Origin of the sequence: Actinoplanes sp. GCM10030250 (assembly GCF_042666575.1) — a bacterium.
Classification (GTDB): Bacteria; Actinomycetota; Actinomycetes; order Mycobacteriales; family Micromonosporaceae; genus Actinoplanes.
Genome location: NZ_JBHTDO010000016.1, coordinates 1 through 115343 on the forward strand (window position 1 = coordinate 1; position 115343 = coordinate 115343).

At 70.2% G+C, this 115343-nt stretch carries 101 protein-coding genes, 2 pseudogenes and 1 riboswitch (1 of these 104 running past the window's edge); of the genes and pseudogenes, 26 read left to right on the top strand and 77 right to left on the bottom strand.

Annotation, left to right across the window (positions count from 1 at the left end):
• Window positions 1-278: 278 nt before the first annotated feature.
• The gene (gene tyrS, locus ACFQV6_RS20910) at window positions 279-1535 is read right to left on the bottom strand and encodes a tyrosine--tRNA ligase (RefSeq protein ID WP_378029215.1); all 1257 of its coding nucleotides are present in this window, start codon (window positions 1533-1535) and stop codon (window positions 279-281) included.
• Window positions 1536-1595: 60 nt separating this feature from the next.
• Between tyrS and ACFQV6_RS20915 the strand changes: the two genes are divergently transcribed.
• Together ACFQV6_RS20915 and ACFQV6_RS20920 are read left to right on the top strand one after the other, a co-directional pair.
• Window positions 1596-2390, top strand: a complete 795-nt coding sequence (locus ACFQV6_RS20915) for a polyphosphate kinase 2 family protein (protein WP_378029216.1) — start codon at window positions 1596-1598, stop codon at window positions 2388-2390.
• Between the two features lie 55 nt (window positions 2391-2445).
• Window positions 2446-2874, top strand: a complete 429-nt coding sequence (locus ACFQV6_RS20920) for a hypothetical protein (protein ID WP_378029217.1) — start codon at window positions 2446-2448, stop codon at window positions 2872-2874.
• Window positions 2875-2987: 113 nt separating this feature from the next.
• Here the strand turns inward: ACFQV6_RS20920 and ptsP are convergent, their stop codons facing one another.
• The 13 genes and pseudogenes from ptsP to ACFQV6_RS20985 form a co-directional block, all read right to left on the bottom strand.
• Window positions 2988-4637: a phosphoenolpyruvate--protein phosphotransferase gene (gene ptsP, locus ACFQV6_RS20925; protein ID WP_378029218.1), complete on the bottom strand. Its 1650-nt coding sequence runs from the start codon at window positions 4635-4637 to the stop codon at window positions 2988-2990.
• Window positions 4630-4914: an HPr family phosphocarrier protein gene (locus ACFQV6_RS20930; RefSeq protein WP_378029219.1), complete on the bottom strand. Its 285-nt coding sequence runs from the start codon at window positions 4912-4914 to the stop codon at window positions 4630-4632. The genes ptsP and ACFQV6_RS20930 overlap by 8 nt, the downstream gene beginning before the upstream one ends.
• 49 nt (window positions 4915-4963) lie before the next feature.
• Window positions 4964-6004 carry a zinc-dependent dehydrogenase gene (locus tag ACFQV6_RS20935; protein WP_378029220.1) on the bottom strand — a complete coding sequence of 347 codons (1041 nt, stop codon included), beginning with the start codon at window positions 6002-6004 and terminating at the stop codon, window positions 4964-4966.
• A gap of 107 nt (window positions 6005-6111) precedes the next feature.
• Window positions 6112-6528 (bottom strand): annotated as a pseudogene (locus tag ACFQV6_RS20940) (PTS sugar transporter subunit IIA); the annotation flags it as partial.
• Window positions 6521-6829 carry a PTS lactose transporter subunit IIB gene (locus ACFQV6_RS20945; RefSeq protein ID WP_378029221.1) on the bottom strand — a complete coding sequence of 103 codons (309 nt, stop codon included), beginning with the start codon at window positions 6827-6829 and terminating at the stop codon, window positions 6521-6523. The gene ACFQV6_RS20945 and the pseudogene ACFQV6_RS20940, both read right to left, overlap by 8 nt.
• A 55-nt stretch (window positions 6830-6884) precedes the next feature.
• Window positions 6885-8105 (bottom strand): mannitol-specific PTS transporter subunit IIC, encoded by a 1221-nt coding sequence (gene mtlA / locus ACFQV6_RS20950; protein WP_378029222.1) that lies wholly within the window; start codon window positions 8103-8105, stop codon window positions 6885-6887.
• A gap of 211 nt (window positions 8106-8316) precedes the next feature.
• Window positions 8317-9258 (bottom strand): 1-phosphofructokinase family hexose kinase, encoded by a 942-nt coding sequence (locus ACFQV6_RS20955; protein ID WP_378029366.1) that lies wholly within the window; start codon window positions 9256-9258, stop codon window positions 8317-8319.
• A gap of 11 nt (window positions 9259-9269) precedes the next feature.
• Window positions 9270-10031 carry a DeoR/GlpR family DNA-binding transcription regulator gene (locus ACFQV6_RS20960; RefSeq protein ID WP_378029223.1) on the bottom strand — a complete coding sequence of 254 codons (762 nt, stop codon included), beginning with the start codon at window positions 10029-10031 and terminating at the stop codon, window positions 9270-9272.
• Window positions 10032-10636: 605 nt separating this feature from the next.
• Window positions 10637-11284, bottom strand: a complete 648-nt coding sequence (locus ACFQV6_RS20965) for an adenylate kinase family protein (protein ID WP_378029224.1) — start codon at window positions 11282-11284, stop codon at window positions 10637-10639.
• A gap of 15 nt (window positions 11285-11299) precedes the next feature.
• The gene (locus ACFQV6_RS20970; protein ID WP_378029225.1) at window positions 11300-11872 is read right to left on the bottom strand and encodes a hypothetical protein; all 573 of its coding nucleotides are present in this window, start codon (window positions 11870-11872) and stop codon (window positions 11300-11302) included.
• Window positions 11873-11988: 116 nt separating this feature from the next.
• Window positions 11989-12546, bottom strand: a complete 558-nt coding sequence (locus ACFQV6_RS20975; protein WP_378029367.1) for a type II toxin-antitoxin system PemK/MazF family toxin — start codon at window positions 12544-12546, stop codon at window positions 11989-11991.
• Between the two features lie 68 nt (window positions 12547-12614).
• Window positions 12615-13367: a CAP domain-containing protein gene (locus ACFQV6_RS20980; RefSeq protein ID WP_378029226.1), complete on the bottom strand. Its 753-nt coding sequence runs from the start codon at window positions 13365-13367 to the stop codon at window positions 12615-12617.
• 230 nt (window positions 13368-13597) lie between these two features.
• Entirely contained in the window at window positions 13598-14305 is a 708-nt protein-coding gene (locus ACFQV6_RS20985; protein WP_378029227.1) for a hypothetical protein, read from the bottom strand.
• Between the two features lie 358 nt (window positions 14306-14663).
• Between ACFQV6_RS20985 and ACFQV6_RS20990 the strand changes: the two genes are divergently transcribed.
• The gene (locus ACFQV6_RS20990; RefSeq protein WP_378029228.1) at window positions 14664-15269 is read left to right on the top strand and encodes a DNA-3-methyladenine glycosylase; all 606 of its coding nucleotides are present in this window, start codon (window positions 14664-14666) and stop codon (window positions 15267-15269) included.
• 57 nt (window positions 15270-15326) lie between these two features.
• The gene (locus ACFQV6_RS20995; protein WP_378029229.1) at window positions 15327-16145 is read left to right on the top strand and encodes an MBL fold metallo-hydrolase; all 819 of its coding nucleotides are present in this window, start codon (window positions 15327-15329) and stop codon (window positions 16143-16145) included.
• Here the strand turns inward: ACFQV6_RS20995 and ACFQV6_RS21000 are convergent.
• On the bottom strand, window positions 16120-18399 hold the full coding sequence (locus ACFQV6_RS21000) for a HelD family protein (RefSeq protein WP_378029230.1): 2280 nt from the start codon (window positions 18397-18399) through the stop codon (window positions 16120-16122). The two genes, ACFQV6_RS20995 and ACFQV6_RS21000, sit on opposite strands and share 26 nt — an antisense overlap.
• A 114-nt stretch (window positions 18400-18513) precedes the next feature.
• On the opposite strand from ACFQV6_RS21000, the gene ACFQV6_RS21005 reads away from it, so the two are divergent.
• From ACFQV6_RS21005 to ACFQV6_RS21015, 3 genes are read left to right on the top strand one after another with little or no spacing between them, the layout of a single operon-like run.
• Window positions 18514-19026, top strand: coding sequence for a hypothetical protein (locus tag ACFQV6_RS21005; RefSeq protein WP_378029231.1), 513 nt, complete (start codon window positions 18514-18516; stop codon window positions 19024-19026).
• 51 nt (window positions 19027-19077) lie between these two features.
• The gene (locus ACFQV6_RS21010) at window positions 19078-20172 is read left to right on the top strand and encodes a hypothetical protein (RefSeq protein WP_378029368.1); all 1095 of its coding nucleotides are present in this window, start codon (window positions 19078-19080) and stop codon (window positions 20170-20172) included.
• Window positions 20173-20191: 19 nt separating this feature from the next.
• Entirely contained in the window at window positions 20192-21085 is an 894-nt protein-coding gene (locus tag ACFQV6_RS21015; protein WP_378029232.1) for a hypothetical protein, read from the top strand.
• A 22-nt stretch (window positions 21086-21107) separates the two neighbouring features.
• Here ACFQV6_RS21015 and ACFQV6_RS21020 read toward each other — a convergent pair whose 3' ends face one another.
• The 4 genes from ACFQV6_RS21020 to ACFQV6_RS21035 all read right to left on the bottom strand — a co-directional run bounded on the left by ACFQV6_RS21020 (window position 21108) and on the right by ACFQV6_RS21035 (window position 23394).
• Window positions 21108-21521: a CBS domain-containing protein gene (locus tag ACFQV6_RS21020; RefSeq protein ID WP_378029233.1), complete on the bottom strand. Its 414-nt coding sequence runs from the start codon at window positions 21519-21521 to the stop codon at window positions 21108-21110.
• Between the two features lie 71 nt (window positions 21522-21592).
• Window positions 21593-22438 (bottom strand): NAD(P)H-hydrate dehydratase, encoded by an 846-nt coding sequence (locus ACFQV6_RS21025; RefSeq protein WP_378029234.1) that lies wholly within the window; start codon window positions 22436-22438, stop codon window positions 21593-21595.
• Window positions 22419-23138, bottom strand: coding sequence for a histidine phosphatase family protein (locus ACFQV6_RS21030; protein WP_378029235.1), 720 nt, complete (start codon window positions 23136-23138; stop codon window positions 22419-22421). Before ACFQV6_RS21030 ends, ACFQV6_RS21025 begins: the two co-directional genes overlap by 20 nt.
• Window positions 23139-23169: 31 nt before the next feature.
• Window positions 23170-23394 carry a hypothetical protein gene (locus tag ACFQV6_RS21035; RefSeq protein ID WP_378029236.1) on the bottom strand — a complete coding sequence of 75 codons (225 nt, stop codon included), beginning with the start codon at window positions 23392-23394 and terminating at the stop codon, window positions 23170-23172.
• A gap of 130 nt (window positions 23395-23524) precedes the next feature.
• On the opposite strand from ACFQV6_RS21035, the gene ACFQV6_RS21040 reads away from it, so the two are divergent.
• On the top strand, window positions 23525-25849 hold the full coding sequence (locus ACFQV6_RS21040; RefSeq protein ID WP_378029237.1) for a putative bifunctional diguanylate cyclase/phosphodiesterase: 2325 nt from the start codon (window positions 23525-23527) through the stop codon (window positions 25847-25849).
• A 27-nt stretch (window positions 25850-25876) separates the two neighbouring features.
• Window positions 25877-28291 carry an EAL domain-containing protein gene (locus ACFQV6_RS21045; protein WP_378029238.1) on the top strand — a complete coding sequence of 805 codons (2415 nt, stop codon included), beginning with the start codon at window positions 25877-25879 and terminating at the stop codon, window positions 28289-28291.
• Between the two features lie 804 nt (window positions 28292-29095).
• Here the strand turns inward: ACFQV6_RS21045 and pulA are convergent.
• Window positions 29096-34528 carry a pullulanase-type alpha-1,6-glucosidase gene (gene pulA / locus ACFQV6_RS21050; protein WP_378029239.1) on the bottom strand — a complete coding sequence of 1811 codons (5433 nt, stop codon included), beginning with the start codon at window positions 34526-34528 and terminating at the stop codon, window positions 29096-29098.
• Between the two features lie 242 nt (window positions 34529-34770).
• On the opposite strand from pulA, the gene ACFQV6_RS21055 reads away from it, so the two are divergent.
• The gene (locus ACFQV6_RS21055) at window positions 34771-35820 is read left to right on the top strand and encodes a LacI family DNA-binding transcriptional regulator (protein ID WP_378029240.1); all 1050 of its coding nucleotides are present in this window, start codon (window positions 34771-34773) and stop codon (window positions 35818-35820) included.
• 111 nt (window positions 35821-35931) lie between these two features.
• Here the strand turns inward: ACFQV6_RS21055 and ACFQV6_RS21060 are convergent, their stop codons facing one another.
• The 4 genes from ACFQV6_RS21060 to argH form a co-directional block, all read right to left on the bottom strand.
• The gene (locus ACFQV6_RS21060) at window positions 35932-36741 is read right to left on the bottom strand and encodes a sugar ABC transporter permease (RefSeq protein ID WP_378029369.1); all 810 of its coding nucleotides are present in this window, start codon (window positions 36739-36741) and stop codon (window positions 35932-35934) included.
• Between the two features lie 94 nt (window positions 36742-36835).
• Complete coding sequence (locus ACFQV6_RS21065; RefSeq protein WP_378029241.1) at window positions 36836-37813, bottom strand: carbohydrate ABC transporter permease; 978 nt, start codon at window positions 37811-37813, stop codon at window positions 36836-36838.
• Window positions 37814-37873: 60 nt separating this feature from the next.
• The gene (locus ACFQV6_RS21070; protein WP_378029242.1) at window positions 37874-39178 is read right to left on the bottom strand and encodes an extracellular solute-binding protein; all 1305 of its coding nucleotides are present in this window, start codon (window positions 39176-39178) and stop codon (window positions 37874-37876) included.
• 327 nt (window positions 39179-39505) lie between these two features.
• Window positions 39506-40936 carry an argininosuccinate lyase gene (argH, locus tag ACFQV6_RS21075; RefSeq protein WP_378029243.1) on the bottom strand — a complete coding sequence of 477 codons (1431 nt, stop codon included), beginning with the start codon at window positions 40934-40936 and terminating at the stop codon, window positions 39506-39508.
• Between the two features lie 220 nt (window positions 40937-41156).
• Between argH and dapE the strand changes: the two genes are divergently transcribed.
• Window positions 41157-42227: a succinyl-diaminopimelate desuccinylase gene (gene dapE / locus ACFQV6_RS21080; protein WP_378029244.1), complete on the top strand. Its 1071-nt coding sequence runs from the start codon at window positions 41157-41159 to the stop codon at window positions 42225-42227.
• A gap of 369 nt (window positions 42228-42596) precedes the next feature.
• On the opposite strand, the gene argG is transcribed toward dapE, so the two are convergent.
• The 14 genes and pseudogenes from argG to ACFQV6_RS21150 form a co-directional block, all read right to left on the bottom strand.
• Window positions 42597-43841, bottom strand: coding sequence for an argininosuccinate synthase (gene argG / locus ACFQV6_RS21085; RefSeq protein WP_378029245.1), 1245 nt, complete (start codon window positions 43839-43841; stop codon window positions 42597-42599).
• A gap of 31 nt (window positions 43842-43872) precedes the next feature.
• On the bottom strand, window positions 43873-44760 hold the full coding sequence (locus tag ACFQV6_RS21090; protein WP_378029246.1) for a hypothetical protein: 888 nt from the start codon (window positions 44758-44760) through the stop codon (window positions 43873-43875).
• A pseudogene (locus tag ACFQV6_RS21095) lies at window positions 44757-45269 on the bottom strand (arginine repressor); the annotation flags it as partial. The pseudogene ACFQV6_RS21095 and the gene ACFQV6_RS21090, both read right to left, overlap by 4 nt.
• Window positions 45270-45306: 37 nt before the next feature.
• Window positions 45307-46239 (bottom strand): ornithine carbamoyltransferase, encoded by a 933-nt coding sequence (argF, locus tag ACFQV6_RS21100; protein ID WP_378029247.1) that lies wholly within the window; start codon window positions 46237-46239, stop codon window positions 45307-45309.
• The gene (locus ACFQV6_RS21105; RefSeq protein ID WP_378029248.1) at window positions 46236-47387 is read right to left on the bottom strand and encodes an acetylornithine transaminase; all 1152 of its coding nucleotides are present in this window, start codon (window positions 47385-47387) and stop codon (window positions 46236-46238) included. Before ACFQV6_RS21105 ends, argF begins: the two co-directional genes overlap by 4 nt.
• On the bottom strand, window positions 47384-48274 hold the full coding sequence (argB, locus tag ACFQV6_RS21110; RefSeq protein WP_378029249.1) for an acetylglutamate kinase: 891 nt from the start codon (window positions 48272-48274) through the stop codon (window positions 47384-47386). The genes ACFQV6_RS21105 and argB overlap by 4 nt, the downstream gene beginning before the upstream one ends.
• Entirely contained in the window at window positions 48271-49455 is a 1185-nt protein-coding gene (argJ, locus tag ACFQV6_RS21115; RefSeq protein ID WP_378029250.1) for a bifunctional glutamate N-acetyltransferase/amino-acid acetyltransferase ArgJ, read from the bottom strand. The genes argB and argJ overlap by 4 nt, the downstream gene beginning before the upstream one ends.
• Window positions 49452-49592: a hypothetical protein gene (locus tag ACFQV6_RS21120; RefSeq protein ID WP_378029251.1), complete on the bottom strand. Its 141-nt coding sequence runs from the start codon at window positions 49590-49592 to the stop codon at window positions 49452-49454. The genes argJ and ACFQV6_RS21120 overlap by 4 nt, the downstream gene beginning before the upstream one ends.
• A 17-nt stretch (window positions 49593-49609) precedes the next feature.
• A complete protein-coding gene (gene argC, locus ACFQV6_RS21125) occupies window positions 49610-50611 on the bottom strand; it encodes an N-acetyl-gamma-glutamyl-phosphate reductase (RefSeq protein ID WP_378029252.1) in 1002 nt (333 codons plus the stop codon).
• A gap of 497 nt (window positions 50612-51108) precedes the next feature.
• Window positions 51109-52140 (bottom strand): hypothetical protein, encoded by a 1032-nt coding sequence (locus ACFQV6_RS21130; protein ID WP_378029253.1) that lies wholly within the window; start codon window positions 52138-52140, stop codon window positions 51109-51111.
• Window positions 52141-52214: 74 nt separating this feature from the next.
• On the bottom strand, window positions 52215-53177 hold the full coding sequence (gene egtD, locus ACFQV6_RS21135) for an L-histidine N(alpha)-methyltransferase (protein ID WP_378029254.1): 963 nt from the start codon (window positions 53175-53177) through the stop codon (window positions 52215-52217).
• 22 nt (window positions 53178-53199) lie between these two features.
• On the bottom strand, window positions 53200-53949 hold the full coding sequence (gene egtC / locus ACFQV6_RS21140) for an ergothioneine biosynthesis protein EgtC (protein WP_378029255.1): 750 nt from the start codon (window positions 53947-53949) through the stop codon (window positions 53200-53202).
• Window positions 53949-55241: an ergothioneine biosynthesis protein EgtB gene (gene egtB, locus ACFQV6_RS21145; RefSeq protein WP_378029256.1), complete on the bottom strand. Its 1293-nt coding sequence runs from the start codon at window positions 55239-55241 to the stop codon at window positions 53949-53951. The genes egtC and egtB overlap by 1 nt, the downstream gene beginning before the upstream one ends.
• 56 nt (window positions 55242-55297) lie before the next feature.
• Complete coding sequence (locus tag ACFQV6_RS21150; protein WP_378029257.1) at window positions 55298-56581, bottom strand: glutamate-cysteine ligase family protein; 1284 nt, start codon at window positions 56579-56581, stop codon at window positions 55298-55300.
• 275 nt (window positions 56582-56856) lie between these two features.
• Between ACFQV6_RS21150 and ACFQV6_RS21155 the strand changes: the two genes are divergently transcribed.
• Entirely contained in the window at window positions 56857-59076 is a 2220-nt protein-coding gene (locus ACFQV6_RS21155) for a glycoside hydrolase family 3 N-terminal domain-containing protein (protein WP_378029258.1), read from the top strand.
• Window positions 59077-59121: 45 nt separating this feature from the next.
• Here the strand turns inward: ACFQV6_RS21155 and ACFQV6_RS21160 are convergent, their stop codons facing one another.
• Window positions 59122-59805: a winged helix-turn-helix transcriptional regulator gene (locus tag ACFQV6_RS21160; protein ID WP_378029259.1), complete on the bottom strand. Its 684-nt coding sequence runs from the start codon at window positions 59803-59805 to the stop codon at window positions 59122-59124.
• 145 nt (window positions 59806-59950) lie between these two features.
• Here ACFQV6_RS21160 and ACFQV6_RS21165 point away from each other — a divergent pair, with 145 nt between their 5' ends.
• Window positions 59951-60751, top strand: coding sequence for a class I SAM-dependent methyltransferase (locus ACFQV6_RS21165; RefSeq protein ID WP_378029260.1), 801 nt, complete (start codon window positions 59951-59953; stop codon window positions 60749-60751).
• Window positions 60752-60808: 57 nt separating this feature from the next.
• On the opposite strand, the gene ACFQV6_RS21170 is transcribed toward ACFQV6_RS21165, so the two are convergent.
• Entirely contained in the window at window positions 60809-61558 is a 750-nt protein-coding gene (locus tag ACFQV6_RS21170; protein ID WP_378029261.1) for a GNAT family N-acetyltransferase, read from the bottom strand.
• 44 nt (window positions 61559-61602) lie between these two features.
• Here ACFQV6_RS21170 and ACFQV6_RS21175 point away from each other — a divergent pair, with 44 nt between their 5' ends.
• Window positions 61603-62286, top strand: a complete 684-nt coding sequence (locus tag ACFQV6_RS21175) for a vancomycin high temperature exclusion protein (protein WP_378029262.1) — start codon at window positions 61603-61605, stop codon at window positions 62284-62286.
• A gap of 132 nt (window positions 62287-62418) precedes the next feature.
• On the opposite strand, the gene ACFQV6_RS21180 is transcribed toward ACFQV6_RS21175, so the two are convergent.
• From ACFQV6_RS21180 to ACFQV6_RS21200, 5 genes are read right to left on the bottom strand one after another with little or no spacing between them, the layout of a single operon-like run.
• Window positions 62419-64560 (bottom strand): hypothetical protein, encoded by a 2142-nt coding sequence (locus ACFQV6_RS21180; protein WP_378029263.1) that lies wholly within the window; start codon window positions 64558-64560, stop codon window positions 62419-62421.
• Window positions 64557-65672 (bottom strand): VWA domain-containing protein, encoded by a 1116-nt coding sequence (locus ACFQV6_RS21185; protein WP_378029264.1) that lies wholly within the window; start codon window positions 65670-65672, stop codon window positions 64557-64559. The genes ACFQV6_RS21180 and ACFQV6_RS21185 overlap by 4 nt, the downstream gene beginning before the upstream one ends.
• Window positions 65665-68016 carry a DUF5682 family protein gene (locus ACFQV6_RS21190; RefSeq protein ID WP_378029265.1) on the bottom strand — a complete coding sequence of 784 codons (2352 nt, stop codon included), beginning with the start codon at window positions 68014-68016 and terminating at the stop codon, window positions 65665-65667. The genes ACFQV6_RS21185 and ACFQV6_RS21190 overlap by 8 nt, the downstream gene beginning before the upstream one ends.
• The gene (locus ACFQV6_RS21195; protein ID WP_378029266.1) at window positions 68016-69113 is read right to left on the bottom strand and encodes an AAA family ATPase; all 1098 of its coding nucleotides are present in this window, start codon (window positions 69111-69113) and stop codon (window positions 68016-68018) included. Before ACFQV6_RS21195 ends, ACFQV6_RS21190 begins: the two co-directional genes overlap by 1 nt.
• Window positions 69114-69154: 41 nt before the next feature.
• Window positions 69155-70531 carry an FAD-dependent monooxygenase gene (locus ACFQV6_RS21200; RefSeq protein WP_378029267.1) on the bottom strand — a complete coding sequence of 459 codons (1377 nt, stop codon included), beginning with the start codon at window positions 70529-70531 and terminating at the stop codon, window positions 69155-69157.
• A 92-nt stretch (window positions 70532-70623) separates the two neighbouring features.
• On the opposite strand from ACFQV6_RS21200, the gene ACFQV6_RS21205 reads away from it, so the two are divergent.
• The 6 genes from ACFQV6_RS21205 to ACFQV6_RS21230 all read left to right on the top strand — a co-directional run bounded on the left by ACFQV6_RS21205 (window position 70624) and on the right by ACFQV6_RS21230 (window position 75994).
• Window positions 70624-71181, top strand: a complete 558-nt coding sequence (locus ACFQV6_RS21205) for a TetR family transcriptional regulator (RefSeq protein ID WP_378029268.1) — start codon at window positions 70624-70626, stop codon at window positions 71179-71181.
• A 15-nt stretch (window positions 71182-71196) separates the two neighbouring features.
• Complete coding sequence (locus tag ACFQV6_RS21210; protein ID WP_378029269.1) at window positions 71197-72612, top strand: M28 family metallopeptidase; 1416 nt, start codon at window positions 71197-71199, stop codon at window positions 72610-72612.
• Between the two features lie 513 nt (window positions 72613-73125).
• Window positions 73126-73878 carry a GNAT family N-acetyltransferase gene (locus ACFQV6_RS21215; RefSeq protein WP_378029270.1) on the top strand — a complete coding sequence of 251 codons (753 nt, stop codon included), beginning with the start codon at window positions 73126-73128 and terminating at the stop codon, window positions 73876-73878.
• An 89-nt stretch (window positions 73879-73967) separates the two neighbouring features.
• Window positions 73968-75050, top strand: a complete 1083-nt coding sequence (locus ACFQV6_RS21220; RefSeq protein WP_378029271.1) for a DUF3616 domain-containing protein — start codon at window positions 73968-73970, stop codon at window positions 75048-75050.
• Window positions 75051-75070: 20 nt separating this feature from the next.
• Window positions 75071-75784 (top strand): SDR family oxidoreductase, encoded by a 714-nt coding sequence (locus ACFQV6_RS21225; RefSeq protein WP_378029272.1) that lies wholly within the window; start codon window positions 75071-75073, stop codon window positions 75782-75784.
• Between the two features lie 42 nt (window positions 75785-75826).
• Window positions 75827-75994 carry a hypothetical protein gene (locus ACFQV6_RS21230; protein WP_378029273.1) on the top strand — a complete coding sequence of 56 codons (168 nt, stop codon included), beginning with the start codon at window positions 75827-75829 and terminating at the stop codon, window positions 75992-75994.
• A gap of 130 nt (window positions 75995-76124) precedes the next feature.
• Here the strand turns inward: ACFQV6_RS21230 and pheT are convergent, their stop codons facing one another.
• The 9 genes from pheT to ACFQV6_RS21275 form a co-directional block, all read right to left on the bottom strand.
• Window positions 76125-78590 (bottom strand): phenylalanine--tRNA ligase subunit beta, encoded by a 2466-nt coding sequence (gene pheT, locus ACFQV6_RS21235; RefSeq protein ID WP_378029274.1) that lies wholly within the window; start codon window positions 78588-78590, stop codon window positions 76125-76127.
• 4 nt (window positions 78591-78594) lie between these two features.
• The gene (gene pheS / locus ACFQV6_RS21240; RefSeq protein ID WP_378029275.1) at window positions 78595-79656 is read right to left on the bottom strand and encodes a phenylalanine--tRNA ligase subunit alpha; all 1062 of its coding nucleotides are present in this window, start codon (window positions 79654-79656) and stop codon (window positions 78595-78597) included.
• Window positions 79657-79837: 181 nt separating this feature from the next.
• Window positions 79838-80611 (bottom strand): TrmH family RNA methyltransferase, encoded by a 774-nt coding sequence (locus ACFQV6_RS21245; RefSeq protein WP_378029276.1) that lies wholly within the window; start codon window positions 80609-80611, stop codon window positions 79838-79840.
• Window positions 80612-80685: 74 nt separating this feature from the next.
• Window positions 80686-81078, bottom strand: coding sequence for a 50S ribosomal protein L20 (gene rplT / locus ACFQV6_RS21250; RefSeq protein ID WP_378029277.1), 393 nt, complete (start codon window positions 81076-81078; stop codon window positions 80686-80688).
• Window positions 81079-81115: 37 nt separating this feature from the next.
• A complete protein-coding gene (gene rpmI / locus ACFQV6_RS21255) occupies window positions 81116-81310 on the bottom strand; it encodes a 50S ribosomal protein L35 (protein WP_361022612.1) in 195 nt (64 codons plus the stop codon).
• A 95-nt stretch (window positions 81311-81405) separates the two neighbouring features.
• Window positions 81406-82014: a translation initiation factor IF-3 gene (infC, locus tag ACFQV6_RS21260; RefSeq protein WP_378029278.1), complete on the bottom strand. Its 609-nt coding sequence runs from the start codon at window positions 82012-82014 to the stop codon at window positions 81406-81408.
• Window positions 82015-82344: 330 nt separating this feature from the next.
• Window positions 82345-82791 carry a PH domain-containing protein gene (locus ACFQV6_RS21265; RefSeq protein WP_378029279.1) on the bottom strand — a complete coding sequence of 149 codons (447 nt, stop codon included), beginning with the start codon at window positions 82789-82791 and terminating at the stop codon, window positions 82345-82347.
• Window positions 82791-83633 (bottom strand): ATP phosphoribosyltransferase, encoded by an 843-nt coding sequence (gene hisG / locus ACFQV6_RS21270; RefSeq protein WP_378029280.1) that lies wholly within the window; start codon window positions 83631-83633, stop codon window positions 82791-82793. Before hisG ends, ACFQV6_RS21265 begins: the two co-directional genes overlap by 1 nt.
• Before the next feature lie 42 nt (window positions 83634-83675).
• On the bottom strand, window positions 83676-83945 hold the full coding sequence (locus ACFQV6_RS21275; protein WP_229072420.1) for a phosphoribosyl-ATP diphosphatase: 270 nt from the start codon (window positions 83943-83945) through the stop codon (window positions 83676-83678).
• 72 nt (window positions 83946-84017) lie between these two features.
• Here ACFQV6_RS21275 and ACFQV6_RS21280 point away from each other — a divergent pair, with 72 nt between their 5' ends.
• From ACFQV6_RS21280 to ACFQV6_RS21290, 3 genes are read left to right on the top strand one after another with little or no spacing between them, the layout of a single operon-like run.
• Window positions 84018-84890: an ABC transporter substrate-binding protein gene (locus tag ACFQV6_RS21280; protein ID WP_378029281.1), complete on the top strand. Its 873-nt coding sequence runs from the start codon at window positions 84018-84020 to the stop codon at window positions 84888-84890.
• A complete protein-coding gene (locus tag ACFQV6_RS21285) occupies window positions 84887-85747 on the top strand; it encodes an amino acid ABC transporter permease (protein WP_378029282.1) in 861 nt (286 codons plus the stop codon). Before ACFQV6_RS21280 ends, ACFQV6_RS21285 begins: the two co-directional genes overlap by 4 nt.
• Window positions 85747-86487 (top strand): amino acid ABC transporter ATP-binding protein, encoded by a 741-nt coding sequence (locus tag ACFQV6_RS21290; RefSeq protein WP_378029283.1) that lies wholly within the window; start codon window positions 85747-85749, stop codon window positions 86485-86487. The genes ACFQV6_RS21285 and ACFQV6_RS21290 overlap by 1 nt, the downstream gene beginning before the upstream one ends.
• A gap of 479 nt (window positions 86488-86966) precedes the next feature.
• Here the strand turns inward: ACFQV6_RS21290 and ribH are convergent, their stop codons facing one another.
• From ribH to ACFQV6_RS21315, 5 genes are all read right to left on the bottom strand, one after another.
• Complete coding sequence (gene ribH / locus ACFQV6_RS21295) at window positions 86967-87443, bottom strand: 6,7-dimethyl-8-ribityllumazine synthase (RefSeq protein ID WP_378029284.1); 477 nt, start codon at window positions 87441-87443, stop codon at window positions 86967-86969.
• Between the two features lie 45 nt (window positions 87444-87488).
• The gene (locus ACFQV6_RS21300; protein ID WP_378029285.1) at window positions 87489-88700 is read right to left on the bottom strand and encodes a bifunctional 3,4-dihydroxy-2-butanone-4-phosphate synthase/GTP cyclohydrolase II; all 1212 of its coding nucleotides are present in this window, start codon (window positions 88698-88700) and stop codon (window positions 87489-87491) included.
• Window positions 88693-89292 (bottom strand): riboflavin synthase, encoded by a 600-nt coding sequence (locus ACFQV6_RS21305; RefSeq protein ID WP_378029286.1) that lies wholly within the window; start codon window positions 89290-89292, stop codon window positions 88693-88695. Before ACFQV6_RS21305 ends, ACFQV6_RS21300 begins: the two co-directional genes overlap by 8 nt.
• Before the next feature lie 20 nt (window positions 89293-89312).
• Entirely contained in the window at window positions 89313-90389 is a 1077-nt protein-coding gene (ribD, locus tag ACFQV6_RS21310; RefSeq protein WP_378029370.1) for a bifunctional diaminohydroxyphosphoribosylaminopyrimidine deaminase/5-amino-6-(5-phosphoribosylamino)uracil reductase RibD, read from the bottom strand.
• 127 nt (window positions 90390-90516) lie between these two features.
• A riboswitch (FMN riboswitch) is annotated at window positions 90517-90698 on the bottom strand.
• A 56-nt stretch (window positions 90699-90754) separates the two neighbouring features.
• The gene (locus ACFQV6_RS21315) at window positions 90755-91942 is read right to left on the bottom strand and encodes an aminotransferase class V-fold PLP-dependent enzyme (protein WP_378029287.1); all 1188 of its coding nucleotides are present in this window, start codon (window positions 91940-91942) and stop codon (window positions 90755-90757) included.
• A gap of 76 nt (window positions 91943-92018) precedes the next feature.
• Here ACFQV6_RS21315 and ACFQV6_RS21320 point away from each other — a divergent pair, with 76 nt between their 5' ends.
• Complete coding sequence (locus ACFQV6_RS21320; protein ID WP_378029288.1) at window positions 92019-92597, top strand: TetR/AcrR family transcriptional regulator; 579 nt, start codon at window positions 92019-92021, stop codon at window positions 92595-92597.
• Window positions 92594-93280, top strand: a complete 687-nt coding sequence (locus tag ACFQV6_RS21325; RefSeq protein WP_378029289.1) for a lysophospholipid acyltransferase family protein — start codon at window positions 92594-92596, stop codon at window positions 93278-93280. The genes ACFQV6_RS21320 and ACFQV6_RS21325 overlap by 4 nt, the downstream gene beginning before the upstream one ends.
• On the opposite strand, the gene ACFQV6_RS21330 is transcribed toward ACFQV6_RS21325, so the two are convergent.
• A complete protein-coding gene (locus tag ACFQV6_RS21330) occupies window positions 93249-94256 on the bottom strand; it encodes a response regulator (RefSeq protein WP_378029290.1) in 1008 nt (335 codons plus the stop codon). The two genes, ACFQV6_RS21325 and ACFQV6_RS21330, sit on opposite strands and share 32 nt — an antisense overlap.
• Window positions 94257-94314: 58 nt before the next feature.
• Window positions 94315-94992 (bottom strand): ribulose-phosphate 3-epimerase, encoded by a 678-nt coding sequence (rpe, locus tag ACFQV6_RS21335; RefSeq protein ID WP_378029291.1) that lies wholly within the window; start codon window positions 94990-94992, stop codon window positions 94315-94317.
• Window positions 94993-95052: 60 nt separating this feature from the next.
• Between rpe and ACFQV6_RS21340 the strand changes: the two genes are divergently transcribed.
• Window positions 95053-96240, top strand: coding sequence for an acyltransferase family protein (locus ACFQV6_RS21340; RefSeq protein WP_378029292.1), 1188 nt, complete (start codon window positions 95053-95055; stop codon window positions 96238-96240).
• Between the two features lie 56 nt (window positions 96241-96296).
• On the opposite strand, the gene ACFQV6_RS21345 is transcribed toward ACFQV6_RS21340, so the two are convergent.
• The 16 genes from ACFQV6_RS21345 to ACFQV6_RS21420 all read right to left on the bottom strand — a co-directional run.
• Window positions 96297-97769, bottom strand: coding sequence for an RsmB/NOP family class I SAM-dependent RNA methyltransferase (locus ACFQV6_RS21345; protein WP_378029293.1), 1473 nt, complete (start codon window positions 97767-97769; stop codon window positions 96297-96299).
• A complete protein-coding gene (gene fmt / locus ACFQV6_RS21350) occupies window positions 97766-98692 on the bottom strand; it encodes a methionyl-tRNA formyltransferase (protein ID WP_378029294.1) in 927 nt (308 codons plus the stop codon). The genes ACFQV6_RS21345 and fmt overlap by 4 nt, the downstream gene beginning before the upstream one ends.
• Before the next feature lie 4 nt (window positions 98693-98696).
• On the bottom strand, window positions 98697-99254 hold the full coding sequence (def, locus tag ACFQV6_RS21355) for a peptide deformylase (RefSeq protein ID WP_378029295.1): 558 nt from the start codon (window positions 99252-99254) through the stop codon (window positions 98697-98699).
• Between the two features lie 109 nt (window positions 99255-99363).
• Complete coding sequence (locus ACFQV6_RS21360; protein ID WP_378029371.1) at window positions 99364-101403, bottom strand: primosomal protein N'; 2040 nt, start codon at window positions 101401-101403, stop codon at window positions 99364-99366.
• 247 nt (window positions 101404-101650) lie between these two features.
• Entirely contained in the window at window positions 101651-102217 is a 567-nt protein-coding gene (locus ACFQV6_RS21365; protein ID WP_378029296.1) for a histidine phosphatase family protein, read from the bottom strand.
• Window positions 102218-102414: 197 nt separating this feature from the next.
• Window positions 102415-103605: a methionine adenosyltransferase gene (gene metK / locus ACFQV6_RS21370; RefSeq protein WP_378029297.1), complete on the bottom strand. Its 1191-nt coding sequence runs from the start codon at window positions 103603-103605 to the stop codon at window positions 102415-102417.
• Window positions 103606-103650: 45 nt separating this feature from the next.
• On the bottom strand, window positions 103651-104874 hold the full coding sequence (gene coaBC / locus ACFQV6_RS21375; protein WP_378029298.1) for a bifunctional phosphopantothenoylcysteine decarboxylase/phosphopantothenate--cysteine ligase CoaBC: 1224 nt from the start codon (window positions 104872-104874) through the stop codon (window positions 103651-103653).
• A 199-nt stretch (window positions 104875-105073) separates the two neighbouring features.
• Window positions 105074-105337, bottom strand: a complete 264-nt coding sequence (gene rpoZ / locus ACFQV6_RS21380) for a DNA-directed RNA polymerase subunit omega (protein WP_015623990.1) — start codon at window positions 105335-105337, stop codon at window positions 105074-105076.
• A 139-nt stretch (window positions 105338-105476) separates the two neighbouring features.
• Window positions 105477-106076 carry a guanylate kinase gene (gene gmk / locus ACFQV6_RS21385; protein WP_378029299.1) on the bottom strand — a complete coding sequence of 200 codons (600 nt, stop codon included), beginning with the start codon at window positions 106074-106076 and terminating at the stop codon, window positions 105477-105479.
• A gap of 32 nt (window positions 106077-106108) precedes the next feature.
• Window positions 106109-106426, bottom strand: a complete 318-nt coding sequence (gene mihF, locus ACFQV6_RS21390) for an integration host factor, actinobacterial type (protein WP_111654488.1) — start codon at window positions 106424-106426, stop codon at window positions 106109-106111.
• Between the two features lie 172 nt (window positions 106427-106598).
• The gene (gene pyrF, locus ACFQV6_RS21395; RefSeq protein WP_378029300.1) at window positions 106599-107429 is read right to left on the bottom strand and encodes an orotidine-5'-phosphate decarboxylase; all 831 of its coding nucleotides are present in this window, start codon (window positions 107427-107429) and stop codon (window positions 106599-106601) included.
• A 20-nt stretch (window positions 107430-107449) separates the two neighbouring features.
• The gene (locus ACFQV6_RS21400) at window positions 107450-108724 is read right to left on the bottom strand and encodes an adenosylmethionine--8-amino-7-oxononanoate transaminase (RefSeq protein ID WP_378029301.1); all 1275 of its coding nucleotides are present in this window, start codon (window positions 108722-108724) and stop codon (window positions 107450-107452) included.
• Between the two features lie 67 nt (window positions 108725-108791).
• On the bottom strand, window positions 108792-109817 hold the full coding sequence (locus tag ACFQV6_RS21405; RefSeq protein ID WP_378029302.1) for a quinone-dependent dihydroorotate dehydrogenase: 1026 nt from the start codon (window positions 109815-109817) through the stop codon (window positions 108792-108794).
• Window positions 109814-113125 carry a carbamoyl-phosphate synthase large subunit gene (carB, locus tag ACFQV6_RS21410; RefSeq protein WP_378029303.1) on the bottom strand — a complete coding sequence of 1104 codons (3312 nt, stop codon included), beginning with the start codon at window positions 113123-113125 and terminating at the stop codon, window positions 109814-109816. Before carB ends, ACFQV6_RS21405 begins: the two co-directional genes overlap by 4 nt.
• A 5-nt stretch (window positions 113126-113130) precedes the next feature.
• Window positions 113131-114237 (bottom strand): glutamine-hydrolyzing carbamoyl-phosphate synthase small subunit, encoded by a 1107-nt coding sequence (gene carA, locus ACFQV6_RS21415; protein ID WP_378029304.1) that lies wholly within the window; start codon window positions 114235-114237, stop codon window positions 113131-113133.
• Window positions 114237-115343, bottom strand: partial view of a dihydroorotase gene (locus ACFQV6_RS21420; RefSeq protein WP_378029305.1) — the 3' portion only. 159 nt of this gene lie beyond the right edge of the window; the window shows 1107 of its 1266 coding nt (coding positions 160-1266); its start codon lies beyond the right edge, outside the window; the stop codon is at window positions 114237-114239. The genes carA and ACFQV6_RS21420 overlap by 1 nt, the downstream gene beginning before the upstream one ends.

Consider the following 115343-nt stretch of genomic DNA (forward strand, 5'->3'; position numbering starts at 1 on the left):
CCCGCCGTTTCCGTCTCGTCAAATTCAGGTTTCGCAACCCGAATTCCCCGACCCGAAAACTGTCCAGGCACCCCACAGGACTGCACAATCGGAGATCGTGCGATCGAGATGAGGGTTTCCGTCAGGACGGCCGGCCCGAGCCCCTTGCGGGTCTCGCACGCTCGTTCGTCTCCCTGGCGGCTCGGAAAACATTACAGGGTCTCGCCCCGGACGCCAAATCGGCCCGCAGCGACGTGGGTCACAGCGGGCCGATCATGGAAAAGCTGCAGGTCAGGGCCTTATTTGACGATCTCGACGCCGGCGAACGTGCGCTTGCCGCGCCGCAGGACCAGGAACCGGCCGTGCAGCAGTGCGGACTCGGGCACCGCTGCCTCACCGTCGGTGATCCGCTCGTTGTTGAGGTAGGCGCCACCCTCGGTGATCGTGCGGCGGGCCTCGTTGGCGCTCGCCACCAGACCCGACTCCTTCAGGAGTGTCCCGACGGCGGGCAGCTCCCCCCGTACCGAAAGAAGTCCCGCCTCAGCCAGCGCGGCGCGCAACGTGTCCGCGGAGAGCTCCTCCAGCGATCCTCGCCCGAAGAGTGCCTGGCTCGCGGCGATGGCCTGCCGCGCCTCCTCCGGACCGTGCACCAGCGCGGTGATCTCCTCGGCGAGGGCTCGCTGCGCGAGCCTCGCCTGCGGCCGCTCCGCTGTCGCCTTCTCCAGCTCCTCGAGCTCCTCGCGGGACTTGAAGCTGAAGTAGCGCAGGTACTGGTTGACGTCGCGGTCGTCGCTGTTGATCCAGAACTGGTAGAAGGAGTACGGCGTGGTCATGGTGGGGTCGAGCCACACCGCCCCGCCCTCGGTCTTGCCGAACTTGGTGCCGTCGGCCTTGAGGACCAGCGGCGTGACGAAGGCGTGCACCGGGCCGGCTCCGCGGCGGCGCACGAAGTCGACGCCCGCGGTGATGTTGCCCCACTGGTCCGAGCCACCGAACTGCAGCGCACAGCCGTGCTGGACGTGCAGCTGGTAGAAGTCGTTCGACTGGAGCAGCTGGTAGCTGAACTCGGTGAAGCTGATCCCGGACTCGAGCCGGTTGCGCACCACGTCACGGGCCAGCATCTTGTTGACCGGGAAATGCTTGCCGACGTCGCGCAGGAAGTCGACGACCGACATCGGACCGGTCCAGTCCAGGTTGTTGACCAGGGTCGCCGCGTTCTCCCCGTCGTAGGTGACGAACGGGGAGAGCTGTGTGCGGATGCGCTGCACCCAGCCCTCGACCACCTCGGGCGGGTTCAGGCTGCGCTCGCTGGACTCGCGCGGGTCGCCGATTTGGCCCGTCGCGCCGCCGACGAGCAGCAGCGGCTTGTGCCCGCCCTGCTGGAGCCGGCGGGCGGTGCACACCTGCATGAGGTGACCGACGTGCAGGGAGGCGGCGGTCGGGTCGAAACCCACATAGAACGTGATCGAGCCGTCGTCGAGTGCTTTGCGCAGCTCTTCGGGGTCGGTCGAGTCCTGGATCAGTCCGCGCCACAACAGGTCGTCTACGAGAGTCACGCACGGAATTGTCCCGCACCCGCTGCTGCGGATCACAGCGGGTTTCGAGATGCTGGACCGATGGGTCACCTGGGTAGCGCACAACCACCGTTCGAGATCTCCAAGAAGAAGGCCGAGGCACGCCTGGAGGCGGCGCAGGACCGCCTGCTCCGGCTGCGCCTGCTGCTGGGCGGGCAGCTCGGCGGGGAGAAGCTCGGCCCGCCGCTGTGTGTGCTCTTCGAGGGGTGGGACGCGTCCGGCAAAGGGGGTGCCATCAAGCGGCTCGTCGCGCCGCTCGACCCCCGGCACGTCCGGGTGTCGCAGTTCGCCGCGCCGACGTACGACGAGAAGCGGCACCACTTCCTCCAGCGGTTCTGGAGCGTGCTGCCCGGCTGGGGCGGGATGGCGGTGCTGGACCGCTCCTGGTACGGCCGGGTCCTCGTCGAGCGCGTCGAGGGGTTCGCCACCACCGAGCAGTGGAAGCGGGCGTACGACGAGATCGTCGAGTTCGAGCGGACACTGACCGCCGAGGGCATGATCCTGATCAAGTTCTGGATGCACGTCTCGGACGGGGAGCAGCTGGAGCGTTTCGAGAGCCGGCAGAACGATCCGCTGCGGTCCTGGAAGCTGACCGAGGAGGACTGGCGCAACCGGGAGCGGCGGCCGGAGTACGAGGCCGCGATCGAGGAGATGCTGGACCGCACCGATCAGCCCAAGGCCCGGTGGCACGTGGTCCCGGGCGACAACAAGCAGTACGCGAGGTTCGCCGTCGTCGAGCGCGTCTGCCACGTGCTGGAGACGAAGTTGACCAAGCGGGGGTACGACGTGTCGGCCGCTGACACGCCGCGACCGGCCGAGGAGCCCGTCTCGAAGTAGCTCGAATCGGGTGTTTGGCGTGCTTTAGGGCGATTTCGTCGCTATTTTGTGCCGCATGACGAGAACGAAGGTATTCCTCTCCGCGCTGGTCGCCCTGGCCGGCGTCACCGCACCGGTCACCCCGGCCTCGGCTGCTTCGTTTGCGCCGGCCGCGGAATCTGTTTCGGTCGTCCGCACCGGTGGCTTCGCCGGCAGCCAGGCGTCCTTCCAGGTCTCCGGCAGCGGCACCAAGCAGTCCGCCGAGGTGCTCCGCCTCGCCTCCGGCCCGGCCTTCCGGGCGCTGCGCCCCCGCTACGTCCCGAAGAACACCTGCTGCGACCGGTACCTCTACCGGGTCGAGGTGCGCTATCGCAACGGCCGCGTCAAGGACGTGACCGCTCTGCAGGGCGCACCCGCACCGCGGGTGCTGTGGGACGTCATCAAGAGGGTCGAGAACATGCCCGCACCGTCGGTCAAGTTTCCGGCCATCTTCCCCTTCGGCTGAGCGCGGACACGAGCCGGCATGAGCCGGCATGAGCAGGGCACGGCCTCCGCCCGATCGGCAGGCGGAGGCCGTGCGGCTGGCGGAGGCCGTGCAGCTGACGGAGGCCGTGCGGCTCAACCGACCAGCTTGCGCGCCTGAACAGCGTCCGGCGCCCCGACAGCCAGCTCCGCCAGCCGCCGGCACTCCTGCTCGGTATGACGCGCGAGCGCCGCCCGCACCGCCGGCAGTGCCCGCGGCGACATCGACAGACTGGACACACCCAGCCCCACCAGAACCGGAGCCAGAGCAGCGTCCGCAGCCGCCTCCCCGCACACACCAACCGGCTTGCCAGCCTCCCGACCGGCCGCCCCGCACACCCCGATCAGCTGCAACAACGCCGGCTGCCACGGATCCAGCAGATCCGCCAGATCACCACACATCCGATCCGCGGCGAACGTGTACTGGCTCAGATCGTTCGTACCGATGCTCAGGAAGTCGACAACCTTCAGCAGGTCAGCCGCCCGCAACGCGGCCGCCGGCACCTCGATCATCACGCCCGCCTTCGGCAGACCGGCCTCGCGCACCGCGGCGGCGAACTCGGTGGCCTCCGCGAGGGTGGAAACCATCGGCGCCATCACCCAGACGTCCGCGCCGGTCTCGGCACGGGCCTGGGCGATCGCCTCCAGCTGGGTGGTCAGCACCTGCGGGCGCTGCCTTGCCACCCGCAGTCCGCGTACGCCCAGCGCGGGGTTCGGTTCGCCCTCCTGGTTCAGGAACGGCAACGGCTTGTCGGCGCCCGCGTCCAGCGTCCTGATCACCACACGCCGCCCGGCCATCGCGGCGAACACGTCCCGGTATGCCGCCACCTGCTCGGCAAGACCCGGCTCCTGCGCCCGGTCCAGGAACAGCAGCTCGGTGCGGAACAGGCCCACCCCCTCCGCGTGCACCTCGTCGGCGGCGGGCACGTTCTTGGCCGATCCGACATTGGCGAGCAGCTTTATCCCGTACCCATCAGAAGTTTGGCCCGGACCGGTCAAAGCCGACACCGCCGCGGCCTCCCCTGCCGACCTCTCGGTCGCGGCCTTCGCCGTGGCATCGTCGATGCCGATCTCCACCCGCCCGGTCGTGCCGTCCACCAGCACCACCGTGCCGTCCGCGACCGCCAGCACACCGGGGCACGCGACCACCGCGGGCAGACCCAGCGCCCGCGCCAGGATCGCTGTGTGACTCGTCGGGCCGCCCACCTCGGTGACCAGCGCGATCACCTGCTCCGGATCAAGATCAGCGGTGTCCGCAGGCGCCAGATCCCGCGCCGCCAGGACATAGGGATGGCCCGGCTGAGGCACCCCCGGCATCGGCATCCCGAGCAGCACAGCAACAGCACGGTTCCGCAGGTCGTCGAGGTCGGCGATACGCTCGGCCAGATAGCCGCCGGCCGCCTCGAATGCCTCCCGGAAACCGGCGAACGCGCCGTCGATCGCATGCGCCGCGTCGTGGCCGTCCTCGACATGCTCGCGTACGCCTTCGCGCAACATCTCGTCGTCGGCCATCATCGCCTCGGCCCGCAAAACCTCGGCAACCGTGGCGTCGGTGGCTCGATCAGCCCGGCGGCCCAGGTCCGCGACCACCTCGGCGAGCGCGGCATTGGCCCGCTCCACCTCCGCCTCGACGTCGGCGACCGGACCGGCCGGGGGCAGCGCGGGCACCGCGGCGATCCGCAGCAGCGGACCGGCCACGACACCCGCGCACACCCCGATACCGGACAGGGTCACCTGCTCAGGCATCACTGTGCTCTTCGGCGTCCAGGTCCTTCGCCAGCAGCGCGGCGAGACCGTCCAGGGCCTCCTCGGCACCCTCGCCGTCAGCCTCCAGGGTCACCTCGGTGCCTTTCTTCGCACCGAGCGCGAGCACCGACAACATGCTCTTGGCGGGCACCGGCTTGCGCTCACCGACCCGGATGGTGACCTTGACCGGAGCCGCCGCGGCGGCCTCGACGAACAGCTTCGCCGGCCGGGCGTGCAGCCCGCTGGCAGAACCGACAGCTACCGTACGCGTGGGCATGTGTTCTCCAATCCGATCAGTGTCGATTCCGATCAGTGTCCAGATGCGATCAGGGTTCGATGGTCACCTTGATGGCCTCACCGCGCGCCACGATGCCGAAAGCGTCGATGGCGCTCTCCAGCGGCAGGCGGTGAGTGATCAGGTCGGCGACCGGCACCGCGCCGGTGGCGACCAGATCGAGGGCCTCGGCGTTGTGCGCCGGGCTGGAACCGTTGGCACCGATGATCATCAACTCGCGGTAGTGCACCAGGTTCGAGTCACACGTGATCGTCGGCTTGTCCTTGGGCAGGCCGCCGAAGAAGCTGATCCGCCCCTGCCGCGCCGCCATCTCGATGGCCTGCTCCTGCGCCTTGCCCGAAGCCGCCGCCGTGATGATCACATCGGCGCCACGGCCGTCGGTCAGCTTCAGCACCTCCTGCACCGGGTCGGTCTCCTCAGCGCAGATCGCCGCGTCCGGCTTGACCAGGTTCGCGGCCATCTCCAGACGCTGTCGGCTCAACTCAACCAGGAACACCCGGGCGGCACCGCGAGCACGAGCCAGCCGCACATGCAGGCACCCGATCGGACCGGAACCGATCACCACAACGTCGTCACCCGCACCGACCCGCGCCAGGTTCTGCGCATTGAGCGCACACGCCAGCGGCTCCGCCACCGAGGCCTCCGCGAACGACACACCATCCGGGATCCGGTTCAGGCCATCAACATTCAAAACCTCTTTGGGTACGACCATGAACTGCGCGAAGCCGCCCTCGAAGTGGTATCCCATGGACACCTGGTTCGGGCAGATCGTCATCCGGCCCCGCAGGCACTCGGCGCACTTCCCGCACGGGATGGCCGCGATGACCTGCACCCGGTCACCGGCCGCCCAGCCCTCGACACCGTCGCCCACCTCGACGATCTCGCCGGCGATCTCATGACCCATCACCCGGGGCGGGTGAATGTGGTGGTGACCGAACTTGGAGATCTTCACGTCGGTACCGCAGGTGGAACAGTTACGAACGCGAATCTTCACCTCCCCCGGGCCCGCGGACGGCTCCGGAGCGTCCTCGAAACGGACGTCGCCGGGGGCGTGGAAGCGTACGACCTTCATGAATTGCTGTCCTTTTCGTCTTGTTCGCCGTCCTGGACTGATCCTTCGCCGTCCTTGACTGATCCTTCGCCGTCCTGGACTGATCCTTCGCCGTCCTGGATTGATCCCAGGAGGGTCAGCACGGTGTCGACCTCGGTGGCTTCGCGCAGCTCGCGGGCCTGATCCTCGTCGAGGAGGATCTCGGCGAGGGCGGCGAGCAACTCGACGTGCCCGTCACCGGCAGCGGCGATCGCAACGCAGATGGTCACCTGCTCGCCGTCCCAGTCGACACCCTCGGGAAAGCGCAGCACCGCCAGGGCGTCACGCTTCACGAGTTCCTTGCCGCCCAGGGTGCCGTGCGGAATGGCGACACCCTCACCTACGTAGGTGGAGATCGACTTCTCCCGGGCCAGCATCGTGTCCACATAGCCCGGGTCGGCGGCGCCGATCTCCACCAGTGCCGATCCGCAGAGACGGATCGCCTCGTCGCGGTCGGCCGCCTTCTCCGCCAGCCGGACGGCCCGGCGGTCAAGCAGGTCAGACATTGATGTCACTGCCCTGCTGAATCGCCTTGACCACCTTGGCCACCGCCGGGTCGCCCAGGAAGATCTGGAACGGCACGATCGGCTTGTCAGGTGCCACGGAACGAGCCCGGGCGGCCAGTCCACTGTGACATACCACCAGGTCGGCGTCGGCCGGGATCGAGTTCACCGGGGTGTGCTCGACGGTGACGCCGCTCTTGCCGAGCTGCTTACGCAGGGTGCTGGCCAGCATCACGCTGCTGCCCATACCCGCGTCGCAGGCGACGACGAGTTTGTGGATGTCCTTGCCGTTGATGGTGGCCATGGCCGGGCTCCGTTCCGGTTCGGGTTTCGGTTACGCGTGCTTTCCTTGCGGCTGGTTACGCGTTTTCCTTGCGGCTGTCGTCGGTGGTTTCCGCGGGGGTGTCGGCGGCTGCGGTGCGCTGGGCCGGGATCTCGGCGGCCGGCTCGGCTGCGGTGCGCTGGGCCGGGATCTCGGCGGCCGGCTCGGCTGCGGTCTCCTCGGCGACGCTCTCGTCGATCTCCTGATCGGACTTGAGCTTGCCGAACCCGAGAAGCAGCGAGGCGACACCGAACGTGACCGCGGCGGCGATGACGACGCCGAGGATCATGCCGACGAAACCGCCCTTCGCGGTGACCGCGGCGAAGGCGAAGATGCTGCCCGGCGCCGGTGAGGCGACGGTTCCGGTGCCGGTGATCATGAAGGTGGCGACGCCCGCCATGCCACCGGCCATCATCGCGAGGATCAGGCGCGGCTTCATCAGCACGTACGGGAAGTAGATCTCGTGGATGCCACCGAAGAAGTGGATGATCATCGCGGCCGGGGTGGTCGGGCGCAGCGACTTCGGGCCGAAGAAGAGGAACGCGGCGAGCAGGCCGAGACCCGGGCCGGGGTTCGACTCGATCATGAACAGGATCGACTTGCCGTTCTCCGCCACCTGCTGCACACCGAGCGGGCTGAACACACCGTGGTTGATGGCGTTGTTCAGGAAGAGCACCTTGGCCGGCTCGACCAGGATCGACACCAGCGGCATCAAACTGTGGTCGAGCAGCCAGTCCACACCGTTGCCGGCGGCCTTGGTGAGCCCGTTGACGACCGGGCCGATCGCAAGCTTGCCAAGGATGGCGAAGCCGGCGCCGATGATGCCCGCCGAGAAGTTGTCCACCAGCATCTCGAAGCCAGGCTTGATCTTGCCGTCGACAGCGTTGTCGAACAGCTTCAGCACGTAAGCGGTGAGCGGCGCGATGATCATGGCGCCGAGGAACATCGGCACGTCGGCACCGACGATGACACCCATCGTCGCCGTGGCACCGACGACGGCACCGCGCTGACCGTGCACCATCCGGCCACCGGTGTAACCGATCAGCACCGGCAGCAGGTACTTGATCATCGGATCGACGAGCTGGGCCAGGTTCTCGTTCGGCACCCAGCCGACCGGGATGAACATGGCCGTGATCAGACCCCAGGCGATGATCGCGCCGATGTTCGGCATGACCATGCCCGCGAGGTGTCCGCCGAGCTTCTGGACGCGGGCTCTGAACCCGACGCCACTCACCTCAGGCGTGTAAGAAGATGCCATGAGCGGATCTCCGTTCGTATGTATTCGCTCGTTGCGGCGGTTCGTGCGTTGCAGCAGTTCATTTGTTGCGGCGGTTCGTTCGTTCTCGCGTTGCGGCTGTTGATTTGTCGCAACACGGAAGTGCGTCTCTCGCGTCGGGGAGGTCTGTGTCCCGGCGTCGGGGCGGTCTGTGTCCCGGCATCGGGGCGGTTCGTCGGGGGCGTCGGGTGGTTCAGTCCCGGTTCAGGGGGCGGTTCGGATCCGGATGGTTGTCGATGCGGATCCGCGTACGGTCTAGGTCGCCTGGACCTGGCATCCGGCTGCCCGGAAGGCTGACCGCGGCCGAGCCCCACGCCAGTCCCTCGACAAGCGCGGCCTCGCCGCGCGCGCCGGCCGCGAGGAACCCGGCAAGCAGGGCGTCCCCCGCACCGACGGTGCTGCGCGGAACGCTCACCGGGGAGATCCCGGCCAGCACACCCGCGTCGTCGACCAGCACCGCACCGTCCGCGCCGAGGCTGGCCAGCACCGCGCCCGCACCGGCCTTCCGCAGCCGCTCACAGGCCTCGGTCACGTCGCCGAGCGTGCAGAGCTCGCCGCCGACCGCCTCAGCCAGTTCCTCCCGGTTGGGCTTGACCAGGGCCGCACCGGCGGCGACCCCGGCCAGCAGCGCCGGACCGCTGCTGTCCACCGCGAGCCGGTTGCCGGCCGCGACCAGCCGCTCGCAGAGATCGGTGAAGGCGGCGATACCCGGGCCGGGCGGGAGGCTGCCGCAGATGACCACCCAGGTGGCTGTCCGCGCCGCTGTCAGCACCGCGTCGCTGACCTCGGCGAACTCGGCCTCGGACAACTCCGGGCCGACTTCATTGATCTTGGTGACCGTGCCGTCCGGCTCGGCCAGGGTGATGTTGGAACGGGTCCGGCCGGCGATCGGGACCGCCAGCAGGTCGACACCCTCGGCCTTGAGGAGGTCGACGAGCTGCTCACCCTCGGCACCACCGGTGGGCAGCACGGCGGTGGAGCGCAGGCCGTTGGCGAGCAGGGCCCGGGAGACGTTGACACCCTTGCCACCCGGGTCGATGTGCGAGTCACCGGCGCGCAGAACCTCGCCGCGGATCAGGGCGTCGACCTCGAGGGCGCGGTCGACGCTCGGGTTGAGGGTGACGGTGAGAATGATCGGGCGGGTGGTCATGCGCGCACCAGCCGGACGCCCGCGGCCTCGACGTCGCCGGCGAGCTCACCGTCGAGCCCGTTGTCGGTGATCAGCAGGTCGAGCTCGGCCAGCCCGCCGAACCGAGCCAGGTAGTCGTTGCCGATCTTGGTGTGATCGGCGAGCAACACGACCCGGCGCGCCGCGGCGATCATCGCCCGCTTGACCGCCGCCTCACCCGGGTCGGGAGTGGTCATGCCGCGCTCCACGCTGCACCCGTTGGTGCCCATGAACGCGACGTCGACATACATCTCCGCCAGCGGCCGCAACGCCCAGTCGTCCACAGTGGCCAGCGTCTTCCCCCGAACCCGGCCGCCGAGCAGCAGAACGGTGAGGTTGGGCTTCAGGCCGAGCGTCGCAGCCAGCACCGGCGAGTTCACCACCACGGTGAGCTCCCGGTCCGCCGGCAGCAGCTGCGCGAGGCGGGCCGTGGTGGTCCCGGCGTCCAGGATGATCGCCCCGTCCTCCGGTACCTCGGCGAGCGCGGCTTTGGCGATCCGCTCCTTCTCACTGATCAACACGGCATCCCGGGTGGCGAGCGCCGGCTCGAAGCCGAGCCGCTCCACCGGAATGGCGCCACCGTGCACCCGGCGCAGCACACCGGCCCTCTCCAGCACGGTCAGGTCCCGGCGGATCGTCTCAGCCGTCACCCCGAAGGTCTCGGCCAGCGCCACGACGTCGACCCGCCCCTCGGCACGGGCTCGCCGCACTATCTCCTGCTGGCGTTCCTCCGCGTACATCCGTGCTCACCGCCCGATCTCGTTTTTGCTTTGTCTTTGTTTACGCCCGCTTCTGCCCGAACGCAATATGTCAAAGAGATTTCGATCTCCTTACAAGACTTTTCTTGGGTACGGGCTACCCAGCGAAGACGCACGATAGCGGCACGGTGCGCCATATCGGACTCACCGCTCGTGAGCTAGATAGATGATCTCAAATACGGGAAACTCGGACACGGATGCCCGGTTGTGTGGTTTTCCCGCCTCGGCCTCCCCGGGCGCACCTCATGGGGTCCCCGTTATGCGGAAAGCTGGCGCTGAGCGGGGCCGCCGGGCGCGCAAAGCACCGCTGACAGCCAGCCGGGTGGGCCGGCTGGGGCTGAGCGGTGCCTCCGGCTGCAAAAAGCACCGCTGACAGCCAGCCGAGTGGGCCGGCTGGGGCTGAGCGGTGCCTTCCGCCCCGCAAAGCACCGCTAACAGCCAGCCGGGTGGGCCGGCTGGGGCTGAGCGGGGGCGCGGGGCGCGCAAGGCACCGCTGACAGCCAGCCGAGTGGGCCGGCTGGGGCTGAGCGGGGGCGCGGGGCGCGCAAGGCACCGCTGAGGGCCAGCTGAGAGCGGGCGAGGGAGGGCTAGGGGTGGCGGGTGGGGAGGTTGAGGGTTTTGCGGATGGCGGCCTGGACCTCTTCGAGGGGCGGGCGGCCGTCCACATCGTGCACGACCTCCTTGCGGCGGAAGAGTTCGAGCACCGGGCGCGTCTTCTCGTGATAGTCGCGCAGGCGTGCCTCGAGGGCCTCAGGGGTGTCGTCGGCGCGGGTGACCAGTTCGTGGCCGCAGATGTCGCAGCGGCCCTCCTGCTCGGGGCGGTCGGCGATCAGGTTGTAGTCCATGCCGCAGTTGGGGCAGAGGCGCCGGCTGAGCACGCGGCGGCGTACCTCGTCGTCGGGCAGTTCGAGGTGGATGACGGCGTCGATGTCGTAGCTCTCCATGAAGAACTCGGCCTGCCGCCCGTTGCGGGGGAAGCCGTCGATGATGAAGCCGAAGTTCCAGTCGTGCTCGTCGAGCCGGCGGCGCACCACGGACTCGACGAGGTCGTCGCCGACCAGGTCGCCGGCGGCCATGATCCGGCGGACCTGTGCGCCCAGCTTGGTGTGGTTGCGAACGTTCCAGCGGAAGATGTCGCCGACGCTGATGTGCGTCAGGTCCAGGTCGTCGCGCAGCATCTGGCTCTGGGTTCCCTTGCCGCTGCCCTGGACTCCCATGATCACGTACTTGCGCATGTGGCCTCCGTCTGGCTAGTCCGCCGCGCCCATCCGCAGAGGGCCGGGCGGCAGTCCGGTCAACGTGGTGGGGTCGATGCTCCAGGCGCCCGCCACGCGGAACACGTCCCGCTCGGCGACCAGCACGGTCGCCTCCTCGTCCAGTTCGCCGGGCAGACCGGCGTCACGCTCGGCCGGATCGGGCTCGCCGAACCACGACGTCACCTCGCCGGTCTGGCCCACGTACCCGAACGCGCGGACCAGCTCACCGTGGGCGGCACGCTGCCATCGATGAAGCTCGGTGACCCGGTGGGTGGCGAAGTACTGCACCTCGGTGCCGAGTGCCGCGGAGAGCGCGACGACGTCCGGGGCGGCCTGCATCAGGCGCCGGCCGGCGGCGAGCACCCAGGCGGTGTCGCGGGCGCCGGGCAGCGGCGGGGTGATCGCGATCCGGTCGTCGGTGAGGTGCGCCAGGTCCAGCCCGTCGCGCCAGGACACCGGGCCGAGATCGCGCAGGCCGAGCGCCTCCAGGAGGCTCCCTGGCTCACCGCCGGCGACGGCGAGCCAGGCCTGCTTGCCGCCGAAGCCGACCATCACGTCCATATCCATGTCCGCAACGCTAACCGGAGTACGCCCGATCCTGTCCGGTTACGTCCATTCCGTGGGCGCGTCGCCGGCCACAGTAAGCGGCCGAGCCTCGTACAGAAGACGCCTTTGAGAGAATCTCACGGCCACCCGTAGTCGCGCCGCAGCAGCGCGGCCACCCGGTCGAAGCGCGCCCGATCCAGGACCGCGCCCTCACGGCGGATGCCGTCCTCCTCCACCTCCAGGACCCGGTCGAGCCGGACCCAACTGGGCCGCGACGTCGAGTCCCACTCACCGGGGCCGAGCGCGAGCCAATGCCGCTGCCCGTCACGTTCGCCCTGGCTGGAGAGCATCAGGCCGAGCAGCGTACGGCCGTCGCGCCCCACCACCAGCACGGGCCGGTCCTTGCCCTGGTTCGGATCCTCCTCGTACGGCACCCAGGTCCACACGATCTCGCCCGGATCCGCGTCGCCGTCCAGTTTGGGCGCATACGCCAGATGCCGCCCACTACGGGGCTTCGGGATCTGCCGGGGTGGCCGCCGCGCGGAGGTTCCCGGGCGCGACGGTGCGGGACGTGCCGCGGGCGGCGTCGGCCGGGAACCCTGGCGTTTCGGCGCCGCCGGCTCCCGGGGCTCCTGGGCGGGGATCGGCTGCCGCGGCGGGGCACCGGCGAGCCGCCGGAGGAACGCCTTCAACATTTCGAGCACCGCTGCACCCTACGATGATCATCCAGAAACCGCACAGGGCCGAGACGGGCCAATAATCCTCAGCCCACGAAGTCCTGCGTCATCCAGGTGAGGCCCTTGCTGTCCCGGACGATGCTCAGCCCGATCCGGGTGAAGCTCTTGTTCAGCAGGTTCTTGCGGTGCCCGTCTTCCGGCGGCACCTCGGCGAGCATCGAGTCGGTCAGCCCGTTCGCCGCTTTGATCTTGGCGGAGTCGCTGCTGCCGCTCGAGCCGTACCCGATGTTCTCGCCGGCCGAGCCCCACTTCACGTCCTGCGCGGTGAACCGCTCGCCCAGGCCCGACTCGCCGGAGCACTGGTGCGACAGCCCGCAGCCTCCGATCATCACCTGGTTGTGCAGGGCGGCAGCCTTGGAGAGGTTGGTGTCCAGCGTCAGCGCCTTGAGGCCCTCGTCCTCCCGCGCCGCGTTGATGTGCGCGAGGACCTGCTCGACCACGCTGCCGGAGGTCACCGGTGCACCGGCGGTGCGGCGGGCCGACGTCGCCTTCTGCTTCTTCTTCGTCACGCTCGGGCTGGCGGAGACCGACTTCTTGACCTTCGCGCTGGGGGATGCCGCGGGGGACGTGGCGGCTGCCGACGACGGTGTGACCGTTTCGTCGAGCAGGGGATCGCCGCCGGGGGACGGTGCGGCGGCGAGCGGTGCGTCCACCGAGGTGGGTGCGGGCGTCTCGGTGGCACCCGCGAGACCCGCCACCAGGGAGGCGGCGCCCACCACGACTGCCGTCGAACCCGCCACCAGGGTGTATCGGATACGGGCAGCGGCGGAGACAGGCACGGAGAGTTCACCTCGGTGAGTGGGACAGGGGACGACGCCCCATCACTATGCGCGAGGGCTCCACCGAGATCGGCCCGCCAAAGCATTCCTTAAGGATCGGCACACGCAGTCATAAGGCGCGCCGGGTGGCTCAGACGTCGAACTGTCTGGTCTGCGGGCTGCCGTGGCCGTGCGCCAGCGCGAAGGTGGAGCTGGGATCTCTACGAGCGGTTCCTCGGCTGGATCGCGGCTCAGCTCTCGACCTTCTTGCGCAGCGCCCGGTAGAGCTGGTCGTCGTCGACGGCGCTGTAGAGCGTCCGGTCCGGCCCAGTCACCGCGACCCACGGGCACGTGCGGTCCTTACCGGTCAGGTTCGACTCGGCGACCTTCTCGCGGGTGGCCACCTCGTACACTGTGAGCCGGTACCGCCCCTCCTTGAGCTGCAGCGTCGGCGTCTTCGGGTCGTCCACCTCGCAGCTGCGGATCTTCAAGCCCGCCCCGATCAGATCCAGGCAGGCGACCAGCTGCGTCTGCGCGGGCTTGGGCGCCCAGGCCTTACGCTGCGCGGCCGATCCGGCGAACGCGGTCCGGTTGAGCGTCCGCGCCGACCGCCAGGGGACGTCCAGCCGGTCACGAACGCTGATCAGAATCGGATGCGGGGCCTTACCGCGATACTTCGGCGCTCCCGGGTAGTACCAGCTCTGGCACACGCGCTCCAGATCGTCCGGCGAGCGCACCGGGGTCGCCGCGGCCCGCGGGCCGGTGGCCGCGCCCTCGATCACCGGGAACGAGGGCGGCGGCCCGAGCGGAGGACGCCCGCGCGGCACGGCCGGTGGGATGTCGGTCAGCCGGACGAACAGGAAGGCGGCCGCGCCGAGGAAGCCCACCAGCAGCGTCGCGAGCACCCCCGACCAGATCAGCGTGCGCCGGCGCGACACCCGCTCGTCCACCTGGTCCATCCACACACTCCCCCGGCAGGCCTCCGTCGTGGCAGCGAACTATATATCGACGAACGCCGTTGTCCCTACCGGTTGTGACCAGAAGGCGTACGGACCGAAGCGCCCCCAGGCAACGAAGGCCGACTCGGTCCTCTCCCGCTTCCTTCAGATGTACGACCCACGGCGCCCTCCCCATGGATACTCGCGAACCGAGCCCAGGCCGGTCACCAGATCGCCGCCAACCGCCCAAAGCGGCGCCCCGCTGATCGGACGGCGACGAGCAGCGGCCGGCGACGGCGCCGGGCGCAGAGGCCAGCCGGTGGTCAGCCGGCGGCAGCCCCGCGAATCGTGAGGAACGGTGGCGTGGTTAGTTGGGAGGGTGACGGAGAGCTGGCTGGACCTTCCCGCGGCGAGAGTGGACGAGGCGGCCCGGCTGCTGCTCGGCTGGCGGCTCACCGCGAACGGCGTGACCGTGCGGCTGACCGAGATGGAGGCCTACAGCGGACTCGGCGCCGATCCCGCCAGCCACGCCCACCGGGGCCCCACCACTCGCAACGCGGTGATGTTCGGACCGGCCGGCCGCCTGTACGTCTACCAGATCTACGGCATGCACTTCTGCGCCAACATCGTCTGCGGTGAGGACGAACGGGCGGCCGCGGTACTGATCCGCGCCGGCGAGGTCGTCGACGGGCTGGAACTGGCGAGACAGCGGCGCCCGGCCGCCCGGCGGGACAGCGACCTGGCAGCCGGCCCGGCGAAGCTGATGCAGGTGCTCGCCCTGGACAAGGGCGCCAACGACACGTCGGTGATCGACGGCACCGGCCCGGCAACGCTCACGGAGCCTGATGGTCCGATCGGAACGATCGTGGCCGGACCGAGGGTCGGAGTGACCTCGGCGCACGACGTGCCGTGGCGGTTCTGGATCGCCGACGATCCCACAGTCAGCGCCTACCGACGGCACACCCCACGCCGCCGAACAGGGTGAGAAGCGCGCCCTGATGATCGGGCGTTTCGGGAGGCGGGCGGCGGGTAGGCGCTGCGCATGACACCGGATGCCAGCGTGACCTTCGTCGGTAACGCCACCACCGTGCTGCGGCTGGGCGCGTTCACCCTGCTCACCGACCCGGCCTTCGGTGCGGCCGGCAGCCGCGTGCACCTGGGTTACGGCGCGTGGACGCGGAGGCTGCGGGATCCGGCAATGACGTACGCCGAGTTGCCGCCGCTGGACGGGATCATCCTGTCGCACCTGCACGGCGATCATTTCGACAAGGCCGCCCGTGAGGTGATTCCCCGGGACCTGCCGATCGTGACCACCTCGGAGGCGCAGCGCCGGTTGCGCCGTCGCAGCTTCTCGGCGGTGCGGGGGCTGCCGACCTGGGAGGCCGAGGAGTGGCGGCGGGACGGGCAGGTTCTGCGGGTCACCGCCCTGCCGGGGCGGCACGGTCCCGGCTTTGCCGACCGGCTGCTGCCGGATGTGATGGGTTCGCTGGTGGAGTGGGAGGTGGACGGTCAGCGGATGCTCCGGCTCTACATCACCGGCGACACCCTCTACCGGCCGTTCCTGAGCGAGATCCGCGACCGGTACGGCGAACCGGACGTGATGCTCATCCACCTAGGCGGCACCAAGCTGCTGGGCCTCACGCTGACCATGGACGGGCGGCAGGGCGCCGAGCTGACCGATCTGATCAGGCCCCGGCTGACCCTGCCCATCCACTTCGACGACTACAAGGTGATGAAGTCACCGCTCAGCGACTACCTCACCGCCTGCGGCACCCGCTCCCTGACCGGCATCCACACCTTCGAGCGCGGCGAAACGTTCAGCCTGAACTCGATGATCACGCAGGGGAACCGGCCGGCGTAAACGCCGGTGTGAAGACGCCGAGACGACGGGTGGGCCGGGTCAGCGCCACGTAGAGATCGTTCACACCGCGCGGCGACTCCGCCACGATCCCGGCCGCGTCGACCACCACCACGGAGTCGAACTCCAGCCCCTTCGCTTGGGCGACAGTGAGCAGGACCGCGCTGTCCTCAGGGTCGGCCGACACCGGCAGCGCCGCGGCGAGCACGTCCCGGCGGGCAGCGGGCACGATCACGGCGAGCCTGCCGTCGCCGGCCTGCGCGATCTCATCGATCACGAGCTGGGCGAGGCCGGCCAGGTCACCGGTCTCCTCCCACGGCTCGATCCCGGACTCGCGCACCGGGCGGGGCGGTGTGATGACCGCGCCTGCGGCGGCGAGAGCACGGCCGGTGTACGCGAGAATCTCCGCCGGTGTCCGATAGCTCACCGTCAACTCGGTCAGCCGCCACCGATCCGCCACGTACGGGCTGAGCACCTCCCCCCACGACGCCGCCGTGCCCAGGGCCCCGGTCTGGTCGAGGTCACCGACGACCGTCATCGACCGGCTCGGGCAGCGCCGCATCAGCAGCCGCCACGCCATCGGCGACAGCTCCTGCGCCTCGTCGACGATCACGTGCCCGAACGCCCAGCGGCGGTCGGCGGCGGCCCGGGCGGCGGCGGACTGCCACTCCCGGTCCTCGTACCGCTCGGCGAGCATGTCGGCCTGCATCACGTCGGCCACGTTCGGGATCGCCGCCTCGAAGTCGTCCTCCAGTTCGTACGACTTCGAGCCGGCCGTGATGTCCAGGACGCCCTGCGCATATCCGAGCCGGATCCGCTGCTCACGTTCGGCCCGCTCGCGGGCGGCCCGATCGTCCTCGCCGAGCAGCTCGGCGGCCTCGTCCAGCAGCGGCACGTCGGCCGGCGTCCACCCGCCACCCGGTTCGCGGCGCAGCGCCTCCTGTTCCTCGGCGGTCAGTTGCGGCACCACCGACGGATCCGCGTAGAACCCGGTGAGCAACTGCTCGGGGGTGAGCAACGGCCACAGCCCGTCGATGAGCGCCCGCACGCCCCGGTCGGCGGCCAGGTCGGCGCGGATGTCGGCGAGATCCGCCTCGTCCAGGACGTTGGAGGAGGTCAGGGCGTCGTCCTCGCCGAGCGGGTCGGCCCAGAACGGGTCGTAGCCGATCCGTTCGGCGACCTGGGCGGCGAGGGCGTCCAGCACCGCGGTCTCGAAGATCGGGCGGGCGAGGTTGTGCTGGCGACCCGAGGTGCGGGCCCGTTCGCGAGCCGCCTCGGCAGCCGCCGGCTCGAGACGCAGCACGTGGCGGTCGACCACGATCTCGACTGTCTCGTGCGGTACGCGCTGCACAGCCCGTACCACTGACTGCAAGGTCTCCACCATCGTCGCGCGACCCTTGATCTCCGCGGCGCCCGGCGGCTCCGGCCGCCGCGCCGTCACGCCCGGGTGGAGATCACCCGGCGTGGCGAGCAGCACGCCCGTCTCGGCGAGCGACGGGAGCACCTGCGAGATGTAGCGCAGGAAGGTGGCGTTGGGCCCGACGATCAGCACGCCGCGTGCGGCCAGCTGATCACGGTGCGTGTAGAGGAGGTAGGCGGCGCGGTGCAGCGCGACAGCGGTCTTGCCGGTGCCCGGACCGCCCTGTACGACGAGGACTCCACCGAGGTCGGCACGGATCACCCGGTCCTGTTCGGCCTGGATGGTGGCCACGATGTCGCGCATCCGGCCGGTCCGGTTCGCGGTCAGCGCGGCCAGCAGGGCGGCTTCTCCGGTCACCGGCGCGGAGTCGCCGGCCCGGTCCGGATCGAGGATCTCGTCGTCGATGCCGATCACTGTCCGCAACCGGGTGCGGATGTGGCGACGGCGTGTCATGCCGTAGGGGGTGACGGCGGTGGCGACGTAGAAGGGGCGGGCGGCCGGTGCGCGCCAGTCGACGAGCAGCTGCCGGTCGGTGTCGTGCAGGCCGATCCGGCCGATGTGCAGCGGTGTCCCGTCGTGCGGGTCCAGGCGGCCGAAGCAGAGTCCCTGCTCCACGGCGGCGAGCTGCGCCAGGCGTTCGGCGTAGTTGCCGGTGAACGCGTCGCGCTGGGACCGGGCCTGCGGGGTGCCGCCGTTCTCCCGCCGGGATGCGGCGAGCCGGCGGTCGGTCTGGTCCCGTAGTTCGTCGAGGTGGTCGTAGAGGAGGGTGAGGTGGCGCTGCTCTTCCGCGAGTTCTTCGGACGAAACACTTGACAGACTTGACACTGCTGCTCCCATGGCTTAATCTAATGGTGGGTTTGTAGGCACTTTTCACGGATAGCTAGAGGCAACTGCCTACGATAGCTCCAATCCGGCCTGCCGTCGACACCCCTCCCGGTAGCGTTCCGTTTGATGATCACGCACCGAGGACTGCTGGGGCTCAGCCTGATCTGCGGTGTCGCCGTGGTGTGGTCCGCCGCCCTCATCGTGGCGCTTGCCGCCGGGGCACGGCCCTTCCACTCGGCCGTCGCGGTCGGCGTCGCCGCCCTGCTCACCGTGCCGGGCTTCGCCATCGGGATCCTGAGCAACCGGCGCGGCTACCGGACCCGCGCACCCCGCAAACTCTGGGACCTCGCCTCCTGGGTCCCGCCCCACGTGCCCGTCTGGGCCGCCCTGCTCGCCGGGGTGATCTTCTTCGGCTTCTGGCTCTCGATCGTGCTCGCCTTCACCGCCCTCGACGGCAAACCCGAGGTCCGCGACGGCCGGTACGTGCTGCAGGACAGCAATCGGGTGATCGAGGTCAGCCGGGTGACGTACGAGCGGCAGATGGACCACGAGCAGCAGATCTCCCTCGGCGTGCTCGGTGCCTTCGCGGTGGGCGGCTCGTTCCTCTGCGCCGCCCGGGCCACCGACCACGACGGCTGACCGGCGCCCGCCCCTTCCCGGGGCACCGGCGATTATCGTGTTCCGGTGGAGATGCGCCTCTGGTCCGTGACCGCCGAGTCCGCGGCGCTCGCCATGGCCGGTCCGGGCGCGGAGACCCACGTCAGCCCGGACACCGTCCTGGCCGCCGGACCGGACACCATCGTGGTGGTGGTCGAGGGTGGCGTGCGTACGGCCGAAGACCTCGCCGTCACCGGACCGTTCCCGTCCCGCATCGCCGCGCGCCTCACCGCCGAACCGGCGCCGACCCTCCTGGCCTTCGCCCGCCTCCCCGAAACCCCCTCCCCCGAAGCGGAAGCAACGCTTACCGAAGCGGAAGCACCGCAAGCAACGTCTTCTGAACCAGCAGAAGGCTGCCTCGCCCTCGGCTCGGCCCGGGTGATCCGTCTCGGCCGCCGCCGGGGCGCGCTCCAGGACCTGAGCCTCTACCTGGAAGCGCCACTCCCCTACGACCTGCTGGATCGGGTACGCCCGACCGGCCCACCCCCCGAACAGCCCGGCCTCGACTGGCTGGACCTGCTCCCCGGCGACCCGATCACCGCGCTGGAACAGTTCGTCACCGGCTGGTACGCCGACGTCCCGCCCGCCCACGACGCCCCGGAACCCGCCACCGCACAACCCGAGCCGCTGCGAGCCTTCCACCGGGCCGCCGCCGGGCGCACCGGCCTCTACGACGGCGGCTCCCTCCTGATCTTCCCCGAGCTCGGGGACGGCTTCGCCTTCGCCCAGGAGGGTGACGGGGTCTTCACCCTGCACACCGAGGCCGGCGAGAACCCGCCGGTCTGGTACCACGGGCTCAGCGACCACCCGCTGCGCGAACGGGAACGGCTCAGCGGCTTCCTGATGCTCACCGCACTGACCCGCGCCGCGATGGACAGCTCCCCCGGCGGCATGGCGTTCGTCGACCGCGCCCAGCTCAAACGGATCGTCGCACCGATGCGGCGGGTGCCGCTGCGGCCGATGCGCTGGCCCTGCGCGCGGTCGAGGTTCTACGCGGAACCCGGCCTGGTCGTGCTGGCCGGCGACGACCACGCGGACTGGTACGAGGTGTACGTGGGCGCCCGGCACCGCTCCCTGCTGCGCCGCTTCCGCAAACTCGGCCTGGACTGGGAACGCTTCGACGGCTGAAATCGAGTAGCTTCTCCGCGTGAACGAGTTGCTGGAGCAGTTGCGGACAGCCGCACACAACGAGCGCTGCACCGTGCTGTGGAAGTTCCAGGACCGGCCGGACGCTGCCGAGGTGCTCCGAGGCGTACGCCGGAATGGTCCTGGTCGTCTGCGGGCCGCCGCCCTGGAAGCTTTGATGTTCGTCGGCGGCGAAGCCGCCCTCGCCCCGGCCGACGTGGCCGCCGCCGAGCGACTGATCCGAATCCGCCGCCGCACCGAGCCGGTCGGCCCGCTCTCCTCCTGCTGGACGACCTGGTGGTGCGTGCGGAGCACCGACCAGGAAGCGGTGATGGCCGCGATCGGCCTGACGGCTCCCCGCCCGGTGACCTACCACCTGGCCGCCGACCTGGTCGACATCCTGGAGCACGACAAGGAGACCGACGCCGACCTCGTGATCGTGGGTGCCGCCGTGAACGGGTGGGTTCCGGTCGTGGGGCCGTGGTGCGACGCGTTCAACGAGCGGTCCGCCGAGGTCCAGCGGATCATCGAGCGGCTCAGCACCACGTTCGGCGAGGCGCACGCCTTCTACTTCGGCGCGCAGGGCGACGGATCGGCCTGGCTGGTGGCGCGCGAGGGCGTGACCGTGCGGCGGTTCGACAGCGAGGAGCCGGAGACCTCCACCGGCGAACCGCTGGAGATCGAGCGCGCGTGGCTGGCCGAGCACGGCATCACCGGCCCGCCGGAGGCCAACATGGAGCACGACGACATGTTCGACTTCTTCGACGCCAACGTGCTGGCAGCGGCGATCAGTGTGGACATCGGCTGGCACCTTCCGGAGGAGCCGGACGTGGCCGGCCTCCCGGTGATGGCCACCGTGCCCGGCGCCGCCCCGATGCTGCTCCCCCGCGGGAGCTACCGGATCAGCGGCAGCTGAACTGCCGCTGACCCGGGGAAACTCACTCGCTGATCGCGTCGATCAGGTCGCCGACCGGGCGGTCCGGCAGCGCGCGGGCCACGTCGGCGACCGCGACGATGCCGACCAGCCGGTGGCCGTCGATGACCGGCAGGCGGCGCACCTTGTGCTGGCTCATCGTGCGCAGGATCTCGGTGACGTCGTCGTCAGCGCCGACGGTGACCGGCTTACCGGCCGCCAGCTCGGAGGCGGTCACGTCGCTCGCGTTGCGCCCCTGTGCCAGCGCCTTCACGACGATGTCGCGGTCGGTGAGCATGCCGTGCAGCCGGTTGTCCTCGCCGCAGATGGGCAGGGAACCGACGTTGAGCTCGGCCATCTTCCGGGCGGCCTCCGCGAGCGACTCCTTCTCGCCGACGCAGGTGACGTCCCGGGTCATGATGTCGCGGGCGGTTGTCATGAGTGGACACTCCTTTCCCTACGGTCACACCGTTTCCTACGGTCACACTGTCACCACAGGGCGTACCCGCCTCAGACCATCGCAATCGTCGCTGCCACCTCGTCGACGAGTTCGCGGGCCAGGAAGCCGACCCGGCCGTACCGCGGGGCCAGCCGGCGGCCGCTCATCGAGTGGGCGTACGCCGCCCAGCAGGCCGCCTGCTCCGGGTCGCTGCCCCGGCCGAGCAGTCCGGCGACGATGCCCGCGCGCACGTCGCCGCTGCCGGACGTGCCGAGGCCGGCGTCGCCGCTCTCCTCGCGCCAGGCGCCGCCGCCGGGCGCCGCGATGTGGCCGTAGATCGAGACCACGGCGCCGTACCGTTCGGCCAGCTCCCGGGCCGCGCCGGGCAGGTCGTCGCCGGGATCGCGGCCGAGCATGTGCTCCGCCTCGACCAGGTTCGGGGTGAGCACCGCACGTTCCTGGCGCAGCAGGTCCCGGTCCTTGCTGAGCGCGCCGAGGGCGTACGCGTCGAGCACCACCGCCGACTGCTGTCCGGCCGCACCGAGCACCTCCCGCATCAGCCGGGTGGTGTGGTCGATGTCGTCGAGGCCGGGGCCGAGCGCGATCACGTCCGCGGCCTCGGCCATGCTCAGCACCTCGTCGGAGGTGTCACCGTCGCGCGGCAGACCGACCACTTTGGCCTCCGGCACCGCGATGCTCAACGCGACAGCGGACTCGCTCGCCACCACCAGCTGGAGCCGGCCGGCACCGGCGCGCAGCGCGGCGACACCGGCCAGCAGGACCGCGCCGGGCGTGGAGCGGGCGCCACCGACGACCAGCACCGTGCCCCGCGACAGCTTGTCGCCCTCCGGGTCCGGCAGCGGCCAGTCCTGGAGCAGGGCCGGGGTGATCACTCGTTCATCGGACCGGCTGGTCATCAACGACCTCCTGCTTGGTGGGCGGGGTGTCCTCGCGGTGCAGGTGCTCGACCGCGTTGAACAGGTCGGGCTCGAGACGGTCACCGGAGCGGCGCCAGCTGCTGATCGAGCAGTTGGCGATCGCCGTACGGTGAGCCAGCTCCATCAGCTCCTTCTCGCTCAGCCCTTCGGCGAGATAGCGCACCATCAGCACGGTGGCGTCGTGGGCGAAGAGCACCACGCGGCCGCCCGGATGGTCCTCGCGGATCTCGCGCAGCAGCGCCCGCAGCCGCAGCAGCACGTCCGCCCAGGACTCACCGCCCGGCGGCCGGTAGTAGAACTTGCCCAGCCGCGCCCGCCGGGCGGCCTCCCCCGGCAACCGCGCCTGCACGCCCCGCGCGGTGAGCAGGTCGAGCACACCGAGCTCCCGGTCACGCAGGCGCTCGTCGACGATCACCTCGACGTCGGTGCCGCGCAGGGCGATCTCCGCGGTCTGGCGCGCCCGCAGGTAGGGCGAGACCACCGCGAGCCGCGGCTGCTGCTCGACCAGCAGACGGCCGAGCGCGTCGGCCTGCTCCCGCCCCAGGTCGGAGAGCGGGACGTCGGCGTCCCGCTCCGGGATGTCGATCGCTTCGGCGCCGGTGGTCTCGGCCTGCTCGGCGATCACGTTGCCGGTGCTGAGCCCGTGCCGGACCACGGCGAGCCACTCCAGTTGCTCCATGCCCGGGGCTTTACCCCATCCGGGAGCGGTCCTATCGCGCCGGCGCGCAGGCGTTCACCGCTCCGGCCTGAGCGAGCAGGCGGTCCCTGGTCCGGGTCAGTTCCTCGATCGCCACCCGCATCGACTCGGTGCCGCGGACGTCGCCGGCCACCTCCCGCACCGCCGTGAGCATCTCGGCGGTCGCGGTCATCGAACCGGCCGCGGCCGTGAGCCGGCCGACCAGTTCCTCGCGGACGAGCTGAAGCATCGGTTCCAACGGGTCACCTCCGGAAATCTCCGGCGACCGGTACCGGCCGCGTTCGAAGGGAACCCATCGGCCGCGCGGCAGCGTCCCTGAGAAACGCCGGCTTCCTATGAATCGTCGGACAACTGCCGATGAGACAACCATGTCCTTCCTGAGCCCGGGCCGATCCCGGGGCCGCCTCCTCGTGGCCCTCGGTCTGGTCGCCTTCCTGATCGGGTGGTTCACCATCGGCCTGGTGCACGTCTGGCCGTACCCGATCATCGGCTGGCTGCCGCTGCCGCTGCTCTCCGTGCTCGCCACGTACGAGTGCTGGCGTACCTACCGCAGCGCGCAGCTCGACCAGGCCACCCGCCGTTTCTGGCGAAGCGTCGGCGTCGCGTGCGCGATCCTGCTCCCCGGCAACCTGAGCGCCATGTACGACGCGTTCGGCGGCCCGGAGCTGTCCCAGGAGCTCGGCGTACGCACTCAGGGCATCTACGTCACGGCGCTTGCCGTGGTGCTCTGGGCGCTGCTGCGGCTGCCGACCTGGCAGCGCACCCGCGGCGACTGGCTGCGGTTCGCCCTGGACACCGGCATCATCCTGCTGACCGGCGCCGTGGTCGCCTGGCACTTCTGGATCAGCCGGATCGACTTCAGCGACTCGCCGGACACCGCACCGCAGGCGTTCACCGCGATCGTCACCCTCTCGATGATCTCGCTGATCACCTTCGTCAAGGTGGGTTTCGCCGGAGCCGGCCGGCTCGACCGGGGTGCCCTGTACATCCTCGCGGCCGGCGTCGCCCTGGCCGCCTCCACAGCGGTCGTCGCGCCGATGATCGCCGACAAGCCGCACCTGTCGACGAGCCTGCTGGCGTTACCGATGTCGCAGATGTCGGTGGTGCTGGCCGGCCGCCGGCAGCGCCGCAACACCTCCGCCCCGCCGCCGCAGCGCCCGGCCCGGCGCCGGTTCAGCGTCGCGCCCTATCTGGCGATCGCCCTGCTCTACGCGGTTCTGCTCAAGGTCGAGATGCCACAGGGTGGCGCCGACGCCATGATGGCGATCGCCGTGACCTCGGCAACCGTGCTGGTCGTCCTGCGCCAGCTCACGACCCTCACCGACAACGCCCGGCTGCTCGACACCGTCGACACCAACCTGGCGCAGCTGCGGTCGTACCAGAAACAACTGGACCACCAGGTGACGCACGACGCGCTCACCGGCATCGGCAACCGCTCGGCGTACACCGAGGAGATCTCCGCCCGGCTGTCCGACGGCGAGCCGTTCGTGGTGGCCCTGCTCGACCTGGACGACTTCAAGGTCATCAACGACCGGTACGGGCACAACACCGGCGACGCCCTGCTCCAGACGATCAGCGAGCGCCTGCGGGAGCGGCTGCGTGCCGAGGACACCGTGGCCCGCCTCGGTGGTGACGAGTTCACCCTGCTGCTGCCCGGCCTCGACGTCGCCGAGACCGACGTGGTGCTGCGCGAACTGCTGGCGTCGGTGCAGCGGCCGGTACTCGTCGACGGGCACGAGATGGTGCCCCGGATCAGCGTCGGCGTCACCGCCAGCGACCCCGACGACGCCGCCGGTGAGCTGCTGCGCCGGGCCGACGTCGCGATGTACGCCGCCAAGAAGAACGGCGGCGGCCGGTGGACCTGGTTCGACCCGATCATGGACCAGCTCGCCGACAGCGACGCCCGCCTCAGCTCCGACCTGCGCCAGGCCCTGGCCCGCGACGAGCTGTTCCTCGTCTACCAGCCGATCGTCGAGCTGCCGGACGGCCGGCTCACCGGCGTGGAGGCCCTGATCCGCTGGCGCCACCCCGAGCACGGCTTCGTGTCACCGGCGGTCTTCATCCCGCTCGCCGAACGCAACGGCCAGATCGTCGAGCTGGGCCGCTGGGTGCTCGAGGAGGCCATCCACCAGGCGGCGACCTGGCAGCGCGAGTACGGCGACAACGCCCCCGGCAAAGTCAGCGTCAACGTCTCCGCCCGCCAGCTCAACGAACCCGGCTTCCCCGCCGAGATGCGGGCCCTGCTCTCCGCGGCCGGGCTCGACCCGGCCCGGCTCGTGGTCGAGGTGACCGAGACCGCGGTGCTCGGCACCGGCGTGGGCCTGGACGTGGTGCGCCGGCTGCACGAGATGGGCCTGAGCATCGCGCTCGACGACTTCGGCACCGGCCAGTCGTCGCTGAGCCTGCTGGTCGACTGCCCGGTGACCTGGCTGAAGGTGGACAAATCGTTCGTCGACGGGGTGACCTCGCAGAGCCCGCAGGCGGTGATCGTCGACAGCCTGATCGGGATCACCCGCGGCCTGCGGATGGAGGCGGTCGCCGAGGGTGTGGAGACCGCCGAGCAGGCCGAACGCCTGCACGCGGCGGGCTACCGGTTCGCGCAGGGCTACCACTTCGCCCGCCCGATGCCCGGCTCGGACATCGAACTGCTGATCGGTACGACTCCCTTAACACCGGCCCGGTCCCGCCGATGAGATATCGGGCAGGACGGGAAGGACCGGATGAACGTACGGCAGAAGTTGCTGGGTGGATATCTGCTGGTGGCGCTGATGATCGCGGCCACCGCGCTGATCGCCTGGCGGGCCGACAACGCCTCCGCCGAGAGGGCCGCGGCGCAGGAGGCGGCCCAGTTGGCCCGGGGTGTCGCCAAGGACATCGCCTACGGGCTGCCGGCCAGCGCCGAGGACAAGATCGTCACCCCGCTCTACTACAGCCAGCGGGGGCTCGGCGAGTACCTGCAGCGGATGCACACCACGCAGCAGCGTGACGTCGTCGTGGTCGACCAGGGCAAGTTCATCCTCGGTGACGTCGTCGAGGAGAACGTCGGGACGGTTTTCGAGCATGATTCCGGCAACGAGGTGGGCCTGACCATCGCTGATGGCGAGCCCCGGGTGTTCGTGGAGGTCAGTGCGGACTATCCGGGTGGCATCAAGCAGGTGGTCGTACCGATGGCCAGCACCGGTGGCGTGACGATCGGCGCGATCATCCTCGAGTACACGCCGCTCTACGACCAGATGATGACCGGCGCCCGTCAGGCCCAGCGGATCATCCTGACCAGTGCGAGCGTCGCGACCGTACTCGTGCTCCTGATCGGTTTTCTTCTCTCCGGCTCGCTGATCCGGCGGATCACGGCGCTCACCACCGCGGTCCGGGTGATCCGCTCCGGCGACTACTCGCACCGGGTGCCGGAGGCCGGCCGCGACGAGATCGGCAAGCTCGCCCGCGCCTTCAACGCGATGGCCGAACAGCTCGAACGCTCGGCCCGAGAAATCCTCGCCAAGGAGTACACCGACAGCATCCTGGCCAACGCCGGCGAGGGGATCTGCGGCGTCGACACGGCCGGGCGGATCGCCTTCGCCAACGAGGCCGCCGGCCGGATCACCGGCGTCGGCGTGAGCGGGCTGCTCCAGCGGGAGGCGGCCCTGCTGCTGCCCGAAGCCGGCGACCACCTCACCGCCGGCACCCGGGAGAGCGTGCTGCAGCGCTCGGACGGCACCGCCGTACGCGTCGAGTACACCAACAGCGTGATCGAGAAGGACGGCCGGCCGATCGGGGCGGTCATCGTGCTGCGCGACGTCAGCCGTCAGCGCGCCCTCGAGTACGACCTGCGCCACCAGGCCCTGCACGACGCACTCACCGGGCTGCCGAACCGCAAGCTGCTGCTCGACCGCCTGGAGCACGCGCTCAGCCGGTCCCGCGCGTCCGGTGAGCAGATCGCGCTGCTCTACCTCGATCTGGACGGCTTCAAGCGGGTCAACGACAGCCTCGGGCACAACGCCGGTGACCTGCTTCTGCGTACCGCCGCGGACCGGCTGACCGCCGTGCTGCGGCCGCACGACACGGTCGCCCGGCTCGGCGGGGACGAGTTCGCCGTACTGCTGGAGGGCGCCTCCCCGCCGGTGGTCGAGGAACTCACCCAGGCCTGCCTCGAAGCCCTGGCCAAGCCGTTCGTCATGCACGGCCGCGAAGCCCTGGTCACCGTCAGCATCGGGGTGGTGCCCGACGCGGCCCGCTACACCGACGCCGACGAGGTGGTCCGCAACGCCGACGTGGCCATGTACGCGGCCAAGGACGAGGGCAAGAACCGCGCCATGCTGTTCGAGACCCGCATGCACGAACAGCTGCTCAACCGCCTCGACCAGGAGTCCCGGCTGCGTGCCGCGGTGCACCGCGGCGAGCTGCGCCTGCACCTGCAACCGGTGGCCGGCGTACCGGACGGCCGCATGCACGGCGTCGAGGCCCTGGTCCGCTGGCAGGACCCGGAACGCGGCCTGCAACAGCCCGGCTCGTTCATCCCCCTCGCCGAGGAAACCGGCATGATCATCGAGATCGACAGGTGGATCCTGCGGGAGGCGTGCCACACCGTGCGCCAGTGGCAGGACCACAGCCCGCACACCGCTCCCGCGTGGGTCAGCGTCAACCTCTCCGCCGCCCACCTGGAGACCGCCGACCTCACCGACCAGGTCGCGGGCGCCCTCGCCGCCACCGGCCTGTCACCGCACTGCCTGGTCCTCGAACTCACCGAGACCATGCTGATGCGCGACGTCGCCGTGACCTCCATCCGCCTCCAGGAACTCCGCGAACTCGGCGTCAAGATCGCCATCGACGACTTCGGCACCGGCTACTCGTCCCTCGGCTACCTGCGCGACATCCCCGTCGACGTCCTCAAGATCGACCGCTCGTTCATCACCGGCATGGTCGGCAACGCCCGCCAGCAGGAACTCGTCAGCGCCGTCATGCAACTCGGCCACACCCTCGGCCTGCGCGTCGTCGCCGAAGGCGTCGAGGACGCCGAGCAGCTGGCCCTGCTGACGGTCATGGGCTGCAAATTCGCCCAGGGCTACCACTTGGGCCGCCCCGAGCCCGTAGGCACCCTCTACGAACGCCTCAACAGACCGGCCGTGACAACTTCCTAAACCCTTCTTTCGTACGGTCGTCCCGAAGTCCCCACCCACACCTCCGGCAGCCCCACTGCAACACCAGGCCGTCCCGACCCGCCGGCTAATGACCCCCGGCTGGCCCCCAGCGGCCCCTCCCGCCCGTTTTGTGCCCGCTCAAAGCCAGCCCGTCAACCCAGCTGGCGCTCAGCAGCCCCTCCCGCCCGTTTTGCGCCCGCTCACGGCCAGCCCGTCAACCCAGCTGGCGCTCAGCGGCCCCTCCCGCCCGATTTGCGCCCGCTCACCGCCAGCCCGTCAACCCAGCTGGCGCTCAGCGGCCCCTCCCGCCCGATTTGCGCCCGCTCACCGCCAGCCCGTCAAGCCGGCTGGCGCTCAGGGGTGCCTCGCGCCCGATTTGTGCCCGCTCACGGCCAGCCGGGCCGCCCCGCGCGAACCAGGCAACGAGCCGGGCGAGCCGGCTGGCGCTCAGCGGCCCCTCCCGCCCGATTTGCGCCCCCTCACCGCCAGCCGGACCGCCCCCGCGCGAACCAGGCAACGAGCCGGGCAAGCCGGCTGGCGCTCAGCGGCCCCTCCCGCCCGATTTGCGCCCGCTCACAGCCAGCCCGTCAAGCCGGCTGGCGCTCAGGGGTGCCTCGCGCCCGATTTGTGCCCGCTCACGGCCAGCCGGGCCGCCCCGCGCGAACCAGGCAACGAGCCGGGCGAGCCGGCTGGCGCTCAGGGGTGCCTCGTGTCCGGTTTGTGCCCGCTCAGGGCCAGCTTGGAAGGGAACGGCCACCGCCCACTCGGGTTGAGCGGGTGAGCGGTGGCCGCGTTCGGGAGGGGTCAGCTCTGGACGAAGACCGAGACGGTGCGGGCGGGGACGGTGAGGGTGCCTGACCCTGGGGTGAAGGAGGCGGTGCGGGTCAGGGGGTCGGCGGAGGACTGCTGGATGGGGTGGAGGGTGACTCGCTTGCCGGCCAGGGCGGGGACCTTCTGGGTGACCGTCGACGGGGTGGCGTTGAAGACGACCGTCACCGACTTCCACTTCGGGTCGAGGCCGCGGCCGTCGAGGGTCATGGTGATCACGCCGGCGGTCTCGCCGGCGCCGGAGAGCGGGAAGGACAGGCGCTGCTGGACCTGCGCCGCGGTGGGCAGGCCGAATACCGGGGAGGACTTCCGGATCCGGAGGAACTCCTGGTAGCGCTTGTCCGACGCGTTGATCGAGGCGCAGTCCGGGATCAGGGCCGGGTCCGCGAGGAGCGGTTTCGCGTACGGGTACTTCGGCTCGTTGTCCGCCTTCGGTGGCAGGCCCTTGCCGAAGCCGTTGCCTTGGGCGCAGTCCCAGACGATCTCGTTGAACCAGTCACCCGAGTTGAACGAGTTGCGGTCCAGCGACTTCGAGCGCAACCGCTCGCTGCCGGTGGTCACGAAGCCGATGCCCTGGCCGAGTGCCGTGGTGGCCAAAGCCACCGACTGCGCCCGGGACCGCTGCTCAGCCGTGGTGGCCTGGGGCAGCTTGAAGGCCATGGAGTCGTACAGGATCTCGTTGTCGTGCGCGTCGACGTAGGTGATCGCCTCGCCGGGCGCCGCGTTGTAACCGGCCGGGGAGCCGTTGTAGTCGATGCCGGCTCCGGTCACCGTCGCACCGGACGAGCCGGTGAACGTGTAATCGGCCAGGTTGCCGGTGAGCCCCACCTTGATCAGGTCCTGGTAGTGCAGCAGGCGGGCCTTCTGCTCCGCCTCGGTCCCGTTGACCGGGTCGCCGTTGGGCGCACCGGCCAGGCCGGACGCGAAGCCCTGGATCCGCGGGTTCTCGTCGAACGGGCCGCCTCCACGGACGGCGTCGCGGAGCCGGTCGTTGAACGTGCCGATTCCGGTACCGGCGAGCTCGGTCTGGGACGCCTGGACGAACCTGGCGTTGCCGGCGACCTCACCGAAGTTCCAGCCCTCCCCGTACACATAGATGTTCTTGCCGTCGACGCCGTCCTTGCGGAGCGTCAGTTTGTCGAGAGCCTTGCGCACCGCCAGGATGTTCGCCTTCGGGTGGTGGCCCATCAAATCGAAACGGAAACCATCGATCTTGTACGCCTTGGCCCACGTCACGATCGAGTCGACGACGAGCTTGCCCATCATCGTGTTCTCCGGCGCGGTGTTGGAGCAGCAGGTGGAGTTGGCGATCGAGCCGTCCTCGAGCAGCCGCTGGTAGTAGCCGGGCACGATCTGGTCGAGCACCGACTTGGCGTCCGTGCCGGCGGCCGAGGTGTGGTTGTAGACGACGTCCATCACCACGCGCAGGCCGGCCTGGTTGACCCCGGTCACCATCGACCGGAACTCCCGGGTGCGGTTGGCGGGATCGACCGCGTAGCCACCTTCGGGAACCGTGTAGTGCAGCGGGTCGTAGCCCCAGTTGTAGCCGTCGGTCGCGGCGACCTTCTCGATGCAGGCCTGCTGCTCCTGCGAGTCGGCCGGGAACGAGGCCAGGTCGCACGGCGGCTGCTGCTGGTCGGCGCGCTTCTCCGGGATGGTGGCGAAGTCGAACGCCGGGAGCAGGTGCAGGTGGGTGACACCGGCGCCGGACAGCTCCCGGAGGTGCTTCATCCCCGCGGTGCCGGGCGAGGCGAACGCGGAGAACGTACCCCGGGCACTCGCCGGCACCGTGTCGTCGGCGATCGAGAAGTCACGGACCGACAGCTCCGAGATCTGGATCTTCCCGGGCGTGGTGGCGGCGGGTTTGCGCAGCGAGCCCCAGCCGGCCGGTGCCAGCGACGGATCGTCGAGGTCGGCGGCCTGGCTGCGGGTGGAGTCGGCGGCGAGCGCCACCGAGTACGGGTCCGTGACCGACGCCGTGACCACCTTCTGCGCGGCCGGCTGCCACGCGGTCACCCGGAACTTGTAGAACTTGCCCTTGCCGAGGCCCCGGTACGACCACACGCCGGTTCGGTCGTCGCGGGTCATCGCCTTGACCGCGGGTGTCCCACCGGCGGCGGTGTCGAACACCTCCAGCTCGACCTGGTGCGCGGTCGGCGCCCAGACCGACACGCTGGCGTCGTCCGGACCGAGCGTCGCGCCGGCTGCCGAGGCGTAGACGTCGTCGAGCGCACCGGCGAGCTGCACACCGGTGGCGGAGAGCAGCTTGCCCGCGGCGTCCCGCTCGGTCACCACGACCTGTCCGCGCAGGATCTCCTTGATGTCGGTCGCGGGAATCCGGAAGGCGTTGTACTGCCACAGGTGCGGGAACTTCTCGCGCTGGGCCTCGGTGAGCCCGTTGCGCCGGGCGTCGAGCCGCACGGACCGGTAGCTTCCGGTCAGCTCGCCGTCCGCGACACCGATCCCGCCGTTCCGGGAGTGGACCAGGTCGTAGACCTTGCCGTCGGTACCCGCGCCGACCGGCTCCAGCGTGCTGCCGATGCTGGTCTTCCAGGCCACCGTGCCGCGGTCGATCCAGACCGCCCGCGACTTCGCCACGTCGATCTCGCCGACACCGGCGGCGATCTTCACCAGCGGCAGCAGCCGGGTCTCCTGACCGGACAGCAGCCACACCTCACGACCGGCCTTGGCGAAGTCGAGCGACTGGTCGGTGGGCAGGTCCTTGGTGTCACCGTTGTGGAGGATGTAGCTGAGCGAGGTCGCGCCCGGCGCCAGCGGCACCTCGAAGGCGGCGCCGTAGGAGTCGATGCGCACCGGCTGCAGCGGGCTGGCCCAGTCGGTCGGGTTGGCCGCGCCCTCCCAGACGTGCAGGCCCCAGCCGTCGTAGTTCCCGTCGGCCTGGCGCCAGTGGAGGATCGCCTTGTTCGGGTCCTGCGCCGGGTCGGGTTCGCCGGTGGCGGCCTGCCGTGTCGGGTGGACCGTGGCGTCGCCCTGCTTGATCCAGACCTCCGGGTTGTCGGTGACGTTGATCGTACGGTCGGCGTCGACGTCCTTGACCCCGTCCTTGTTCACCACGACGAACCCGACGCTCTTGGCACCCGGCTTCAGCTTCACGTAGGCGAACCGCCCGTACGAGTCCTCACCGGCGAACGGCTGCCCGGCGGGCCACGTGGTGGTCATCGACGGATCGACGTCACCCCAGACGTAGAGGCCCCAGTCGTCGTAGCCGCCCGCGGGCCGCTGGTAGTGCACGACCGCGTAGCCGGCCGTGGAGGTGGCCTCCGGCGTACCGACGGTGATCGCCGAGGTGGACGACGCGAGCCGTCCCCGGCTGTCGCGCACCACTGCCTTGTACCGCACCTCGGTGCCGCCCGCCAGGCCGGTCAGGTCGTGGAAGACCCGGTACGGTGCCGTGTCGGCGGTGCCGAGCAGCTTCCACTCGCCGCCCGCGACCTGCGCCGCGAAGGTGACCGTGGACAGCGGGTCGCCGGTGGTCTGCGCGACGACCTCGGTACGGGTGGGCACGCTCGCGCCGGCCTGAGGAGCCGTGATCGTGACGGTCGGTGCGGCGGCGGGCGCCGGGACCGTCCCGCCCTTGTAGACCAGTGTGGACAGCGCCGGAACGGTGACCGTGATCTTGCCGTCGGCCGCCGTCACCGCGCCGGTCGCCCCGTAGACGCCGGTGAACGCGCCGGCGGAGACCGGGAAGGTCACGGTCTGCGTGGTGGTGGCGTTGTTGACGGCGACCACGTATTCGGTGCGGGACTTCTTGTCGATCCGCGACGCCGCGAAGACACCCTGACCCTGCGCTCCGTACCGGGTGACCTGCACGCCGTCGACCAGCGCGGGGTGCGCTTTCCGGAGTTTCGCGAGCTCGGCGATCGTACGATAAAGGGGGTGTCCGGTGTTGTAGTTGTCCACCGCGTGGGTGCGCTCGGTGCCGATCAGGTCGTCGTCCAGATAGTCCGCGCTCTTGTTCGCGAACAGGTCCTGGCGTGCGTCCTTGTCACCGCCCGGCCCGGTGAAGCCCTGCTCGTCGCCGGAGTAGACGACCGGCTGGCCGCGCGTCAGGAACATCAGCTCGTGCGCCAGCTGGTCACGCTTGAGCTGGGTGTCGGCGGTCGACGCGGCGGCGATGAACGAGCCGATCCGGCCCATGTCGTGGTTGCCGAGGAAGGTCGGCAGCCGGTCCGCGCCGGTGTCCCGGGCGGTGTAGACGTCGTCCTTGGCGTAGAGATCGGACAGTGCGCTCGCCGGGCTGTTGCCGGTGACGAAACCTCGTGCCGTCTCCTGGAAGGAGAAGTCGAGCGTGGCGGGCAGCCCACCGCGGCGCACGTAGGTCGACTGGATCTCCTGGTCGGCGCTGTAGACCTCGCCGAACATGAAGAAGTCGTCCTTGCCGGCCCGGTCGGCGGCCTTCTTGATGCCGGGCGCCCACTGCTGCCAGAACTCCAGGTTGGAGTGCTTGACGGTGTCGAGGCGGTACCCGTCGATCCCGGTGTCCTTGATCCAGTCGCCGTAGATCTCGGTCATGCCCTCGACCACCTCGGGACGCTCGGTGAAGAGGTCGTCGAGGCCGTAGAAGTCGCCGTACTCGCTGTTCTCACCGGCAAAGGTGGAGTCACCGCGGTTGTGGTACATGCTCACGTCGTTGAGCCAGGCCGGCTTCTTGACGGAGCGGTCCGCCTTGTTGCCGAAGGTCGGCGTGTACGGCGCCGTGGTCTCGGGGAAGTCGCTCGCGGTCGCGTAGTTGCGGTCCTCGAAGGGCTGCCCTTCGGCGTCGCGGTACGGCGAGTCGGACTTGTCGACGTAGGTGTACTCGTTCTCCGCGTACTTGATGACGTCCGCGGTGTGGTTGACGATGATGTCCAGGTAGATCTTCATGCCGCGCTGGTGCGCCAGCTTGACCAGCTTCTTCAGGTCCGCGTTGGTGCCGAAGTGCGGGTCCACCTGGGTGAAGTCGGTGATCCAGTACCCGTGGTACCCGGCCGAGACGTCGCTGCCGGTGCCCTGCACGGGACGGTTCTTGAAGACCGGAGCGAGCCAGATGGCGGTGGTGCCGAGGCCCTGGATGTACTCCAGGCGCTCCATCACGCCCTTCAGGTCGCCCCCGTGGTAGAAGCCCTTGTCAGTGGGGTCGTAGCCGGTGGAGAGGCGGTCGCCGGAGAGGCCGCCCTTGTCGTTGCGGTTGTCGCCGTTGGCGAACCGGTCCGGCAGTACGAAGTAGAACTGCTCGTTCCTGGCCGGTTTGTCGGAGCCCCAGTTGGCGATGACGGCCGCGCTGGGTTCCGCGGTCTTCGCGGGTGTCGCGGCTGCCGGGGCGGCCGGCACGGCGATCAGCGGGAGGAAGAGGCTGAGCAGAGCGGCGCCCAGCTTCCGGTGACGGTGTAACGGTCTGCTCGGTGCCACAGCGGTGCACCCTTCCGATTCGGTGGTATCGGCATTTGTCGGCTACTGAGGGCGGTCGGCGACCCCACCGGGGCCACTGAAGTAATCTCAATATGGGGAGCCAGATCGACCGCCGGGGACTCGGCGACATCGAAGATCGGCTGTATCGTCCCTGTTGCGGGGACGCTAGCAAGGACTTCCATGGAATGGAAGACCTTTCAGGACCATGCTGACCGAACAACCGACCAACTAGAGTGAGAACTATGCGTGCGCGAATGGCCGACATCGCCAAACAGGCTCAAGTCAGTGAGGCGACGGTGTCGCGTGTCATCAACGACCGCCCCGGTGTCTCCGCGGAAACAAGACAAGCGGTCCTCACGGCGCTCGACGTCCTCGGTTATGAACGGCCCGAGCGGCTGCGCAAGCGCAGCGCCGGGCTCGTCGGCCTTGTCGTCCCCGAGCTCGACAACCCGATCTTCCCCGCGTTCGCCCAGGTCATCGAGTCGACCCTGGCCCAACATGGCTACACGCCGGTCCTCTGCACCCAGTCACCGGGCGGCGTCACCGAGGATGAATATGTGGAGATGCTCCTGGACCGTCAGGTCTCCGGCATCGTCTTCATCTCCTCACTCTCCGCCGACACCACCTCGGACCGCTCCCGATACCAGCGCCTGCTCGACCGGCCGCTGCCGATCGTGCTGGTGAACGGATACGCGGCGGGCCTGGAGGCACCGTTCGTCTCCTGCGACGACCGGCTCGCGGGCGACCTGGCCGTCACCCACCTGGTCGCGCTGGGTCACCGCCGGATCGGCCTGATCTCCGGCCCGAACCGCTTCATCAACACCCAGCGCAAGCTCGAGGGCTACCGCGCCGCCCTGCGCCGCGAGACCGGCGCCTCCGACGCCGAGCTGGACGACTGGACCTCGCTCACGCTGTTCGGCGTCGAGGGTGGCGAGGTCGCCGCGGAACGGCTGCTCGCCAGGGGTGTCACCGGCATGATCTGCGCCTCCGACATGATGGCGCTGGGCGCCATCCGGGCCGCCCGGCGCCGCGGGCTGCGGGTGCCGGAGGACGTCTCGGTGATCGGCTTCGACGACTCCGCGCTGATCCCGTTCACCGACCCGCCGCTGACCACGCTGCGCCAGCCGGTGATCTCGATGGCGGTCGCCGCCGTGCGCTCGCTGGTCGACGAGATCAACGGGCACGGCGCGCCGCACTCGGAATACCTTTTCCACCCCGAGCTGGTGGTCCGCAACTCGACGGCGATCGCGCCGGTCCGCACCGGCGTTCCGGTGGCCACACCCGCCGCTTGAAACGCCCGCGATGGGCGGCCCGCGGTCGGCCGCCCGTCGTGAGAGCGTTCTCTCGCTTTCGACGAAAAGCTCCGGAATCCGTTTCCGAACGGATTCCGGAGCATTTACGGATTAGCCCTTGGTGCCGCCGGCGGTAAGCCCGGAGACAAGATGCCGCTGGGCGAAAAGGAATACGATTCCGGCCGGCACCGTGACGAGTACGGCGGCCGCCGTGAGGTATTCCCACTGCGGATTGAACTGCGGCACGAACTGTTGCAGACCGTAAGCCAGGGTGAACCTGTTGTCGGTCTGGATCAGCGCCGAGGCGTAGGCCACCTCGCCCCACGCGGTGAGGAACGTGTAGAAACCGGTCACCGCGACGGCCGGCCGGGCGAGCGGCAGGATCACCCGGTAGAACGTGCGGAACGGGCCGCAGCCGTCGAGCGACGCCGCCTCGTCCAGCGAGGTCGGGATCGAGTCGAAGTAACCCTTGAGCATCCAGGCGCAGAACGGCACCGCGATGGTCAGGTACGCGATCACCAGCGCCGGCAGCGTGTTGACCAGGCCCAGGTTCGCCATGATCGTGTAGATCGGCACGATCAGGATGGCCACCGGGAACATCTGCGTGACCAGGAAGACCATCATCAGCGGACGGCGGCCCGGGAAGTTGAAACGGGACAGCGCGTACCCGGTGGTGGCCGAGCAGAAGATGCCGATCAGCATGGTCAGCGCCGCGACGATCACCGAGTTCAGGAACCACGTCGGGAAGCTGGTCTCGAACAGCACGTACTCGTAGTTGGCCAGGGTGGGGTCCTTGACCAGGGTGATCTCGGTGCTCTGTACGGCGTACCCCGGCTTGAAGGACGACAGCAGCACCCAGACGATCGGCCCGACAGCGATCAGCGACGCCACGATCAGCGTGCCGTGCAGCAGCACCGACATCCCGAGCGAACGCCGCCCACGCCGGGGCTTGTTCAGCGGCGCCGGCGCGCTCGGCGCCACGGACGGGGTCTTGTCCAACGTCAGCTGGGTCACGTCACCACACCTCGCCTTGCTTGCGCAGCGCCCGCCGGTAGAACACCGAGAAGACGAGCAGAATCGACAAGATCAGGACACCGTACGTCGAGGCGAGCGAATAGTTCCGGATACCTTCGAAGGCAGCCCGGAAGGCACCCGTCACCAGGATCTCCGTCTGTCCGGCCGGCTGCCCCTCGGTCACCAGGAAGATGATCGGGAACATGTTGAAGGTCCAGATCGTGCCGAGCAGGATCACCGTCATGCTGACCGGCCGCAGGCCCGGCAGGGTGATCGAGCGGAACCGCTGCCACGGCGACGCACCGTCGATCTCCGCCGACTCGTAAAGCTCGTCCGGGATGCTCTGCAAGCCGCCGAGGATCGCCACCATCATGAACGGCACACCCAGCCAGATGTTGGTGATGATCGCGACGAACAGCGCCGACCACCGGTCCGAGAACCAGGCGACCGACTCGATGCCGACCGCGTTGAGCAGCGAGTTGACCAGGCCGAGGCGCTCGTTGAAGAGGAACTTCCAGGCGAAGGCGCTGATGAACGCGGGCACCGCCCAGGGCAGCACCAGCAGCACCCGGTAGAGGCCGCGGAACCGGAACTGCCGGTGCAGCATCACGGCCAGGCCGAGGCCGAGCCCGTAGTGGAAGGTGACACCGGCGATGGTCCAGATCAGGGTGTTGCTCGCCCACATCCAGAACTCGCCGATCCGGCCGGTGAGGATGTTGACGTAGTTGTCGAGCCCGACGAACGCCCAGGCGTTCGGGTTCTCCTTGCAGACCTCGCCACCGGTGATCGACTTGGTGCAGATCTCGGCGAGCTGGTTGGCCTCGGTCTGGTCGGTGAACGACAGCCAGACCCCGTTGATCAGGGGATAGAAGATCAGAACCGCCATCACGACGACGACGGGAACGACCATCGCCCAGGCGGACCAGTGCTTGTCCCAGCTGCGGCGCAGCCGGGGCAGCGAACCGGTGACAGTGGTCATCTCAAGTGCTCCAGGGGAAGGGTGCGGGCGCCGGCCTCACGACCGGCGCCCGCGGACACGTCAGGACGCGGAGTACGCCGGAACGACCTCTGCCTTGTACTTCTCGGCGACGGCGTCGAGCGACGCCTTCGGGTCCTTGTTCTGGATCAGGACCTCGGTGGCCATCTGGTCGAGCGGGCCGAAGAACTGGCCGCCCTCGGGGATCCACGGGCGGCTCGCGGCGGCCTCGGCGACCGGCTTGAAGGCGGAGACGACAGCGTTGTTCTTGACCGCGTCGAGCTCGTACGCCGACTTGCGGGTGGGCAGCAGGCCCAGCTTCTCGGCGAGGAAGGCCTGCGACTCGGCGGAGTTCAGGTGCTTCACGAACGCCACGGCGGCCGGGGCCTTCTCCTGCGGTACGCCGGACCAGATGACGTAGTTGTGACCGCCGATCGGTGCGGCCGCCTTGACGGAACCGGCGGGCACCGGCGCGACACCGAGGTTCTCGACACCGCCGAAGGACGGCGCCGACTTGATGTTGTTGACCTCCCACGGGCCGTTGATGATGAACGCGACCTTCTTCTCCTTGAAGAGGGTCATCATCGTGCCGTACGAGTCGGTGGCCGACGGCTTGACCGAGGCACCGCTGTCGATCAGGTCCTTGGCGATCTTCAGGCCGGCGACGTTCTGCTCGGAGTTGACCGTGATCGTCTTGGACGCCGTGTCGACGACGTCGCCGCCCTCGCCGTACATGAACGGCAGCGTGAAGTAGCCGGCGGCGTTGACGTAGAGGCCGTCGGCGCCGGTCTTCGACTTGACGGCCTGCGCGGCGGTCTTCAGGTCGGCCCAGGTCTTCGGCACCTCGACGCCGGCCTTCTCGACCAGCTCCTTGTTGTAGAGCAGGGCGAGGCTGTCGGTGACCTGCGGTACGCCGTAGGTCTTGCCGTCGAACTTGTTGGAGGCGAGCGGGGCCGGCAGGTAGTCGGCCTCGTCCGCGAGCAGCTCGGAACCGTCGAGCGCGTACAGGTGGCCCAGGGACGCGAACTCGGGCACCCAGGCGACCTCGGCGCGCAGGATGTCGGGCGCACCGGTCTTGGCCTGCGCGGCGGTCTTGAACTTGTTCTGCGCGTCAGCGAACGGCACCGACTGGTAGTTGATTTTGACGTTCGGATACGTCTGGTTGAACTTGGTGATCAGCTCCTTGAACGCCGGCCCCTCGTTCTTGGCGTCCGAGGTGTCCCACCACGTGAGTTCGGCGGTGAGGGAAGCCGGGTCGACCTTGGCGGCCTCGGTGCTCTCCTCCTTCTTGTCGCCACCACACGCGGCGATGGAGAAGGCGAGGGTCACGGAGGCCAGGGTGGCCAGTCCCTTGGTTATGCGACGCATGTTGCGCTCCTTGATTACCTGCTGGGGTATCGGCGAGACGGTAGCAAGAAGTTTCGGTGTTAGAAACCCCTTGCGAATCCTCTTGCAACAGTGCGAGCGCGCGAAGCTGGGTGATCCGGACTTTGCGGACGGAATCCGAGGGTTTTGGCTGCCTGAAGCGCCTTCTGAGCGTGCGGTTCTCACGTCAGCGTCATGGAAGTGGTTGCAAGACCTGAGCCCAGCGCGACTCGGGATGCTCGCGCGGCTCTGCAACTGCTTTCACCATCAACCGAAAAACGGCCGCCCCCGTCGAGATCGACGGGGGCGGCCGGGTGGAACAAGCGGGAGCTAGCGGGGGACGACCTTCTCCACCGCCCACTGACGCCAGTTGTCCAACTTGTGCTGCACGGTGGCCAGCTGATCCCGCACCGGCCCCGGCCCCGTCGAACCCGGCGTCGTCCGGGCGGCCAGCGCCGACCCCACCGACAGCACCTCGCGCACCGACGGATCAAGGTGTTCGCTGACCGTCTTCAGGTCGTCGTCGGTGACGTCCTCGAGCTCGCACTCCCGCGCCGAGCACAGCGCCACCAGCCGGCCGGTGATCTCGTGCGCGTCCCGGAACGGCACACCCTTGCGAACGAGCCAGTCGGCGACCTCGGTGGCGAGCGAGAACCCCACCGGTGCGGCGGCGGCGAGCCGGTCCACCCGTACCGTCATGGTGGAGACCATCCCGGCAAGTGCCGGCAGCAGCAGCTGAAGAGTGTCCACCGCGTCGAATGCGGGCTCTTTGTCCTCCTGCATGTCCCGGTCGTAGGTGAGCGGCAGTCCCTTGAGCATGGTCAGCACCGCGACCAGACCGCCCACCAGGCGCCCGCTCTTACCCCGCGCGAGTTCCGCGATGTCCGCGTTCTTCTTCTGCGGCATGATCGACGAGCCGGTGGCGAACGCGTCGTCCAGCTCCACCCAGCCGAACTCGGTGGAGGTCCAGAGCACGACCTCCTCACCGAGCCGGGACAGGTGCACACCGATCAGCGCCGTGATGAACAGGAACTCGGCGACGAAGTCACGGTCCGCAACCGCGTCCATCGAGTTCTGCGCCGGCGCAGTGAACCCGAGCTCCTTCGCCACCGCCGCCGGGTCCAGCGGCAGCGACGACCCGGCGAGGGCTCCGCTACCGAGCGGGCTGATCGCCGTCCGCGAGTCCCAGTCGCGCAGCCGCTCCAGGTCGCGCAGCAGCGGCTGCACGTGAGCGAGCAGCCAGTGACCGAAACTGACCGGTTGCGCGTGCTGCACGTGGGTCAGGCCCGGCGCCGGGGTGTCCACGTTCCGCGCGGCCTGCTCGGTCAGCGCGTCCGCCAGCTCGATCAGCGCCACCGCCACCCCGCGGGCGTGATCCCGCAGGTAGAGGCGCAAGTCGGTGGCCACCTGGTCGTTGCGGGAACGCCCCGCGCGCAGCTTGCCGCCGAGCGCGCCGAGCCGCTCCAGCAGCCCGCGCTCCAGCGCGGTGTGCACGTCCTCGTCCTCGATCGTCGGCCGGAACTCACCAGCCGCACACGCCGACGCCAGATCGTCCAGAGCCGCGAGGATCCGGCCCAGCTCGTCAGCGTCGAGCAGTCCCGCGTTCGCCAGCACCCGGGCGTGCGCACGCGACGCAAGCAGGTCATAAGGCGCCAAACGCCAATCGAACTGCACGCTCACGCTCAGCCGGGCCAGTGCCTCCGCCGGGCCACCGGCGAAACGCCCGCCCCACAGCCTGGTCGGCTCGTCACTCTCCGACACGGTGTCTCCTAGCTCGTTCACGGTGGTTTCCTGACCCTATCGTTGCGGTTTCCGACGACCACGCCCGGCTCGATCCGGGGGATCCGGCGTGGCTTCAAGCTTTTTTCGTACGATCGACGCAAAGTCCCCGGGCTACACCGCGACCCGGGTGCGGCGCGGGGCCGTTGCGCGCCCGCCGGGCTGAACCGGGGGGCCGGGTTCGACCCGATAGGGTCGGCTCATGAGCAGCCTCGATCTCACCGGCGACGTCGTCGAACTCACCAGAACCATCTGCGACATCCCCTCGGTGAGCGGTGACGAGAAGCAGCTGGCGGACGCCGTCGAGGCCGCCCTGGCAGCATTCCCCCACCTCGAAGTGCTCCGCGACGGCGACGCGGTCGTGGCCCGCACGAACCTGGGCCGCGACACCCGGGTGGTGCTCGCCGGGCACCTCGACACCGTGCCGATCGCCGGCAACCTGCCCGTCACCACGACCGGCTCCGGCGACGACGAGATCATGCACGGCCGCGGCACCGTCGACATGAAGGCCGGCGTCGCCGTCATGCTGCACCTCGCTGCCACGCTGACCTCCCCCCGCTACGACCTCACCTACGTCTTCTACGACCACGAGGAAGTGGCCGCCCGCCTCAACGGCCTCGGCCGCCTCGTGCGCAACCACCCCGAGTGGCTGACCGGCGACTTCGCCATCCTCGGCGAGCCCTCCGACGGCACCGTCGAGGGCGGCTGCCAGGGCACCATGCGCGTGAAGATCACCGTCCCCGGTGTCGCCGCGCACGCCGCCCGGTCGTGGCGCGGCAGCAACGCCATCCACAGCGCGGGAGCGGTCCTCGACGTGCTGCGCGCCTACGAACCGCGCCAGCCGATCGTCGAGGGCCTCCAGTACCACGAAGGCCTCAACGCCGTGAAGATCGAGGGCGGCATCGCCGGCAACGTGATCCCCGACCTCTGCGTCGTCCACGTCAACCACCGCTTCGCCCCCGACCGCGACGTCGCCACCGCCGAGGCCCACCTGCGCGAGGTCTTCGCCGGCTTCGACCTCGAGGTCACCGACGCCGCCCCCGGCGCCCGCCCCGGCCTGGACCGCCCCGCCGCCAAGGAGTTCGTCGACCTGGTCGGCCGGACCCCGCAGGCCAAGTTGGGCTGGACCGACGTCTCCCGCTTCGCCGGCCTCGGCATCCCGGCGGTGAACTACGGCCCCGGAGATCCGCTGCAGGCCCACACGGACGGGGAGCATGTGCCTGTTCCGGAGATCCGCCAGGCCCTGCACGTACTGACCTCCTGGCTCAGCTGATCCCGCCACCCACTTCTCACCCTCGGGGCCTCCCCACCCGCGCGCGCCCCCATTCGCGATCTTGTGGAGTTGTGCCGCACCGGGGTGCTTGAACTCCACAAGATCGCAGGAGCCGCGCCCGTCCGCGCGCCCCCATCCGCGAAGTTGTGGAGTTGTGCCGCACCGGGGCGCTTGAACTCCACAAGATCGCAGGAGCCGCGCCCGCCCGCGCCCGTCCGCCCGTCCGCCCGTCCGCCCGTCCGCGATCTTGTGGACTTGCGTCACAACGGGTTGCCGCGACTCCACAAGGTCGCCGCGAAGCGGGGCGGGGCTGAGCGGGGCGGGGCGTGCGGGGCGGGGCTGAGCGGGGCGGGGGGGGCGGGGCGGGCGTTACTCGGTGGGGGTGGCGGCGGCTCGGGCGATGGTGCCGGGGGTGGCGTACATGTGGGCGAAGGCTCGCGCCTGCTCGCCGGTCCACAGTGAGGAGCCGTGGCCGTAGACGACGCCCGAGCGGGTGGCGGCGTCCAGCATGCTGTAGGGGCTCTTACTGCCGAGCGGCACGATGTTGCCCTTGTTCAGCAGGACCCGCACGGTGCCGGTGACCCGGCTCTGGCTGGAGTCCAGGAAGGCCCGGAAGTCGTCCATGATCGGGTCGAAGTAGACGGCCTCGTGGAGCAGATCGCCGTACGTGTTCCCCAGCGTTGCCTTTGTCGCCTGCTGCCGGTTGGAGAGGACCAGCTTCTCCAGCTCGCGGTGCGCGGCGATCAGGATCAGCATGCCGGGCGCCTCGAAGCCGACGCGGGCCAGGTTGCCGACCATCGTCGAGCCCATGTGGATGCCGCGGCCGACGCCGTGCTCGCCGCCGAGAACGTTGAGGGCGCGCAGGATCGCGTAGTTCGGCGCGCCCGGCCCGGTGCCCTCGATCGGGTCGCCGGCCACCGTCGTGGCGGAGACGACCTCGCCCTTGTCGAAGGTCAGCAGCAGCTCGACACCCTTCTCCGGCGCCGCGTCGATCGACTTCGTGTAGGTCCAGGCGTCCTCCGGCAGGTACTCCCAGGAGCCGTAGGTCTCCTCGCCGCCGATCGAGGTGCCGATCAGGCCCTCGTTGATCGAGTACTTCTTGATCTTGTCGCTGACCTCGTAGCCCCGGCCGCGCAGGAAGTCGGTCTCCTCCTCGCGGGTACGCCGCTCGTCACGGACCGGCGTCACGATCTCGAGCTGCGGAGCCAGCGCGCGGATCACCGCGTCGTAACGGACGTGATCGGCACCGGCACCGGTCGAGCCGTGCGCCACCGCGTCCGCGCCGACCCGCAGCGCCACCTCGACGACCTTCTCCGCCTGGATCAGCCGCTCCGCGCCGACACACGACGGGTAGGCGCCGTTGCGCAGGTAGTTCGCCTTGATCGCGTACGTGATGACGCGCTCGTAGAGCTCCGCACGCGCGTCGACCACGTGGTGCTCGACGGCTCCCAGCTCCTCGGCGCGCGCCTTGACGGCCTCACCCTCGCCGCTGTGCAGGCCGCCGGTGTCGATGTTGGCGGTCACCACGTCCCAGCCCTGCTCGCGGAAGGAGACGAGCAGGTACGAGGTGTCCAGACCACCCGAGAAGGCGAGGACGATCTTGCGCTTGGTCATTACGGAGTTCCCATCAGGAGCGTCAGAAGCGTCAGGAGCGTGGAGTCTCGAGGATCGGCACATACGTCTTGCCGTCCTTGAGGTGCCCGGGAGGCAGGACGTGGAAATCGCAGCGGCCCGTCTCGATGTCCTTCTGCATCGCCCGCTGGCGATCGTAATCGAAGGGATCGAGCAGGAAGGTCGGCTCGGGCAGCTCTCCCCCGGCCGGCAGAGTGAGGTCGCTCTGATAGACGAACGAGCCCGGCGAGGTGTGGAACGGCACGGTGGCGACCAGGATCTTCAGCGCGCCGAACTCGGTGTGCACCTTGAGCGCGCTGTTGTCGTACTGGGTGACGCCGTCCAGCTTCTGCGCGCGGTAGGAGGACAGGGCCAGCGCCTTCGCGGCCTTGCCCAGCCCGACCGCGGGCATCAGCGACCAGAGCGACCAGCCCACCCAGCGGCCCGGCTCGGCCGACGGCGCGGCACAGTAGCCACCGACCGGCACCGGACCGCGGTAACCGCTGGCCCGCATGTCGGCCTGCACCTTGCGCAGCAGCTGCTTGACGTCAGTGTCGAAGCGGAAGGTGGACCGCTCCACCATCGCCTCGAACTCGTCCTGCGGCAGGCCGGCGATCAGCGCCGCGGCCGGCATCAGGATCAGGTCGACCATCACCCACTGCGGCATCGGGATGCCCCGGTCACCGAACGCGATGCCGTTGATCACGTTGAACAGGTTGAGGAACTCACGGATCGACCAGTCCTTCTCCGCGGTGTCGGTGAAGTCCAGCCAGGTGAGCTTGTGCCCGTACGGATGCTCGTTGAGGTGTGGCCGCAGTGTCTCGTTGGAGGCGAGGAAGAACTCGACCCCGTGCCCGGCCAGCTTGTCGGTGTGGTCGGCGAAGTCCGGGAAGCGGGACTCCACCGCGGGTGTGAAGGTCATGAACGGCTCTCCTCACGGTGGTCGGTCTCCGACCGGCTCCAATTGCCCAGTTTCTCGGCCAGGGCGGCACCCGAATCGGACCCGTTGTCCCTGGCCACCACGAGGATCGTGTCGTCGCCGGCGATGGTGCCGACGACATCCGCCAGGCCGGACCGGTCCAGCGCGCTGGCCAGGAACTGCGCGGCACCGGGCGGGGTACGCAGCACGGCGATGTTGCCGCTGGAATCCACACCGGTGAGCAGCTCCCGCAACAGCCGGATCAGCCGCGCCGGGCCCTGGCCGGTGGTCTCCCGCAGCGGCCGGTGCCCGTCCTCGGGAATGTAGTAGATCCCGCTCACCTTGACGGCGTTCAGCTCCTCCAGGTCACGGGAGAGCGTGGCCTGGGTGACCTGCACACCCTCGTGGGCGAGGATGTCGGCCAGCTCGGTCTGCGACCTGACCCGCCGGCCGCGGATCAGGTCGACCAGGCGGGCGTGCCGTCCCGCGCGGGTGACCGGGCTGCTCATGCCGGCGCCCCGCTGCGCCGCGCACCGATCGCAAGACCGCTCATTGCCCGTTCGCCGCCAGGAGCCAGTGGAGCAGGGCCTTCTGGGCGTGCAGGCGGTTCTCGGCCTGGTCGAAGACGGCGCTCTGCGACCCGTCGATCACGTCGTCGGTGATCTCCTCGTTGCGGTGCGCCGGCAGGCAGTGCAGCACGATCGCCTCCGGCGCGGCCGCCGCGAGCAGTTCCTTGTTCACCTGGTACGGCCGGAACGGGGTGAGCCGGTCCTTGCCGTCCTCCTCCTGGCCCATCGACGTCCAGGTGTCGGTGGCCACCACGTGCGCCCCGTCGACCGCCTCGCGCGGATCACGAACCACTTCGACCGAACCGCCGGTCCAGGCGGCGATCTCGGCGGCCCGGCTCACCACGGCGGGCGCCGGATCGAACCCGGAAGGCCCGGCGACCCGGACGTGCATGCCGGCCGTCGCACCGGCGATCAGGTACGAGTGAGCCATGTTGTTGGCGGCGTCACCCACGTAGGCCAGAGCGCGGCCGCTCGTACTGCCGAACCGCTCGCGGATCGTGAGCAGGTCGGCGAGCAGCTGGCAGGGGTGGTAACCGTCGCTCAGCGCGTTGATGACCGGTACGCCGACCCCGGTGGCCAGCTCGGAGAGCCGCTCGTCGCCGTGGGTGCGGTAGACCATCGCGGCCACGTACCGGGAGACCACCCGGCCGGCGTCGGCGAGGCTCTCACCGCGGCCGAAGTGGGTGTTCTGGGAGTCCACGATGATTGGCTGACCGCCGAGCTCCGCGATGCCCGCCTCGAACGAGAGCCGGGTGCGCAGGCTGGCCTTGTCGAAGAAGACCGCGACCGAGCGTGGGCCCGCCAGCGGCTTGTATCCGAAACGGTCAGCCTTCATCTCGGCGGCCAGATCGAGAACCTCCGACTGCTCCTGCGGTGAGAGGTCGTCGTCGCGGAGGAAATGGCGCAGGGTCACCGGATACCGTCCAGGGCAGCGATCAGGGCGTCCGCCTGATCGGAGGAGATGATCAGGGGCGGGGCGAGCCGGATCACGTCCGGCTTGGCCGGGTTGACCAGGAAACCGGCGTCGAGCAGCTTCGCCGCGACGTCACCGGAGACCGGCTGGTTGAACACGATGCCGAGCAGCAGGCCGGCACCGCGGACGTGGTCCACCAGCGGGTGACCGAGCGCCTCGATGCCGCGGCGCAACTGCTCGCCGACACGCTTGACGTGGTCGAGCAGGCCCTCATTGGCGATCGTGCGGATCACCGCGAGGCCGGCGGCGCAGGAGACCGGGTTGCCGCCGAACGTGGTGCCGTGCGAACCCGGCTGGAAGAGGTCGGCCGCCGCGCCGAACCCGATACAGGCGCCCAGCGGCAGGCCACCGCCGAGCCCCTTGGCCAGCGTGACGATGTCCGGCTCGACACCCTCGCTCTGGTGGTGGAACCAGTGGCCGGTACGCCCGATGCCGGTCTGCACCTCGTCGAGCGCGAGCAGGGCACCGTGCCGGGTGCAGATCTCGCGGGCGGCGGCCAGATAGCCGGCGGGCGGTACGACGACGCCGTTCTCACCCTGGATCGGCTCGAGGATCACCATGGCCGTCTCGCTGGTGACGGCGGACTCGAGGGCGGCTGCATCTCCGTACGGAATATGGCTGACCTCGGCCGGCAACGGCCGGAACGGCTCCACCTTGGCCGGCTGCCCGGTCAGCGCGAGCGCACCCATGGTCCGGCCGTGGAACGCTCCCTCGGTGGCCACGATGTGGGTCCGGCCGGTGAGCCGGGACAGCTTGAACGCCGCCTCGTTCGCCTCGGCGCCGGAGTTGGTGAACAGCACCCGCCCGGCGCGGCCGGCCAGCGCGAGCAGCAGATCGGCGAGAGCGACCGGCGGCTCGGAGATGTAGAGGTTGGAGACGTGCCCCAGCTGCTGGATCTGGTGTGTCACCGCGGCGACGACGGCGGGGTGGGCGTGACCGAGGGCGTTGACGGCGATGCCACCGAGGAAGTCCACGAACTCCCTGCCGTCCTCGGCGGTGAGCACCGCACCCTCACCCTTGACCAGGCCGATCGCGGGGGTGCCGTAGTTGTTCATCATCGATGACTGCCAGCGTTCAACGAGGCTCATGATGGCACCACCATCGTTCCGAATCCTTCTTCCGTGAAGACTTCGAGCAGGGTCGAATGGGCGACGCGGCCGTCGACGACGTGGGCGGCGGGCACTCCGCCGCGGACCGCGCGCAGGCACGCCTCCATCTTGGGCGCCATGCCGGACTCCAGCGAGGGGAGCAGCTTCTCCAGCGCGTCGGCGTCGATCTCGGAGGTCAGCGACGAGGTGTCCGGCCAGTTGGTGTAGAGGCCGGGCACATCGGTGAGTACGACCAGTTTGCGGGCGCCGAGCGCGACGGCGAGGGCCGAGGCGGCGGTGTCGGCGTTGACGTTGTGCAGTACGCCGTCGGCGTCCGGTGCGACGGTGGCGATCACCGGGATCCGGCCGGCGGCGATCAGGTCGTCCACCGCCGAGGTGTGCACCTGGTCGACGTCGCCGACCTGGCCGATGTCGACCGGCTCGCCGTTGACCACCGCCTGCCGGCGGACCGCGGTGAACAGGCCCGCGTCCTCGCCGGAGAGGCCGACCGCCAGCGGGCCGTGCTGGTTGATCAGGCCGACCAGCTCCCGGCCGACCTGACCGGTGAGCACCATCCGGACCACGTCCATGGCCTCCGGGGTGGTGACCCGCAGGCCGCCGCGGAACTCCGACTCGATACCGAGCCGCTTGAGCATCCGGCTGATCTGCGGACCGCCGCCGTGCACCACGACCGGCTTGATGCCGACGTGCCGCAGGAAGACCATGTCGGCGGCGAACGCTTTTTGTAGCTCCGGGTCGATCATGGCGTTGCCGCCGTACTTGATCACGACGGTGGTGCCGTGGAAGCGCTCCAGCCATGGGAGCGCCTCGATCAGGATCGCTGCCTTCTCCCCCGGCGACGTTGCTTTTCCCTCCGGTGCCTTCATGAGGAGTACGCCGAGTTCTCGTGTACGTAGGCGTGGGACAGATCCGTGGTCCAGATCGTCGCGCTCAGCTCACCCTCGTGCAGGTGCACAGTGATCGTCACGTCCCGTCCGGAGAGGTCCACCTTCGACCGGTCCTCGGCGGCCGCACCGCCACGGCACACCCAGACGCCGTTGACCGCCACGTCCACCCGGTCCGGCTCGAAAGCCGCGCTGGTGGTGCCCACCGCCGCGAGGATCCGGCCCCAGTTCGGGTCGTTGCCGAACAGTGCCGTCTTCACCAGGTTGTTGCGCGCGACGGTACGCCCGACCTGCACCGCGTCCGCCTCGCTGGCCGCGCCCGCCACCTCGATGGCGACGTGCTTGGTGGCACCCTCGGCGTCGCCGATCAGCTGCTGGGCCAGGTCGTGGCAGACCTCGGTGACAGCGGCGGTCAGCTCGGCGAGCGACGGCTGCCGGTCGGAGGCGCCGCTGGCCAGCAGCAGCACGGTGTCGTTCGTCGACATGCAGCCGTCCGCGTCGATCCGGTCGAAGGTGAGCCGGGTGGCCTCCCGCAGCGCGGCGTCGAGCGTCTCGTTGTCGGCCGACGCGTCCGTGGTGATCACCACGAGCATGGTGGCCAGGGCCGGTGCGAGCATGCCCGCACCCTTCGCGATCCCGCCGACCGTCCAGCCGTCCCGCTGGACGACCGCGTTCTTCGCCACCGTGTCGGTGGTCATGATCGCCTCGGCGGCTCGCGGGCCGCCGTCGCCGGCGAGCGCCTTGGCGGCGGCGTTCACGCCGGGCAGCAGCTTGTCCATCGGGAGGAGCTCGCCGATCAGGCCGGTCGAGCAGACCGCCACGTCGCCGGCACCGATCATCATCGGCTTGGCGCCCGCCTTCGTACCGTTGCGCAGCACCGCCGCGGTGTGCTCGGCGGTGGCGTGCGTGTCGCGGAAGCCCTGCGAACCGGTACAGGCGTTGGCACCACCGGAGTTCAGGATGACGGCGCGGACGACGCCGCCCTTGAGCACCTGCTGGCTCCAGAGAACCGGCGCGGCCTTGACCCGGTTGCCGGTGAAGACAGCGGCAGCCGTGTAGTCCGGCCCGTCGTTGACGACCAGGGCGACATCCGGGTTGCCGGCGGGCTTCAGGCCGGCGGCGACACCGGAGGCCCGGAAGCCCCGCGGAGAGGTGACGGTCACTGCATTCCTCCTGCGATAGGGCTGGCTGTCACGTTCTGCCCGGCCACCTTCACGGCGCGACCGTCGGCTTTCACCGCGCGACCGTCGGCTTTCACCGCGCGACCGTCGGCCTTCACGGTGCGACCGTCGACCTTCACGGTGCGACCGTCAGCCTTCACGGTGCGGTTCCGAACACCGACAGGCCCGTGGTCTCGGGCAGACCGGACATGATGTTGGCGACCTGAACGGCCTGACCCGCGGCGCCCTTGCCGAGGTTGTCGAGCGCGCTCACCACGATGATGCGGCCCGAGTCGATGTCGACAGTGGCCTGCAGGTGGCACGAGTTGGAACCCGCGGTGGCGGCAGTGTGCGGCCAGCTGCCCTCGGGCAGCACGTGCACGAAAGCCTCGTCCGCATACGCCGCGAGCAGCGCCTCACGCGGATCCCCGCCGTTGAGCCGGCGGGCGGTCACCGTGGCTAGGATGCCGCGCGGCATCGGTGCCAGGATCGGTGTCATCGACAGCGTGCTCGCGCCGGTGGCCTGCTTGATCTCGGCGACATGCTGGTGAGCGCCGACCTTGTAGGGCGAGAGGTCACCCATGACCTCACTGGCCAGCAGGTTGACCTTGGCACTGCGCCCGGCGCCCGAGGTGCCGGAGCTCGCCACCACGACGACGTCCTCCGGGTCGGCCACTCCGGCGGCGATCAGCGGCGCCAGCGCGAGGGTGATCGTGGCCGCATAACAACCCGTGTTCGCCACCCGGTCGGAAGCGGCGATCGCGGCACGGGCGCCGGGCAGCTCGGGCAGACCGTAGGTCCACGTGCCGGCGTGCCCGCCACCGTAGTAACGCGTCCACTGCTCGGCGCTCTCCAGCCGGAAGTCGGCACCCAGATCGACCACCTTCACCCCGGCCGGCAACTGAGCCGCCACGGCCGCCGACTGCCCGTGCGGAAGCGCGAGAAAGACCAGGTCAGCACCACCCAACGTCTCAGCGTCGGTCGCGCCGAGTGTCAGGTCCAGGCCGGTCAACTGCGGATGTACGGCACTGACAGCCGAACCCGCCTGACTGTGCGCCGTCGCCGCGACCAGATCGAACTCAGGGTGCCCGGCGAGCAGGCGGAGCAACTCGCCCCCCGCATAACCACTTGCTCCCGCGACCGCGACCCGGATTCCCATACTTACCTCCGCATGACTATGCAAAGAACCGTATCAACCCGCACGGCGCCCGGGCAACCGAGAAGCGACGCCGATCACCCGCCAGGCGGTTCACCCCCTTATCCTCACAAATCCCCCATACTCCACCACGGCCGAGTGCCCTACCCGAACCAGCTGGCCGTGAGAGGTGCCCATAAGGGCCCAAGGCCCCTCTCACCGCCAGCCAGCGAACCCAGCTGGCCGCCAGGGGCCCCTTCAAGAGCGCAAGGCACCCCTGAGCGCCAGCCGACGAACCCAGCTGGCCGTCAGAGGGGCTTTTCAGAGCGCAAGGCCCCTCTCACCGCCAGCCGGGAAAGCCAACTGGCCGTCAGAGGGGCTTTCGAGAGCGCCGGGCACCACTCAGCGCCAGCTGAGCGCGGCGCGGCGCGGCGCGGGGCGGGGCGGCGCGGCGCGGCGCGGGGCGGCGCGGCGCGGCGCGGGGCGGGGCGGCGCGGCGGGTGGAGGAGGCGGGGGGGCACTCAGATGTTGTGGAGGCGGACCCAGGTCTGCCAGGCGTCGAGCCAGTGGGTGCGCGCCGCCGCCAGCGACTCGATGCGGGCGTGCGCGTGAGCTCCAGGCTGGGAGCCCTGGCGCCGTAACCAGGCCATCTGGGCGACCCGGCTGGGCACGTTCGGGCTCAGGCCCGTGGTGAACAGCAGCGTCTCGGAGATTGCCAGCTCACGCAGCCCCTCCTGGTCGCGGAACCAGGCCGCCTGATGCTGCAGGTTCGTCAGCTGGTCGATCATGACCTGGATCGTCCGCTGGGCCTCGGACTCGGGCTGGTCGGCCAGGTCCGCCTGGCGCAGGATGGCCGCGCGCCAGAGTGCCGGCCAGTTCTCCGGCGACCGGGGTGCCGGGCCGCCGTCGGTCATCCATGCCGCCCGCTCGCGGTCGGAGCGCAGCACCTCGTCGACCAGCAGGCGGTGCGGCTCGCCCTGGATCTCGCGGGGCTCGGCCGGCGGTGCGGGCTGCCATGCCGGGGGTGCCGGGACGATCGAGGTGAGTTCGTGGAGTTCGGGGTCGGCGATGGTGCGCAGCGCGACCGAGGAGTGCCAGTCGTGCGCGACCACGGTGATCTCCAGGTCGCGCAGGGAGCAGCGGAGCGCCCACCAGCGGTCGCCGGCACGCAGGAGGTGGCCCGCGACGGTACGCCCGTCGACGGTCACCGCACCGTCCTCGCCGAACCATTCGACGGCGGAGGACCGGTCCTGGCGGATCCGCATGTGGTGTTCCAGCGCCTCCCGCAGCGGACCGGCGGAGATCGTGGTGCCTCCCCAGCGCGCGGTTTCGACGGTGACCCAGGAGCCGGGGACGTCGGCGGCGCCGTAGGTGACGGAGACGTTGCTGACCGCACCGTTCCAGGACTCCCAGCCGCCGAGCCGTCCGGGTGGCAGGGTGTGCATCCCGGCCAGGACGGCCACCGGCAGCGGTCGCCGTCGCAGCGCCCGGAGCAGCTCGTCGCGACTGCTTCGGATCAGCTCATCGGGACGACGCTGGGGTTCGAACTCCACGAACAGCACCTCCTTCGTCACTGCCAGTGTCGCACTGTCCCCATAGGACCATGCCAGAGGGCGAACCACCCTTTTCAGCGATGGGCGACCTGAGCCAGAGCCAGCCCGAACCACGATCGGGGGTCGGTCCACCAATGGCGCAGCTCGAACCCCGCCTCGGCCAGTTCCCCGGCCAAGGAGTCCCGGCGAAACTTCGCCGAAATCTCGGTAAGCAGATCCTCACCATCCGCGAACTCGACCGTCAAGTCCAAGTCGTTGATTCGTACAAATTGATCTCTTCGGGACCGGAGCCGCATCTCCATCCACTCCGGCCCGGGCGACCAGACCGCGACGTGCTCGAACGCCGACGGGTCGAAATCGGCACCCAGCTCACGGTTGATCACCCGCAGCACGTTGCGGTTGAAGTCGGCGGTCACCCCGGCCGCGTCGTCGTACGCCGGAACCAGCACCGCCGGGTCCTTGACCAGGTCAGCACCGAGCAGCAGCCATTCACCCTCGTGCAGCACCGCCCGCAGCCCGGCCAGGAACGACGCCCGTTCCACCGGTTCCAGGTTGCCGATCGTACCGCCGAGGAACGCGACCATCCGGCTGTCACCGTCCGGCAGGTGCTGCAGGTGCCGGACGAAGTCGCCGACCACCCCGCTCACGCTCAGCCCCGGGTAGGTGTCGCTGAGCGCCGCCACGGCCGCGGAAAGCGCCGCGTCGGACACGTCGAGCGGGACGAACGAGCCGAGCGTGCCGTGGCCGAGCATCGCGTCGAGCAGCAGCCGGGTCTTCTCCGACGACCCGGAACCCAGCTCGACGAGGGTTTTCGCCTCGGTGATCCGGGCGATCTCGGGCGCGCGCAGGGTGAGGATCGCCCGTTCCGTACGGGTCGGGTAGTACTCCGGCAGCCGGGTGATCTCCTCGAACAGCTCGCTGCCCCGCGAGTCGTAGAACCACTTGGGCGGCAGCTTCTTAGGCGCGGCGGTCAGTCCGGCACGCACATCGGCACGCAGCGACCGGGCCAGGTCTTGATCGTCGAGCAAACGGATCACGACACTCCTTGAGAGAAGCGGATCAGGAAATCCCCAGCGAGGTGACCTCGATGCTGGAGACGGTGGCGACAACAAGGGAACTGTCCGGAATCGAGCGCCAAGCTGGATGCGCGTCGAGCGGTTCGGAGGCGATCAGAACGGCACCGGAGCGGGCGCGGGCCGACAGCGAGTGCCCGACCGTCGTCGCGATCAGCTGGGAGCCGTCGGTGAGCAGAAGGTTGAGCCGGGATCCGGGCGCGGCGGCGGCGACGTCGCGGACCACTTCCGCCACGGCCTTCGCCGGGGGTTCACCGCAGCGCAGCTTTGCCCGTACCAAAGCCCACAAGATCGCGGAGTCGGTGGGCGCGTCCAGGGTGAGCAGGTCTTGGACCGCCAGCTCGCCCGCGAGGCCCGTGACCGCTTCCGGCCAGCCACGCACCACGCCGTTGTGGCTGAAAAGCCACCGCCCGTCGGTGAAGGGCGCCGCAGCGGTCTCCACCACCGGCAGGCCCACTGTCGCGGAGCGCACTGCCGCGAGGACCGCGCCCGCCGAGGTGGCCGCGGCGAGCTGCGGCAGCGACGCGTCCGTCCAGATGGGCATCGAGCTGCGGTAACGCACCGGCGCATCAGCACCGGGCGGCCACCATCCGACACCGAAACCATCCGCGTTGATCGTGCCTCCCCCGCGCATGTCGCGCGGCGCCCACGCCTGCGTGGCCAGCGCGTGCGGCGGATCGAACAAAAGATCATGCAGCGGTACGGGCGGACCGAGATAGCCCAGGTGACGGCACATCACGCGTCCCGGGCGCAGCGGAAGCCACTGAAGATCTGGCGGCGGATCGGGTGGTCCCAGTTGCGGAAGGTGCCCCGGCAGGCGGCCGCGTCGGTGCCGAACGAGCCACCACGCAGCACCCGGTAGTCACCGCCGAAGAACACCTCGGAGTACTCCCGGTACGGGAACGCGGCGAACCCCGGATAGGCGTGGAACCCGGACGACACCCACTCCCAGACGTCGCCGATCAACTGGTGCACACCGAGCGGCGAGGCACCCGCCGGATAGCCGCCCGCCGGTGCCGGCGCGAGGTGCCGCTGACCGAGATTGGCATGTTCGGCGCCGGGCGGATCGTCGCCCCACGGGAAGCGCCGGGACCGGCCGGTCGCCGGGTCGTGGCGGGCCGCCTTCTCCCATTCGGCCTCGGTGGGCAGGCGTTTCCCGGCCCATGCCGCATATGCCTCCGCCTCGAACCAGCACACGTGCACCACCGGCTCGTCCATCCGCACCCGCTCCACCCGGCCGAACCGCCGGTACGCCCACGAGTCGCCGTCCCGCACCCAGTGCAGCGGCGCCACCAGGCCGGCCTCCCGCCGGTGCGCCCAGCCACCCGGGCTCCACCAGCGCGGATCGTCGTAGCCACCGGCGTCGATGAACGCCGCATACTGCCCGTTGGTGACCGCTGCCACGTCGATGAAGAACGACGGGACGTCGACGGGATGAGCGGGTCGCTCGTTGTCCAGCGCCCACGGGTCGGTGTCGGTGCCCATCACGAACCGGCCGCCCGGCACCAGCACCTCCCCGGTCGCCGCCACGTCCGGCTGCGGCGGCGGTGGCGCGGTCAGCACCGGCGAACCGGCCCTCAGCTGGTGCGTGGCGAGCATGGTCTCGTCGTGCTGCTGCTCGTGCTGGACGATCATGCCGAACGCGAAGCCGCCGTCGAGCAGCCGCCGCTCCGGCTCGAAACGCACCCGGTCCAGCACGTCGAGGGCCTTGTCGCGGACCTGCGCCACGTAGGCGCGCGCCTCGGCCGGGTCGAGCAGCGGCAGGGCCGGCCGGTCCCGGCGGGCGTGTTTGAACGCGTCGTACAGCTCGTCGATGTCGCGGCGCACCGGTTCCCGGCCGCCGACGTCGCGGACCAGCCACAGTTCCTCCTGGTTGCCGACGTGCGCCAGGTCCCAGACCAGCGGCGACATCAGTGGGGAGTGCTGCTGGGTCAGGTCGTCGTCGTCGACGGCGTCGGTGAGCAGTGCCGTGCGGGCCCGGGTGCGCTCCAGTTCGGCGGCGATGGTGAGCCGCAGGTCCTGGGACATGCGAGGGGCTCCTCTCAAAGACGGAAACGGAGACGGAGGCGGAGAAAGAGACGGAGTCAGGCGGTCTTCATCAGCCGTCCGGACACGGCTGGGTAGAGGCGTCGGGAGACGATGTCGGTGACCGTGTCGCGGACCGCGGGCGGCAGGCCCGTCCGCTCCAGATGCCGGCAGGCCAGGTCGGCGAGGCCGGTCGCGGAGATCCGCACGGTGTGGTCGGCCAGGCCACGGCGGGCAGCCGCGTGCCATCGCCCGGCGGAGGGCGCCGCGACGTCGCGGGCGCAGTCGGTGAGGCTGTCGTCGGAGAGCAGCGTGGCGATCACCGCCAGCGGGGCGATCCACTCTGCGCCCGGCTGGGTGTCGAGGTAGCGGACTTCGAGGTAGCCGCGGGGGCGTACCGGTGGGAAGAGGGTGCCGAGGTGGTAGTCGAGGTCGGCAACGGTCGGCGGGCGGCCGACCGGATCACCGCTGCGGGGTGTCCCGCGGCGACCTCCGATCCGGCGGGCGACGAGCCGGCCCGGGCCGAGGCGGCGGCGTTCCATCCCGCCGGCCGCCATCCAGTCGGCGAACGTGGTGCCCGGCGGAGCGTCCCACCGGCCGTCGTCGCGCCGCACGCAGAGCAGCGGGGCGTCCAGCGCGTATCGGGCCCACGCCTCGCCCGTGTCGCCGGTCAGCGGCACCGGGCCGGACCTGCGCTGGTCGATGCCGAACCAGGTGGCCATCCGGGCGGACGCCCAGCCGGTGTCACGCCCGGCGTGGAACCGGGAGTTCGCGAAGAGGGCGAGCAGGGCCGGGCCCCACTCGTTCAGGGCCGCGAAGCGCTGGGTGGCACTACCGTCGAGGCAGACCTGCAGGCCGGCGGTGCTGCCCATCATCGTGCGCCCGGGTGCGTCGAAGGCACGCTCCATCGCCGCGTAGCGCGGGGTTTCGAGGATTCGCCGCGGCGACCGGTACGGGTCGATCCCCCGCTCACCCAGGACGATCCCGGAGCGGGCCAGCAGCTCGGTGAGGGTGGCGTGATCGGCGGAGACGGCGGCGTGCAGGTCGCTCAGGGAACGGGCCGGAGCCGAGGAGATCTCGACCTGGCCGCCGGGTTCGACGGTGACCGTGCCGCCGGACGGCAACGGTACGGGGTGCGGGTTGCCGAGCGAGAGCGGTGCGTGCTCACCCAGCGCGGTGGCCAGCTGATCGGGTCGCAGATAGGCGGACCCGTCGGTGGCGTGGTGTGTTGTCCATTCCAGTTCGGCCCCGATGAGCCTCGGCGGGCCGGTCTTGAAGCAGATGCCGGAGATGTGTTCGATCGCTTCGCTGGTTCGTCGAAGAACCCTGTCAGCCGAACCCAATGGCCCCCCTCGCCGGTCACTCAAGGTGATTGCTCAACCTCGATGAGTACGGTCTCCTGAGGACCATACCGGCATCCGGGTAAATCCGCCTCCCCGGACAGATGGCCGTAGATCTAAAAGTTCCGGAACCGGGGCGGGGTGCCGGAACCGGTTCCGTACTGGAAGACTCCCAACCGTTCGTGTTCGTCAGACCGGAGGCACGCATGCCCGCAGACTTCCCATATCAGGATTCTTCGCTCCCCGTGGAGGCGCGGGTCGAAGATCTGCTGGGGCGTATGACGCTGCCCGAAAAGGTCGGCCAGATGCTCCAGCTCGACTCACGGCAGGACCTCCCGGAAATCGTCCTGGAGAAGCTCGCCGGCTCGATCCTGCACACCTCACCCGCCAAGCTGGTCGAGGCCGCTGAGCTGGTCGCACAGACCCGGCTCCAGATTCCGCTGCTCACCGCGGAGGACTGCATCCACGGCCACGGCTTCTGGCCCGGCGCGACGGTCTTCCCGACACAGCTCGCCATGGCCGCGAGCTGGAACCCCGCACTCGTCGAGCAGGTCGCCCGGGTGACCGCCGTCGAGGCGTCCGCCACCGGCATCCACTGGACCTTCTCCCCGGTCCTCTGCATCGCCCGTGACCTGCGCTGGGGCCGGGTGGACGAGACTTTCGGCGAGGACCCGTTCCTGATCAGCGAACTGGGCGCGGCGATGATCCGCGGCTATCAGGGTGGCGGTCTCGACGACCCGACCGCCGTTCTCGCCACCGCCAAGCACTTCGCCGGCTACTCCGAGACTCAGGGCGGCCGGGACGCCAGCGAGGCCGACATCAGCCGCCGCAAGCTGCGCTCCTGGTTCCTGCCGCCGTTCGAGCGGGCCGTCCAGGAGGGCTGCCGGGTCTTCATGCTGGGCTACCAGTCGATGGACGGCGTACCGATCACCGCCAACAAATGGCTGCTCAACGACGTCCTCAAGGACGAGTGGGGCTTCACCGGCACGCTCGTCACCGACTGGGACAACGTCGGGCGCATGGTCTGGGAACAGAAGGTCTGCGCCGACTACGCCGAGGCGGCCGCGGTGGCGGTCAAGTCCGGCAACGACCTGGTCATGGTCACCCCCGGCTTCTTCGAGGGGGCACAGGAGGCGGTCCGGCAGGGCCTTCTGCGTGAGGAGGAGATCAATTCAGGCGTACGCAGGATCCTGCGCCTGAAGTTCGAACTGGGCCTCTTCGAGAACCCGCGCACCCCCGACGTCGAGCGGCAGCGGGCGGTGATCGGCCGCGCCGAGCACACCGCGCTGAACCTGGAGGTGGCCCGCCGCTCGCTGGTCCTGCTCCGCAACGACGGGACGCTGCCGCTTCCCGTCGGCGACGCGTCCGCTGCTGGCGCGTCCGCTGCTGGCGCGTCCGCTGGTGGGGTGTCGAAGCGCATCGCTGTGCTCGGGCCGAACGCGCACGACGTCTCCGCGCAGCTGGGCGACTGGGCCGGCAACTCGGGCCAGGTCGACTGGATGCCGGACGGTCACCCCCGCGAGCTCACCTCCACCGTGCTCGACGGCCTGCGCGCTCTGGCGCCGGCCGGCTGGGAGGTCACGTTCGAGCAGGGTGCCCAGGTCGTCCGCCTGGTGCCCGACCCGGAGGGCGAGACGTTCCCGGACGGGCAGCCCCGGCCGCCCGTCGCCCAGCCCATCCCCGCCGACCCCGAGCAGCTCGAAGCCGCTCGGCGGGCCGCCGCCGACGCCGACTACGCGATCGTGGTCGTCGGCGACACCGTCGACCTGACCGGCGAGGGCAAGTCCACCGCCACCCTGGACCTGCTCGGCGGCCAGATCGCACTGCTCGACGCGGTCGCCGCCACCGGCACCCCGATGATCGTCGTCCTGATCAACTCGAAGCCGCACGTGCTCCCGCCGTCGGCCCTCGAAGCCTCCGCGATCATCCAGGCGTTCAACCCGGGCATGCGCGGCGGCCAGGCGATCGCCGAACTGCTCCTCGGCGCCATCGAGCCGTCCGGCCGCCTGCCCATCTCCGCCGCACGGCACGCCGGCCAGCAGCCGATCTACTACAACCAGCTGCGCGGCCAGCACGGCACCCGGTACGCGGACCTGAGCCAGGACCCGCTCTTCGCCTTCGGTGAGGGGCTCAGCTACACGACCGTCCTGTACGACGGCCTGACCATCGGTGAGCCCGACGTGCCCGCCGACGGAGTGGTGCGCGCCAGCATCCGGCTGACGAACACCGGGACCCGGCCGGCTCTGGAGACCGTCCAGGCATATGTGAGCGACCTGGTCACCAGCGTGACCTGGGCCTCCCGCGAACTGAAGGCCTACCGCCAGGTCAATGTCGAACCGGGCGAAAGCGTCACGGTCGACATCGAACTGCCGGCGGCGGTGTGCACGCTCGTCGACGCCGAGGGCCGCCGGGTCGTCGAGGCCGGCGACTTCGAGCTGCTCGTCGGCCCGAACTCGCGCCCGGAATCACTGCAGTCGGCGAAGTTCCGGATCAGCTGAGAGAACCGGCACTCCCGGTCGCGGCGATCACGCGGCGGCCGGGAGTCACTGTTCTCCAGGGCGCGGGACCGCCGCGAAGGCCCACGGTTTGAACCAGCCCGGCACGGCGCGGCGCAGGTTTTCCGGGCCGGTGAAGGTCAGGTCGCCCGAGCGGAGGGCGGAGGCCCAGCTGCGTTCACCGCGCCAGACGTCGGTGAGGCAGCGGAGATCGGCCGTGACCAGTACGTCGACCTCGTGACCGGGATCGGCGTCGCAGATGTCCGCCTCGGCCGGCGTGATCACCATCCACCAGTCGCGGAGCCGGCGCGGCGCGGCCGGGAAGCTGAACCGCAACACGGTGCGCCGCTGCGGCACCGCCTCGTGATCAACGGTGCGGTGCATGTCCCAGAGCAGCAGCTTCGGGTCGAGATCCTGATCGCCGAGCTCGGGGACCCAGCGGGTGCCCCACACGCCGAGCGCGCGCACGATCGGCTCCAGTTCCTTGCCGGCCGGGGTCAGCGAATACTCCACCTCCGAGCCGAACTGCTGCCGCTCGACAAGTCCCGCACCGGCGAGCTGCTGCAACCGGCGCGAGAGGAGCGTCGGCGACATCCGCGGCAGCCCGCGGCGCAGATCGTTGAAACGCCGGCTGCCGGCGATCAGCTCCCGGATCACGAGCATGGTCCAGCGCTCGTCCAGCAGCTCCATCGCCTTGGCGACCGGGCAGAATTGACCGTAGGACGCGCCCATGCAGCGACTTTATGCCCGGCGGACCTTGCCGGCCCGGTCCGATTGCGGACACCGGCGAACCTTGGCGGCCCCGTCCGATTGCGGACACGGGCGGTACACATCGTGTACTAGGCCGGGTGGCCCGGAACTTCCTACCGTCGGTGACATGACTATCAAAGAGAAGCATCGTGCGATGTGGGCCTCGGGCGACTACTCCGCTGTGGCCTCCGAGATCGTGGCACCACTCGGGCCGGTCCTGGTCGCGGCGGCCGGGATCGGCCCGGGGACGACGGTTCTGGACGTCGGCGCGGGAACCGGGAACGCCTCGATCCCGGCGGCGCTGGCCGGGGCCACGGTGACGGCCAGTGACCTGACGCCGTCGCTTCTGGCCGTCGGGGAACGGGAAGCGGCAGCGCGTGACGCGAAGGTCCTGTGGCGGGAGGCGGACGCTGAGGCTCTGCCCTTCGCGGACGGTGAATTCGACGCCGTCATCTCGTGCATCGGAGTGATGTTCGCTCCGCATCACTCGGAGGCCGCCGGTGAACTGCTGCGGGTCTGCCGGGTGGGCGGCACGATCGGGCTGATCAACTGGACGCCGGAGGGGTTCATCGGGCAGATGTTCGCCACGATGAAGCCGTACGCGGCACCGCCCCCGCCCGGCGTGCAGCCGCCTCCTCGGTGGGGGGATCCGGCGCATCTCGCTGAACTGTTCGGCGACGCGGTTTCCGGGGTGAAGGTGGAACGGCGGGTGCTGCGGGTCGAGCGGTTCGGCGGGGGTGCGGAGTTCCGGGACTATTTCAAGGCTCGGTACGGGCCGACGATCGCCGTGTACAAGAACATCGAGGGGGACCCGGGGCGGGTTGCGGCGCTGGACGAGGAGCTGGCGGAGTTGGGGCGGCGGCACGATGTGGGTGGCGGGGCGATGGAGTGGGAGTACCTGATCTACACAGCCCAGCGAGCCGCCTGACCTCTACCGCTCTGGGGGTGCCCGCAGCCGATGGTGCCGGGGGCGTTCGGCGGCGTTTCAGCGTTGGCGGGCGGCGGCTACGGGGCGGGTGGTGAAGCCGAGTTTGCGGTATGTGGCGATTGCGGCCTCGTTCCAGTAGTCGACGATCAAGGCCACCCGTTCGCGCCCGGTCAACTGCTCGTCAGCGGCGAAGGCACAGAGCGCCGCGGCGACCCCGCGCCCCCGCGCGTCCGGATGGGTGGTCACGCCGGCGAGGAAGCCGATCTCGTCGGTGGACCAGGCCTCGGCGGCTACTGCCAACAGCCGTCCATCGGCGCCCCGAACCCCGGCCCATCGGCGGACACCCGGGGCGCCCGGCTTCGCGTAGGAGTCCGGAAATGATTCCTCGAGCAACGCGTTGATCTCGGGCCAGGCATCCCCGGTCAGCCACTCCGGCCCACCCGCCGGCATCGGCGTCAACCCGCTGGGAGCCATGGCCGAGCTTCCCCGCTCCAAGCCAACGGGGAGGTGTGGGGTCACCGGGGTGGTGGTTTCCATCCAGGCGAAGCGGGCGCTGACCTCCAGCTCGGGCATCCGGGCCACGACGTCGGTGACCAGCTGCTCCGCGCCGAAGGGGCGGAAGTTGCCGCCCACCACCGGCAGCACTTCGCGCAGGAGGGAGGCCAGGGCGTCGGGCTCGCCGTTCATGACCAGGCGATCCCAGTGGGACAGATCCGGACAGGCCACCACGACGGCCCCGGGGCGGCGCCAGGCTCGAGCGTCGTGCGCGGCGAGTGCCCAGCGAACCAGCGGGTCTTTTTCGATCACCGGGTCATGCTGCCGTATTGACCGAACCTGGCATCCTCGGGCCGGTGCCGAAGCTTCCCTCTCCCCGCGTCATGATCAAACGGCTGGCGACGACGGGCGCGCTGGCCGTGATTCTCACGGCCGTGGTCATGGCCGGTTCCGATCATTGGGTACGGGCTACCGCGCACGGCTACGTCCATGACGTCGCATCGGTGCCGCCCGCCCCGGTGGCGCTGGTGCTCGGCGCCCAGGTCGACGCCGACGGGAGTCCTTCGCCGTTCCTGGCAGCGCGTCTCGAGGTCGCCCGCCAGCTGCTGGCGGCCGGCAAGATCAAGGCGATCCTGGTGTCGGGTGATCATGCGGAGTGGCACTACAACGAGCCGGGAGCGATGCTGCACTGGCTGGTTGATCACGGTGTCCCGTCGGAACGGGTGGTGCTCGACCACGCCGGGTTCGACACGTACGACTCGTGTGCCAGGGCTCACGAGATCTTCGGCGTGGACAAGGCAATCGTGGTGACCCAGAACTTCCACCTCCCCCGAGCCGTCGCACTCTGCCGCACCCTCGGCATCGACGCCACCGGCGTGGGCGACGACACCGTGCGCGTCTACCGCCCGACCTGGCTCCGCGGCGAAATCCGTGAACAGGGCGCCGCCGTCAAGGCCGCCGCCGACGTCATCTCCCAGCGCGATCCCGTCTTCCTGGGCCGCCACGAAACCGGCGTGGAAACCGCCATCGCCGGCAGCTGACCACCAGCCAACACGAACCGGCGTGGAGACGCCCGGCAACACGAACCGGCCCGGAGACGCCCGGCAACACGAACCGGCGTGGAGACGCCCGGCAACACGAACCGGCCCGGAGACGCCCGCTGACGAGCGCCATCACAGCAGTTCCGCGGCCAGGCCGACGCGCAGGTAGGCGTCCACCCACGCGGAAGTCGCCGCCGGTCCAGGGTCCGAGCCGAAGTGACCGGCCAGCCTGTCCAACGCGGCCGCCACTCGATGCAGTCCGGCCCGGGCGCCTGCCTGGCTGGCCTCGCGCAACCGGCGGTGGGCAGCGGGCGGCACGTGGGCCAGGCCGTAATGAGCGATCTCCGCCAACGCCTCCCGGGCCTCCACAACGGCTGCGGCCAGGGGTTCGTCACTCGGCCCGGGGGAGAGGGGCTCGGCGCCGAGGCCCGGATCCGCCAGGGACGGCGCGCCCGGAGCCGCGGGAGGGGACAGGTCGGGGACTATCGGGAGGCCGTCGGCGGCGATCGCGTACGGGGTGAGGATCAACCCGCCGCCGCCTCGGTGCACGGGACCGGCAACGAACCTCGGGGGCCCGTGGCGCCCGGAGAAGGCAGCGGCGACCGCATCGATCCGGCCGGGCACGACGCCGGCGTGGGTGGCCGTGACCGTTGCCGGGGAGCCCGAGGTGTCAAGGATCTCCACGGTGAGCCGCTGCGCACCGGGCGAGTAGTGGATGTCGCCGACCTCGGCGATGGCGAGTACCCGGACCAGTTCGGCGCGGACCCGGGCTCGCACCGGTCGCGGCGGCAACCGGTCGAGGGCCGCGGCCAGCTCGGTGAAGTCGCGTACGAGCAGGCCGGGCGGCAGCCTGTCCCAGGCTCCGTTGCCGGCCGTGACGGTCGACCGGGAGACCCGGCTCGTGGTCAGGCGCACCACGCGGCTGGCGCTGCGGACGGCGGATTCGGTCACGAGTACGCCGCCCGCGAGGGAGCCCACCGTCGCTCCGCCGAGGCGGCGGCGGGCCAGGGCGGCTCCGTCGTCATCGGTGGTCCAGGTGCGGTGCGAGACCAGTACGACTCCGCTCGCCGCCTGGGCGTGGAAGACCTCGACGCGCCGCTGGTCGTCGATCGCTGTGACGCGGGCACCGAGCCCGTCGAGGCGTACCCGGCGCAGTGGGGTCTCGGCGGCCTCCGCGGAACCGAGCACCCGGGCCCGGACGCCGGATCCGTCGCTGGTGGCCGCGGCGCGATGCCGGGCGAACAACTCCGCGATCAGGTCGGCGACGGTCTCGGGTGTGTAGCGGGCGCTGCGTTCACGGTAGGCGGCCAACTGGTCGGCAAGCTCCGCGGTGGCGTCCAGCGGCCAGCGCAGACCGGCCCGGTCGAGCCGGCTGAGATGGGCGGCGGCCGCCGCTACCAGCCCTTCGCCCGCGTGCACGACGCCGGCCCGCAGCACGTCGGCGGCGAAGTCGACAACGGCTTCGAGTCCGGTACCGCCCTCGGCCGGGGCGGTCCGGGTCCCGCCGACGTCGACGACACACTCGGGGGCGGCGGGATCGTTGTCGTCCGCGGCCCGGAATGCCCAGACGGCCAGGGCGATGACGTCGTCGCGTACCCCTGCTCTGGCGTCCGTGTGCACGAAGCCCAGATCCCGCGGCACCAGAAAGCGCACGGTGGCGGTCGCGAGCTCGACCACCGGGACCGCACCGCGCCGGACCCGCGCGGTGTAACCGGCCTGCGCGGCCCGCCGCGCCGCCGCGACCAGCCGCGCACCGATACGCGCGGCCAGCTCCGCATCGGTGAACTCCCCCGGCGACCAGCCGACCAGCACGGCCGCGTTCCCAGGCACGGCCGCGTCCCCAGGCACGGTCTCGGAAGCTGGGAAGGCCTCGGAAGCAGGCACGGCCTCGGAAGCCGGGACGGCCTCGGAAGCCGGGACGGCCTCGGAAGCCGGGACGGCCTCGGAAGCTGGGATGGCCTCGGAAGCTGGGATGGACGGCGAAGAGGAAGGGATCTGCTGATAGGCGAGCACCAACCCGATCAAATGCCGGCAGACGGTCATCGCCCCGCACGAGCAACTCCCCCGGTCCAGCCCGCCGACCGGCAACTCCGCCCGCACACCCTCGGCGAACTCGGCGACCACCACCGCATCCGCACCCACCGAGATCCCCGGCGGCTCACGATCCACCTCACGGCCGGCCCGTTTGACCAGGCCACGGTTGGTGAGGGCGGACAGAGCCTCAGCGTCCAGCGCCAGCAGGTCAGCCCGCACCGGCAGAGCACCAGCGGTCATCGGCCCACCCGCTCCGCGACGAAGGCGGCCAGCTCGCCCGGAGTCATGGCGCCCACGCTCGCCCCCACGTCCGCGAGCTTCTGGGCGCACTCCCGGTCGTACGCCGGATCGGCCTGCTCGTCCAGCGCGGCCAGCCCGAGCACGATGGTCCCCTGCTCGACGAGGTTGCGGACCGTTCGTACCAGATCGGTTGTGGAACCACCCTCGAAGAAGTCGCTGACAACGGCGATGATCGTCCGCCTCGGCTGTTCCACCAGCTGGGCCGCGAAGCGGACCGCGCGGGCGATGTCGGTGCCGCCGCCGAGCTGGGTCTTCATCAGCAGCTCGACCGGATCGCTGACGTCCTCGGTCAGGTCGACGACCTCGGTGTCGAAGGCGACCAGGTGGGTCTTGACGCCGGGCAGCCCCCACAGGCAGGCGGCGGTGACGGCCGAGTGGATGACCGACGGCAGCATCGAGCCGGACTGGTCGACGAGCAGGATCACCTGCCACGGTGCGAGGTGGCGGCGGGTGCGCGAGAGGAAGTACGGCGTCTCGACGTAGATCCGCTGCTCCTCGGGGTTGTATCGCCCCAGATTCGCCCGGATCGTCCGCCGGGCGTCGAAGTTGCGCGCCTGTTTGAACCGGCTGCTCCGACGGGCCCGCGCGCCGGCGAAGCTGTGCCGCACGTCCTCGGCGAGCCGGGCGATCAGGTCCCGGACGACGGCCTCGACGAGCCGCCGGGCCAGCCGCAGGACCTCGGGGTTCATCAGGTGTTTCGTACGCAGGACCGCACGCAGCAGAGCCGGATTGGGCTCGACCCGCTCCAGCACCGCGGGGTCGGTGACGATGTCGTTGATCTCGTAGCGCTCGACGGCGTCCCGCTGCAACCGCTCCACGGTCTCCTTCGGGAACAGCCGGGTGATCCCGTCCAGCCAGTCGACAGTGCTCAGCTGGGAGCGGCCGGGGCCGCCCTCCCGCCGGATGTCGCGGCGGGCCAGCTCCTCGTCCCGGCCGTAGAGCCAGTCCAGGGCGGCGTCCCGCTCGGCCGCCGCACCGCTGAGACCGCCCAGCCCTTCGGCGGACGGTTCGCCCAGGATCAGCCGCCATCGTTCCAGCCCCGCGTCAGTCATCCGATCTCCCCGCCACCATCAGCCCGGCGAGGGTCAGGCGCTGCTCAACGGCCTCGTCGAGGGCGAGCCCCGCCGCGACGGTCTCCGGAGCGACGGTCGAGCGGAGCAGGTCACGCCCGGATCCGGCCAGCCCGCGCCGGGCCAGAAGCTGGTCCGCGATGGCCTCGCGCTCGCGCGGCGGGAAGAACTCGAACGCCTGCCGCAACGCGGGCAACGCCAACAGGAACTCCTCGGCGCCGAGCCCGATCACCAGGTCGTCCAGCAGGCCGAGGATGCCGCCGGGCGCGAGCACGGCCTCCCGCGCGACGGCGAACAACCCGGACAGCCAGTCTCCAGCAGTACCCGCGGCGAAAGCGCCCCGTACCGCCACCTGCGCCTCCGGCAACCGCAAATGATCACCAGCGAAAGCGGAAGCAGCCAGGATTCGCGCCAACCCGTAGAACGCCCCGCGCAAATCAGGCGGCGCGGCCCGATCCCCCGCGATCCGACCGGCGACCGCCGCCGCCTCACCCGCATCAACACCGGCTTTCACACCATGCAAAACCGCATCACGTACGGCCACAACCGCACGAATCCGCGGCAGATCAGCCGGCGCCCCCGCGCTGTGCCAGCCATCAGCCAGCCACAGGATCCGCCGTGTCGCCGCGACCACCACGCTCCCGAACACCGGGCTGCCCATCGTCCCCAGCAACTGGTCGTGCCGCCACAGAGCCAGCGTCACCGCCAGCACCCGCCCCAAACCGGCCAGATCGGTCGCGGCCGCCACCCCGCGCGCGAGCCGGTCCGGCACGTCCGCGACGAGTTCCGTGACACCGCAGAGCGCCGAGTCGAACAGCGCGTCGGCGAGCCCCGCCAGCTCACCGGCAGCCGCCTCGATGCGCTGCGTGATTCTGGCCGCGGCGGCCGACTCCAGGGTCACCCCGTACCCGCCGGCCTCGATCAGCGCGACCAGACGGTGCCCGGCATCACGGACGTTCCACGTCTCGGCGATGACCGGGTCGAGTCCGGTGGCCGGGCCGGCCGTCCGGTCGTACCCCGGAACGCCGAGGATCCGCAGCCGGTGCAGCACCCGGCTGCGCTCCCGGCCCTCGGGTTTCAGCAGCTCGATGTCGTGCCGGCCGGGCTGGTCCAGACCGTGCCGCTCCAGGTCGGCGGTGACCGCGTGCACGAGTGGCGGCAGCGGGGTGTCCGGGTGCAGGCGGCCGACCCGCTCGCCACTGAGCGCCGCGGTCATCTCCACGACGGCCGGATGCTGCCCGGCTGACATCGGCCCGCGCACCGACCAGGGCAACGGCACGTCGAGGGCCTCGTTCACCAGGGCGGCGGCCAGCCCGTCGAGCACGTCGAGCCGGGAGAGATGCCGGTGCCCGCGCAGCCGGGCGAGCGCCTCGGCACTCGTACGCGCGGCGATCAGGTCGGCCGTGGAGACCGGCTGGCCACGCCCGCGCAGCCGCGCCGCGACCGCGGTGATCAGATAACGGGCCGCCGAGTCCGGGCCGTCCTCCCATAGCCGCTGGTAGTACTCCGGCGACGGCATCCCGGACTGATACCCGCCGAAGGCGTCGAGGCGGCGGAACGAGTACGGCACGAGATAACTCCCAGCCGTCGCCCCCTCCGGCGGCTCAGGCACCTCCGGCCAGGCAGTTCGCTCGCCCGACTCAGCCCCCTCCGGTGGTTCACCCGCCTGCGACCAAGAACCGGGCGCGCCCGGCGCAGCCCCGGCCAGGCGGAGCAGAGCGGGCCGGTGGAACCCGCCCACCACGGCGACCACCGGCCGCTCCCCCGCCTCCGCACACGCCGCCCGGATCCACCGGGCCATGTACTCCTCCCGCACCGTGTCCGAAGCCCCGGCCCGCGCCTCACCCCGGATCAGGTCGAAGTACGCCACGAGCCGCTCCTCCGACGGCTCCATCTCGATCACGTGGTCCCAGAGCGCATCCGTGTTGTCCACACCGAACGCCACACACAGCCGCTCCACCGCTTCGGCATAGCGGACTTCCGCGTCGGCGTACCTGTTGCTCCGGTCCGCGAACGCCTCGTGCCACGCCGGCAGGTCGATGAAGCGCAGCTCCGCACCGGCCGCCCGCCCCTCGTGCAGCGCCACCCACTCCGGCGAGTACGCGCAGAACGGCGCCCACGACCCGTGCCGCCGCTGCTCGTCCGCGTAGCTGGTGAACACCGCCACCGGCAGCTCGTGCCCGAGCAGCAGCTCGCCGATCCGGTCGTTCATCTCGGCCGGACCCTCGACCAGCACGAACGCCGGCCGCACCGCCGTTATGGTGGAGGCGACCAGGCGCGCGCAGGCGGGGCTGTGATGCCGGACCCCGATGACCGTGAGGTTCATCAGCCCGGTAGTTCCCGCCGCGCGTCGTGCAGTTCGCGCCACTGCTCACCGCTACGCCACGACGTCTGCTGTTCCAGGTAGCGCCGCAGTTTGGCCAGGTCGTCCGCGTTGTCCTTGGCCGCCGTCCCGGCCAGGCACGACACCAGGTCGGCGGCATCCCCGGCGGTCCCGCGCAGGAACCAGCCCCGCAGCCCGACCGCGTGGGCCACCGCCACCGCCTCGGCCGTGCTCATCACCGCGGACAGCCGTTCCATCTCGTCACCGCGTGAGGTACGCCCGTTCCGCAGCTCCCGGAACGTCGTGACCAGCACCTCCAGCACGTCCCGGCGGGGCGGCGCGGTCACTCCGGAACGGCGCAGCAGCGCGGCGGCCTCGGACTCGACAAGCGCCAGCTCGGTGTCGAAGTCGGCGATCGGGAAGACCGTCTCGAAGTTGAACCGCCGCTTCAGCGCCGAGCTCATGTCGTTGACGCCGCGGTCACGGGTGTTGGCCGTGGCGATGATGTTGAAGCCGTCCCGGGCGAACACCATGCCCGCGTCACCGGGAAGCTCCGGCACCGCCATGACCCGGTCGGAGAGCGGGGAGAGCAGGCAGTCCTGCACCTCCAGAGGACACCTGGTGATCTCCTCGAACCGCACGGTCCGCCCCTGGGACATGCCGCGCAGCAGCGGCGCCGGGACCAGCGACCGCTCGCTGGGCCCCTCGGCCACGAGCAGCGCGTAGTTCCACGAGTACTTGATCTGGTCCTCGGTGGTGGCCGCACCACCCTGAATGGTCAGCGTGGAGTCGCCGCTGACCGCCGCCGCGAGCAGCTCGGAGAGCAGCGACTTGGCCGTGCCCGGCTCGCCGACCAACAGCAGGCCCCGGCTGGTGGCGAGGCTGACCAGGGCCCGGTCGATCAGGGAGGGGTCGCCGACGAACTTGCGGGTCACGCCCAGCTGCTCGTCGCCGACGATGAACGCGCGGGCCGCCCGCAGGCTCAGCGCCCAGCCCGGCGGTCTCGGTGCGTCGTCGGCGGCCCGGAGCCGGACCAGCTCCCCGGCGTAGCGCACCTCCGCGGGTGGCCGCTGAACAGGAAGATCAGACAGAACAGTCACGGCAGCGACCCTAACCAGGGCCCCCGACAAAACCGCGAGGACTACGACAGGAAGCGCGGAAGAACTTTCGCCGCGTCACCGGCGGGACCCTGCCACGCCACATATCCGTCCGGCCGGACCAGCACTGCCACACCCGAATCCACGTCCGGAGCGGCGATGCGCAGGCGGTCACCGTACCCCTGCATGGAAGTGGCCGTGACCAGCACATGCTTGCCCTCACGCAGTGCCTCGTAGAGGCGTTCCCCGCCGCGCAGCGGCAGATCGGCGGCCCGCGGCGCGCCCGGATAGGTGATGCCCACGCCGGAGATCACGCCCGCTGCCCGGCGGACCACCGGGGGCACCGCCAGGAGCCCGGATCCCACCGTGTTGCGCAGCCAACGCGCCGGCCGGGAGCGAACCATGGCCAGCCGGATCAGCGTGCCACTGCTGCGCAGGACCAGTTTGCCGACCGGGTGCCGCTCCGCCTCGTACGTGTCCAGCAGCCCCTCCGGCGCCCAGCCCTGGACGGTGGCGGCGAGTTTCCAGGAGAGGTTCGCCGCGTCCTGAAGGCCGGTGTTCATTCCCTGCCCGCCGGCCGGCGAGTGCACGTGGGCCGCGTCGCCGGCGAGGAAGACGCGACCCACCCGGTACCGCGGGGCCTGCCGCTCGTCGCTGTGGAACCGGGAGAGCCAGCGCGCCTCGGTGATGCCGAAGTCGGTGCCGTGCACCCGGCTGGTGACCGCACGCATCTCGTCGAGCGTCACCGGGGTCTGGTCGTTCACCTGGTTGCGCCGGTCCCAGGCGAAGATCCGGAACCACCCGTCGCCGAACGGGGCGACCATGGCGAACGCGTCGCCGACCGCGTTGACGGCCAGCGCCGACGCCGGCGGGTTCGCCAGGCGCACGTCGGCCAGCATGATCGACGTGAGCACGGCCTTGCCGGGGAAGGGCAGGCCGAGGGCGGAGCGGACCGCGCTGTGCACGCCGTCGGTGCCCACGACGTAGTCGGCCGTGGCGGTGCTGCCGTCGTCGAAGTCGAGCGTCACCCGCTCGTCGTCCTGCCGCAGGCCGGTGAAGCGCGCGCCGCGTACGACGGTGGCGCCGGCCTTCACGGCGCGCTCCTCCAGCGCCTGCTCCACGTGGTACTGCGGCGTGATCAACAGGTAGGGGAAGCGGGACGGCAACCGGGAGAGGTCGACGCGGATCCGGTCGAAGAGGCGGAGCGCCTCGATGTGGGCGCCGGTGGTGGCGATCTCGTCGGCGAGACCACGGGCGTCGAGCAGCTCCAGCGTGCGGGCATGCACACCGAAGGCGCGTGTGAGGTTCGAGGTGGAGTCGCGACGCTCGTAAAGCGTGACGGAGACGCCGGCCTGGGCCAGGTCGCCGGCGAGAAGCAGACCGGTCGGGCCGGCACCGATGATTGCGATCGAGCTGTGCATGGAGTCCTCCAGAGCTGAATGCCAACACTTGTTGGCAACGGTAGAACTCGATGCGCTAGGAAGTCAACACCTGTTGGCCTACACTTGTTGGCATGACTGCACCGCGCCGCTCCGACACGACCCGGGCCGCGATTCTGACCGCCGCCCGCGAGCGTTTCGCCGCCGACGGATTCGAACGCGCCACCATCCGGGCGATTGCCGCCGACGCGCGCATCGACCCGTCGATGGTCATGCGCTACTACGGCAACAAGGAGAAGCTCTTCGCCGCCGCGGCCGAGTTCGACCTGCGCCTGCCCGACCTGACCGGCGTGCCCACCGATGCCATCGGCGCCACCCTGGTCAACCACTTCCTGAGCCGCTGGGAGCACGACGAGACGCTGGTCGCCCTGCTGCGCGCCGCGGTCACCCAGGAGTCGGCGGCCGAGCGGATGCGCGGCATCCTCGCCGGTCAACTCGCCCCGGTCGTCGGCCGCCTGGCACCCGATCCCGCCGAGACCGGCACCCGGGCCGGCCTGCTCGCGACCCAGATGCTCGGGTTCGCGCTGTGCCGCTTCGTGCTGCGCATACCGCCGGTCGTCGCCCTGGACACCGACGCGGCGATCGCCTGGCTCGGCCCGACCGTTCAGCGGTATCTCACCGGCACCATCTGACATAGACTGCCGTCCATGGCTCGACGGCGTCTGTTCCTCACGGCTTCCGCTGCTGCCGCTGTTGCGGCACCCCTGACCACGGCGGCTGCGGCTGCTGCCGCGGCACCCTTGAGCGCGTCGGCGCGGGCCGCGCAGGCGGCCGGCCCGCGCCGGCGCCCGCCCGGCGCCGACCTGCGCGCGATCCTCCGGGAGATCGACCCGGGCCGGATCGAGGCCACCGTGCGCAAGCTGGCCTCGTTCGGCACCCGGCACACGCTGTCGTCGCAGGACGACCCGGTCCGCGGCATCGGCGCCGCCCGCGACTGGATCCACCGGGAGCTGCAGGGATACGCCGCGCGCTCCGAGGGCCGGATGACCGTCGAGCTCCAGTCGTTCGTGCAGCCGGTCTCACCCCGGGTCCCGGTGCCCACCACCATCACCAACGTGATCGCCACCCTGCGCGGCAGCACCGCGCCGGACCGGATCTACGTGGTCACCGGCCACTACGACTCCCGCGCCTCCGACGTCCTCGACGCGACAAGCGACGCACCGGGCGCCGACGACGACGCGTCAGGCGTCGCCGTGATCATGGAACTGGCCCGTGTGCTGTCCACCCGCAAACCGGGCGCCACCATCGTCTTCGCCGCCGTCGCCGCCGAGGAGCAGGGCCTCTACGGCTCCGACCACATGGCCCAGGCCTACAAAGACGCCGGCGCCGACATCCAGGCCATGTTCAGCAACGACATCGTCGGCACCGGCAACCCCGGCGACGGCACCCGCCCCGACCCGCGCACCGTGCGGCTCTTCGTCGAGGGCGTGCCCACCTCGGAGACCGCCGCACAGGCCAACACCCGCCGCAGCGTCGGCGGCGAGAACGACGGCGCCTCCCGCCAGCTCGGCCGCTTCGCCCAGGACGTCGCCGAGAACCCGCAGACCGGCATGAACGTGCGTGTCATCTGGCGCCGCGACCGCTACCTGCGCGGCAGCGACCACATCTCGTTCCTGCTGCGCGGATACCCCGCCGCCCGCTTCACCGAGCCCCGCGAGAACTTCGCCCACGAACACCAGGACGTCCGCGTCGTCGACGGCGTCCAATACGGCGACCTCGTCGAATTCTGCGACTTCGGCTACATCGCCCGGGTCGCCCGCGTCAACGCCGCCACCCTCTGGTCGCTGGCGCAGGCCCCCGGCACACCGCGCGGCGTCGTCATCGACACCACCCAGCTCACCAACGAGACCACCCTGCGCTGGCAGCCCGGCACCGAACCCGGCATCGCCGGATACGAGGTGGTCTGGCGCGAGACCACCGCACCCGACTGGGAGCACACCCTGGCCGTCGGCAACGTCACCACGGTCACCATCGACCTCTCCAAGGACAACGTCCTCTTCGGCGTCCGCGCGGTCGGCACCACAGGCCTCCGCAGCCCCGCCGCCGCTCCCCAACCCAGCTGAAGCCCCACAATCAAGATCCCAATGCAGGGGTACGACCGACGAGTCCCCGATCCCGCCCAGCTGGCCCTGAGCGGCGCCCCCAGCCGCCCAAAGCACCCCTCACCGCCAGCCCACGAACCCAGCTGGCCCTGAGCGGTGTCCCGAGCCGCCAAAAGCACCCCTCACCGCCAGCCCACGAACCCAGCTGGCGCTGAGCGGTGTCCCGAGCCGCCAAAAGCACCGCTGACGGCCACAGGACACCGTGTGGCGTGGCACCGGCGGGCTGGGTCCGAGCTGCGACTGAGGGGAAATTGCTTGCACGGGCCGGCGGGTCCGTGGCAATCTGCCCGGGCGATCGTGCGACGAGTGCACGATGCCAACTTTTCGAAAGAGTGAAGCCTGTGATCGCCGCCCGGCCCTCCGGCCGCCGCTGAGCGTTCCCGCCCTGCGGCGGCTCTGCACCACCGCGTCCCCGTGGCGCGGTGCCGTCATGCCCGCGGAACTTTCCTCTTTGCTGAAAAGGCTTAACTCACCATGGATCTGCGCATTCAGCGCTATGTCGTGTCCAACCTCCGCAACCGCCCCAAGGCAATCGAGATCGGCCCCTTCGTGGCGGGCCTCGATCCGGAGACCGACAGCCCGTTCATCAACTACGCGTCGCCGCTGCCCGGTGCCGCCATCACCGCCGCAGACGTCGCCGGGCTGATCAGCGCGTTCGCCGAGGCCGGCCGTAAGCCACGCCTCGAATACGTCACCAGCAGCGACCCCGAGCTGGAAAACCTGCTGCTCACGGCCGGTTTCACCGTCGAGGCACGGCATCAATACCTGATCTGCACGTCGGAAACTTGGAACGCTTCCGCCGTACCCGATGGCTTTGTCCTTGAGGAACCGGCAACGGACCTGGACCGGGCCGCCCTGATCGCGGCGTTGAACGAGGCGTTCGGTGAGGCGCCGCAGGCGACCGAGGCGGATGTCGCCCGCATGCGCCGCAATGAGGAGCGTGGTGGTGTCGCGCTCACCGCACTGGCGAACACGGTGTGCGCCGGCGGTGCTCAGGCGATGCCGCCGTCCGGTGGGGTGAGCGAGGTGGGTGGTATCGGGGTGCGCGAAACGTTCCGGCGGCGCGGGCTGGCCGGCGCGATCACCTCGGAGATCACCCGGCGGCTCTTCGGCAGCGGTGTGGAGGTCGCCTGGCTGGAAGCGGGCGGTGACGACTCGTGGAGGGTGTACGAGCGGGTCGGCTACGCCCCTGCCGGGCACCGCCTCTACATCTCCCTGGAGCAGTAGAGCATCAGCGGAACGGATCGGGCTGCCGGATGATCGGGTGACCGGATCGTCCGGCAATCCGGAACCGTGGGTGGCCCGCCGGTGAAACCATGACCACTATGACGGTCGACTACACGGTGCGGCTGCGGTTCTCCGACGACTCGCAGGCGGCGGCCACCCACACCAACCTCTCCGCGATCCGGATCGACGGACGCGCCCTCTGGATCGCCGGCGACGAGACTGCCACCATCGAGCGCCTCATGGCCACCGATACCGGCGATCCGGCCCGGCCCACCGAGTTCGGTGCCGAGGCGCGTTTCCGGCTGGGCGATTTCGTCGACCTACCCGGGCTCGACGCCGACGAGGAGGCGGACGTGGAGGGGCTGGCCCGCAGCGAGCAGTTCCTCTGGGCGGTCGGCTCGCACAGCCTGCGCCGCAAGCAGATCAAGGACCGGCACGAGGGGCCCAAGGCACTGCGGCGGCTCGCCCGGGTCGAGGGACAGGCCAACCGGCAGATCCTGGTACGCCTGCCGATCACCGACGTGGACGGCGTACCCACACCAGTCCGGGAAGTGGTCGCCGACGGGGTCCGCCACCGCGCCGCCGTCCTGACCGGCCGTGACGACCTGCGCCGGCTGCTGCGCGACGACGAGCACCTGGGCCCGTTCCTGCCGATCCCCGGCAAGGACAACGGCCTCGACATCGAGGGCATCGCCGTCTACCAGGACCGGGTCTACCTCGGGTTGCGCGGGCCGGTGCTGCGCGGGTGGGCGTTCGTGCTGGAGCTGCGGCCGTACGTGACCGACGACGAACCGGGGCGCCTGCGGCTGCGGCCGTTCCCCGACGGGCGGACCTATCGCAAGCACGTGCTGGATCTGAACGGCCTGGGCATCCGCGATCTCTGCCCGCACGGTGACGATCTGCTCGTCCTGGCCGGTCCGACGATGGACCTGGACGGGCCGGTGCGCATCTACCGCTGGCACGACGCCTGCCGCACCGAGCAGCCGTCGATCGTGCGGGACAAAATGATCAGCCGCGAGATGGAGCTGACCTACGGCGAGGGCGACGACCACGCCGAGGGCTTGACGCTGCTCGGTGAGGACCGGGTGCTCGTCGTCTACGACAGCCCGGCCCCGGTCCGCCTGACCACCGACGGCGCCGTGATCGCGGACGTGCTACTTCTACCCAGGTGACAATCTTGGGAAGTGCCCTCGTGACAGGAGCCTCGCGTGGCCTCGGCGCGCACATCGCCCGCCGCCTCGCCGCCGACGGATGGCCGATTGCGATCAACTACCGCAGTGACGCCGACGGCGCCGAGAAGATCGCCGAGGAGATCATCGCGGCGGGCGGCCGGGCTGCGGCGCTGCGGGGAGACGTCACTGACGAGTCTTCCGTACGGGAACTCGTCGCGGCCGCCACCGGACAGCTCGGCCCGGTGCGGGTCGTCGTCGCCAACGCCACCGGGCCGCAGCCGACCGGCCCGGCCGAGCAGGTGACCTGGCAGGACCACCTCGACCAGTTGGAGTTCTTCGTGAAGAGCCCGACGCTGCTGCTCGCGGCGACGCTGCCGGGCATGAAGGAGCTGGGCGGCGGGCGGTTCATCCACATCGGGTCCGACTCGTTCGAGCGGGCCCTCCCCGGCGCGTCGGCCTACAACGCCGCCAAGGGGGCGCAGATCGGGCTGGCCCGGACGTGGGCTCGGGAGCTGGGCGCGTACGGCGTAACGGTGAACGTGGTGGCGCCCGGCTGGATCCCGGTCGAACGGCACGGCGAGGCGGACACGGCCGGATATGTGGCGGAGGTGCCGCTGGGCCGGATCGGGACTCCCGCGGACATCGCCGACGTGGTGGCGTTCGTGGCGTCGGACGCTTCCCGCTTCATCACCGGTGAGCGGATCACGGTGAACGGCGGCCACACGATCGACTAGCTCGCTCCGCACCACACCGCCGCGCATCCCGACGGTGATCAGTTGCGGCTGCGGATCCTCTTCGCCACGGAGCCGCACCGTGTCGACGAGGTGCGGGAGCGGATCGACGCGGCACTTGCCGCCGGTGATTGGCAGCTCCTCGAATCCGGCTGCGCCCGCGTCGAGCAGGACGAACGCCCGCACGCCCGGCGCCTGCTCCAACAGCGCTGAGACCAGAGCGCCGGAACGGAGCGCCGGGGAACACGGTGTGCCGGCGCTGTCGTCGAGGGCGGGAAAGCGCTGATCACGCGCGACCGAGACTCGATCACGAGCATTGAGACTCGGTCGCGCGCAATCCCGGTCAGGCGCCTCGGAGGGTGGCGTTGTGGCGGGAGGCGGTGAGTGCCACCGCGGCGTCGCGGGCGGCGATCGTCTCCTCGGAGGTGAGGGTCCGGTCCGGGGCGCGGAACGTCAGCTTGTAGGCCAGCGACCGCTTCCCCTCGCCCAGCTGCGGCGACTCGTAGACGTCGAACAGCGACACCGACTCCAGCAGCGAGCCCGCGCCCTCGGTGAGGGCGGCCTGGACCTCGGCCGCGGGGACCGCGGCGTCCAGGACCAGCGCCACGTCGATCAGCGCCGGCGGGAAGGTGGAGATCCGCGGTGCGTCGACGACCGGGACGTCGGGCAGGGCGTCCAGGTTCAGTTCGGCCGCCGCGGTGCGCTTGGGCAGGTCGAAGGCGGCGATCACGGCCGGGTGGAGTTCGCCCGCGTGGCCGGTGACCTGATCGTCGACGAGGATCTCTGCGCAGCGGCCGGGGTGCCACGGTGCGCGCTCGGTTGACCGTACGGTGACCCGGTTTTCCGCAATGCCCGCGGCACTCAGGGTGACGCGCGCGGCCTCGATGGCGTCCGCCCAGGTCGCGGCCCGGCCCGGACCCCACCAGCCGGCGGGTTCGACGTCGCCGGCCAGCACGACGGCGAGGTGCCACGGCTGCGACGGCACGATCGTGTTGGCAGCCGCCCACTCCTCGTCGGTGGGGCGGCGGTCCACGCCGAGCGACGGCGGCGCCGTCTCGGTCAGGTGCGGCAGGAACACCGTTCCGGTCTCGAAGAGCGCCACGTCGCGCCGGCCGCGGCCGAGGTTGCGCTTGAGGGTGCCGAGCAGCGGGGCGAGGAGGCTGGTCCGCAGCAGCGGTTCCTCCTCCGACAGCGGGTTGGTGAGCCGGACCGCGCTGCGCCGGGGATCCGACGGCGGCAGGCCGAGGGCGTCGGCCGTGCCGGGGGCGACGAACGGGTAGGACAGCACTTCGACGTACCCGTTCTCGGCGAGCGCCCGGCCTACCGAGCGGCGCCGTTTCTGGGCCGTGGTCAGCCCGTTGCTGCTGCCGGCCGGCGGCAGCACGCTCGGGATGTCGTTGTAGCCGCCGAGCCGCGCCACCTCCTCGACCAGGTCGATCGGGGCGAGCAGGTCGGGCCGCCAGCTCGGCGGGACGACCGTGTCGCCGTTCACCTCGCAGCCGATCGTGGTCAGCAGCTCCGCCACCCGGGACGCCGAGTAGGGCAGCCCGATGATCCGCGACGGCAGCTCAGCCGGCAGCGTGATCGGCGCGGGCGCGACGATGTGGTCGATGTCGAGCACCCGCTCGTCCACCGTCCCACCCGCGTGCGATGTCAGGATCTCGACGGCTCGCCGCAGTGCCGGCAGGGCGGCCTGCGGGTCGACGCCCCGCTCCCAGCGCTTGGCGGCCTCGCTGAACAGTTTGTGCCGCCGCGCGGTACGCCCGACCATGATCGGGTCCCAGTGTGCGGCTTCGAGCAGCACGTTGACAGTGCCCGGCTGCCACTCGCTGGTCTCGCCGCCCATCACCGCGGCGAGCGAGATCGGCCCGGTCTCGTCGCAGATCACCATGTCCTCGGCGTCGAGGACGCGGACGACACCGTCCAGCGTGGTGAGCTTCTCGCCGGGGCGGGCACGGCGCACGAGCAGGGCGCCGCGGAGCAGGTCCAGGTCGAAGACGTGCATCGGCTGGCCGTACTCGAGCATCAGGTAGTTGGTGATGTCGACCGGCAGCGAGATGGCCCGGATCCCGGCCTGGATCAGCCGCCGCTGCATCCACTCCGGCGACTGGGCCGCCGGGTCGATGCCGCGGACCACGCGCGCCGCGAACCGGTCACAGCCGACGGTGTCTTCCACCACGAGGGGATACGGCTTCTCAGCGGTCCCGGCGGGAGAGGCGCCGACCGGGTCGGTGAAAGCCACCGAGTAGTACGTGGCCAGCTCCCGCGCGATACCGCGGACGCTCATCTCGTAACCCCGGTCCGGGGTGATCTCGACCTCGACCAGCACGTCGTCGAGCCCGACCACCGGCCGGGCGTCCACACCGACCTCAGCCGAGCCCGCGGGCAGCACGATGATCCCGGAGTGATCCCCGGACAGGCCCAGCTCGGCGGCCGAGCAGATCATGCCGTTCGAGTTCCGCCCGTACGTCTTGCGCGCACCGATCTTGAACCCGCCCGGCAGCTCGCCCCCGGGCAGGATGACCACCACGAGGTCGCCCTCGGCGAAGTTGCGCGCACCGCAGACGATCTCCTGCGGAGCCGAGCGGCCGACGTCCACCGTGCAGAACCGGATCGGCTTCTTGAAGCCGGTCAGCTCCTCGATGGTCAGCACCCGGCCGACCACCAGGTCACCGAGGATCGTGCCGGCCTGGTCGACGATGCCCTCGACCTCCATGCCGAGGTTGGTCAGCGCCGTGTCCAGCTCCGAAGCGGTGATCCCCGCGGGCAGCTCGACATACTCGCGCAGCCACGACAGTGACGTCTTCATCGCTTCAGGACTCCATTCCGAAGTTCGTGGTGAACCGTACGTCGCCCTCGACCATGTCGCGCATGTCGCTGACGCCGTTGCGGAACATCAGGGTCCGCTCGACACCCATGCCGAAGGCGAAGCCCGAGTAGCGCGTCGGGTCGATGCCGCAGGCGGTCAGCACCCGCGGGTTGACCATGCCGCAGCCGCCCCACTCGACCCAGCGCGGGCCGTCACGGTGCTGGGCGAACCAGACGTCGAACTCGGCGGACGGCTCGGTGAACGGGAAGTAGTGCGGCCGCCAGCGGGTACGCGCGTCCGGCCCGAACATCGCCTTCGCGAAGTGGTCCAGGGTGCCCCGCAGGTGCGCCATCGTGATGCCCTCGTCGATGACCAGGCCCTCGATCTGGTGGAAGACCGGGCTGTGCGTGGCGTCGAGCTCGTCGGTCCGGTACGCCCGGCCGGGGCTCACCACGTAGATCGGCGGCTGCCGGTCGAGCATCGTGCGCACCTGACCCGGCGACGTGTGCGTACGCATGACCAGCCCCGGAACGTCCACGAAGAACGTGTCGGAGGACCCGCGCACCGGGTTGTCCGGCCCGATGTTGAGCGCGTCGAAGTTGGCCCACTCCAGCTCCAGCTGGGGACCGTCGACGATGTCGTAGCCCATACCGATGAAGACGTCACCCATGTGCTCCATGAGCGTGGTCAGCGGGTGCCGTGCGCCGCGCGGGCGCCGGGTCCACGGCAGGGTGACGTCGACACGCTCCTCGACCAGCACCCGGGCGGCGCGGTCGGCCTCCAGCTCGGTGAGGCGGGCGTCGTAGGCGGCCTGCACGGCCTGCCGGGCGACGTTCACCCGCTTGCCGGCGTCGGATTTCGCGGCCGGCGGCAGCGAGCCGATCTCCCGGCGGGCGAGCGACACCGGCGAGCGGTCGCCGAGGTGCGCGGGCTTCAGCGCGGCGAGCGCGTCGAGGTCGGTGGCCGTGGCGAACGCCTTCTCGGCGTCGGTCACCGCGGCCTCGAGCGCCTCGGGCGCAAGCAGGGCGGCCTGCTTGGGATCGTACGGATCGTTGCGGTAGGACATGTTAGAGCGAACTCCCTCACACCGGCAGTGTCATCCAGGACAGGGCCATCGGCAGTGTACGGAGGCGCGGCGTGGCCGCAGCCCGCCGGTCAGCGAAGTTCGCGCAGGAGAGTGTCAGACCCGGCGCCCGCGACCAGCGGGCCGGCTAAACAGAAGACCTGACATGCGGGCCAGCATACCGTCAGCGCTGCGCACGAGCCGACGCATATAGGCAGACGGCGGCCGCGGCGGCCAGGTTCAGGCTCTCCGCACCCCCGTAGATCGGTACCCGTACGCGCCGGTCGGCGGCCGCGAGAAGAGGTTCCGGCAGCCCGTGCGCCTCGGAGCCGAAGAGCCAGGCGGTCGGTGACCCCAGCAGGCCGCCGTCCAGCAGCGAATCCACGTCGTCGTCGCCGGTGCCGCTGGTGGCGAGCACCTGCAACCCGGTGTCCTGCAAAAGATCGATCACGGACAGCGGGGCGCGGACGACGTCCACATGGAACAGCGAGCCGGCCGAGGCCCGTACACATTTGCCGTTGTAGGGGTCCACGGCGTCGCCGGCGAAGATCACCGCGCTCGCACCCGCCGCGTCCGCCGTACGCAGCACCGTTCCGGCGTTGCCGGGGTCGCGGATCTCGGCGACCACCGCGACCAGGCGCGGGCGCTTCGCGAGGGCCTCACCGATCGGCACGTCGACCCGCTCGCAGACCGCGACCAGGCCCTGCGGGTGCACGGTCTCGGCGATCGCGGCGAGTGCCTCGTCGGTGGCCGCGGAAACCTCCGGCGCCTGCGCGGCCAGGTCGGCGTACCGCTCCAGCGCGCCGGGGGTGCCGAACAGCTCCAGCACGGCACCGGCGGCCAGCGCCTCGCGCACAGCCTGCGGCCCTTCGGCGAGGAAGCGGCCACTCTGGTCGCGATCCTTACGGCGCTGCAAGCGCCGGGCCGCGACGATTCTGGGGGTACGGGGTGTGAACATCTGCACCGATCCATAACGGCCGAGCGCCTCCCGACTTCTCGGGAGGCGCTCGGCACAAAAAGTGCTACGCGAAATCAGGCAGCCTGCGCGGCGGCGCCGCCGGTGCCCTCGGCCGCGACGGCCGCACGAGCGATCTCGACGATGCCGGCGAACGCGACGGCGTCGTGGACCGCGAGGTCGGCCAGGATCTTGCGGTCGACCTCCACCTCAGCCAGCTTCAGGCCCTGGATGAGGCGGTTGTAGGTCATGCCGTTGGCGCGAGCGGCCGCGTTGATGCGCGTGATCCACAGCTGGCGGAAGTCGCCCTTGCGGTCACGGCGGTCGCGGTACGCGTACTGCATCGAGTGCAGCACCTGCTCCTTGGCCTTGCGGTACAGGCGGGAGCGCTGACCGCGGTAGCCGCTCGCGGTCTCGAGCAGAGTGCGGCGCTTCTTCTGGGCGTTTACCGCCCGCTTGACGCGTGCCATTTCTAGTTACTCCTTTGGGGAACTGGTCAGGCTCGCGTCAGCGGCCCAGAAGCTTCTTCACTCGCGGGGTGTCGGCCTTGGCCACGGTGACCGTGCCGGTCATCCGGCGGGTGACGTGGGAGCTCTTGTGCTCCAGCAGGTGACGCTTGCCGGCCTGCTCGCGCACGATCTTTCCCTTGCCGGTGACCTTCACCCGCTTACCCATGCCGGTGTGGCTCTTCATCTTCGGCACTTGACGCCTCTTTCTGATCTTTCCCCGCGACCGGGGGGACACGGGGAAAAGCTGACTGTCGAGCTCCGCTCACGACGGCAGGTCGGGAACGAACCTCACTCTGCGATGGTGTCGGCAGGAGCGGCCGACTCGATGTCGGCGGGGTCGCCCTCGCGCGGCTCACGGGCAGGCTTGGCGCCCGCTGCGACGGCTGCCGCTGCGGCGGCCTTGGTGGCCCGGTGAGGTGCCAGCACCATGATCATGTTCCGGCCGTCCTGCTTCGGACTGGCCTCCACGAAACCGAGCTCGGAGATCTCCTCGCTGAGCCGGCGGAGAAGCCGGAAGCCCAGCTCGGGGCGGCTCTGCTCACGCCCGCGGAACATGATCGTCACCTTGACCTTGTCGCCCGCCTTGAGGAACCGCACCACGTGACCCTTTTTGGTCTCGTAGTCGTGCGGGTCGATCTTCGGCCGCAGCTTCATTTCCTTGATGACGGTCTGCTGCTGGTTGCGCCGTGCTTCGCGGGCCTTGAGTGCGCTCTCGTACTTGAACTTTCCGAAGTCCATGAGCTTGCACACCGGCGGCCGCGCCATCGGAGCAACCTCGACCAGGTCCAGGTCGACATCCGCAGCCAGCTGAAGAGCGCGCTCGAGCGGCACGATGCCGACCTGCTCACCCTCCGGACCGACCAGACGGACCTCACGAGCCCGGATCTGTTCGTTCACGCGTGGTTCGACGCTGATGGGGCCTCCTCAGAACGTTGTTCTCTCACCCGCCACGATGCGTGGCCGGTGATGCCAATGTCGGTCGGCCCCGAGTGCCCCGCCGGAGCGGGACGCCGGGAAAGCAGAAGGCCCCGCCAATGGCGGGGCCCGCTGGACCGGTCATCGGCGTCCGAGAAGGACGCGCGCCCGGCACAGGATGCGCTCCGTAGAGCGCAGCCCCTGCCGGGGAGACCGGACCCGGCCACTGAAGTGACTCGGGTGGGAACCTAGCGGGCTCCTCTTTCGCGCCCCGCTAAAACCGCAGGGCGTGGTCGACTAGCGGCCAGTCTATCAGGCGTCCGAAGCGGCAGAATGCAAGGCCCGGAGCGTACGGACTCCGTCCACCGCGTAGTCCTTGTCGACCGCCTGCAACGCGTGGATCGCCACCTGCTCGTCGTCGTGCAGCTCCAGATGCGCCCACGCCGAATTCCGGTCGAACCGGACCGCGCGGACCACCGACCAGGGCAGGTCGTAGCCGCCCACCACGTTGCGGATGTGCACACCCTCGTCGTCGGCGACGACCCGCGGCCGGCAGAACGTCAGGATGCCCAGGCCGAGCAGCAGGCCCAGCCCAATCATGGCGGCCTGGTCACCGCGCTGGAAGCTCATCCGCGCGTCCTCGAACCCGGCGTTGCCCTTCAGCCCGAAGCTGAGAACGATGAACAGGATCGCGACGGCCGCCGCCGCCGGGATCGCCACGACGCGGATCCTCTTGGGCCGGAAAGTCACAGCGGTCATCACAGCCTGCAGTTGGCGATGTCGGTGACGAGGATGGCCCGGGCGCCGAGCTCGTAGAGCTCGTCCATCACCCGGTGCACGCTGCTGCGCTGGACCATCGCCTGCACGGCGACCCAGCCCTCCCGGTGCAGCGGTGAGACAGTCGGCGACTCGATGCCGGGGGTCAGGCTGGTGGCCTGGTCGAGCAGGTCGGCGCGGACGTCGTACGCCAGCATCACGAAGTTTCGCGCGACGAGCACGCCCTGGAGGCGCCGCAGCAGCTGCGAGGCGCCGTTCGGCGTCTGCTCGCCGCGCCCGATCAGGATCGCCGAGGACCGCATGATCGGCTCGCCGATCGTGACGAGCCCCGCCTGGCGCAGCGTCGCGCCGGTCTCCACCACGTCGGCGATCAGGTCGGCCACACCGAGCCGGACCGCGTTCTCCACCGCTCCGTCCAGGCGCACGACGTCGGCCTTGAGATCGTTGTCGGTCAGGTACCGATTGACCACACCGGGGTACGCGGTCGCGATCCGCCGGCCGCCGATCTCGCCGGCGCTCGTCAGGCCACCCGCCGGGGCGGCCCAGCGGAACGTCGCGCCGCCGAAGTTCAGGTCGAGCAGCTCGGTCGCCGGAACACCGGAGTCGACGAGCAGGTCCCGGCCGGTGATGCCGAGATCCAGGTCACCGGAGCCGACGTAGGTGGCGATGTCACGCGGCCGCAGGTAGAAGAACTCGACGTTGTTGGCTTCGTCACGGCAGATCAGGTCTTTGGGGTCGGTGCGCTGGCGGTAGCCGGCGTCCCGCAACATCTGCGAGGCCGGGCCGGACAGGGTGCCTTTGTTGGGAATGGCGATGCGCAGCATCGGACGTGCTCCTTCGATCGAGGTAACGGTCAGGGGCGCCCGTCACAGATGTCGGTACACGTCCTTCAGCTCGAGTCCGGTGGCGATCATCAGGACCTGAGCCTGGTAGAGCAGCTGGGAGATCTCCTCGGCGGCGCGCTCGGGGCCCTCGTGCTCGGCCGCCATCCACGACTCGGCCGCCTCCTCGACGACCTTCTTGCCGATGAAGTGGACTCCGCGTTCGAGCGCCTCGACGGTGCCCGAACCGGGGGTCTGCTCCGCCGCCTTGCGTTGCAGCTCGGCGAACAGTTCTTCGAACGTCTTCACGAGCAACGATTGTGGCAGCTCATCACGTCTTGACGACGAACGCCCCCAGCGGTTGGGACGTCTTCTAAGCTGCCCGGCATGGTCAGCCGATTCACCCCCGTGACACTGGGCGGCGTCGCGGTCCTGTTCGCCGCCGTCACCGCCTGCTCTCCCGTTGAGGAAGACACCACCGCCGGAGCCCCCGCCTCGGCCTCCGCCGACGCCTGCGCGCCCGGCCAGCTCCACACCAAGGCACCGGGCAAGCTCACCATCGGCACCGACAACCCCGCGTACGAGCCATGGTTCAGTGACAACAAGCCGGACAACGGCAAGGGGTACGAGTCTGCCGTCGCCTACGAGGTCGCCGAGCGCCTCGGCTACCAGACCGCCAACGTGGTCTGGACCACGGTGACCTTCAACAACGCGATCGCCCCCGGCCCCAAGGCGTTCGACATCGACGTCAACCAGTTCTCGATCACCGACGAGCGCAAGGCGGCGGTGGACTTCTCCTCGCCGTACTACCTGGTGCGCCAGACGGTGATCACCACCAAGGGCTCGAAGATCGCCGGCGCGAAGTCGATCGCCGACCTGCGCGGCGCCAAGCTCGGCGCCCAGGTCGGCACCACCAGCTACCAGGCGATCACCGACCTGATCAAGCCGACCGGCAAGCCGTCGGTGTTCAACAACAACGACGACGCCAAGAAGGCCCTGGAGAACGGGACCGTCGACGGCATCGTCGTGGACCTGCCGACCGCCTTCTACATGACCGGGGCCGAGCTGGAGAACGGCGTCATCATCGGCCAGCTGCCGCAGGTCGGCGTGCCCGAGCAGTTCGGCATCGTGCTCGACAAGGGCTCGCCGCTGACCGGCTGCGTCAGCAAGGCGGTCGACCAGCTCCGTCAGGACGGCACCCTGGCCGTGCTGGAGAAGACCTGGCTCGCCGACACCGCCGGAGCACCCGAACTCCAGTGAGCCGCGTTCCATCCGCAAAGCACCACGTTGCCTCCGCCAGGCAACAGGAGCGGGTCGCCTACCGCCGCCGGCAGGCGATCCGCTCCGTCCTCCTCGCGGCGCTCTCGACCGCCGTCGTGGGGACGCTGCTCACCGTCGCGATCACCGGCGCGCCCGGGTGGGAACGGGTCAAGACCTCGTTCTTCGACCCGGATGTCGCCCGCAAATACCTGCCGGACATTCTGGACGGCCTCTGGCTCAACGTGCGGCTGCTGGTGGTGTGCGCATCGCTGGCGCTCGCGCTGGGGCTTCTGGTCGCGGTGCTGCGCACGTTGCGCGGTCCGGTCTTTTTTCCGGTACGGGCTATCGCCACCGGCTACACGTACTCGTTCCGCGGACTCCCGCTGATCATCGTGATCTACCTGTTCGCCTTCGGCATTCCCGGCCTCCGCCTGCAGGGCACCCCTGACGTGCTGGTCCTCGGTGCGGCGGCGATCATCATCACGTACGGCGCCTACCTCGCCGAGGTGTTCCGGGCCGGCATCGAGTCGGTGCACCCCAGCCAGATCGCCGCCGCCCGCTCGCTCGGACTCAGCTATCGGCAGGCGATGCGCCACGTGGTGCTGCCCCAGGCGGTACGCCGGGTCGCTCCCCCGCTGCTCAACGACACCGTGGCGCTGCAGAAGGACGTCGGCCTGATCTCCCTGGCCGGCCCGATCGACGCCATCCGGGCCGCCCAGATCGGTGTCGCCGAGACCGGCAACTTCACCCCGTACGTGGTGGCCGGTGTGCTCTTCGTCCTGCTCGCCCTGCCGCTCATCGCGGTCACCGACTGGGTGACCCTGCGCGCGGCCCGCCGCCAGAACGCGGGGTCCTGATGCTGCTGTCCTGCGACGGCGTCCACAAGTCGTTCGGCGACCACGCGATCCTCGACGGCCTGGACCTGGACGTCGACGAGCACGAGGTGGTCGCCCTGATCGGCGCCTCCGGCTCGGGCAAATCCACCCTGCTGCGCTGCGTCAACCTGCTCGAACAGATCGACGACGGCACCATCACGCTCGACGGTGACGAGATCACCGACCCCAGGGCAGACCCGGATCGGGTACGCCAGAAGATCGGGCTGGTCTTCCAGGCGTACAACCTGTTCCCGCACATGACCGTGCTGGACAACATCACGCTCGCCCCGACCCGCGTCCACAAGCGGCCCGCCGCACAGGCGAAGGAGCAGGCGCTGACCTGGCTGGACCGGGTCGGGCTGGCCGGCAAGGCCGACGCCTACCCGGACCGGCTCTCCGGTGGCCAGCAGCAGCGGGTCGCCATCGTCCGCGCCCTGGTGAACAACCCGCGGCTGCTACTGCTCGACGAGGTCACGTCGGCGCTCGACCCGGAACTGGTCGGCGAGGTGCTCACCATGATCCGCGACCTCAAGGGCGAGGGCATGACGATGGTGCTGGCCACCCACGAGATGGGCTTCGCCAAGCAGGTGGCCGACCGGGTCGCCTTCCTCGACGGCGGCCGGGTCCTCGAGCAGGGCCCGCCAGCCCAGGTCCTCGGCGACCCCACCGAACCCCGAACCCGCCAATTCCTCTCCCGAATAATCGAAGCCGGCCGCCTCTAACCCACCCCAAACCCGACCAGCTGGCCTTAAGCGGGCCCCCGCGCCCGAAAAGCCCCGCCGAGCGCCAGCCGAGTTGACCGGCTGGGCGTGAGCGGGGCCCCCACGCCCGAAAAGCCCCGCTGAGAGCCAGCCGAGTTGACCGGCTGGGCGTGAGCGGGGCCCCCACGCCCGAAAAGCCCCGCTGAGAGCCAGCCGAGCTGACCGGCTGGCCGTGAGCGGGGCCCCCGCGCCCGAAAAGCCCCGCTGAGAGCCAGCTGGGGGTGGGGTGAGGTCTCGCGGCAGGTCAGCCCGGCGGGCGCGGCAGAGCCTGGAGTGGGCAGCCGGCTCGCGTGGACGGTGGAGAGCTTTGCGTCGACCGTACGAGAAAAAGATCTTGACTGTGGGTTTCGATCTTGCGATTTGAAGACGCGACGGAACGCGACGGATGCGACGGAACGCGACGGAATGCGACGGAAGACGGTCTTGAGTTTGCTGCTGAACTAGGCTTTTTGGACTTCGCGGATGGAGAGGGCGGCGTCTAGGACGGCTACTGTGCTTTGCCAGCCCTTGTCTTCGATGGAGTCCTCCAGGCCGGCGCGATCGCGCGCCTGGCCGAGGCTCCCGACGGTGAGCACGCCGTGTGCGACTGGTGTGCCCTCGTCGAGGGCGACCCGGGTGAGGCCGGTGGTGACCGCCTCGCAGACGTATTCGAAGTGCTGCGTCTCGCCCTTGATCACGACGCCGAGGGCGACCACGGCGTCGTATTTGCGGGCCATCGCCTGGGCGACCACCGGGAGTTCGACGGAGCCGGCCACCCGGGTGACGAAGACCTCGCGGACGCCGCACGCCTCGGCTGCGGCTCTCGCCCGCTCGATCATGTGGTCGACGAGGTCGCTGTGCCAGCGGGAGCCGACGATGCCGAGCCTGAGCCCGGCAGCGTCGACGGTCTGCATGTGCGGATCACCGAAGCCGGCCATGTAAGTCCCCCTTTTTCGTCATTGTTCCCTCTCGGGAGGGAAGAGTCAGCCCAACGCCTCGAACAGGTGGCCCATTCTGTCGCGCTTGGTCCGCAGGTACCGCACGTTCTCGGGGTGCAGCCGCACCGGCAGCGACTCACGGCCGGTGACGGTCAGCCCGTACCCCTCCAGGCCGGCCCGCTTGGCCGGGTTGTTCGTGAGCAGCCGCATCGAGCGCACGCCCAGGTCGTAGAGGATCTGCGCGCCGGTTCCGTAGTCGCGGGCGTCGGCCGGCAGGCCCAGTTCGAGGTTCGCGTCCACCGTGTCGAAACCGCGGTCCTGCAGCTGGTACGCCTGCAACTTGTGCAACAGCCCGATACCGCGCCCCTCATGCCCGCGCATGTAGAGCACCACACCGCGCCCCGCCTCGGCGACCCGTTCCAGGGCCGCGTCGAGCTGTGGGCCGCAGTCGCAGCGCTTGGAGCCGAAGACGTCACCGGTGAGGCACTCGGAGTGCACCCGGACCAGCACGTCCGCGCCGTCGCCGAGGTCACCGAAGACCAGCGCGACGTGCTCGCCCTCGTCCGCCGCGGTGCGGTAGCCGACAGCGGTGAAGACGCCGTGCTCGGTGGGCATCTTCGTCTCGACGACCCGCTCGATCCGGCTGCTGTCCTCCCGCTCGCGCAGGTAGGTGACCAGGTCGGCGATGGTGATCAGCACCAGGTCGTGCTCGGCGGCGAACTTCTCCAGGTCGGGGCGGCGCTGCATGGTGCCGTCGTCGTTGACCATCTCGCAGAGGACACCGGCGGCCCGGCCGCCGGCGAGGACCGCCAGGTCGACCGACGCCTCGGTGTGCCCGGGGCGGCGCAGCACCCCGCCGGAACGGGCCCGCAGCGGCACGATGTGCCCGGGGCGGGACAGGTCGCTCGGCTGGGTCTCCGCGGAGGCGAGCAGGCTGATGGTCCGTGCCCGGTCGGCGGCCGAGATGCCGGTGCTCACGCCGGTGCGGGCGTCGACGGTGACGGCGTAGGCGGTACCCCTGGCGTCCTGGTTCGTGTGGTACATCGGTGGCAGTTCGAGGCGGTCGGCCTCGGCCTCCGGGATCGCCACGCAGATGTAGCCGGACGTGTAGCGGACCATGAAGGCGACCAGTTCCTGGGTGGCGTGCTCGGCCGCGAAGATGAGGTCGCCCTCGTTCTCGCGGTCCTCGTCGTCCACCACGATGACCGGCCGGCCGGCCTTGATCGCGGCGATGGCACGCTCGATGCTCTCAGACATTTCGGCTCCCCAGCATCTTCTCGACGTACTTGGCGATCACGTCGACCTCGAGGTTGACCGGTTCGCCGATGCCCTTGCTCCCCAGCACGGTGTGCTTGGAGGTGGCCGGGATCATCCCGACCGAGAAGGTGTCCTCGGTGACCTCCATGACGGTCAGCGACACACCGTCAACGGTGATCGAACCCTTCTCCACCACGTATTTCGCGAGGTCGGCGGGGAGCGAGAAGCGCACCACCTCCCACTGGTCGGCCGGCTCGCGCGCGACGATCGTCGCGACGCCGTCGACATGGCCCTGGACCAGGTGACCGCCGAGGCGGCTGCCGACGGTGGCGGCCCGCTCCAGGTTGACGTTGCTGCCGGTCCGGAGCGCTCCGAGCGAGGAGCGGCGCAGCGTCTCACCCATCACGTCGGCGGTGAACACGCCGTCGACGTTGTCGATCACGGTGAGACAGACGCCGTTGACCGAGATCGAGTCGCCGTCGCGGGCGTCCGACGTGACGAGCGGGCCGCGTACCGCGATGACCGCGGAGTCGGCGGCGCCCTCCGTCAGGCGGACGATTTCACCGAGTTCCTCGACGATGCCTGTGAACATTTCGGGAATCCTTCTTCCGCTTATGGGTGGTGGGCGGGGTGGTCGGAAGGCTTGGGCCGCAGGTTTGCGGTGAAACGCAGGTCGCCGCCGATCTGCGCGATGTCGGTGAAGTCCAGCTCGATCGCGTCGGCGATCGTTTCCACACCCGCGTCGACGAGGGCGGCGCGCCCCGAGCCGAGCAGTTTCGGTGCCACATAGCCGACCACGCGATCGATCAGCCCGGCCGCCAGGAACGCGCCGGCCAGCGTGGGGCCGCCCTCCAGGAGCACGTTGCGGATGCCGCGGGCATACAGGCCGGTGAGCAGGGCGATCAGGTCGACCCGGCCTTCCGGCCCGGCGCCGGCGGCGGCCGCGGTGACGATCCAGGTGGGTGCGGCCGCGTCTCGCACCCGGGCGTTTTCGGGGGTACGGCCGGACGAGTCGACAACGACCCGGAGTGGTTGCTTGATCGCCAGCGTGCCGTCCCGAAGGTCACGGACGGTCAGCTGTGGGTCGTCGGCGAGCACCGTCCCGACGCCGACGACGATCGCGTCCACCGTGCTGCGCAGCACGTGCACGTCGGTACGCGACTCGGCCGAGGAGATCCACTGGCTGGTCTTGTCCGCCGCGGCCGAACGCCCGTCCAGGGTGGCGGCGAACTTCCAGGTCACGAACGGCCGGCCCCGGCGCACCGCGGTCAGCCAGGCGACGTTGCCGAGCTCGGCCTCCTGACGGCGCACCCCGGTCGCCACCTGCAGGCCCGCGGCCCGCATCGTGGCCGCCCCGCCGGCCGCCACCGGTGTCGGGTCGTCGACGGCGATCACCACCCGGCGCACCCCGGCGGCGATCAGCGCCTCCGAGCACGGGCCGGTCCGGCCGGTGTGGTTGCACGGTTCGAGGGTGACGACGCAGGTGCCGCCCCGCGCCAGCTCACCGGCCTGCGCCAGGGCGACGATCTCGGCGTGCGGGCCGCCCGCGTAGGCGTGGAAGCCCTCGCCCACCACCTCGCCGTCGGGCCCGAGCAGCAGGCAGCCGACGACCGGGTTCGGGCTGGTCGTGCCGAGGCCCCGGCCGGCCAGCGCAATCGCGCGGCGCATCGCCTCGTCCTCGGTCACCATCGTGGTCCTCTCGCGCGGCACGGTCACGCGCGGAGGGGTTGGGAGATAACGCCGGGAACCGGGCACAAGGGTACGCTTCGCGCACCCCGGAGATGATCGGGCCACGAGGGCACGACCGTCCGATTCCGCGCGCTGTCTCCCATCCGGACTGTCTGATCGAGCGGCTCGCCGCCTGATCAACCGTCGGCCCCGGATTCTCACCAGGTCCACCGTCCGCCGAAGGGTATCGACGTCCGGGTCGCGGGCTTACCGATGCTTGCGCGTCGGATCACCGCCGGTTCGGAATTTCACCGAGTCCCGCCAGCGCGTGGTGGGTCAACCCCGAGTCTTGCACGCGCCGGCGGATTTGCCACCAGGAGGGCGAGCTACTTCACATCCGGCTGTCTGACCATGGCTGCGACCAGGGCGGCAGCATTCTCCAGCTCGTTAACAGTGTTGTAGTAGTGCGGAGAGAATCGCACCATCGGGTGCACATCGCGGAACTCGTTGTCGAACTGGTTGTCCAACGGCTCGGTGGCGGTGACGTTGACACCGGCAGCCGCCAGGCGGGTCACCACCTCGTCCGCCGGGACCCCCTGGACCTTCGCGGTCACGATCGCGCAGCGCACTTCGCCGAGGTCGTAAGTGGTCACGCCCGGGATGTCGTCGAGCAGGCCGCGCATCCGGGCACCGAGTTCGACGGTGCGCTCGCCGATCTCTTCCAGACCGAGATCCAGGGCTTGGCGTACGGCCACCGCCAGCCCGATCGTGTTGACGTAACTGTTCTCCCAGGTCTCGAACCGGCGGGCTCCCGGCACCCAGGTGAAGCCGCGCGCGCCGTCCCACTCCGCCGAGCGGATCTCGGCCACGTGCGGATCCAGGTTGTCCAGGAACGAGTCGCGTACCCAGAGGAAGCCGGTGCCCCGCGGTCCGCGCAGGAACTTGCGGCCGGTGCCGCAGAGCATGTCGCAGCCGATCGCCCGCACGTCGACCGGGAACTGGCCCGCCGACTGGGTGGCGTCCAGCAGATAGGGCACGCCCGCCGCCCGGGCGACCCGGCCCACCTCGGCCGCCGGGTTCACCAGCCCACCGGAGGTCGGCACGTGGGAGAGCCCGACCAGCCGGGTCCGGTCGTCGATCAGGCCGGCCAGCGCGACCGTGTCCACCTGCCCGTACTCGTCGTTCGGCACCACCACGACCTCGGCGCCGGTGCGGCGGGCCACCTGGAGGTAGGCCAGGACGTTGCTGCCGTACTCCGAGCGGCTGGTGAGGATCCGGTCGCCGGGACCGAGCCGCAGCGAGTAGAACGCGGCCTGCCACGCGTGGGTGGCGTTGTCGAACAGGGCGATCTCGCCGGGGCGCCCGCCGAGCAGTTCGGCCAGTGCGGCGTACGCGTCGTCGATCTGCTCCTGGGCGGCGCCCGCGGCCTCGTAGCCGCCGATCTCGGCCTCGGCCCGCAGCTGCCGGAGCATCGCCTCGATCGTGGGCTGCGACATCAGGGCCGCGCCCGCGTTGTTCAGGTGGTTGCGGTGCTTGCAGCCGGGCGTGATCGCGCGCAGTGCGGCAACATCCATCACCGCACCCTGCCACGCCCGGCGCGGATTCGCAGCGGTAGTAGACAGTGTCTACGCCGACTGGTAGACACTGTCCATGCCCGCTGACGACGACTTGCAGGCGAGGCTCGTCCGGGTGGGTGCGGAGCTTCTGCGTACCGAAAGCCCTGATGCTCTGTCGTTGCGCGAGATCGCCCGGCGCGCCGGGGTCTCCCACGGCGCACCCCGCCGCTACTTCCCCACCCACCTGTCGCTGCTCTCGGCCATCGCCCGCTCCGGCTTCGGCGACCTGTCCCGCGACATCGCCGGCGCCATCGCGCGCACGCCGGCCGACCCCCGGTCCCGGATCACCGCGCTCGCTCACGCCTACGTCAGCTTCGCCGAGACGAACCGGAGCATGTTCGAGCTGATGTTCCGCCACGACCTGCTGCAGAGCGGCTACCTCGGCCTGCGCCAGGCCGGCCTGCCCCTGTTCCGGCTGCTCGTCGACCTGATCGCCGAGGCCCGCCCACGCTCCGAACAGCCACCCGAGATCACCGCCGGCGCACTGTGGTCCGCCCTGCACGGCATGGCGCAGCTGCGCAACTGGGGCAGCCTGCAACTCGCCACCGGCGCCACCGACCCGGCCCCGTTCCTCGATGCCATCCTCACCGCCCACCTGGGAGACACCGCATGAAACCGCCGCTGTACGCGCTGACCGACCGCACCCTCGGCGCACTGGCCCGCACGGTGTGGCGCCCAGCCGTCACCGGCCTGGAGAACATCCCGGCCGGCACCGGCGCCATCATCTGCCCCAACCATCTCTCGATCGGCGACCAGTTCTTCCTGGGCATCACGACACCGCGCCACATCGCCTTCTGGGCCAAGGCGGAGTACTTCAAGGCCACCGGCGTGCGCGGCGGGCTCACCCGCCGGGTGGTCACCGGGATGGGCGCCATCCCCGTCGAGCGGGGCGGCGGCCGCGCGGTCCTCACCGCCTTCGCCGCCGCCGAACCGATCCTGCGCTCCGGCGGCCTGGTCGCCGTCTTCCCGGAGGGCACCCGCTCCCCCGACGGCCGCCTCTACCGCGGCCGCACCGGAGCCGTACGCCTCGCGGCCCAGGCCGGCGTGCCGCTGATCCCGGTCGGCATCCGCGGCACCCGCCCCGGCGGACCGCTGATCCGCCCGATCTCCATCACCTTCGGCGAGGCCCTGCCGACACCCGACCCGGACATCAGCCCCGCCGACGTCCGTGCCATGACCGACGACCTGGTCGCCCGGATCCAGTCGCTGAGCGGGCAGGAATACGTTCCCGCCTACGCCCGGCCGTCTACTCCGCCTACGCCGTCTACTCCGCCTCACTCCGGCGACGATCGATAGCCACGTACGACCCCGGCTGGGACTTGGCGACCTTCTTCATCTCGGACGCGACGGCGATCACCACACGGGGGTCGGTGAACCGGCGCCCGTCGGCCGTGGCCTGCGCGACACCGATCGACAACGTGACCAGGGCGGCCTTCTGCTTGTTGCCCCGCCGATCGGGAACCTCGATGTAACCGCGCTGCGCGTCCTGAGGCTCGTAGAGCCGGTCGGCTGCCTGCTCGAAGTCGGTGACGGTGCGCTTGGTCAGCGGCAGGACCTGGTCCGGCGCACAGATGAAAACGAAGTCGTCGCCACCGATGTGACCGAGGAAGATCGACGGCTTCCCGGTCTTGCCCGCCGCTCGCTGCAGGCTACGGGCCAGCGCCGTGATGAACTCGTCACCGCGGTCGAACCCGTAGACGTCGTTCACGCTCTTGAACCGGTCGACGTCGATGTAGCCCACCGAGTAGTCGCCGCCGGCCCGCATCCGGTCGCTGATCTCCCGCCGGACCCGGGCGTTACCCGGCAGCCCGGTCAGCGGCGACACCTCGCGGAACTCCTTGTTGCGCCGCAGTGTGGTGTCGACCCGGGCCATCAGCTCCTCGGTGTCGAACGGCTTGACCAGGTAGTCGTCGGCGCCCGCCTTGAAACCGAGAACCTTGTCCACGGTCATCGACTTGGCGGTCAGCATGATCACCGGCAGTGCCGACAGCAGCGGGTCGGCCCGCAACTGCTGGATCAGCTTCACGCCGTCCATCCGCGGCATCATCCAGTCGACGATCGCCAGGTCGGGCCGGCGCGTCAGCGTCTCCATCAGCTCGAGCGCCTCCTGGCCGTCCTTGGCCCGGATCACCTCGTAACCCTGCATCTGGAGGTTGAACTCGACGAAGCTGGCGATGTCCTTGTCGTCGTCGACCACCATGATCAAGTCGGGACCCGGTTCGGGCTCCAGCTCCAGAGGGTCCACATCGGGTTGCGGCTCAGCCGTGCTCATCGCACCTTCCTGGACTACGCCGGGGCATGAATTCCGATGATGGGCCCGAACCCGGTGGTCACGCCACCCCCATTTTGGCGGCGGCAAGAGCCCGAAGCTTCTGTACGGCCTTCGCCGGGTCCTCGGCGCCGTAGACCGCGGTGCCCGCGACGAACGCGTCGGCACCCGCCTCAGCAGCCTGTTCGATGGTGTCGGCCGCGATGCCGCCGTCCACCTCGATGCGGACCTGCAGGTCGTTCACCGCGATCCGGCGGCGCACGTCACGCACCTTCTGCAGCATCTCCGGCATGAACGCCTGACCACCGAAGCCGGCCTTGATCGTCATGATCAGGACGGTGTCGAGGTACGGAAGCAACTCCAGGTACGGCTCGACAGGCGTGTCCCGGTCGATCGCCAGGCCCGCCTTGGCACCCGCCGCACGCAGCGTCCTGGCCAGCTCCACCGGGTCGTCACAGGCCTCGGCGTGGAACGTGACGTTGTAGGCGCCCGCCTCGGCATAACTCGGGGCCCACCGCTGCGGGTCGGTGATCATCAGGTGCACGTCGAACGGGATGTTCGTCGCCTTGCGCAGGCTCTGCACCACCGGCAGGCCGATCGTGAGGTTCGGAACGAAATGGTTGTCCATGACATCCACGTGCACCCAGTCGGCGGCACCCTCGATGGCGCGGACCTCGTCACCCAGACGGGAGAAGTCCGAGGCGAGGATGCTGGGCGCGATGATCGGCGTCGGTTCCACGGCTGAAGTGTATGACCTGCGGTCTGTGCGCCGGTCCCGCCCTGACTAGGATCACCCGCCATGCCCAGCAACTCCGTCCCGCGTACCGGTGGGCGACTCGCGCTCATCGACGGCCTGCGCCTGATCGCCGCCCTGGCCGTGGCGATGTATCACTTCACCGGATACGTGCCCGGGGTCGAGGACACCTGGGGAGTCCGCCCGGAGACCGCCTTCCCGGTGCTGCACCAGGCCAGCCAGTACGGCTGGCTGGGCGTCGAGCTGTTCTTCATGATCAGTGGCTTCGTCATCTGCATGAGCAGCTGGGGCCGCACGACAGGGGCGTTCTTCCGGTCCCGCATCGTCCGGCTCTTCCCCGCCTACTGGGCCGCCATCCTGATCACCACGGCGGTCCTGACCGTCTGGCCGACGGTCCGCGACCACCCCCGCTGGTACGAGATCCTGCTCAACTTCACCATGCTCCAGGGCGCGATCGACGCCCCCCGGGTGGACGCCGTCTACTGGACCCTGTGGAGCGAGGCGCTCTTCTACACGCTGTTCTCGGTGGTGGTCTGGCGCGGGCTCACGCTGCGCAGCACGATCATCTTCGGGTACGCCTGGCTGTTCACCTCGATGCTCGCCGCGGAAGCGGAGATCCCGCTGCTCAAGGTGCTCCTCCAGCCGGAGTACGCCCCGTTCTTCGTGGCGGGTATCGCCCTCTACCTGATCCACCGGTTCGGGTCGGACATCCTGCTGTGGGGGCTGCTCGGGGCGTCGTTCGTGCTCGCGCAGTACTGGACCGCCCGGAGGGTGCTGCACGTCGGGTCGAAGATCGACGCGGAGCTGTTGCCCAAGGTGGGTGCGGTTCTTGTGACCGGGTTCTTCTTGGTGTTGCTGGTGATCGCGCTGGGGTGGACGGATCGGATCCAGTGGCGGTGGCTGACCACGGCTGGGCTGTTGACCTATCCGTTCTATCTGCTGCACGAGTACGTCGGGTGGACGGTTGTTCACGGCGTTCGGGACATGGCGCCGCGGCCGGTGGTGCTGGTGGCGGTTACGGCGTTCATGCTGGTGGCGGCTTATCTGCTGCATCGGGTGATCGAGAAGCCGGTGGCGCGGGTGTTGCGGCGGAAGCTGGAGCAGGCGTCTGTTGATCTCCGTCGCGGTGATCCCTCGGCTCCTCCGGCTTCCCCGGCTTCCCCGGCCCCTCCGGCTTCCCCGGCCCCTCCAGCTTCGGCGCCGATCCCTGCGCAGGCTGCGCCCACGCCTTGACGCCGAAGGCCGGGCCCCATTCGGGCCCGGCCTTTTTCGTCAGCTCGCGGCTTTGCTCAGCTTGTGCGGCGCAGTACCGCCAGGAACATCGCGTCAGTGCCGTGCCGGTGCGGCCACAACTGCACCGTCGGCCCCGCGCCCAGCCCCGGCATCCCCGGCGGCAGCAGCGGCCGGGCGTCCACGAAGTCGACCTCGACGCCGCTGCGCCGGGCACCCTCGCTGACCGTCACCTGGGTCTCCACCATGTGCGGGGAGCACGTCACATAAGCCACCACGCCACCCGGGCGGACCGCTCGCAACGCTGCCACTAGCAGCTCCCGCTGCAACTTCGTCAGCGGCGGCAGGTCGGCCGGCGTCCGCCGCCAGCGCGACTCCGGCCGGCGGCGCAGCGAACCCAGCCCGGTGCACGGCGCGTCAACCAGCACCCGGTCGAACGCCTCCTCCGGCAGGTCGGGGTCGCGCCCGACGGAACGCCCGTCCATCGGGAACACCGTCACCGGCATCCCCTCGGTCGCCTGCTCCACCAGCCGGGCCCGGTGCTCCGCCACCTCGACAGCGGTGACCTCCGCACCCCGGCCCGCGGCGATCGCGCCCATCAGGCCGGTCTTGCCGCCCGGGCCCGCGCACAGGTCGAGCCAGCGGGTGTCCCGGCCCTCGATCGGCGCGGCCAGCAGCGCGGCCGCCACCAGCTGCGAACCCTCGTCCTGCACGTGCGCCCGGCCCTGCCGGATCGACGCCAGGTTGCGGGGCGCGCCGCCGTTCAGATAGACCGCGTACGGCGAGAACGCCCCGGGAACGCCGTCCGCCTCGTCCGCCAGGTCGACCGCGTCGACCCGGCCCGGACGGGCGCACAGGTGCACGGTGGGCGGCTGGTTGTCCTCGATGAGCAGCCGCGCGGTCTCCTCCAGGTCGCCGCCGAGCGCCTCCGAGAACGACCGGATGATCCACTCAGGGTGGTGGTGCATCACCGAGAGGTTCGCGATCGGGTCGTTCTCGTAGTCCGGGGCGACCTGCTCCAGCCAGGCGTCGAGCGTCGTCTCGGAGATCGTGCGCATCACCGCGTTGGCGAACCCGGCCGCGCCCGGCGCCACCGAACGCACCAGGTCGACCGTCTGGTTCACCGCGGCGTGCGCCGGAACCCGGGTGTAGAGCAGCTGGTACGCGCCGAGCCGCAGCGCGTCCCGGGCCGGCGGGTCGATCCGGGCGACCTCACGCCCGGCGGCCGCGGCGACGATCAGGTCCAGGGTGCCGAGGGCACGCAGAGTCCCGTACGTCAGCTCGGTCGCGAACGCCGCATCCCGCCCGTGCAGGCCCATCCCGTCGAGGATCTCGGAGAGGACCAGGTTCGCGTACGCGTCGTCGCGGTGCACGGCAGCGATGGCCTCGTACGCCGCCTGCCGCGCCGGATCCGACGGCGGGCGACCGGCGCGCGGGGCCCGGCCACTGCGATCGTCCCGGGAGTACCCCGGTCCGCCCGGCCGGCTCGGGCGGCCGCTGCCGTGTGGCCGCGAAGCCCTGTGCTCGGTCACGCCAGTTTCTCCCCTGCTTCGATTCGCATGCCGCGCGCCCAGTCGGTGGCGGACATCGGTTTCTTCCCGGCGGCACGCACCTCACCCAGCATCACCGGGGTGGTGGCCGTACCAGCCAATACCTGCTTGCGCTCCACCAGCAGCTCGCCCGGCTTCAGGTGCGGGGCGTTGGCAACCGGCCGCACCGGACCCAGCTTGAGCCGCTCGTCGCGCAGCGTCGTCCAGGCGCCCGGCGCCGGCGTGCACGCGCGGATCCGCCGGTCCACCGCGAACGCCGGATCGTCCCAGCGGACCCGGGCGTCGTCGGCGGTCAGCTTCGGCGCGAACGAGATCCCGTCGGCCGGCTGCGGATGTGCCCGGGCGGTACCCGCTTCGATGGCGTCGAGCACCGCGACGAGCAAGCCCGCACCCTCCACGGCCAGCCGGTCGAGCAGGTCACCGGAGGTGTCGTTGAACCGGATCTGGTCGGTCAGCGTCCCGTAGACCGGACCGGTGTCGAGGCCGGCCTCCAGCTCGAAGACGCTGGCGCCGGTCACCTCGTCACCGTGCAGAACGGCGTGCTGCACGGGCGCCGCACCGCGCCAGGCGGGCAGCAGCGAGAAGTGCAGGTTCACCCAGCCGCGCTTCGGGATCTCCAGGGCGGACGGCGGGACCAGAGCGCCGTACGCCACCACCGGCACACAGTCGGGCGCCAGCGCACGCAGACGCTCCTGGAACTCGGGGTCGCGCGGCTTCTCCGGCGTGAGCACCTCGATGCCACGCTCGTCGGCCCACGCACCGGCCGGCGAGCGGACCAGTTTGCGGCCCCGGCCGGCGGGCGCGTCGGGCCGGGTGACGACGGCGAGCAACTCGTGTCCGGAGGCGGCGATCGCGTCCAGGCTGGGCAACGCCACGGCGGGCGTCCCGGCGAAGATCAGGCGCACCCGATCACCGGCCCAGACCGAAGATGCCCCGGCCGTGCGGGCTCTCCTTGACCGTTGGCGGCTTGGCCGCGTCGTACCACTCGGCCGTACGGATCTGCTTCATCGCGTCCTTGCGGGCCGCGGCGTCCAGCCGGTCCAGGAAGAGCACCCCGTCGAGGTGGTCGGTCTCGTGCTGCACACAACGAGCCATCAAACCGGTCCCGACCAGCTGGACCGGGTCACCGTGCTCGTTGAAGCCGTTCGCCACGACGTTCTGCCGGCGCTTGGTGTCGATGTAGATGCCCGGGATGGAGAGGCAGCCCTCAGGACCGTCCTGCTCCTCCTCGTCCGGGAAGGAGAGCACCGGGTTGACGATGTGCCCGACCACGTCGTCCACGTCGAACGTGAACACCCGCAGGCCAACACCGAGCTGCGGTGCGGCCAGGCCCGCGCCGCCCTCGTCCTGCATGGTCTCGATCAGGTCCTTGACCAGGTTGCGCAGTTCCTTGTCGAAGTCGACGACAGTATCGGCCGGCGTGCGCAGCACCGGATCACCGAAGAGGCGGATGGGCTGGACGGTCACTCGGCAATACTCCTGATTCTCGGAAACGGCACCCGCCCAGTCTACGGAGTCGTCATCCCCGCCACGGAGTGGCAAGGAGCCGCCAGCGTCGCCACGAAGCCGCGATCCGTCAGAACAGGTCGGCCGGGTCCACCTGCACACGCACCGACGACGCCGCCTTACGAGCACTGCGCACCCCGGCCGCCTCGTGCAACGCGTGCGCCAGGGCGGCCGCACCGGACCGGGACACCCGCAACAGCATCCGCTCCTGCTCGTCAGCGGCCGGAACCGGCCCCAGCACCTCCACCCCGTCCGGCAGCCGCGCCAGCGACAACAACTCGGCGACGGCCTCCGCCTGCCCCGTGACACTCGCCATCCGAGACGCCGGCGGAAAGCCGAGCTCCCGACGTTCGGCCAGCTCACGAGCGGCGAACCAGCCCGGATCCCAGCGCAGCAACGCCTGCACGGGCGCCAGGCCACCATCGGCCACCACGACCACCCGCCCACCGTCCGGCGCGGACCGGGCCAGCGCCGCCGCGTTCAGCCAGCGCCGCATGGTCTCCTCGGCGGCCCGCAGATCGGCCCGGCTCAGCAGTGCCCACGAGTCCAGGAGCAGCACCGCGCCGTACCCCCGCTCGGCGACCGGCTCGGCCCCCGGCGTCGCGACCACCACGCTCGCCTCACCCGGCACCGTGTCCAAAATCTCGTCCCGGCCCGATGTGCGCACCGGCACACCGGGAAAAGCCCGGCCCAGTTCCTCCGCCGTGCGTTTGGCACCGGTCACCGACGCGCGCAGCCGTCGTTCCCCGCAGGCGGGACACGCGTACGCCGCCGCCGCCCGCCCACACCAATGACACATCGGCACATCCCGCGCACCCTGCAACCCCAGCGGCCCCGAACAGTGCGGGCACCGCGCCGGCGTACGGCACTCGGCACACGCCACCGACGGCAGATAACCCCGCCGCGGCACCTGCACCAGCACCGGGTGCCCGGCCTGCAACGCCTGCCGCGCCGTCTGCCACGCCAGGCTGGGCAGCCGGGCGCTGACCGCACCGGGGTCACGAGCCAGTTGCGGGTCGTCCCCGGTCGGCGCGATGGCCGGCGATCGCCGCCGCAACACCGCCCGGGCCGCGACGATCTCCTTCGCCCAGCCGGTCTCCAGAAGCAACTGCCCCTCACCGGTACGCGCGAACCCGCACACCAGAGCCCCGCACTCCCCCAGCTGAGCCCTGGTCAGCAGGACATCCCGCGCGTGCGGGTAGGGCGACCGCGGCTCGGAATGCAGGTCGTCCCCGTCGTCCCAGATCACCACGAGCCCCAGTTTCGGCGCGGGCGCCCACATCGCCGCCCGGGTCCCGACGACCACCGGCACGTGGTGCCGGCTGGCCGCCAGGAACCGCCGGTAGCGCTCGGCGGGCCCGAGTGCCGCATTCAGCGCGACGTGCCGTCCCTCTCCGAGCACGGTACCCAGCGCCCGGTCCACCCGGTCCAGATCCCGCGCGTCGGCGACCACGATGACCACACCGCGCCCGCCCCGCACGGTGGCTGCCGCGGCCTCGGCGATCCGGGCGGCCCAGTCCTCCCCCGGGAGCGCCGACCAGACGGCCCGGGCTGGGCGGCCGTCCTCCAGCGCCCGCAGATATCCGGGCCCGGTCTCATACGAGTCCCACCCACCGGGCGCGGGCGGCGGCGGACCCGGCTCGGCAACCTCAGGCAGACCCGGCTCGGCAACCTCAGGCAGACCCGGCTCGGCAACCTCAGGCGGACCCGGCTCGGCAACCTCAGGCGGACCCGGCTCGGCAACCTCAGGCGGGCTCGGATCGGCGGCCGCAGGGCTGGTCGTCTTGGCGCTCTGGGACTCCACGCGGGCGTGCCGGGGCGGCACCGCCAGTCGCAGCACGTCGGACAGGTTGCCCGCGTAACGGTCGGCGATCGCTCTCGCCAGCCGGGCCACCTCCGGATCGAGCACCCGCTCCGGCGACACGACCTTCTCCAGGAACGCCAGCTTGCCGACGTGCTCCGAACTCTCCACCCGCTCCAGCAGGAACCCGCTCACCAACTGCCCGGCGAACCGGACCTTCACCCGGACCCCGGCCTGCGCAGCCTCGTCATCAGTCGTGGAGACCAGATAGTCGAACGGCCGGTCCAGGTGCGCCAGCGACACATCCACGCACACCCGGGCGACGGGCAGCCGCTCCGCCGGCTCCCGTTCGCTGCGCGTTCCCTTGGTTCCCATCGCCGAACATTCTGCCCGCCCCCTCCGACACTTCCCGCCCGCGCGCCGCCCCGAACCGGATCTTGGGCGATCAACCACCCGATGACGTGGCAGATCACCCAAGATCCCGGGGTCGAGCCGCCGGCGCCGCCGTAGGTCGCTGACGCCATGGCAGCGCGAGCCGGCGAGCGGGCCGGCCACTTCAGTGAGCCAGGCAGCTGACCCGCTCATTCACCAGGTCGATCTCCACCACATCCGGGAAGCGCAACTCCGACCAGAACCCCGCCGGATCCGGGTCCAGCTGATAGCGACTGGCCATCCACACCGTCGGAGCCAGCCCGTGGGTGCCGAGAACCAGCGTGCACCCCCGCGACGCCGCATCGGCCGCATGCCGGACCACAGCCGCGTCGAAGCGGGCGACCACCGAGGCCTGGGGTTCCCAGCCGTCGGGGCAGGTGCCGCCGGCGTACGCGAGGGCCGCCGCGTGGTACTCCTGCTCGTTGCTGAACCAGACGTGCGGCCGGTGCACCTCGGCGAGGTCGGCGTCGGTGACCACGCGCTGGGCGCCGGCGATCTCCTGCATCGTCTGGGCGGCCTTGGGCTCGGTGCTGGAGACGTAGTAGGCCGGGTGGCTCACGTGCAGCCGCAGCAACCGGGAGGCGACGCGGCTGCCCCAGGCCAGGGGCCATCGGTCCGCGGGGACGTCGGGATCGACCGTCGGCATCGCGTGGCGGACGATGATCACCCGCTCGCCCTGAACAGCCGTCATCGCCGAAGAGTAGCCGCCGGAACCACCCGAGAGTCTCATGCGAACAAACACGCAAACGACACCCAAGGAGATCAAGGACGGCGAGATCAAGGACGGCGAGATCAAGGACGGCGAGATCAAGCACGACGGGATCAAGCACGACGGGATCAAGCAAAGGGCCGGCGCCGCGAGAATCCGCGACACCGGCCCCGAAAACCTCAGGAAGCGGCGTTCTTCAGGTCCTGAGCACGATCCGTGCTCTCCCACCGCAGGTCCGGGAGTTCCCGGCCGAAGTGGCCGTACGCAGCCGTCTGCTGGTAGATCGGGCGCAGCAGATCCAGGTCGCGGATGATCGCGGCGGGGCGCAGGTCGAAGACCTCCTTGATCGCCGCCTCGATCCGCTCGACCGGCACGTTCTCGGTGCCGAACGTCTCGACGAACAGCGAGACCGGGTGGGCCTTGCCGATCGCGTACGCCACCTGGGTCTCGCAGCGCTCGGCGAGGCCGGCCGCCACCACGTTCTTGGCGACCCAGCGCATCGCGTACGCCGCGGAGCGGTCCACCTTGGACGGGTCCTTGCCGGAGAACGCGCCGCCGCCGTGCCGGGCGTAGCCGCCGTACGTGTCGACAATGATCTTGCGACCGGTCAGGCCGGCGTCGCCCATCGGGCCGCCGATCTCGAAGCGGCCGGTCGGGTTGACCAGCAGGCGGTAGCCATCGGTGTCGAGGTCGAGGCCTTCCAGCTCGGGGCCGATCACGTGCTCGCGCACGTCCGGGGTCAGCAGCGACTCGAGCGAGATGTCCGCGGCGTGCTGCGAGGAGACGACGACGGTGTCGAGGCGGACCGGGCGCAGACCGTCGTACTCGATGGTGACCTGGGTCTTGCCGTCGGGACGCAGGTAGGGGATGGTGCCGTCCTTGCGCGCGGCGGAGAGCCGGCGGGCCAGGCGGTGAGCGAGCGCGATCGGCAGCGGCATCAGCTCGGGGGTCTCGGAGCAGGCGAAGCCGAACATCATGCCCTGGTCGCCGGCACCCTGCGAGTCCAGAACGTGCTCGCTGTCACCGGAGCGCAGCTCGATGGCGCTGTCGACACCCTGGGCGATGTCCGGCGACTGGGAGCCGATGGAGACGCTGACGCCGCAGGAGGCGCCGTCGAAGCCCTTCTTCGACGAGTCGTAGCCGATGCCCAGGATCGTGTCGCGCACGATCTTGGGGATGTCGGCGTAGGCCTGCGTGGTGACCTCACCCGCGACGTGCACCTGGCCGGTGGTGATGAGGGTCTCCACCGCGACACGGCTGCGCGGGTCCTGCGCGAGCAGGGCGTCGAGAATGCCGTCGCTGATCTGGTCAGCGATCTTGTCCGGGTGGCCTTCCGTGACCGACTCGGAGGTGAACAGGCGGCGTGCCACGGTGCTCCTCAGATTTGTCGAATACAACGTAACGCGGAAGTGTAGTCAGCTCCGCTGGGCGTCTCGGACCTGGGCATCCAGGCGTGCCACGACGTGGTCAAAAATCCTATCGGCCACATCGTCTTTAGGGAGTTCACCGAGTGCCGTGGTGGCACCGTCGGCGCCCAGCAGGGTGACCGTGTTCCGATCTTGGCCGAACACCAGGTCCGGACCTACCTCGTTAACGACGATCAGGTCTGCACGTTTCTTCACCAGCTTGGCACGCGCGTGCTCGAGCGCGTCGTGAGTCTCCGCAGCGAACGCCACGAGAACCTGCCCGGGACGTTTCGCCGCGCCCAATTCGGCGGCGATGTCCGGGTTGGTGGTGAGGACGATCGCGGCCGGCGTACCGTCGTCGGTTTTCTTGATCTTCTGGACCGCGACCGTCTCCGGGCGGAAGTCGGCGGGCGCGGCCGCCATCACCACGACGTCCGCCGACGCCGCGGCCTCGACGGTGGCCTTACGCAGCTCCTCGGTCGTGCCCACCCGCACCAGATCGGCACCGGCCGGATCGGGCAGGCCGACGTTGGCGGCGATCAACGTCACGCGCGCACCGCGAGCCAGCGCCGACCGGGCGAGCGCGTAACCCTGCTTGCCCGAGCTCCGGTTCCCCAGGAAACGCACCGGGTCCAGCGGCTCCCGAGTGCCACCGGCAGTCACCACCACGTGCCGGCCGGCAAGATCACGATCAAGGTCAACACCCCTTCGGTGTACGCGCATCGCGTACTCGAAGATCGCAGCCGGATCCGGCAGCCGCCCCTTCCCGGTGTCCTTACCGGTGAGCCGCCCCACCGCGGGCTCGATCACGATCGCCCCGCGCTCCCGCAGCGTCGCCACGTTCGCCCGCGTCGCCGGGTTCTCCCACATCTCGGTGTGCATGGCCGGCGCGTACACGATCGGGCAGGTCGCCGTCAGCAGCGTGTTGGTGAGCAGGTCGTCGGCGATGCCGTGTGCCGCCTTCGCGAGCAGGTCAGCGGTGGCGGGAGCGACCACGACCAGTTCCGCCGCACGCCCGATCCGCACGTGCGGCACCTCGTGGGCGTCATCCCAGACCTCGGTGGCGACCGGGCGCCCGGAGAGCGCCGCCCAGGTCGGCTCGCCCACGAACTTCAGCGCGGACGCCGTCGGCACCACCCGTACGCCATGACCCGACTCGGTGAACAGGCGCAGCAACTCGCAGGCCTTGTAGGCGGCGATCCCGCCACAGACGCCCAGGACCACTTCGGCCACAGGATCACCCTCCGTCACAGAATCACCTCAGATAACAATTGATCCCGCGCCCACGATGTGGGACACGGGATCAAGGCTTACTACGCAACGTGACGATTTCGGAACTCAGATCGACGACGAAACGGCCGTGCGAAGTGCGATTTCCCCAAGGAGGCGGTACCGGCTCACGTCGCCGCGAACACAGCCCGCAACCGGGAAATCACGGGTTGTCGGTGGCCTCGGCGGTCAGCAGGCCGGCGTTGATCTCACGCATGGCGATGGAGAGCGGCTTCTCCTGCGGCGTGGTCTCGACCAGCGGGCCGACATACTCGAGGAGGCCCTCACCGAGCTGGCTGTAGTAGGCGTTGACCTGGCGGGCGCGCTTGGCCGCGAAGATCACCAGCGAGTACTTCGACGAGGTCTTGTCGAGCAGCTCGTCGATAGGCGGGTTGGTGATTCCTTCGGGGTTCGCGATGGTTCCCACTGTGGTGAATTCCTTAATGCTCGACTGTTGGTGCTCGACAACTGTTGGTGCTCGCCAAACTGTTGATACCCAGAGCTGCTGACGCCCAAAGCTGCTGGGCCGAAGCTGCTGGCACCCGGAGCAGCTGATGTTCGAGCAGTTAATGCTCGACAGCTGAGGTTGGCGTCAAAAATGACGAACCGAGCAAGCTTACCAGCTCATCGGCCGCACGCTCGACGAAGTCGTTCACAACGGTGACGTCGAACTCGGCCTCAGCAGCCAATTCCTCGTCCGCGTGGTGCAGGCGGCGGGCGATGGTCTCCTCGTCGTCGGTGCCCCGGCCGATCAGGCGGCGCTTGAGCTCCTCGACGCTCGGCGGGGCGAGGAAGACCAGGCGGGCCTCCGGCATCGCCGCACGGACCTGCCGGGCGCCCTGTAGGTCGATCTTCAACAAAACGGGCCGGCCCTGTTGGAGCCAGCCCTCGACCTGCGAGCGGGGTGTTCCGTAAAGGTTGCCCGCGAATTCCGCCCACTCCAGCAGTTGGTCGCCGTCGATCAGGCGCTGGAACTCCGACCTGGTCGCGAAGTGGTAATGCTCTCCGTCGGTTTCGTAGTCCCGTTTCTTACGGGTCGTCACCGACACGGACAGTCTGATCCAAGGCGAGCGCGCCCGGATCAGCTCGATCACGCTGTCCTTCCCGACCCCGGAGGGGCCGGACAGAACGGTGAGTCGTGCTGCCGGGCGCGCGTCGTCATCCATGCTCACGGCTCATTCCTACACGAGCCGGTGAGTCAGTTCGCAGCGAACTCCCCCAGGAGGGCCTTGCGCTGCTGGTCGCCGAGACCCCGGAGCCGGCGGCTCTCGGCGATCTTCAGCTTCTCCATGATCTGCGTCGCGCGGATCTTGCCGATGCCCGGCAGCGCCTGAAGCACGGCCGAGACCTTCAGCTTGCCGACGACCTCGTCGCCTTCCGCGCGATCGAGCACGGCGGCCAGGGTGGTCTTCCCGGACTTGAGCTGTTCCTTGAGCTCAGCCCGAGCCTTGCGAACTTCCGCGGCCTTCTCCAGCGCAGCTTGGCGCTGTTCGGGGCTCAGTGACGGGAGCGGCACCAGTTCTCCTCAGGTCCCTATCGCGGCGGTAGCAATACCGGCGCTTCTGTGAAACGTGGTGTGCCAGGGAACCAAAGGGGCATGTGGTTCCCGGCGACCGGAAAACTAGCGGTCAACGACGGTTTCGGCAACGTGGGGGTCCCCCGGAACTTGCCCAGGTCGACGGCCCGTTTCACCCGAGCGCGGCGCGACAGTCGTCCAGAACACGGTTCGTGGCGGCCCGCAGAGCGGCGATCTCCGGACCCGCGGCCAGGACCTCGCGTGAGTACGACGGCAACACGTTCCGCAGGCTTTCGCCGAAGACCGCGCGCAGGTCGGCGGGGGTCGCACCCTGCGCGCCGAGGCCCGGCGAGAGCAGCGGACCGTTGATCTTGGAGAGGTCGTGACCGGTCTCGCCGATCGTCGCGCCGACCACCAGACCGAGGCTCCCTAGCGGCCGCGCACCCTCGTTGACCTGCGCAATCTCGTCGACGACGGTCTGCGCGACGGTTTTCCCGGCGGCCGTGACGGCGTGCTGGAAGACCGGGCCCTCGGGGTTCGAGGTCAGTGCCAGGACGAAGACTCCGCCGCCGTGAGCGGCCGCCACATCGAATGCCGGCTGCAATGAGCCGACTCCCAAATAGGGACTCACAGTAATCGCGTCAGCACGGAGAGAACTCGCCGGATCCAGATATGCGGCCGCGTACGCGGCCATCGTCGAGCCGATGTCGCCACGTTTCACATCGAGCAGGACAAGGGCTCCGGCCTCCCGAGACTGTCGGATAGTTGACTCAAGAATCGCGACGCCACGTGACCCAAATCTCTCAAAAAACGCGGACTGCGGCTTCAGAACGGCCACCCGATCGGCCAGCGCCTCGACGACCGTATGGGCGAAGCGTTCCAGGCCGGCGATGTCGTCGGTAAGGCCCCACCGAGTCAGCAGAGCCGCATGCGGATCGATGCCGACGCACAGCGGGCCCCGCTCCGTGACAGCCGCGTGAAGTCGTTCCCCGAAGGTCTCCATGAAGATTTCCCTCTCCAGTGTCAGCCAGCTGCCACCGCGGCGATCATTCCCGCGGTAATGCGGGCCACGTCCGCGTCGTCCGCCACGTAGGGCGGCATGGTGTAGATCAGGTCCCGGAACGGCCGCAGCCAGACTCCCTCGGCCACCGCGGCCGCCGCCGCCCTCGGCACATCCACGTCGTGGTCGAGCTGCACGACGCCGATCGCGCCCAGGACACGCACGTCCGCGACCCCTGGCGCGCCGCGAAGCGGTTCCAGGCCGTCTTTCAACAGTCTTTCGATCCGGGGTACGGCCGAAGCCCACCCGCCGTCCCGGAGAAGCCCCAGAGAGGCACCGGCCACGGCACACGCCAGCGGGTTACCCATGAAGGTCGGCCCGTGCGCCAGGCCGCCACCCTCGCCCGCCGAGATGGCCGACGCCACCTCCGCCGTGCACAGCGTGGCGGCCAGGGTCAGATACCCCCCGGTCAGTGCCTTGCCGAGACACATGATGTCCGGGCTCACCCCGGCGTGATCGGCGCCGAAGAACCGCCCGGTCCGCCCGAAGCCGGTCGCGATCTCGTCGAGGATCAGGAAGATCCCGTGCGCGGCCGTCGCCTCCCGCAGCACCCTGAGGTACTCCGGATGGTGGAACCGCATCCCGCCGGCACCCTGCACCACCGGCTCGACGATCACGGCGGCCAGCTCGCCCGCGTGCCGCTCGATCATCGACGTCAGCTCGCCGGCGTAGGCCTGGTCGAACTCGGCCGGTGGTGGCCCGGCGAAGACCTGGACGGGCAGCACACCGGTCCAGAGCGCGTGCATCCCGCCGACCGGGTCGCAGACGCTCATCGGATGGAACGTGTCGCCGTGGTACCCGCCGCGCCAGGTGCCCAGCCGCTGCCGGCCCGGCCGCCCCAGCGCCCGCTGCGCCTGCAGCGCCATCTTGATCGCCACTTCGACACCGACCGAGCCGGAGTCGCAGAGGAACACGTGCTCCAGCCCGGCGGGCGCCAACTCGACGAGCGTGTTGGCCAGGCGGATCGCGGGTTCGTGGGTCAGCCCGCCGAACATCACGTGGCTCATCCGGCCGGCCTGCTCGGCGAGGGCGGCGTCCAGCACCGGGTGCCGGTATCCGTGGATCGCCGCCCACCACGACGACATCCCGTCGACGAGCTCCCGGCCGTCCGCCAGCCGCAGCCGCACCCCTTCGGCGCTTTCCACCAGGTAGGGATCGCTGCGGCCGGGCATCGGACCGTACGGATGCCAGACGTGCGCCCGGTCGAGCGCAAGCAGGTCGCGCTCGACCGCGCTCATCGTGCCCCGGTCCTCATAGCGGCCCCGGCCCTCATGGTCGCACCGGCCCTCATGGTCGTCCCGGCCCTCATCGGGCCCGGTGTGAGCGGGGCCGGGCGCTCCGGGCGACCGCCCGGACCAGGTCCGGCCCCTGGTAGATGAAGCCGCTGTAGAGCTGCACCAGCGAGGCACCCGCGTCGAGCAGGCGGGACGCGTCGTCGGCGGACATGACGCCGCCCACCCCGATGATCGGCAGTCGCCCGCCGGTCTCGTCGTGGACGAACTTGACCACCGCCCGGGACCGCTCGGTGAGCGGTTTGCCGGAGAGCCCACCGGCCTCGCCGGCCAGGTGCTTGTCGGACTCGGCCAGCCCGTCCCGCGCCAGGGTGGTGTTGGTGGCGATCAGGCCGGCCGCGTCATGCTCGAGGCAGACCTCCAGCAGGTCGGCGATGGCTGACTCGGTCAGGTCCGGGGCGATCTTCACCAGCACCGGCACCGGCCCGTTCAGCGCCTTCAGCAGGGCGGCGATCGAGTCCTTGTCCTGCAGGGTGCGCAGGCCCGGTGTGTTCGGCGAGGAGACGTTCACCGCGATGTAGTCGGCGTACGGGTGCAGCAGCCGGTACGAGGTGAGGTAGTCGTCGACGGCCTCGTCGAGCGGGGTGACCTTGGACTTGCCGAGCGAGACGCCCAGCGGCACCGGCAGCGGGCCGAGGGCGGCCAGGCGCTCGGCCAGGGCCGCCGCCCCCTCGTTGTTGAAGCCCATCCGGTTGATGATCGCCTGGCTCTGGATGGCCCGGAACAGCCGCGGCCGGTCGTTGCCGGGCTGCGCCTTCGCGGTGACCGTCCCGACCTCGACGAAGCCGAACCCGAGCGCGGGCCACGCGGGCAGCGCGACCCCGTTCTTGTCCATCCCGGCGGCCAGGCCCACCCGGTTCGGGAACCGGACGCCGAACACGTCCACCGGCGCGGAGAACGCGTACCGGCTGCGCAGGGCTGCCAGAGCGGGCGCCGGGAGCGCGGCGAGGCGCTTCAGCGTCCACTCGTGGGCGTGCTCGGCGTCACCGCCGCCCAGCCGGAACAGAACCGGCCGGACGGCGTCCGAGAACAGGTTCACTCGTTGCCCCGAAGTGCCTTGTGGAGATCTTGAAGCGGGCGAACCGTCATGTCGCCGCGCATGAGCGCCTCGATGCCCATCACAGCGGCGGCCGCGCCGGGCACCGTGGTGATGCTCGGGACGTCCGCGGTGACCGCGGCGCTGCGAATCTCGTACCCGTCCAGGCGGGCACTCGCGCCCGAGCCCTGCGGGGTGTTGATGATCAGCGAGATCTCGCCGGCCAGGATCAGCTCGACCGCGTTCTTCCCCGGGCTCTCGTAGTGCTTCGGCACGATCTCGCAGTCGATGCCGTACCGGCGCAGCACCTCGCCGGTGCCCGCGGTGGTGACGATCGTGAAGCCCAGGTCGGCGAGCCGCTTCACCGGGAAGATCATCGAACGCTTGTCGCGGTTGGCCACCGAGACGAACACCTTGCCGCTCGTCGGCAGCGAGCCGTACGCGGCCGCCTGCGACTTGGCGAACGCCTGCCCGTAGCCGGCGTCGATGCCCATCACCTCGCCGGTCGACTTCATCTCCGGGCTGAGCAGGTTGTCCACGCTCTTGCCGGCCGGCGTGCGGAACCGCTTGAACGGCAGCACCGCCTCCTTGATGGCGATCGGCGCGTTCGGCGGCGTGATCCCGCCGTCGCCGGTCGGCAGCAGGATGCCCTCGGCGCGCAGCTCGGCGATGGTCGCGCCGAGCATGATCCGGGCCGCCGCCTTGGCCAGCGGCACCGCCGTCGCCTTCGACACGAACGGCACCGTCCGCGACGCCCGCGGGTTCGCCTCCAGCACGTAGAGGGTCTCGTCCTTGAGCGCGTACTGGACGTTGAGCAGGCCGCGCACCCCGACACCGCGGGCGATCGCCTCGGTGTAGCGGCGCACCTCGGCCAGGTGCGTGGCGGCAAGGTTGATCGGCGGCAGCGAGCAGGCCGAGTCGCCGGAGTGGATACCGGCCTCCTCGATGTGCTCCATCACGCCGCCCATGTAGACCTCGCCGGTGGCGTCGCAGAGCGCGTCCACGTCGATCTCGATGGCGTCGTCGAGGAACCGGTCCACCAGCACCGGGTGGTCCGGCGAGATCTCGGTGGCCCGCTCGATGTAGCCCTTCAGCGTGGGCTCGTCGTAGACGATCTCCATGCCCCGGCCGCCCAGTACGTACGACGGTCGCACCAGCACCGGGTAGCCGATCGTGTCGGCGATCGCCTTCGCGCCGTCGAAGCTGACGGCGGTGCCGTGATCCGGCGAGCGCAGTTCGGCCTTGTTCAGCACCTCGCCGAACAGGCCACGGTCCTCGGCCAGGTCGATCGACTCGGGCGAGGTGCCGACGATCGGTACGCCGGCCGCCTTCAACCGGTTCGCCAGGCCGAGCGGCGTCTGCCCGCCGAGCTGCACGATCACACCGACGACACCCGGCCCACCGGCCGCCTTGCCGGAACTGTCCTCGGCGTGGAACACCTCGAGGACGTCCTCGAACGTCAGCGGTTCGAAGTAGAGCCGGTCCGCGGTGTCGTAGTCGGTGGACACCGTCTCCGGGTTGCAGTTGACCATCACGGTCTCGAAGTCCGCGCCACGCAGCGCCTGGACAGCGTGCACACAGGAGTAGTCGAACTCGATGCCCTGCCCGATCCGGTTCGGACCGGACCCGAGGATCAGGACCTTGGGCCGGTCGCTCGGCGCCACCTCGGTCTCCTCGTCGTACGACGAGTAGTGGTACGGGGTGTTCGCCTGGAACTCGGCGGCACAGGTGTCCACAGTCTTGTAGACCGGGCGGATCCCGAGGCGGTGCCGCAATGCCCGTACCCCGTCCTCGCCCGAAAGCTCGGGGCGCAGCGCCGCAAGCTGCAGGTCGGAGAGCCCGGACCGCTTCGCCCGGCGCAGCAGTTCGTCGTCGAGGACCGGCGCTTCGAGGATCTCGGCGCGCAGGTCGACAAGCGCCTGGATCTCGTCGAGGAACCAGGGGTCGATCCGGCCGCTCGCCTCGTGCACCTGCTCGACGCTCGCACCCAGCCGCAGCGCCGCCTCCACCGTGTAGAGACGACCGTCGTGCGGCGTGCGCAGTGCCTCCAGCGCCTCGTCGACGTCGTCGAAGGTCGGCGCGGTCCAGAAGCCGATGGCCTTGGTCTCCATCGACCGCATCGCCTTGTTCAGCGCCTCGGCGAAGTTGCGGCCCAGGCTCATCGCCTCGCCCACCGACTTCATCGTGGTGGTGAGCTCCTTGTCGGCGCCCGGGAACTTCTCGAACGCGAACCGCGGAATCTTGACGACCACGTAGTCCAGGGCGGGCTCGAAGGCGGCCGGCGTCTTCAGCGTGATGTCGTTCGGGATCTCGTCGAGCGTGTAGCCGATGGCCAGCTTCGCGGCGATCTTGGCGATCGGGAAGCCGGTGGCCTTCGAGGCCAGCGCCGAGGAGCGGGAGACGCGCGGGTTCATCTCGATCACGATCATCCGGCCGTCGTCCGGGTTGATCGCGAACTGGATGTTGCAGCCGCCGGTCTCCACGCCGACCTCGCGCAGCACGGCGATGCCCAGGTCACGCAGCTTCTGGTACTCCCGGTCGGTGAGCGTCATGGCCGGCGCGACGGTGACGCTGTCGCCGGTGTGCACGCCCATCGGGTCGATGTTCTCGATCGAGCAGACCACCACGACGTTGTCGTTCTTGTCGCGCATCAGCTCGAGCTCGTACTCCTTCCAGCCGAGCACGCTCTCCTCGATGAGCACCTCGTGCACCGGGGAGGCGGCCAGGCCGGCACCGGCGATCCGCTCCAGGTCCTCGTCGGTGTGCGCCATGCCGGACCCCAGGCCGCCCATCGTGAACGACGGGCGGATGACGACCGGCAGACCGATGTCGGCGACCGTCTCGCGTACCTCGTCCATCGAGTGACAGACCCGCGAGCGGGGCGTCTCGCCACCGGCTTGCGCGACGATGTCCTTGAAGAGCTGGCGGTCCTCGCCCTTGCGGATCGCGTCGACGTTGGCGCCGATCAGCTCGACGCCGTACTTCTCCAGGACACCGCTCTCGTGCAGCGCGATCGCGGTGTTCAGCGCGGTCTGACCGCCGAGGGTCGGCAGGATCGCGTCCGGGCGCTCCTTGGCGATGATCAGCTCGACGAACTCCGGCGTGATCGGCTCGACGTAGGTGGCGTCGGCGAACTCCGGGTCGGTCATGATCGTGGCCGGGTTCGAGTTGACCAGCGAGACGCGGATGCCCTCGGCCCGCAGCACCCGGCACGCCTGGGTGCCGGAGTAGTCGAACTCGCAGGCCTGGCCGATGACGATCGGGCCGGACCCGATCACCATGATGTGCTTGAGATCTTCACGTTTCGGCATGGTGGTCAGCCCTTCTTTTCCACGAGCTCCACGAACCTGTCGAACAGGTAGTCCGCGTCGTGCGGGCCGGCGGCGGCCTCGGGGTGGTACTGGACGGTGAAGGCGGGCACGTCGATGCCCCGCAGGCCCTCGACCACGTTGTCGTTGAGGCAGACGTGCGAGACCTCGACACCACCGAAGTCGGTGTCGATCACGGTGTTCAGCGGCGCGTCCACGGCGAAACCGTGGTTGTGGCTGGTCACCTCGACCTTGCCGGTGGTCCGGTCGAGCACCGGCTGGTTGATGCCGCGGTGGCCGTACCCCAGCTTGTAGGTGCCGAAGCCGAGCGCGCGGCCGAGGATCTGGCTGCCGAAGCAGATGCCGAACAGCGGCACCTCCCGGCGCAGCACCTCGCGGGCCAGGCTCACCGGGCCGTCGGCGGTCGCCGGGTCGCCCGGGCCGGGCGAGAAGAAGACCGCGTCCGGTCCGACCGTCAGCAGGTCGTCGATCGACGAGGAGGCCGGGAAGATGTGCGTGGTGACACCGCGGGCGGCGAGCCGGCGTGCCACGTTGCGCTTGATGCCCAGGTCGAGGGCGGCGACCGTGTAGCGGTGCTCCCCCTCGGCCTTGACCGTGTAGATCTCCGACGTGGTCACCTGGGCGGACAGGTCGGCGCCGAGCATCTGCGGCTGGGCGAGCACCCGCTGGCGTACCGACTCCGGGTCCAGGTCCAGGGTGGAGATGCCGACCCGCATGGCGCCCCGCTCGCGCAGGTGCCGGGTGAGCGCGCGGGTGTCGACGCCGCTGATGCCGACCACACCCTCGGCGGCCAGGCGCTCGCCGAGGTCACCCTGGGAGCGCCAGTTCGAGGGGCGGCGGGCCGGATCGCGTACGACGTAACCGGCCACCCAGATCCGATCCGACTCGTCGTCCTCGTCGTTGACGCCGGTGTTGCCGATCTGCGGCGCGGTCTGCACCACGACCTGCCGGTGGTACGACGGGTCGGTGAGCGTCTCCTGATAGCCCGTCATGCCGGTGGTGAACACGGCCTCGCCGAACGTCTCACCCACGGCACCGTACGAGGTACCGGCGAAGGTACGCCCGTCCTCCAGAACAAGAATCGCCTTGGCCATTACTTGACTGCCTTCCCGTCCAGAACCGTCGGCTCGCCCCGCAGGAAGGTCGCGACGATGCGACCGGGCAGGGTGTGGCCCGCGTACGGCGTGTTGCGGCTGCGGCTCGCCAGCTCCGCCGGGTCGACGACCCAGCGGGCGGACGGGTCCACCAGCGTGAGGTTGGCCGGCGTACCGGCCGTCAGGTCACCGCCGTGCCCGGTCAGACCGGCGATGCGGGCCGGCGCGATCGACATCCGGTCGGCGATCAGGTCCCACTGCTCGCCGTAGATGCTGAGCACGATCGGCAGAGCGGTCTGCAGGCCCAGCATGCCGGGGCGCGCGTACGCCCACTCGCACTCCTTGTCCTGCACGGCGTGCGGAGCGTGATCGGTGGCGACCACGTCGATGATGCCGTCCAGCAGAGCCTGCCGGAGGGCTTCGACGTCTTTCCGCGTACGCAACGGGGGGTTGACCTTGAAGACCGGGTCGTAACCCGCCGCGAGCTCGTCGGTGAGCAGGAGATGGTGGGGTGTGACCTCAGCCGTCACCCGCACACCGCGTGCCTTGGCCTGGCGCAGCACCTCGACCGACCCGGCCGTCGAGACGTGGCAGACGTGCAGGCGGCTGCCGACGTGCTCGGCCAGGAGCACGTCGCGGGCGATGATCGCCTCCTCGGCCACAGCGGGCCAGCCGGTCAGGCCGAGCCGCGTGCTGACCTCACCCTCGTGCATCTGCGCGCCCTCGGTGAGGCGGTGCTCCTCGGCGTGCTGGGCGATCACGCCGTCGAACGCCTTCACGTACTCCAGGGCCCGGCGCATCAGCTTCGGGTCGGCGACGCAGAACCCGTCGTCGGAGAAGATCCGCACGTTCGCGGCGGAGGTGGCCATCGCGCCCAGCTCGGCCAGCTGCTTGCCGGCCAGCCCGACGGTGACGGCGCCGATCGGCTGCACGTCCACCAGGCCCGCCTCGCGGCCCAGCCGCCAGACCTGCTCGACGACGCCCGCGGTGTCGGCGACCGGCGAGGTGTTCGCCATCGCACAGACCGCTGTGTAGCCGCCGAGGGCTGCTGCCCGGGAGCCGCTCTCGACGGTCTCGGCGTCCTCGCGGCCGGGTTCACGCAGGTG

Bases quoted from the DNA above. Each gene is read 5' to 3' on its own strand.
- pheT (WP_378029274.1), bottom strand. From the start codon at position 78,590: ATGAAGACGTCACTGTCGTGGCTGCGCGAGTATGTCGAGCTGCCCGCG.
- ACFQV6_RS21325 (WP_378029289.1), top strand. From the start codon at position 92,594: ATGAAACCGCCGCTGTACGCGCTGACCGACCGCACCCTCGGCGCACTG.
- ACFQV6_RS20915 (WP_378029216.1), top strand. From the start codon at position 1,596: ATGGGTCACCTGGGTAGCGCACAACCACCGTTCGAGATCTCCAAGAAG.
- ACFQV6_RS21190 (WP_378029265.1), bottom strand. From the start codon at position 68,016: ATGAACCTCACGGTCATCGGGGTCCGGCATCACAGCCCCGCCTGCGCG.
- ACFQV6_RS21220 (WP_378029271.1), top strand. From the start codon at position 73,968: ATGACCACTATGACGGTCGACTACACGGTGCGGCTGCGGTTCTCCGAC.
- ACFQV6_RS21000 (WP_378029230.1), bottom strand. From the start codon at position 18,399: ATGGGAGCAGCAGTGTCAAGTCTGTCAAGTGTTTCGTCCGAAGAACTC.
- ACFQV6_RS20975 (WP_378029367.1), bottom strand. From the start codon at position 12,546: ATGTTGAAGGCGTTCCTCCGGCGGCTCGCCGGTGCCCCGCCGCGGCAG.
- ACFQV6_RS21305 (WP_378029286.1), bottom strand. From the start codon at position 89,292: ATGTTCACAGGCATCGTCGAGGAACTCGGTGAAATCGTCCGCCTGACG.
- ACFQV6_RS21025 (WP_378029234.1), bottom strand. From the start codon at position 22,438: ATGACCAGCCGGTCCGATGAACGAGTGATCACCCCGGCCCTGCTCCAG.
- ACFQV6_RS21245 (WP_378029276.1), bottom strand. From the start codon at position 80,611: ATGTTCACACCCCGTACCCCCAGAATCGTCGCGGCCCGGCGCTTGCAG.
- ACFQV6_RS21320 (WP_378029288.1), top strand. From the start codon at position 92,019: ATGCCCGCTGACGACGACTTGCAGGCGAGGCTCGTCCGGGTGGGTGCG.
- ACFQV6_RS21315 (WP_378029287.1), bottom strand. From the start codon at position 91,942: ATGGATGTTGCCGCACTGCGCGCGATCACGCCCGGCTGCAAGCACCGC.
- argG (WP_378029245.1), bottom strand. From the start codon at position 43,841: ATGACCAAGCGCAAGATCGTCCTCGCCTTCTCGGGTGGTCTGGACACC.
- ACFQV6_RS21200 (WP_378029267.1), bottom strand. From the start codon at position 70,531: ATGCACAGCTCGATCGCAATCATCGGTGCCGGCCCGACCGGTCTGCTT.
- argC (WP_378029252.1), bottom strand. From the start codon at position 50,611: ATGGGAATCCGGGTCGCGGTCGCGGGAGCAAGTGGTTATGCGGGGGGC.
- hisG (WP_378029280.1), bottom strand. From the start codon at position 83,633: ATGCTGCGCATCGCCATTCCCAACAAAGGCACCCTGTCCGGCCCGGCC.
- ACFQV6_RS21055 (WP_378029240.1), top strand. From the start codon at position 34,771: ATGCGTGCGCGAATGGCCGACATCGCCAAACAGGCTCAAGTCAGTGAG.
- carA (WP_378029304.1), bottom strand. From the start codon at position 114,237: ATGGCCAAGGCGATTCTTGTTCTGGAGGACGGGCGTACCTTCGCCGGT.
- carB (WP_378029303.1), bottom strand. From the start codon at position 113,125: ATGCCGAAACGTGAAGATCTCAAGCACATCATGGTGATCGGGTCCGGC.
- ACFQV6_RS21090 (WP_378029246.1), bottom strand. From the start codon at position 44,760: ATGACCTTCACACCCGCGGTGGAGTCCCGCTTCCCGGACTTCGCCGAC.
- ACFQV6_RS20970 (WP_378029225.1), bottom strand. From the start codon at position 11,872: ATGGATATGGACGTGATGGTCGGCTTCGGCGGCAAGCAGGCCTGGCTC.
- ACFQV6_RS21300 (WP_378029285.1), bottom strand. From the start codon at position 88,700: ATGTCTGAGAGCATCGAGCGTGCCATCGCCGCGATCAAGGCCGGCCGG.
- argB (WP_378029249.1), bottom strand. From the start codon at position 48,274: ATGAAGGCACCGGAGGGAAAAGCAACGTCGCCGGGGGAGAAGGCAGCG.
- ACFQV6_RS21005 (WP_378029231.1), top strand. From the start codon at position 18,514: ATGATCACGCACCGAGGACTGCTGGGGCTCAGCCTGATCTGCGGTGTC.
- ACFQV6_RS21065 (WP_378029241.1), bottom strand. From the start codon at position 37,813: ATGACCACTGTCACCGGTTCGCTGCCCCGGCTGCGCCGCAGCTGGGAC.
- ACFQV6_RS21290 (WP_378029283.1), top strand. From the start codon at position 85,747: ATGCTGCTGTCCTGCGACGGCGTCCACAAGTCGTTCGGCGACCACGCG.
- ACFQV6_RS21365 (WP_378029296.1), bottom strand. From the start codon at position 102,217: ATGACGGCTGTTCAGGGCGAGCGGGTGATCATCGTCCGCCACGCGATG.
- ACFQV6_RS21070 (WP_378029242.1), bottom strand. From the start codon at position 39,178: ATGCGTCGCATAACCAAGGGACTGGCCACCCTGGCCTCCGTGACCCTC.
- ACFQV6_RS21165 (WP_378029260.1), top strand. From the start codon at position 59,951: ATGACTATCAAAGAGAAGCATCGTGCGATGTGGGCCTCGGGCGACTAC.
- ACFQV6_RS20935 (WP_378029220.1), bottom strand. From the start codon at position 6,004: ATGAAGGTCGTACGCTTCCACGCCCCCGGCGACGTCCGTTTCGAGGAC.
- ACFQV6_RS21340 (WP_378029292.1), top strand. From the start codon at position 95,053: ATGCCCAGCAACTCCGTCCCGCGTACCGGTGGGCGACTCGCGCTCATC.
- rplT (WP_378029277.1), bottom strand. From the start codon at position 81,078: ATGGCACGCGTCAAGCGGGCGGTAAACGCCCAGAAGAAGCGCCGCACT.
- mtlA (WP_378029222.1), bottom strand. From the start codon at position 8,105: ATGGCATCTTCTTACACGCCTGAGGTGAGTGGCGTCGGGTTCAGAGCC.
- egtB (WP_378029256.1), bottom strand. From the start codon at position 55,241: ATGTCCCAGGACCTGCGGCTCACCATCGCCGCCGAACTGGAGCGCACC.
- ACFQV6_RS21215 (WP_378029270.1), top strand. From the start codon at position 73,126: ATGGATCTGCGCATTCAGCGCTATGTCGTGTCCAACCTCCGCAACCGC.
- ACFQV6_RS21160 (WP_378029259.1), bottom strand. From the start codon at position 59,805: ATGGGCGCGTCCTACGGTCAATTCTGCCCGGTCGCCAAGGCGATGGAG.
- ACFQV6_RS20985 (WP_378029227.1), bottom strand. From the start codon at position 14,305: ATGGACCAGGTGGACGAGCGGGTGTCGCGCCGGCGCACGCTGATCTGG.
- ACFQV6_RS21205 (WP_378029268.1), top strand. From the start codon at position 70,624: ATGACTGCACCGCGCCGCTCCGACACGACCCGGGCCGCGATTCTGACC.
- ACFQV6_RS21030 (WP_378029235.1), bottom strand. From the start codon at position 23,138: ATGGAGCAACTGGAGTGGCTCGCCGTGGTCCGGCACGGGCTCAGCACC.
- gmk (WP_378029299.1), bottom strand. From the start codon at position 106,076: ATGGATGACGACGCGCGCCCGGCAGCACGACTCACCGTTCTGTCCGGC.
- ACFQV6_RS20945 (WP_378029221.1), bottom strand. From the start codon at position 6,829: ATGGCCACCATCAACGGCAAGGACATCCACAAACTCGTCGTCGCCTGC.
- pheS (WP_378029275.1), bottom strand. From the start codon at position 79,656: ATGTCCTACCGCAACGATCCGTACGATCCCAAGCAGGCCGCCCTGCTT.
- ACFQV6_RS21400 (WP_378029301.1), bottom strand. From the start codon at position 108,724: ATGAGCGCGGTCGAGCGCGACCTGCTTGCGCTCGACCGGGCGCACGTC.
- ribH (WP_378029284.1), bottom strand. From the start codon at position 87,443: ATGGCCGGCTTCGGTGATCCGCACATGCAGACCGTCGACGCTGCCGGG.
- ACFQV6_RS21180 (WP_378029263.1), bottom strand. From the start codon at position 64,560: ATGACCGCTGGTGCTCTGCCGGTGCGGGCTGACCTGCTGGCGCTGGAC.
- ACFQV6_RS21040 (WP_378029237.1), top strand. From the start codon at position 23,525: ATGTCCTTCCTGAGCCCGGGCCGATCCCGGGGCCGCCTCCTCGTGGCC.
- ACFQV6_RS21155 (WP_378029258.1), top strand. From the start codon at position 56,857: ATGACGCTGCCCGAAAAGGTCGGCCAGATGCTCCAGCTCGACTCACGG.
- ribD (WP_378029370.1), bottom strand. From the start codon at position 90,389: ATGGTGACCGAGGACGAGGCGATGCGCCGCGCGATTGCGCTGGCCGGC.
- ACFQV6_RS21185 (WP_378029264.1), bottom strand. From the start codon at position 65,672: ATGACTGACGCGGGGCTGGAACGATGGCGGCTGATCCTGGGCGAACCG.
- ACFQV6_RS21330 (WP_378029290.1), bottom strand. From the start codon at position 94,256: ATGAGCACGGCTGAGCCGCAACCCGATGTGGACCCTCTGGAGCTGGAG.
- egtC (WP_378029255.1), bottom strand. From the start codon at position 53,949: ATGTGCCGTCACCTGGGCTATCTCGGTCCGCCCGTACCGCTGCATGAT.
- ACFQV6_RS21020 (WP_378029233.1), bottom strand. From the start codon at position 21,521: ATGACAACCGCCCGCGACATCATGACCCGGGACGTCACCTGCGTCGGC.
- ACFQV6_RS21265 (WP_378029279.1), bottom strand. From the start codon at position 82,791: ATGACCGCTGTGACTTTCCGGCCCAAGAGGATCCGCGTCGTGGCGATC.
- ACFQV6_RS21060 (WP_378029369.1), bottom strand. From the start codon at position 36,741: ATGTCGGTGCTGCTGCACGGCACGCTGATCGTGGCGTCGCTGATCGCT.
- ACFQV6_RS20995 (WP_378029229.1), top strand. From the start codon at position 15,327: ATGACACCGGATGCCAGCGTGACCTTCGTCGGTAACGCCACCACCGTG.
- dapE (WP_378029244.1), top strand. From the start codon at position 41,157: ATGAGCAGCCTCGATCTCACCGGCGACGTCGTCGAACTCACCAGAACC.
- ACFQV6_RS21010 (WP_378029368.1), top strand. From the start codon at position 19,078: ATGCGCCTCTGGTCCGTGACCGCCGAGTCCGCGGCGCTCGCCATGGCC.
- ptsP (WP_378029218.1), bottom strand. From the start codon at position 4,637: ATGCCTGAGCAGGTGACCCTGTCCGGTATCGGGGTGTGCGCGGGTGTC.
- ACFQV6_RS20960 (WP_378029223.1), bottom strand. From the start codon at position 10,031: ATGTACGCGGAGGAACGCCAGCAGGAGATAGTGCGGCGAGCCCGTGCC.
- ACFQV6_RS20920 (WP_378029217.1), top strand. From the start codon at position 2,446: ATGACGAGAACGAAGGTATTCCTCTCCGCGCTGGTCGCCCTGGCCGGC.
- pyrF (WP_378029300.1), bottom strand. From the start codon at position 107,429: ATGGAGACCTTCGGGGAACGACTTCACGCGGCTGTCACGGAGCGGGGC.
- ACFQV6_RS20930 (WP_378029219.1), bottom strand. From the start codon at position 4,914: ATGCCCACGCGTACGGTAGCTGTCGGTTCTGCCAGCGGGCTGCACGCC.
- ACFQV6_RS20965 (WP_378029224.1), bottom strand. From the start codon at position 11,284: ATGCGCAAGTACGTGATCATGGGAGTCCAGGGCAGCGGCAAGGGAACC.
- ACFQV6_RS21105 (WP_378029248.1), bottom strand. From the start codon at position 47,387: ATGAGCCTCGTTGAACGCTGGCAGTCATCGATGATGAACAACTACGGC.
- ACFQV6_RS21045 (WP_378029238.1), top strand. From the start codon at position 25,877: ATGAACGTACGGCAGAAGTTGCTGGGTGGATATCTGCTGGTGGCGCTG.
- ACFQV6_RS21210 (WP_378029269.1), top strand. From the start codon at position 71,197: ATGGCTCGACGGCGTCTGTTCCTCACGGCTTCCGCTGCTGCCGCTGTT.
- ACFQV6_RS21280 (WP_378029281.1), top strand. From the start codon at position 84,018: ATGGTCAGCCGATTCACCCCCGTGACACTGGGCGGCGTCGCGGTCCTG.